The 115,343-nt window shown below is 61.4% G+C and carries 74 protein-coding genes and 1 tRNA gene (2 of these 75 cut by a window edge); 27 read left to right on the forward strand and 48 right to left on the reverse strand.

What is annotated here, in order from left to right; translation table 11 throughout:
* The 15 genes from VOI18_RS00400 to VOI18_RS00470 all read right to left on the reverse strand — a co-directional run.
* A protein-coding gene (locus VOI18_RS00400) for a serine hydrolase domain-containing protein (RefSeq protein ID WP_323760447.1) crosses the window boundary here: on the reverse strand, positions 1-1,587 show its 5' portion. The gene continues 543 nt to the left of window position 1, outside the view; only the first 1,587 of its 2,130 coding nucleotides appear in the window; it begins with the start codon at positions 1,585-1,587; its stop codon lies beyond the left edge, outside the window.
* Complete coding sequence (locus VOI18_RS00405) at positions 1,584-3,185, reverse strand: tetratricopeptide repeat-containing sulfotransferase family protein (protein WP_323760448.1); 1,602 nt, start codon at positions 3,183-3,185, stop codon at positions 1,584-1,586. The genes VOI18_RS00400 and VOI18_RS00405 overlap by 4 nt, the downstream gene beginning before the upstream one ends.
* A gap of 59 nt (positions 3,186-3,244) precedes the next feature.
* The gene (locus VOI18_RS00410; protein WP_323760449.1) at positions 3,245-5,605 is read right to left on the reverse strand and encodes a TonB-dependent receptor; all 2,361 of its coding nucleotides are present in this window, start codon (positions 5,603-5,605) and stop codon (positions 3,245-3,247) included.
* Positions 5,606-5,686: 81 nt separating this feature from the next.
* The gene (locus VOI18_RS00415; protein ID WP_323760450.1) at positions 5,687-6,610 is read right to left on the reverse strand and encodes a carbon-nitrogen hydrolase family protein; all 924 of its coding nucleotides are present in this window, start codon (positions 6,608-6,610) and stop codon (positions 5,687-5,689) included.
* A 165-nt stretch (positions 6,611-6,775) separates the two neighbouring features.
* Positions 6,776-8,557 (reverse strand): PLP-dependent aminotransferase family protein, encoded by a 1,782-nt coding sequence (locus VOI18_RS00420; RefSeq protein ID WP_323760451.1) that lies wholly within the window; start codon positions 8,555-8,557, stop codon positions 6,776-6,778.
* 123 nt (positions 8,558-8,680) lie between these two features.
* Positions 8,681-9,346, reverse strand: coding sequence for a GntR family transcriptional regulator (locus tag VOI18_RS00425; RefSeq protein ID WP_323760452.1), 666 nt, complete (start codon positions 9,344-9,346; stop codon positions 8,681-8,683).
* A gap of 232 nt (positions 9,347-9,578) precedes the next feature.
* Positions 9,579-10,268 (reverse strand): carbonic anhydrase, encoded by a 690-nt coding sequence (locus VOI18_RS00430; protein WP_323760453.1) that lies wholly within the window; start codon positions 10,266-10,268, stop codon positions 9,579-9,581.
* Positions 10,269-10,294: 26 nt separating this feature from the next.
* Positions 10,295-11,500, reverse strand: a complete 1,206-nt coding sequence (locus VOI18_RS00435) for a hypothetical protein (RefSeq protein WP_323760454.1) — start codon at positions 11,498-11,500, stop codon at positions 10,295-10,297.
* 11 nt (positions 11,501-11,511) lie between these two features.
* A complete protein-coding gene (locus VOI18_RS00440; RefSeq protein WP_323760455.1) occupies positions 11,512-12,345 on the reverse strand; it encodes a peptidylprolyl isomerase in 834 nt (277 codons plus the stop codon).
* Positions 12,342-13,046 carry a respiratory nitrate reductase subunit gamma gene (gene narI / locus VOI18_RS00445; protein WP_323760456.1) on the reverse strand — a complete coding sequence of 235 codons (705 nt, stop codon included), beginning with the start codon at positions 13,044-13,046 and terminating at the stop codon, positions 12,342-12,344. The genes VOI18_RS00440 and narI overlap by 4 nt, the downstream gene beginning before the upstream one ends.
* Positions 13,043-13,744 carry a nitrate reductase molybdenum cofactor assembly chaperone gene (gene narJ, locus VOI18_RS00450; RefSeq protein WP_323760457.1) on the reverse strand — a complete coding sequence of 234 codons (702 nt, stop codon included), beginning with the start codon at positions 13,742-13,744 and terminating at the stop codon, positions 13,043-13,045. The genes narI and narJ overlap by 4 nt, the downstream gene beginning before the upstream one ends.
* A complete protein-coding gene (gene narH, locus VOI18_RS00455; RefSeq protein WP_323760458.1) occupies positions 13,744-15,270 on the reverse strand; it encodes a nitrate reductase subunit beta in 1,527 nt (508 codons plus the stop codon). Before narH ends, narJ begins: the two co-directional genes overlap by 1 nt.
* Positions 15,267-19,004 carry a nitrate reductase subunit alpha gene (locus tag VOI18_RS00460; RefSeq protein WP_323760459.1) on the reverse strand — a complete coding sequence of 1,246 codons (3,738 nt, stop codon included), beginning with the start codon at positions 19,002-19,004 and terminating at the stop codon, positions 15,267-15,269. The genes narH and VOI18_RS00460 overlap by 4 nt, the downstream gene beginning before the upstream one ends.
* A gap of 13 nt (positions 19,005-19,017) precedes the next feature.
* The gene (locus VOI18_RS00465; RefSeq protein ID WP_323760460.1) at positions 19,018-20,625 is read right to left on the reverse strand and encodes an antiporter; all 1,608 of its coding nucleotides are present in this window, start codon (positions 20,623-20,625) and stop codon (positions 19,018-19,020) included.
* A gap of 83 nt (positions 20,626-20,708) precedes the next feature.
* On the reverse strand, positions 20,709-22,034 hold the full coding sequence (locus VOI18_RS00470) for a nitrate/nitrite transporter (RefSeq protein ID WP_323760461.1): 1,326 nt from the start codon (positions 22,032-22,034) through the stop codon (positions 20,709-20,711).
* A 252-nt stretch (positions 22,035-22,286) separates the two neighbouring features.
* Between VOI18_RS00470 and VOI18_RS00475 the strand changes: the two genes are divergently transcribed.
* The 4 genes from VOI18_RS00475 to VOI18_RS00490 all read left to right on the forward strand — a co-directional run bounded on the left by VOI18_RS00475 (position 22,287) and on the right by VOI18_RS00490 (position 24,879).
* Entirely contained in the window at positions 22,287-22,985 is a 699-nt protein-coding gene (locus tag VOI18_RS00475) for a helix-turn-helix domain-containing protein (RefSeq protein ID WP_323760462.1), read from the forward strand.
* Positions 22,969-23,523, forward strand: coding sequence for a molybdenum cofactor guanylyltransferase (gene mobA, locus VOI18_RS00480; protein ID WP_323760463.1), 555 nt, complete (start codon positions 22,969-22,971; stop codon positions 23,521-23,523). The genes VOI18_RS00475 and mobA overlap by 17 nt, the downstream gene beginning before the upstream one ends.
* A 73-nt stretch (positions 23,524-23,596) precedes the next feature.
* Entirely contained in the window at positions 23,597-24,616 is a 1,020-nt protein-coding gene (gene moaA / locus VOI18_RS00485; RefSeq protein ID WP_323760437.1) for a GTP 3',8-cyclase MoaA, read from the forward strand.
* Positions 24,617-24,621: 5 nt separating this feature from the next.
* Positions 24,622-24,879 carry a MoaD/ThiS family protein gene (locus tag VOI18_RS00490; protein WP_323760438.1) on the forward strand — a complete coding sequence of 86 codons (258 nt, stop codon included), beginning with the start codon at positions 24,622-24,624 and terminating at the stop codon, positions 24,877-24,879.
* Between the two features lie 142 nt (positions 24,880-25,021).
* On the opposite strand, the gene VOI18_RS00495 is transcribed toward VOI18_RS00490, so the two are convergent.
* The 9 genes from VOI18_RS00495 to VOI18_RS00535 all read right to left on the reverse strand — a co-directional run bounded on the left by VOI18_RS00495 (position 25,022) and on the right by VOI18_RS00535 (position 45,180).
* Positions 25,022-26,221 carry an NnrS family protein gene (locus VOI18_RS00495; protein ID WP_323760464.1) on the reverse strand — a complete coding sequence of 400 codons (1,200 nt, stop codon included), beginning with the start codon at positions 26,219-26,221 and terminating at the stop codon, positions 25,022-25,024.
* Between the two features lie 217 nt (positions 26,222-26,438).
* Positions 26,439-28,415 carry a site-2 protease family protein gene (locus VOI18_RS00500; protein WP_323760465.1) on the reverse strand — a complete coding sequence of 659 codons (1,977 nt, stop codon included), beginning with the start codon at positions 28,413-28,415 and terminating at the stop codon, positions 26,439-26,441.
* Positions 28,388-30,013 carry an HlyD family efflux transporter periplasmic adaptor subunit gene (locus VOI18_RS00505; RefSeq protein WP_323760466.1) on the reverse strand — a complete coding sequence of 542 codons (1,626 nt, stop codon included), beginning with the start codon at positions 30,011-30,013 and terminating at the stop codon, positions 28,388-28,390. Before VOI18_RS00505 ends, VOI18_RS00500 begins: the two co-directional genes overlap by 28 nt.
* A 7-nt stretch (positions 30,014-30,020) precedes the next feature.
* The gene (locus tag VOI18_RS00510) at positions 30,021-30,323 is read right to left on the reverse strand and encodes a DUF3467 domain-containing protein (protein ID WP_323760467.1); all 303 of its coding nucleotides are present in this window, start codon (positions 30,321-30,323) and stop codon (positions 30,021-30,023) included.
* Between the two features lie 41 nt (positions 30,324-30,364).
* Positions 30,365-37,639: a hypothetical protein gene (locus tag VOI18_RS00515; protein ID WP_323760468.1), complete on the reverse strand. Its 7,275-nt coding sequence runs from the start codon at positions 37,637-37,639 to the stop codon at positions 30,365-30,367.
* A 106-nt stretch (positions 37,640-37,745) separates the two neighbouring features.
* The gene (locus VOI18_RS00520; protein ID WP_323760469.1) at positions 37,746-38,822 is read right to left on the reverse strand and encodes a BamA/TamA family outer membrane protein; all 1,077 of its coding nucleotides are present in this window, start codon (positions 38,820-38,822) and stop codon (positions 37,746-37,748) included.
* On the reverse strand, positions 38,795-39,616 hold the full coding sequence (locus tag VOI18_RS00525) for an efflux RND transporter periplasmic adaptor subunit (RefSeq protein ID WP_323760470.1): 822 nt from the start codon (positions 39,614-39,616) through the stop codon (positions 38,795-38,797). The genes VOI18_RS00520 and VOI18_RS00525 overlap by 28 nt, the downstream gene beginning before the upstream one ends.
* Complete coding sequence (locus VOI18_RS00530) at positions 39,616-41,046, reverse strand: TolC family protein (protein WP_323760471.1); 1,431 nt, start codon at positions 41,044-41,046, stop codon at positions 39,616-39,618. The genes VOI18_RS00525 and VOI18_RS00530 overlap by 1 nt, the downstream gene beginning before the upstream one ends.
* 267 nt (positions 41,047-41,313) lie before the next feature.
* On the reverse strand, positions 41,314-45,180 hold the full coding sequence (locus VOI18_RS00535; RefSeq protein ID WP_323760472.1) for an Ig-like domain-containing protein: 3,867 nt from the start codon (positions 45,178-45,180) through the stop codon (positions 41,314-41,316).
* A 625-nt stretch (positions 45,181-45,805) separates the two neighbouring features.
* On the opposite strand from VOI18_RS00535, the gene VOI18_RS00540 reads away from it, so the two are divergent.
* A complete protein-coding gene (locus VOI18_RS00540; RefSeq protein ID WP_323760473.1) occupies positions 45,806-48,376 on the forward strand; it encodes a hypothetical protein in 2,571 nt (856 codons plus the stop codon).
* Positions 48,373-52,386 (forward strand): hypothetical protein, encoded by a 4,014-nt coding sequence (locus VOI18_RS00545; RefSeq protein WP_323760474.1) that lies wholly within the window; start codon positions 48,373-48,375, stop codon positions 52,384-52,386. The genes VOI18_RS00540 and VOI18_RS00545 overlap by 4 nt, the downstream gene beginning before the upstream one ends.
* 153 nt (positions 52,387-52,539) lie before the next feature.
* On the opposite strand, the gene VOI18_RS00550 is transcribed toward VOI18_RS00545, so the two are convergent.
* Entirely contained in the window at positions 52,540-53,235 is a 696-nt protein-coding gene (locus VOI18_RS00550; RefSeq protein ID WP_323760475.1) for an IS6 family transposase, read from the reverse strand.
* A 371-nt stretch (positions 53,236-53,606) separates the two neighbouring features.
* On the opposite strand from VOI18_RS00550, the gene VOI18_RS00555 reads away from it, so the two are divergent.
* Positions 53,607-54,068, forward strand: a complete 462-nt coding sequence (locus VOI18_RS00555) for a hypothetical protein (RefSeq protein ID WP_323760476.1) — start codon at positions 53,607-53,609, stop codon at positions 54,066-54,068.
* On the opposite strand, the gene VOI18_RS00560 is transcribed toward VOI18_RS00555, so the two are convergent.
* Genes VOI18_RS00560 through VOI18_RS00600 form a run of 9 tightly spaced genes read right to left on the reverse strand, consistent with a single transcriptional unit; the run spans position 54,065 to position 63,915 of the window.
* Positions 54,065-54,409, reverse strand: a complete 345-nt coding sequence (locus VOI18_RS00560; protein WP_323760477.1) for a hypothetical protein — start codon at positions 54,407-54,409, stop codon at positions 54,065-54,067. The genes VOI18_RS00555 and VOI18_RS00560 overlap by 4 nt on opposite strands.
* 32 nt (positions 54,410-54,441) lie before the next feature.
* On the reverse strand, positions 54,442-54,723 hold the full coding sequence (locus VOI18_RS00565; protein WP_323760478.1) for a hypothetical protein: 282 nt from the start codon (positions 54,721-54,723) through the stop codon (positions 54,442-54,444).
* A gap of 49 nt (positions 54,724-54,772) precedes the next feature.
* Positions 54,773-55,444 (reverse strand): hypothetical protein, encoded by a 672-nt coding sequence (locus VOI18_RS00570; RefSeq protein ID WP_323760479.1) that lies wholly within the window; start codon positions 55,442-55,444, stop codon positions 54,773-54,775.
* Positions 55,425-56,753, reverse strand: a complete 1,329-nt coding sequence (locus VOI18_RS00575) for an McrC family protein (protein ID WP_323760480.1) — start codon at positions 56,751-56,753, stop codon at positions 55,425-55,427. The genes VOI18_RS00570 and VOI18_RS00575 overlap by 20 nt, the downstream gene beginning before the upstream one ends.
* A complete protein-coding gene (locus VOI18_RS00580) occupies positions 56,750-58,258 on the reverse strand; it encodes an AAA family ATPase (protein WP_323760481.1) in 1,509 nt (502 codons plus the stop codon). The genes VOI18_RS00575 and VOI18_RS00580 overlap by 4 nt, the downstream gene beginning before the upstream one ends.
* Positions 58,259-59,617 (reverse strand): hypothetical protein, encoded by a 1,359-nt coding sequence (locus VOI18_RS00585; RefSeq protein WP_323760482.1) that lies wholly within the window; start codon positions 59,615-59,617, stop codon positions 58,259-58,261.
* On the reverse strand, positions 59,610-59,870 hold the full coding sequence (locus VOI18_RS00590; RefSeq protein ID WP_323760483.1) for a hypothetical protein: 261 nt from the start codon (positions 59,868-59,870) through the stop codon (positions 59,610-59,612). The genes VOI18_RS00585 and VOI18_RS00590 overlap by 8 nt, the downstream gene beginning before the upstream one ends.
* 20 nt (positions 59,871-59,890) lie before the next feature.
* On the reverse strand, positions 59,891-60,568 hold the full coding sequence (locus VOI18_RS00595; protein ID WP_323760484.1) for a DUF6946 family protein: 678 nt from the start codon (positions 60,566-60,568) through the stop codon (positions 59,891-59,893).
* Positions 60,568-63,915, reverse strand: coding sequence for a TM0106 family RecB-like putative nuclease (locus VOI18_RS00600; RefSeq protein ID WP_323760485.1), 3,348 nt, complete (start codon positions 63,913-63,915; stop codon positions 60,568-60,570). The genes VOI18_RS00595 and VOI18_RS00600 overlap by 1 nt, the downstream gene beginning before the upstream one ends.
* Positions 63,916-64,465: 550 nt before the next feature.
* Between VOI18_RS00600 and VOI18_RS00605 the strand changes: the two genes are divergently transcribed.
* The 6 genes from VOI18_RS00605 to VOI18_RS00630 all read left to right on the forward strand — a co-directional run bounded on the left by VOI18_RS00605 (position 64,466) and on the right by VOI18_RS00630 (position 73,698).
* Complete coding sequence (locus tag VOI18_RS00605; protein ID WP_323760486.1) at positions 64,466-65,935, forward strand: ATP-binding protein; 1,470 nt, start codon at positions 64,466-64,468, stop codon at positions 65,933-65,935.
* Positions 65,932-68,697, forward strand: coding sequence for a Z1 domain-containing protein (locus VOI18_RS00610; protein ID WP_323760487.1), 2,766 nt, complete (start codon positions 65,932-65,934; stop codon positions 68,695-68,697). The genes VOI18_RS00605 and VOI18_RS00610 overlap by 4 nt, the downstream gene beginning before the upstream one ends.
* Complete coding sequence (locus VOI18_RS00615) at positions 68,690-69,667, forward strand: PD-(D/E)XK motif protein (RefSeq protein WP_323760488.1); 978 nt, start codon at positions 68,690-68,692, stop codon at positions 69,665-69,667. Before VOI18_RS00610 ends, VOI18_RS00615 begins: the two co-directional genes overlap by 8 nt.
* Positions 69,660-71,750 carry an AIPR family protein gene (locus VOI18_RS00620; RefSeq protein ID WP_323760489.1) on the forward strand — a complete coding sequence of 697 codons (2,091 nt, stop codon included), beginning with the start codon at positions 69,660-69,662 and terminating at the stop codon, positions 71,748-71,750. Before VOI18_RS00615 ends, VOI18_RS00620 begins: the two co-directional genes overlap by 8 nt.
* Before the next feature lie 215 nt (positions 71,751-71,965).
* Positions 71,966-73,246: a DNA (cytosine-5-)-methyltransferase gene (dcm, locus tag VOI18_RS00625; protein WP_323760490.1), complete on the forward strand. Its 1,281-nt coding sequence runs from the start codon at positions 71,966-71,968 to the stop codon at positions 73,244-73,246.
* The gene (locus tag VOI18_RS00630) at positions 73,243-73,698 is read left to right on the forward strand and encodes a very short patch repair endonuclease (RefSeq protein ID WP_323760491.1); all 456 of its coding nucleotides are present in this window, start codon (positions 73,243-73,245) and stop codon (positions 73,696-73,698) included. The genes dcm and VOI18_RS00630 overlap by 4 nt, the downstream gene beginning before the upstream one ends.
* Here the strand turns inward: VOI18_RS00630 and VOI18_RS00635 are convergent.
* The 4 genes from VOI18_RS00635 to VOI18_RS00650 form a co-directional block, all read right to left on the reverse strand.
* Positions 73,695-75,032: an MvaI/BcnI family restriction endonuclease gene (locus VOI18_RS00635; RefSeq protein WP_323760492.1), complete on the reverse strand. Its 1,338-nt coding sequence runs from the start codon at positions 75,030-75,032 to the stop codon at positions 73,695-73,697. The two genes, VOI18_RS00630 and VOI18_RS00635, sit on opposite strands and share 4 nt — an antisense overlap.
* A 174-nt stretch (positions 75,033-75,206) precedes the next feature.
* Entirely contained in the window at positions 75,207-77,672 is a 2,466-nt protein-coding gene (locus tag VOI18_RS00640) for an AAA family ATPase (protein ID WP_323760493.1), read from the reverse strand.
* A complete protein-coding gene (locus VOI18_RS00645; protein WP_323760494.1) occupies positions 77,669-77,869 on the reverse strand; it encodes a hypothetical protein in 201 nt (66 codons plus the stop codon). Before VOI18_RS00645 ends, VOI18_RS00640 begins: the two co-directional genes overlap by 4 nt.
* 252 nt (positions 77,870-78,121) lie before the next feature.
* Positions 78,122-78,325, reverse strand: a complete 204-nt coding sequence (locus VOI18_RS00650) for a helix-turn-helix transcriptional regulator (protein WP_323760495.1) — start codon at positions 78,323-78,325, stop codon at positions 78,122-78,124.
* Positions 78,326-78,421: 96 nt separating this feature from the next.
* Here VOI18_RS00650 and VOI18_RS00655 point away from each other — a divergent pair, with 96 nt between their 5' ends.
* From VOI18_RS00655 to VOI18_RS00690, 8 genes are all read left to right on the forward strand, one after another.
* Complete coding sequence (locus tag VOI18_RS00655) at positions 78,422-78,916, forward strand: hypothetical protein (RefSeq protein ID WP_323760496.1); 495 nt, start codon at positions 78,422-78,424, stop codon at positions 78,914-78,916.
* A gap of 234 nt (positions 78,917-79,150) precedes the next feature.
* A complete protein-coding gene (locus VOI18_RS00660) occupies positions 79,151-79,858 on the forward strand; it encodes a hypothetical protein (RefSeq protein WP_323760497.1) in 708 nt (235 codons plus the stop codon).
* A gap of 92 nt (positions 79,859-79,950) precedes the next feature.
* The gene (locus tag VOI18_RS00665; protein ID WP_323760498.1) at positions 79,951-80,178 is read left to right on the forward strand and encodes a hypothetical protein; all 228 of its coding nucleotides are present in this window, start codon (positions 79,951-79,953) and stop codon (positions 80,176-80,178) included.
* The gene (locus tag VOI18_RS00670) at positions 80,175-81,485 is read left to right on the forward strand and encodes a DNA methyltransferase (protein WP_323760499.1); all 1,311 of its coding nucleotides are present in this window, start codon (positions 80,175-80,177) and stop codon (positions 81,483-81,485) included. The genes VOI18_RS00665 and VOI18_RS00670 overlap by 4 nt, the downstream gene beginning before the upstream one ends.
* A complete protein-coding gene (locus VOI18_RS00675) occupies positions 81,482-81,979 on the forward strand; it encodes a DUF5681 domain-containing protein (RefSeq protein WP_323760500.1) in 498 nt (165 codons plus the stop codon). The genes VOI18_RS00670 and VOI18_RS00675 overlap by 4 nt, the downstream gene beginning before the upstream one ends.
* Before the next feature lie 217 nt (positions 81,980-82,196).
* Positions 82,197-82,670 carry a DUF3489 domain-containing protein gene (locus VOI18_RS00680; protein WP_323760501.1) on the forward strand — a complete coding sequence of 158 codons (474 nt, stop codon included), beginning with the start codon at positions 82,197-82,199 and terminating at the stop codon, positions 82,668-82,670.
* A complete protein-coding gene (locus tag VOI18_RS00685) occupies positions 82,670-83,107 on the forward strand; it encodes a DUF2924 domain-containing protein (RefSeq protein ID WP_323760502.1) in 438 nt (145 codons plus the stop codon). Before VOI18_RS00680 ends, VOI18_RS00685 begins: the two co-directional genes overlap by 1 nt.
* Positions 83,107-84,840 carry a recombinase family protein gene (locus tag VOI18_RS00690; RefSeq protein WP_323760503.1) on the forward strand — a complete coding sequence of 578 codons (1,734 nt, stop codon included), beginning with the start codon at positions 83,107-83,109 and terminating at the stop codon, positions 84,838-84,840. The genes VOI18_RS00685 and VOI18_RS00690 overlap by 1 nt, the downstream gene beginning before the upstream one ends.
* A gap of 567 nt (positions 84,841-85,407) precedes the next feature.
* On the opposite strand, the gene VOI18_RS00695 is transcribed toward VOI18_RS00690, so the two are convergent.
* Positions 85,408-98,061, reverse strand: coding sequence for an autotransporter outer membrane beta-barrel domain-containing protein (locus VOI18_RS00695; RefSeq protein ID WP_323760504.1), 12,654 nt, complete (start codon positions 98,059-98,061; stop codon positions 85,408-85,410).
* 475 nt (positions 98,062-98,536) lie between these two features.
* Positions 98,537-98,626, reverse strand: a tRNA-Ser gene (locus VOI18_RS00700).
* Positions 98,627-98,784: 158 nt separating this feature from the next.
* Between VOI18_RS00700 and VOI18_RS00705 the strand changes: the two genes are divergently transcribed.
* The 3 genes from VOI18_RS00705 (at position 98,785) to VOI18_RS00715 (ending at position 100,883) form a co-directional block, all read left to right on the forward strand.
* Complete coding sequence (locus VOI18_RS00705; RefSeq protein WP_323760505.1) at positions 98,785-99,378, forward strand: DUF1579 family protein; 594 nt, start codon at positions 98,785-98,787, stop codon at positions 99,376-99,378.
* 74 nt (positions 99,379-99,452) lie between these two features.
* Positions 99,453-100,106 carry a peptide-methionine (S)-S-oxide reductase MsrA gene (msrA, locus tag VOI18_RS00710; RefSeq protein WP_323760506.1) on the forward strand — a complete coding sequence of 218 codons (654 nt, stop codon included), beginning with the start codon at positions 99,453-99,455 and terminating at the stop codon, positions 100,104-100,106.
* Between the two features lie 102 nt (positions 100,107-100,208).
* Positions 100,209-100,883, forward strand: a complete 675-nt coding sequence (locus tag VOI18_RS00715) for an HAD-IB family phosphatase (protein ID WP_323760507.1) — start codon at positions 100,209-100,211, stop codon at positions 100,881-100,883.
* Positions 100,884-100,893: 10 nt separating this feature from the next.
* On the opposite strand, the gene serA is transcribed toward VOI18_RS00715, so the two are convergent.
* The 8 genes from serA to VOI18_RS00755 all read right to left on the reverse strand — a co-directional run bounded on the left by serA (position 100,894) and on the right by VOI18_RS00755 (position 112,970).
* On the reverse strand, positions 100,894-102,114 hold the full coding sequence (gene serA, locus VOI18_RS00720) for a phosphoglycerate dehydrogenase (protein ID WP_323760508.1): 1,221 nt from the start codon (positions 102,112-102,114) through the stop codon (positions 100,894-100,896).
* A gap of 134 nt (positions 102,115-102,248) precedes the next feature.
* Positions 102,249-102,779: a peroxiredoxin gene (locus VOI18_RS00725; RefSeq protein WP_323760509.1), complete on the reverse strand. Its 531-nt coding sequence runs from the start codon at positions 102,777-102,779 to the stop codon at positions 102,249-102,251.
* 73 nt (positions 102,780-102,852) lie between these two features.
* The gene (gene lepA, locus VOI18_RS00730) at positions 102,853-104,661 is read right to left on the reverse strand and encodes a translation elongation factor 4 (protein WP_323760510.1); all 1,809 of its coding nucleotides are present in this window, start codon (positions 104,659-104,661) and stop codon (positions 102,853-102,855) included.
* Positions 104,662-105,604: 943 nt separating this feature from the next.
* A complete protein-coding gene (locus VOI18_RS00735; RefSeq protein ID WP_323760511.1) occupies positions 105,605-106,930 on the reverse strand; it encodes an amino acid permease in 1,326 nt (441 codons plus the stop codon).
* A 30-nt stretch (positions 106,931-106,960) separates the two neighbouring features.
* Positions 106,961-108,037 (reverse strand): aromatic ring-hydroxylating oxygenase subunit alpha, encoded by a 1,077-nt coding sequence (locus VOI18_RS00740; RefSeq protein WP_323760512.1) that lies wholly within the window; start codon positions 108,035-108,037, stop codon positions 106,961-106,963.
* Positions 108,038-108,155: 118 nt separating this feature from the next.
* Positions 108,156-110,360 (reverse strand): M3 family metallopeptidase, encoded by a 2,205-nt coding sequence (locus tag VOI18_RS00745; RefSeq protein ID WP_323760513.1) that lies wholly within the window; start codon positions 110,358-110,360, stop codon positions 108,156-108,158.
* Between the two features lie 91 nt (positions 110,361-110,451).
* Positions 110,452-111,612, reverse strand: coding sequence for a hypothetical protein (locus tag VOI18_RS00750; protein WP_323760514.1), 1,161 nt, complete (start codon positions 111,610-111,612; stop codon positions 110,452-110,454).
* Positions 111,612-112,970 (reverse strand): flavin monoamine oxidase family protein, encoded by a 1,359-nt coding sequence (locus VOI18_RS00755; protein WP_323760515.1) that lies wholly within the window; start codon positions 112,968-112,970, stop codon positions 111,612-111,614. Before VOI18_RS00755 ends, VOI18_RS00750 begins: the two co-directional genes overlap by 1 nt.
* 140 nt (positions 112,971-113,110) lie before the next feature.
* Here VOI18_RS00755 and VOI18_RS00760 point away from each other — a divergent pair, with 140 nt between their 5' ends.
* The 3 genes from VOI18_RS00760 to VOI18_RS00770 form a co-directional block, all read left to right on the forward strand.
* Positions 113,111-113,713, forward strand: a complete 603-nt coding sequence (locus VOI18_RS00760) for a DUF1134 domain-containing protein (RefSeq protein ID WP_323760516.1) — start codon at positions 113,111-113,113, stop codon at positions 113,711-113,713.
* On the forward strand, positions 113,713-114,231 hold the full coding sequence (locus VOI18_RS00765; RefSeq protein WP_323760517.1) for an N-acetyltransferase: 519 nt from the start codon (positions 113,713-113,715) through the stop codon (positions 114,229-114,231). Before VOI18_RS00760 ends, VOI18_RS00765 begins: the two co-directional genes overlap by 1 nt.
* A 115-nt stretch (positions 114,232-114,346) precedes the next feature.
* Positions 114,347-115,343, forward strand: the 5' portion of a protein-coding gene (locus tag VOI18_RS00770) for a hypothetical protein (RefSeq protein ID WP_323760518.1). The gene runs 332 nt beyond the window's last position; only the first 997 of its 1,329 coding nucleotides appear in the window; the start codon lies at positions 114,347-114,349; its stop codon lies beyond the right edge, outside the window.

Here is a 115,343-nt window from a genome sequence, read left to right on the forward strand (position 1 = left end):
GTCGGTTGTGTGGTAGACCCAGTCTTCACCCGGGTCGGTCCGGCGCGGATGCAGGCTGCAAGCCGCCTCGATCCGGTCAGCGTGAGTGGTCTGTGACATGAATGTCCACAGCGACGGATCGTCCTCATCGCGATTGTAGTCGGATGAAGAATAGAGGCCGGTGGCCATGTCCAGGGCGTGCTCGAACGTGACACCGCTCCACCGCGCCGCGGAACAGGCCGGTACGTAATCAGCAATGTGGGCCGACCGGGCGCCGGGATACAGCCGTTCCAAACGCATCAGGGCCACAGACGCCACCATTGATTTGGCGAGCGAATAGGATGGCAGGGGCAGGCTCTCGCAATAAGGGTCAGGCCCGAAGCGGGTTTGACATCCCCCCGCGAACAGCGCGTCACCGGCCAGCAGTCCAAAAACGGTCATCGCGTCAGGCGAAACCTCAAGCGGCGAGCCGAATGCCGCAATGTCTGCCCCGGTGAAACGTTCCTGAAGGGCCTCGATCGGATGCCGGACAGACCGATTGGCACGTTCGGCCTGAAAACGCTCCCGAACACGGTCGGCGGATGGGTGCTGTTCCGGCTCAAAACTGACCGTCAGGCGGGTCCACAGGTCGAACTGGAAATAGGCGCAAGTCTCGGCCCCCATCACCAGGGCGGCTCGCTGGACATGGGCTCCGTGGGCGGGATCGAATCCCAGCCAGCCGGTATGGATGCAGTTGGCATTGCGCTCCTGCAGGGCAACCGGCATGACCGCCCGAAGCTGACCATCCGGCATCTGCCACACCCGACCCGGCTCGACGATCCACTCCCAATGCGGATGCTCGGCCGCCTGCGGGCCACGTGCCACGGGGATCAGCATATCGCCATCGCCGACCACCGAAATTTCAAGCTGCGGCAGCGAGAAAATCCCCGCCTCGGACCCGTAGCCGAATTCATCGCGATGAACCCGCAAGCCATCGACGGCGTCCAAGGGCTGAATGGACAGTCGACCCGACACCGGCGTTTGCAGCGACCGGGCATCAGCCGGCGGGGAAAAGGCCTCGCTGGACAGTGGCTGTCGCAACGGCGCGTCACCCGCGGGTATCCGCGTGCCCAGATCAATATCGCCAGCCCGGGCGTCTACCCGGAGATTGTCGGCCCAGCAGGTGTCATTGAGAGTATTGCCCGCGGCCCGCAGGCGTACGGCGATCCAGTCTCGGACAGGTGGAGCGATGAGAGCCCCACCGACCCTGTGCAGGGTCAGACCATCATCCTGGCCGGGGCCAATCCGACCCAGCTCCTGCCAGTCCTCGCCATTGTCCGACGCTTCGAGCAGGCAGGCATCCTCACCTTCCAGGTCAAGCGCCGCGAAACTCACCGAGATCCGCACGTCGCCACGACCATCCAGCGCGACGACGCGAGCGGCCCAGGCATTCCGGCGCAGCCTCAGGGCGTGATTGCCGGCATATTCCGTCAGCTGGATGTCTCCCCGTCCTGCCGACCCCCGCCAATCGGCACCCAGGCCTGCCTCGAAATCCTCGACAAGCGGGCCCTGTGCCTGCGCGAATCCGGCCAGCAACAGCGACGACAGGCCGGCGAGGACGGTCCTCATGGCGTCACCCCGAGCATCGCGGCCAGCGGTTGGAGTTGCGCCTCATACCGGTGCCACAGACCAACAGAACTGGAATAGAGCGGCTGACGGACCTGTGCAGCACTGTGCGTGGCCGACGGCGTCGGATTGCGGTGAAAGGCAAGACACGCCTGCTCAAACTCAAGTCCGACGGCCTCGAGCAGTCGCCGGGTCTGACCATCCTGGTCCGTGACGACATCCTCGTATTGCACATCAATGATGCGCCCCGGCAGAACGTCCCGCCAGTGCGCCATGAGAGCATCCTTGGCCCGCATGTAAGCAGCCAGATCGGCAAAGTCGTAGGAATAAGGATATCCCATGCGGAACAGGGCCTTGTAGAGAGAGTACGCATTGTCCATCGGGTCACGCTGAAGGTGAATGATGCGCGCGGCCGGCAGCGCGGCCGCGATCAGTCCGATATAAAGAAAGTTCGCCGGCGCCTTGTCGATGAAGAAGCGGGAACCAGCCGCCCTTTCACCTGCGCGCTTGCAATAGGCTTGCCCAAGCATGGACGGATCGAGCCCCGAGGCGGCCTTGATCAGCCCTGACTTGCCGCCATCGGCCCGGCAAAGTGTCGTCAGTCCAAGCGCGAAGTCGTTCAGTTCGCCAAGGCTTTCCACTTCGGAATGGGCGCTGAGTATTCGGTCAATCAGTGTCGTCCCGCTACGCGGCAGGCCGAGCACGAACACCGGACCGTCCCCACCTTCAACTTCACCTTCACCTTTACAGGCTTTGCCAATACCGTCCCCGCGCCGACCCACTCGGTCAAAATAGGTCCTGTCAAAGGCCGACGCGATTTGCGCCATGGTGTCGACGTCGCCCGACACGTCGTAGCGCATGAGACCCCGCCTGTGCCCGGCCCCTACGGTCAGGGCATCGAAGCTCGCCTTGTAGTCTCCGAGATCCTCCAGCTCCTTGGCCAGGGCGTAATGCAAGGCCACCGGGCCCATCGGCGAGCGGTGGGGAGCCCGCACCATTCGTTGCAGCTCATCAACGTGATTTCGATCGGCGGTCTGTCGACGCAGCGTCGCGCGATTGTAGTAGGCATCATAGTCGTGCGGCGCGCGGGCGATCACGTCATCAAAGGCTGCCTCCGCCGCCTCAAGCTCACCGACAGCTACGAGATGGGTGGCGAGATTGTAGCGGTGGGCCGGCTCGTCCGGCGACAACGCGACAGCAGCGCGTGCGCACCGGGCGGCGTCCGCATGCTGGCCGCATTGCGCGAAGGCTTCCGCCAGCCGCCCCAGCCAATTGGCATTCCCGGCGGCCTCGTCTTCCATGGCGAGCAAGCCGGCTCTGGCCTGCTTGATGTCTCCGAGATGGACATCAGCCTCGACCATCATCAACCGCGCCAGCGGCGAAGACGGCTCGATCGAAAGCGCCGTGTTCAGCGCCGCGCGCATGCCCCCGGCGTCACCAGCCTTCTGTAGCGCCCGGGCACGAATGATCCAACCCTCAGCAAAGCCGGGATATTCCCGGACCAGTGCCTCGGACATGGCCTGACCTTGTGCGATCCGCCCGGCGCGCAGGGCCCGGTCGATACTGGCGAGTTGGGCTTGAGGCGGAGCAGACGTGTTCACGGCGACCATGAGAAAGTTGACGGGGCGGCCGCAGTCGCGACCGCCCCGACATTATCCGATCAGAAGCTGAAGCGAACGGTTGCACCGACAGTGCGCGGCAGGGCGATCATTTCCTTGTTGCCATTGCCGAAATACCCGTCGGCGGGAGCCGTGCCCATATAAGCCTCGGTGAACACGCCAGTGACCCCGGCCTCGTTGGTGATGTTCTTCATCCACAAGGACAGGTCGACATTGTCGCGCGAGAAGGTCGTTGTCAGGTTCCAGATCGAGAACCCGTCAAGCGGGACATTGAATGTCGGCGAAGTTGTCACAGCGTTTCGCGTTTCCGACTGATAATAGCCATCCAGTCGCGTGAAAGTGGTCCAGTCGGCCAAGCGGCCGGTGTGGTCCAGCGACCAGTTGAACTGGTGCTCCGGCGTACCCGGCAGCATGGCACCCTCGAGTGCGATCGGAGCGGCAGGAGCCGGACGATCAGGTGCGTGAAAGTTCTCGCTCAGCTGGGCGTCGATGTAGGCGTAGCCGAGGGCATAATGCCAATCATTGCCGACAAAGCCTTCCAGTGATGCCTCAAGCCCATAGGTCCGCGCGGCGCCGCCATTCTGGACCGCGAAGAAGCCCCAATTGGTGGTCGACGTATTGAACTGCGGATCAGCCCAATCGATGTAGAACACGCTGACATCATAGATGAAGTTGCCACGGTCACCTTTTACGCCGATCTCGTAGTTGACGACCGAGTCAGAGCCATAGACCTGCCAGCGCGGGTCTTCGGCATAGAAACCGGCCAGCGGGACGGCGTTGGCGCCGCCGCGGCGATAGCCCTCGGAAATGGTGGCATACAACATGTCATCATCCGAGAACCGCCACGCGCCGTTCAACTTGAACAACACGTCGCTTTCAGTCGTCTCGAAGTCCGAGTTGACGTCCGGGAAGAGGCCAGTCCACAGCGGCAGCGCCATGTAGCTGTCATTCTCGGATTCATTGTCGAAATAGCGACCGCCAAAGGTGATGTCGACATCTTCACTGGCGTGCCAGGTCAGCTCGCCAAACACCGACATTTCGGTGAAATGCTCGGTCTGGCGATAATCCCAGTCCTGATCGCCAGTGACGGCTCCAGCGGCCAGCGGAAGCAGCGTATCCCACCAGTCCTTGAAGCCGACGAGGAAGCTTTGCTGCGTCATCTCGCGCTGCTGGCTGCGATAGAAGCCGCCAACCACATAGTCGAAGTCACCGCCGTCATCGGTGACAAGGCGCAATTCCTGGATGACAGCCTCATCGGCATAGGTCCGGACCGCCTGGGCCATCGGACGCGGATAATTGTAGTAGAAACCGAGCCAACCGGCCTGCGCATAAAAGCCTGTATTCTCACTGATGCTGTCGCCGCTGTGGTCATAGTGGGAGGTCGACGAGGTCAGGGTTGCGAAACCGAGATCAACTTCCGCCTCAAGCGACGTCATATTAATGTCGCGGCTGGACGGCTCCAGCTGGATCGAGCCGTTTTCATAATCGTCATAGACATTGCCGAAACCATCTGTGCCAACGGTCTGCTGGCGACGGCCGCCCACTTCGTCGGACTGACGGGCGTGAACCAATCGGATCGACGTCGTGTCATTGGGTTCAACCAGCAAAGTGGCGCGACCCATCCAGGTGTCGAACGTATCGGCATCTTCCTGCGACCGGTAGGACGCGGTCGGATCCAGCACACCATTCGGCGCGACCGGCGTACCGCTGGCATCAAGCTCATAGAGGTTCACATAGTCGGTGATGCCCGGATAGTCGCCGAGGCTTCCGACCAGGCGCAACGCAGCGCGCTCACCCAACGGAATGTTCAGAGCGCCATCGATGCCAAAACCATAGCTCTCGGAGCCGTTCACATGCGACGCGGATCCGGACAGGTAGCCACCAAACTCACCCAGCTCGGGATCACGTGTGATATAGCGGATGGTCCCGCCCAGCGAGCCGGAACCGTAGAGAGTGCCCTGCGGGCCTCGCAGCACTTCCACCCGCTCGAGATCGCGCAGGGCGAAATTGGCAAAGATCGGCGTGTCATTGATGTAGGTGGACACAGACGCGACCGAGGACGTTGCATAGTCTCCCAGACCATTGCCATCCACAGCAAGACCGCGAATTCGGGCTGCGTTGAGCGTCCCGGCATTGCGCGCGCCCCGATCAACAACCGTTACACCCGGGATCGAGCGCAGCAGCTCGGCCTCGTCGAGAATTTGCCCGGCCTCGATCGCTTCGCCACCGATTGCCGAAATGTTGTACGGAACATCGGATACGGTTTCTTCGCGCCGCGTTGCCGTCACCGTGATGACATCGCGTGTAACGCCTTCATCCTGACCGAGCGCCACGCCCCCCAGGCTCAGCCCTGCCAGGGCAGTACCGCCCATGAGGGCTGCCGACAGAACCTTTCGGCTCATGCTATGCTTCGTGAATTCGCCCATGATACTCCTCCGGTATTCCCGGCCCCTGCTTGATACGACCTCTCGGCCCAGACATTGTCAGTCCAATATTTTCAGTCTCGGTTTGCGACCGCCGCCTTGGTCCACGGTTGATCGCGGCGCCGCATCGCCCCCCTGGCGATGCGGCATTTCCAGAGCCCCCAGCCCCGGCATGCTTGCCCGTCTCGCCTTGACATCGGCGTGAAGCGGGAACTCGACTTCGCTGTCACGAAAACTCTTCAGAACCTGGCCCAGCCCGTTCCAGCCGCGCTCTCGCATGCGGGCCACCGTCGACAGGTCCAGGTCGAGCGCGATCACCTCACGGCCCGCGCCCGCCTCGTAGATCACATCCCCGCCCGGCCCATAGATGGCCGAGCGCCCGACGCCGAGATCGCCCGCCAGGTTCACATCGACGAAGATGCATTGGTTGATGGCCGCATTCGAACGGGCGATGGCCAGCTCGACATCGCGATCAATCGTGTTGGTCATCGTCGGCAGGAGTATGACTTCGGCGCCCAGGCCAACCAGGGTCCGGATGACTTCCGGGAACCACATGTCGTAGCAAATGGCGACGCCGACCCGGCCAATGCCCGGAATGTCGAAGACCACCGGATCACGTCCGGCTGCCACGCCTGCCTCGTAGGGGAGGAATGGAAACATCTTGTCGTAGCGAGCGACCATCTCGCCGGCAGGATTGATGACCGGTGTTGTATTGTAGATCGCGCCGTCACGCCGCTCATACAGCGAACCGGGAACCAGCCACAGCCCCGTTTCCGCGGCCAGAGCCTTGAGTCGGACCTCGGTCTCGCCACCGGCCGGTTCGGCCTTGTCCAGACTGGCGCCGTGAACGGCAAGCTCGCCGACCACGACCAGATCGACCCAGGGAAACCGCTTGGCGATCGCCCGGGTCTCGCGCTCGACAAGTTCGAGATTGTCGCTCTTGTCCGCTGCCAGTTGAAGCGCCGCAATTCCAAGTGACGACATTCTGATGCTCCCCGCGCACGGCCCTCACAACAAGATCAGCCGCATTGTTGGGAAAGCATGACAGGGCTGGGACATGGCGCTTAGAACCAGATCATCGCGCCTTATGGGGCCAGTTTTCTCGCCTGCCGCTCAGCCATAGGGCCAGATGAGACGGACGGACCATCATCACTGTGCTGCGTTGTCAGCGGCGGGAGCCAAGACTGCGGAGTCCACCACATGTCCATTCTGATCCAGCCAGTGCAACTGGTCGCCCTCAAACGCGACCGCAAATCCGAGCACCTCTCCGAACGCCCAGCTCCGCCACTGACGATACCATTGGCCACCTTCCACCCACCAGCGACCGACATCCCGGTCTTCGCCGGCAAAGCCGGCCTGTCCCGACATGCGCCCATCGGCGTGCAACTCAATGGTACAAGGGTCGCCATAGACAGTCTTGTACAGCAAGGTCGCGCCGGACAATCGCGCCAGAAGCGCCTTGCCAGCCACGGGCGTCGGCTCGGACCGTCCGGTCTTGCGATCATCGAGATCCCGCATGGCCTGCGACAGCTCGGCAATGCCGGCGCGGATCGACGCGGCGGGCAACGATGTCACGCCGAGCCGGAACATGTTGCCCGGGCCATTGTCGTCAGCGAACCAATGGTCAGCGGGCTCGATAAGAATGCCCCGCGCCTCGGCGGCCCGGATCACTTCGCTGGCGTCCAGGCCGTCCGGCCCTCGAACCCAGTACGAGGTCCCGCCCTCGACCGGTGCAACGGCAATGGCGAGCGGGCGATAGTGGTTCAGGGCGTCACGAAGTGCGATCAGACGTTCCGCACAGACCTGGGTCAGCCGCCGCATCATGGCATCGTAATGTCCCAGCGACAGGAAGAAAGCCGCCGCCCGCTGATTGTTCGGGGATGGCCGCCGCGTCGTCAGGTCGCGCAGTCGACGTGCCGCGGCAATGATCTCGGGCGCGGCGACCATGTATCCAAGCCGGACGCCAGGCGCGAGAACCTTGGACAGGGACGCCACATAGACGACCCGGTGACCGTTCTCCAGGCTGCGCAAGGCCGGCATCGCGTCGCCGAGATAGTTCATCTCGCACTCGAAATCATCCTCCAGGACGAGAAAGTCTTCGCGTTCGGCCATCGCCATCAGCGCTTGACGCCGTTCAAGCGAAAGCGTGACACCCGTCGGACGTTGTCGGCTTGCCGAGACGCAGACGAGGTCGCGATCGCGCAACCGCCCGTCGACAATGATGCCGGAGTCATCGACCGGCTGATGCGTCACCTTGGCACGACGCAGGGCAAGCAGGGCTCGCAACTCCGGCAGCCCGGGTTCCTCAACCGCGACCCGGCTCTTCTTGCCGACAAGAACCTGTAGCGCGAGAAACAAGGCCTGCTGCTCTCCGACGGTTATCAGCAGCTCGTCCGGTCGCGCGGTGATGCCCCGCCGCGGCAGGAGCTTGGTCCGGATCTCCTCGATCAGCGCCGTGTCATCCACTTCGCCATTGTCGAGCGACCAGTCTTCGACCTCGGAAACGGCGAGCGCCAGACGACTGGCCTCGCGCCATTCGGTGACCGGAAACAATGACCGGTCATAACGCCCTTCGATGAAGGGGTAGCGATATCGCTGCCAGTCCGGCGGGCACTTGTAGGCTGAGTTCGGAGCCAGTTCCGGTTCCAGGAAACGGGAAACCACTTCGGTGCCATCCGTCACGGTCTCGCTTCCGGGCAGGGCCGGTGAGGCCAGTCGCCGGACTGCAGCGGTTTGCGGCACGTAGAGGCCCGACCGCTCCCGGGTCTCCAGATGCCCCTCCGATATCAGCTGCTGATAGGCGAGGAACACGGTGTTGCGCGAAACACCCAGCTCCTTCGAGAGCCGGCGCGACGACGGCAACCGCGAGCCCGCCGGAAACACCTCCGCATAAATCGCCTCGATGACCCGTCGCCTGATCTGCTCCTGCATTGAAAGCGGACTCGTCCGGTCAAGGCGAAAGAGCGGCGCGAGAGATTTCGAGTGCTGGACCAAGTTGGGTTCACCGGGCGCTTGAACGACCCCGACACGCTATCAGTCGCCCCAGGCTGAGCGTCAACCTGTGTCTGCGTCGTTCAGTTCTTTCAAAAGGTCGGACAGGGTGTGCTGCAAATGCCGAGCAACCAGCGCCCGGACGGCCCCGTCATCGCGAGCCAGCCAGGCCTTGAGAATTTCATGGTGCTCCTGTTCCGCCCTGGCGGGGCGACGGGTCGGCTCCAGGTGTTTTCGGACATAGCGGTCAGACATCACGTTGAGGCGGGCGATGACACTTTCGGTCAGTGGCCGCCCGGCCGGCGCGATCAGCGCCATGTGGAAACGCCGGTTGAGCATGCCGACTGTTGGCTTGTGCGCCTTGGCTTCCGTATCGAACTTGTCGAGGGCGTCAGTCGCCCGAGCGCGATCCTGGTCGGTTGCCTTGAGACAGGCGGCAGCGGCAGCCTCGGGCTCGATCTGCAGTCGCAGCGCGAACACTTCTTCGGCTTCGGCATAGGTCATGGGCCGAACAAAGAAGCCGCGATTGGGGTGGGACACCACCAGACCGTCCTGTTCCAGACGCGCCAAGGCCTCGCGCAGCGGAATTTTGCTGACCCGAAACTCCCTTGCCAGGGCATCCTGGCGGATCGGTTCATTCAATCCGAAAGCACCGGAAACGATTTTCTCCCGAACAATCTCGAGAATGCGGTCGGACAGGGTCCGAACCTCAAAATGGGTGGTTTCCATCGGGGTTCCGGGGGCTGGCAAGGCTGTGATCGTATATCAAATACCGCAGCTTCCAAGCGCGTGGCAAACAGGCTTGCCGCCAAAATCGTGCGCGACCCGCCCGACACGGGAAAATTTCCGGTGGCACAATGACCTGGGCCGGGTCCGGACTGGTCGGGATGGGACCGGAATGCCGTCGAACACACAGGGCCCGCGCCTCGGCCGGCTTGGACTGCCGGCCCCCTTTTCCACGTCAGATGGGCGCTGCCTGACAACAAGTCTGGAGCTCTTTCGATGCGCCGGTTCCCAGCCAAACCGAAAGTCGGTTGGGGAAATGGCGCGAGACGTCACCCACTCCCCTGACAGTCACGCCCAGATCGCGGACCAGTCCGTTCTTTATCGAATATATCCAGCCATGAATGGCAACTTTCTGTCCGCGCCCCCAGGCGTCGGCGATGATCGGATTGCTCGCAATTGACCGCACCTGCATCGCGACATTCCCTTCGCAAAGCGCGTCCAGGCGTTTTTCGGGATCCCGTATTCGCAAGAGGTGGCTGGCGAGCTCATCCGACGTGTCCCGGATCGGCTGCAGCCAGTGGTCAATCAAGCCGTGACGCTCGCCCGACACGGCCGCTGCGACACCGCCACACCCATAGTGGCCGCACACGATGATGTGCCGGACCTGCAGCGTCTCGACAGCGTATTGCAACACCGACAGGAAATTGGTGTCCTGAGCGGGCGCGAGGTTGGCGATATTGCGATGGACAAACAACTCGCCGGGATCCAGCCCGACAATGTCATTGGCCGGCACCCGACTGTCAGAGCAACCAACCCAGAGATAATCCGGATGCTGTTGCGCCGACAATCGGCGGAAAAAGTCAGGATCATCCTCGGTCTTGCGCGCCGCCCAAGTCGTGTTGTTGTGCAGCAGATCTTCGATCATGGCGATCTCCGTTTGCCCACTCGCCCCTAGTAATTCACGGTGAAGGCCAACCAGACCTTGTTGCGGTCCGCAGGTCCGCCGGTCGGACCATTGTAGAATGCGCCCTTGAGTTGGAGGGAATAGTGGGCACTGAGCCGCGCCGTCACCACGGCATCAAGCTCGGAGCCAAGGTCTCCGCCGCCATTGAGGGCTTCAAAGTCGTGGAAGACGACCATCGCTGACAGGCCCTCGCCGATGGGCGGTTGCGCAGCGGTCCAGCCGGCACGGACATAGAGGTCGCGCATACCGTTCGCCGGGGTCGCCAGGAAGACATCCGCCCAGCCCTGATAGGCATGCAAGGTGGCGAGCGGCGTCGCGAATCCCCGTGACCCATTGCCATCAAGGTGCTCGATGCCGATGGCACCGTTCAAGCCATTGGCCGCCACGCTCGCCTGAGCCCTGAACATGTCCAGATCAAAGCTCGCCGGATTGTCACCATGCTCGCTCTGCCGGGCATACTCGGCAAACCAGGCAAGGTCGGCACCATTGGCGGTCGCATGTTGACCACTCCAGCGCACCCCATACGTCGCCGCGGAAAGTGCCGCCACATCCTGATTGTCGACCAGATGCGCAAAGCCACTGACCGTACCGATGCTGCCCGCGTAGTCGACATTGAAAAGATGGGCATCGAGATCCCATTCGCCGGCCGGGTGATCATCCCCGAAGATACGGTGGACCCGATCCAGGTAGAGGTAGTTGAGCGACAGGCCTTCGTGGCCTGTCCAGGTCAACCTGAAGGCGTCAAACGTCTGCTCGTTCTGCCGGAAGCCGACATTGCCGACATGGCGGGCATCTCCCAGGATCACCCGTTGACGCCCGAGCACGGCGACCGTGTCCGACACACCATTGAAGCTGACCTGCAATCGGTTGAGCTCGGTTTCCTCCGGATCGGCGACGACCGGAAAGCCCGCAAGGCCGTTGGTTGTCGAATTGAAGTCGTCGACAAGGTGAAGCACGTTTTCCGCCTCGATCAGGAAGCGAAATCCGCCGACATCGCCACTGTCGACGCCAAGACGTGTGCGCAGCGTGAGGGCGCTGGCTTCGTCGGCGAACCCATCCTGGTCGACCTGTTCATAACGCAGCCTGGCATTGAACAGGATATCCGGCTCGGCCTGTGCGAGAGCAGCACCAGTGTTGGCAAACAGCCCGCAAACGCATCCCAGCAAAAGTGCGGATTTAAGTGTCATGGTCATGATCAACTTCCCTATTGAACAAGTGGGGATTGAGCCCCTTTGAGGTCGACCCCGGAGATTTCGGCATCCCCGATGACCAGCGAAATGAACTGGGACACAGCCCGGCGCCAACTGGCGTCGCGCAGGAATTCCTCGACCAGAGGCCGCGCCTGATCGAACTCGGGAATCTCGCCCCGCACGGCATGATCGAGCCGGATGATGTGCACGCCATAGGGCGTTTCAACCGGCTCCGGATGGATCGCGCCGGGCTGCATTTGCGCCAGCACTTCTTCAAACGCTGGCGTGGTCTGGCCGCGCATCACCTGACCCAGACGACCGCCTTCGGTCGCCGAGGCACAATCCGACCGGTCGCGGGCCATGCGGTCGAACAGATCAGGCTTGTCGCACAGGGTTTCCAGGAGTGTCCGGGCCTCGGTCAGGGCCCGTTCAAACGCCGCCTGGTCGCGACGATCCGCCTGCAACAGGATGTGAGCCGGCTCATAGAGGTCCGGAGCGCGCAGTTTTTCGCGGTTGTTGTCGTAGTAGCGGCGACAGGAGGCCTCGTCCGGCTCCGGCGTCCGGACCTCTGTATCCAGCATAACCCGGATCAAGGCATCGTCCGGCGCTTCCGCCCGTCCGTCCGAGTCCGTCAGCGGCTCGGCGGTCAGGTCGAGGGCGCGGGCACGCTGCAGCAGGGCTTCCCGAATGGCGAGGGCACGAGTGGCCGCCTGCCAAGCGACCTCCGGGCGTTTGGCCGGGTGGTGCTGGGCTTCAGCCGCAATGGCCTCGGCGGAAATTTCGACACCATTGACGCGGACCGGAATGGCCGCTTCCGCGGGCTTTGAAATCAGGGTGCTGGTGGTCATCTTGCCTCTCCCTTCTTCGGCTTCCGGCGAACCACCTGGTAGCCCTGGCGGAAGATGTAGCGGACCGGCGCGCTGAACATGTGAACCAGGCGCGTGAACGGGAAGACCAGGAAGATGGTCAGGCCCAATGCCAGGTGCGCCTTGAAGATCCAGTGGACATCCGCGACATGGGCCGCGACGCCAGGCTGGAAGGTGAAAATGCCCTGCGCCCAACTCATGAACTTGGTCATCTCGTGACCATCAAGGTGCTGCATCGAGACCGCGATCGAACCGACACCCAGTAGCAACTGGGCGTACAGCATCAACAGGATGGCCATGTCCGAAAAACTGGTCGTGGAGCGGATCCGGGCATCGAAAAGGCGCCGGTGGAGCAACAGGCTCGCGCCGATCAGCGCCATGACCCCGGCGACGCCGCCGGCGATGACAGCGAGAAGCTGTTTGGCCCCGTGACTGATCCCCAGCGCATCAAAGATGCCGATCGGGGTCAGCAGGCCGACCAAGTGACCGAAGAAGATCACGAGAACGCCGACATGAAACAGGATCGAGCCGAGAACCAACTGGCGGCGCCGCAACAGCTGGCTCGAGCCGGCCCGCCATGAATAGGGCTCACGGTCGTAGCGGATGATCGACCCGACCACGAGGACGGCAAGGGCGATATAGGGATAGATGCCAAACAGGGCGGAGTTGAGAATATCACTCATGGCCGGCGTCCTTCATCAGAATCGGCGGCGGCCGGAACCGCCATCTTGGTGAGCATGTTTTCGGCAACCGGACACCCCGCCGACGGGTCGGGTCCAAAGCGGACCTGTTCCTCTTCCCAGGCCTGATCGATGGCCTCGAGGGTCTGCGGATCCTCGGCTGGCGTCTCGACAACGGATTTCTCGACTTCGGCGGGTCGGTCGGCGATCCGGGCCAGGTCGAGCAATACGGCCTGATAAACGCTTTCGCGCTTGCCCAGGCGCTCGGCCAGCGCATCAAGGACATGCGCCGTTTCGCCCAGCAGGGCCCGGGCCTCATCAAGCGGCCTTTGCGACAGGTATTCGAGAAAGAGCGGCAGGAAGTCCGGCAGCTCGCTAGCGGTGATCTCCAACCCGTTGCTCTCGTACAGGGCCTTCAGATCGACCATGGCTTGTCCGCGATCCCGGCTTTCACCATGAACGTGCTCGAACAGGTGAAGCGACAGCGCCCGGGACCGGTCGAACAGGTCAACATAGCGTGCCTGAAGCTCAAAAAGGTCCCGCGCGCCAAGCTCATCTATCAGTTGCCCGACCCCGCTTCGGTCTTCCGGTGCGATGAGGTTCTCCTCCTCCAGAACACCCGCGAACCGGGAGGCGGAGGCCCGGATATCCTCGGTCGGATAGCTGAGCAGGGCGGCATATACCTTGAAAGACAGGGTCATCAGCTTTTCTCCATCGGGGTAACCTGGGCGCGCCGTCGCGGACTTCCGAACAGCGAGGCCTTGCTCTGCCCGTCCGAGCAGCCATTGCCGAAGCTGAAGCCGCACTCACCGCGGATGTCGAAGGCTTCCTCCGCCTCTTCGCGATGCGAGGTCGGAATGACAAAACGGTCCTCGTAATTGGCGATCGCCATGATCTCGTACATGTCCTCGATCAGGTCCTCGGTGAGACCGACCCGCTCGGCGATCGAGGCATCGATCACGCCTTCAACCGTTTTCGACCGCATATAGGCCCGCATGGCGAGCATGCGTTCGAGACCCAGCGCGACCGGCGCCTCATCCCCGGCCGTCAGCAGGTTGGCCAGATAGCGAAGGGGGATGCGCAAGGAGCGGACATCCGGCATCTCGCCATCCGTCTCGAGCGCGCCGGACTCAGCGGCGTTCTTGATTGGCGACAGGGGCGGCACGTACCAGACCATGGGCAAGGTCCGGTATTCCGGGTGAAGCGGGAATGCGACCTTCCAGTCGATCGCCATCTTGTAGACGGGCGATTGTTTGGCCGCTTCGAGCCAGGCTTCCGGCACACCGTCGCGGCGCGCCTGTGCCTGGATTTCCGGATCATGGGGATCAAGGAAGATATCGAGCTGGGCCTGATACAGGTCCTTCTCATCTTCCATCGACGCGGCTTCCTCGATGCGATCAGCATCGTAAAGCATCACACCGAGATACCGGATCCGGCCGACACAGGTTTCCGAACAGACGGTCGGCTGACCCGCCTCGATACGCGGATAGCAGAAGGTACATTTCTCCGATTTTCCGCTCGACCAGTTGTAGTAGATTTTCTTGTACGGACAGCCCGACACGCACATGCGCCAGCCGCGGCACTTTTCCTGGTCGATCAGGACGATGCCGTCTTCCTCCCGCTTGTAGATCGCACCGGACGGGCAGGCCGCCGCGCAGGTCGGATTGAGGCAATGCTCACACAGGCGCGGCAGATACATCATGAAGGTGTTCTCGAACTCGCCGTAGATCTCCTTCTGGATGCCTTCGAAATTGTAGTCCTCGGACCGCTTGGAAAACTCGCCGCCGAGAATTTCCTCCCAGTTGGGACCCCATTCGATCTTCTCCATCCGCTCGCCGGTGATCAGTGAGCGCGGACGGGCGGTCGGAAAGGCCTTGGATTCCTTGGCCGATTGCAGATGGCCATAGTCGAAGGTGAACGGCTCGTAGTAGTCGTCGATTTGAGGCAGGTCGGGATTGGCGAATATCTTCGCCAGCACCCGCCATTTGGACCCCATTTTCGGATGCAGGGAACCATTGCCGGAGCGCTTCCAACCGCCATTCCAGCGGCCCTGGTTCTCCCAATCCTTGGGATAGCCAACACCCGGCTTTGTCTCGACATTGTTGAACCAAGCGTATTCAACGCCCTCGCGGCTGGTCCAGACATTCTTGCAAGTCACGGAGCAGGTGTGGCAGCCGATGCACTTGTCCAGGTTGAGGACTTTGCCGATTTGCGCACGAATTTTCATTCTGCTGCCTCCATTTCATCACCGGCAGGGCCTTCGAGCCAATCGACCTTGTCCATCTTGCGAACAATGACGAACTCGTCGCGGTTGGAACCAACCGTGCCGTAATAGTTGAATCCGTAGGATTGCTGGGCATAGCCGCCAATCATGTGGGTCGGCTTGAGCGTTGTCCGGGTGACCGAGTTGTGGATGCCACCCCGCTGACCGGTCAGTTCCGAACCCGGAACATTCACGATCTTTTCCTGGGCGTGATACATGAACAACGTGCCCGACTTGATCCGCTGAGAGACCACAGCCCGGGCGACCAGGGCCCCGTTAGTGTTGTAGGCCTCGACCCAGTCATTATCGACAATACCAACCGAAGCCGCGTCCTCCTCGGACAGCCAGACAATCGGGCCACCGCGCGAGAGTGTGAGCATCAGCAGGTTGTCGGTGTAGGTGGAGTGGATTCCCCACTTCTGGTGCGGCGTGATGAAATTCAGCACGATCTGCTGGTTGCCATTGGGCTTGGAATTGATCACTGGCGCCACGGTCGCGGTATCGATTGGCGGCCGGTAGACACACAGGCCCTCACCAAAGGCGAGCATCCACTTGTGGTCCTGGTAGAGCTGTTGGCGACCCGTCAGCGTGCGCCACGGAATGCGCTCGTGCACATTCGTGTATCCGGCATTGTAGCAGACGTCTTCGCTCTCGATGCCGGACCAGGTCGGCGAGGAAATGATCTTGCGCGGCTGGGCGACCACATCCCGGAAGCGGATCTTTTCGTCTTCCTTCGGAATGGCCAGGTGGGTGTGATCCCGGCCGGTGTTCTGGGACAGGGCATCCCACGCCTTGACCGCGACCTCGCCATTGGTTTCCGGCGCGAGCATGAGGATGACCTCGGCGGCATCAATGGCCGTCTCGATCTTCGGCCGCCCCTTGGAAACGCCGCCCTCGCGCACAACGCCGTTCAGCGCTGCCAGATGCTCGACCTCGTCCTCGGTGTTCCAGCCGATACCCTTGCCGCCATTCCCGAGCGTGTCGAGGAGCGGGCCAAGAGAGGTGAACTTCTTGTAGAGGTTGGCATAATCCCGTTCGACGACGGTGATTTGCGGCATCGTCTTGCCGGGGATGGCCTCGATTTCACCCTTGGTCCAGTCCTTCACATCGAAGGGCTGGGCGATTTCGCCGGGCGTGTCATGCAGGATCGGGGTCAGGACGACATCCGTCTCCACGCCCAGTTCTTCCGGTGCGATCTCCGACAGTTTTTTCGCGAGACCCTTGAAAATGTCCCAGTCACTGCGCGCTTCCCAGGCTGGATCCGTCGCCGCCGTCAGCGGGTGGATGAAGGGGTGCATGTCCGAAGTGTTGAGATCGTTTTTCTCGTACCAGGTCGCCGTGGGCAGCACGATGTCGGAGTAGACGCAGGTCGTGGACATGCGGAAGTCGATGGTGACCAGCAGGTCCAGCTTGCCCTCCGGGCAATTCTCGACCCACTCGACCTCATCGGGTCGCATGTCCGGCCCGGCCTCATCGCCCAGCACGCCGTGGCTTGCGCCCACCAGATGCTTGAGGAAATACTCGTGCCCCTTGCCCGAAGAGCCAAGCAGGTTGGAGCGCCAGACAAAGAGATTGCGCGGCCAGTTGGCCGGGTTGTCCGGATCGCCGCACGACAGTTTCACATCACCGGACTTCAGGCCGTCGAGCACATACGCCTTGGCATCGACGCCGGCCTCGGCAGCCGCGCGGGACAGGTCCAGCGGGTTGGTCTGCAATTGCGGTGCAGAGGGCAGCCAGCCCATCCGTTCAGCCCGGACATTCCAGTCGATCATCGAACCGGACCAGTCGCCCTCGGGCGCCGTCGGGGACAGGATTTCATCGACCGAAAGCGTCTCGTAGCGCCATTGTCCGGTATGCGCGTACCAGGCCGAGGTGGAGTTCTGGTGGCGCGGCGGGCGGTTCCAGTCGAGCGCGAAGGCAAGCGGCTGCCAGCCGGTTTGCGGACGCAGTTTCTCCTGTCCGACATAATGGGCCCAGCCGCCTCCGGACTGGCCGATACAGCCGCACATGACCAGGAGATTGATGATCCCCCGATAGTTCATGTCCATGTGATACCAGTGGTTCAGACCGGCACCGAGAATGACCATCGACTTGCCATTCGTCTTCTCGGCATTGGTGGCAAAGGCCCGCGCCGTGGCGATGATCTTCTTGCGATCCACGCCGGTGATGGCTTCGGCCCAAGCCGGCGTGTACGGCGCCATGTCGTCATAATCACGGGCCACATCATCACCGCCAAGGCCGCGATCGAGACCGTAATTTGCGCACATCAGATCGAATACGGTGACCACAAGCGCGTCGCCGTCTTTCAGCGTCACACGGCGCGCAGGAAGTTTTCGCGACAGGACGTCGGGATGGTCCGTTCCGGCGAAATGGTCGTGGTGCTTGTTGCCGAAATACGGGAAACCGACCTCGACCTGCTCGTCATGCCGGTCATCGAGGATGAAGGACAATTCCAGCTCGACCGGATCGCCCTTGCCGGCGCGTTGTTCGAGATTCCACTTGCCCTTTTCGCCCCACCGAAAGCCGATCGAGCCGAGCGGCGCCACATAGCTTGCCGATTTGCGATCATAGGCGATCGTCTTCCAGTCAGGATTGTTGTCCTCACCGAGATTGTCGGCGAAGTCCGAGGCCCGAAGCAGCCGTCCCGGAACGTAGCGACCATCCTTCTTTTCCAACCGGACCAGGTTGGGCATGTCGGTGTTCTCGCGGGCATAACTCTCGAAATACTCCGCCTGGCGGTCGAGATGGTATTCGCGCAGGATCACATGACCCATGGCCAGGGCCAGGGCTGCGTCGGTTCCCTGTTTGGGGTTGAGCCAGATATCGCCGAATTTCGAGGCTTCCGAATAGTCCGGGCAGATTACAGCGCTCTTGGTGCCGCGATAGCGTGCCTCGGTATAGAAGTGCGCGTCCGGTGTCCGCGTCTGCGGGACATTGGAACCCCAGATCAACAGGAAGCCAGCATTGTACCAGTCGGCTGACTCCGGGACATCGGTCTGCTCGCCCCAGGTTTGCGGGCTGGCCGGCGGGAGGTCGCAATACCAGTCGTAGAACGACATGCAGACACCGCCGAGCAGCGACAGGTAACGCGAGCCCGCCGCGTAGGAGACCATCGACATGGCCGGAATGGGCGAAAAGCCAAACACCCGGTCGGGGCCGTATTCCTTGGCGGTATAGGCGTTGGCGGCAGCAATGATCTCGTTGACCTCATCCCAGTCGCCACGGACCATGCCGCCGGCGCCGCGCTTGGACACATAGGACTTGCGAACCGCCTCATCGGCCTGGATCGACCGCCAGGCGGCCATCGGGGTCAGGGTCTCGCGGGCCTTGCGCCACGCCTTCAGCAGGCGAGCCCGGATCAGCGGGTATTTCAGGCGATTGCCCGAATACATGTACCAGGAATAGCTGGCCCCGCGTGAACAGCCGCGTGGTTCGTGATTGGGCAGATCGGGACGGGTGCGTGGGTAATCGGTCTGCTGGGTTTCCCAGGTCACCAACCCGCCCTTGACGTAGATCTTCCAGCTGCACGACCCGGTGCAGTTCACACCATGGGTCGAGCGCACGATCTTGTCGTGCTGCCAGCGCTTGCGATAGGAGTCCTCCCACTTGCGGTCTTCGGTCGTGGTGATGCCATGCCCGTCTGAAAACGCTTCAGGCTTGCGTGCAAAGAATGTGAGGCGGTCGAGAAGATGGCTCATATCTCTGTTTCCTTTACGGGTTTTTCACGTCAGCGCCGGGGCGCAGGTAGAACCACCAATTGATGGCGATGCAGACGGCATAGAAGATGGCGAAACCGATCAGCGCGTATTCCGGCGTCGTCGCCCGGATCTGCTCGCCGAAGACCTGCGGGATGATGAAGGCGCCATAGGCCGCCACCGCCGAGGTCCAGCCGAGGACCGGCCCCGCCTGCTCACGGTCGAACACCACCGCGATGGTGCGGAAGGTCGAGCCGTTGCCGATACCCGTCGCGGCGAACAACACCAGGAACAGGATCAGGAAGGGCGTGAAGAACACTTCCGGCGTGGCCGAGGCGTAGGCCTCTTTCATGAACCAGGCGACGCCGAGCGCGCAGATGACCATGACCACCGAGATGATCTGGGTCACCAGCGCACCGCCGAACTTGTCCGCCAGCTTGCCGCCAATCGGCCGGATCAGGGCGCCGATGAAGGGACCTGTCCAGGCAAACATCAGCGCACTTGGACCGTTCGGGTTGACCAGGTCGTGGGTCATTGCACCGTCAACCTCGAGGTGCTGAAACCCGAAGATGACCTTGATCGCGAGGCCGAAGGCCGCGGCAAAGCCGATGAAGGACCCGAACGTCATCGTATAGATGACGGTCATCGCCCAGGTGTGTTTGTTGCGGAAGATCTTGTACTGGCGGTCGAGGCTCTTGCGGATCGCTCCTGGGATCGCCTTCAGGGCGTACACTGTTGCTGCGATCACCAGCGGCAGAACCAGCCACTTGGAAATGCCCCAGCCCGAGCCGCCAGCGGTTTCCGGCAGCATCAGCCACAGGCCCGCCGCCGCGGTCAGCAGCCCGATCAGCAACATGCCGAGAATCTTGCCGAATGCCGCGAAGGGGGAACCGATATCGGGCGAGACATGTTCGTCACGGATATTGTTCATGCCGAACCAGGTCGCGATCACGACCGGGATCAATATGACCACCCAGATGAAGCCGGCATTGTGAAGAAAGGTTTCCGTGCCGGCCGGGATGCGGCCGATCAACGTGCCGGACGTATTCTCCAGGATCATGGACGTCCCGCCGAACACCCCGACGGTCATCACCAGCGGGATCAGGATCTGCATGGTGGTGACGCCGAAATTGCCGAGCCCGGCATTCATGCCCAGGGAATAGCCCTGGACCTTCTTGGGAAAGAAGAAGCTGATATTGGACATGGAGCTGGCGAAGTTGCCGCCCCCGAAACCCGACAGGAGCGCCATCAGCTGGAACTGCCACAAGGGGGCCTCGGGGTTTTGCAGGATGATCGCTGTTCCGGTCGCCGGGAGCAGCAGCAAGGCGGTGGTCAGGAAGATCGTGTTGCGCCCGCCCGCCAGCCGGATGAAGAAGGTCGACGGGATCCGCAAGGTCGCGCCGGACAGGCCGGCGATCGCTGTCAGGGTGAACAGTTCAGCCTGGCTGAAACCGTAGTTCAGATTGATCATCTGAACCGTGATGATGCCCCAGTACAGCCACACCGCGAAGCCGCACAGCAGGGCCGGGATGGAAATCCACAGATTGCGGTTGGCGATAGCCTTGCCACCGCCCTCCCATTGGCCGGCGTCTTCCGGGTTCCAGTCTTTGAGATCCTTGGCCATTGTCGGCATTTCCTTTTATTGGGTCGACTGCGGCGACGAAGGTCGGGACCGGAGGGGATCCGACCGTCGCCGCCGCGGCGATATCAGCGCGCCGCCGGCGCCGGGTGGGGGAGGTCCGGGACGTCACTGAGATGCGTATCGGCTTTGAGATCCGGGAATTTGCGTCGTTCCATCCGGCGGATGGCCACGTGCATCCAGATCGTCGAGACGAGCACGATGATGAACATCAGCATGAAGCAGCTGGTCCAGACGCCGGTCAGGTCATTCATGACGCCGAAGCTGATCGGCAGGATGAAACCACCGAGGCCACCGATCATGCCGACCAGGCCACCGACTGCGCCGACATGGTGCGGGTAGTAGACCGGAATGTGTTTGTAGACGGCGGCCTTGCCGAGCGACATCACGAAGCCGAGGCCACAGGCCAGCGTCGCGAACAGCGGCACGCCGATCCCGAAGCTGAATTCAATCGGGCCATTGATACCGCTGACGATGTAACGGGTGTCCGGATAGCTCAGGATGAACAGGCAGATCAGCGAGACGATGAAGGTGAGGTACATGACGAAGCGGGCGCCCCACTTGTCCGACATCCAGCCGCCCAGCGCCCGGAAGATCGAAGCGGGAAGGGAGTAGGCGGCCGCCAGCATGCCCGCGGTCTGCAGGTCGAGCCCGTAGGCGCCGACATAGTAGCGCGGCAGCCAGGAGGCGAGCGCCACAAAGGCGCCGAAGACAAAGAAGTAGTAGGTCGCGAAGCGCCAGACCTGGGGATCCTTGAGTGGCTCGAGCTGCATCAGGGCCGATGGTGGACGCGTACCGGATTCGCGTTGAGCCACCAGCACCGGGTCGTCCTTGGTAAAGACCCAGAAGATCAGCGCCATGACCAGAAGGACACCGGCATAAATCTGTGCAGTCTGCTGCCAGCCAAAGGCCACGACAAGGAAGGGCGCGCCAAAATTGGTCACCGCTGCGCCCATGTTGCCGACACCGAAAATGCCCAAAGCCGTGCCCTGGGATTTCGCGTCATACCAGCGCGACACATAGGCAATGCCGATGATGAAGGAGCCACCGGCCAGGCCAACGCCCAGCGCGGCCAGCAGAAAGAGCGGATAGCTGTCCGCCATTGAAAGCAGGAAGGCGGCGATCGCGGTTGTCACCATCTGGATCGGAAACATGATTCGGCCGCCGACCTTTTCGGTCAGGATGCCGAGAAAGATGCGACTGATGGACCCCGTCAGGACAGGCGTTGCAACCAGCAGACCGAACTGCGTCTCGGACAGGCCGAGTTCCTGTTTGATCCGGATCCCGATGATCGAGAATATGGTCCAGACCGCAAAGCAGGTCGTGAAGGCCAGGGTACTCATCCCCAGCGCCTGCGTCTGTTGGCCCTTTGTCACCCCGTCAAGCACATGCATGCCGCCCTCCTGTGTCTACTTCCGATCCGGAAGCGATGCAGATTGATAGCAAACTGTACTATCAGGAAGAACCGGAACACTTGTCGCGCGTCAATCGACCGCACGCGCAAGCAAGAAAAAGCCAGAGGTCAACTTTGGTCTTGATTGAGCTAAAGGGGGTTATTACTTGAAGTCAATTCAAACCTTGATGCAGATCAAGGATGCGTGTAGGTCGGGGCCAACCTGCCCGTTGGTGCATCGATCGGAGACCCCATGCGCGATGAGGACCGCGAAACCATTCGCAAACTGCCGCTGTTCTCAAAAATGGAAGAGCATCAATTCGACAAGCTGATGCGCGCCGCCTATGCGCAACGAATCCCGCCACATGTTGACCTGATCCGAGAAGGCGATCCGGCAGACTTTCTCTATCTGGTGATGGAGGGCAGCGTTGAGCTGTTTTCCTCCAGCCATGGTCGCGAAACATCTATGGCCATCGTGTCACCGGTCTCGACCTTCATCCTCGCGGCGACCATCAAGGACCTGCCTTTCCTGATGTCGGCCCGAACCGCCACAGCGTGCGCCCTGCTCTTGATCCCGTCGCAGAATGTGCGGGCCGTGTTCGAGGATGATCCGGAGTTCGCCCGGGCCATCGTGACCGAATTGGCCACTTGCTATCGCTCGGTGGTGAAGTCGATGAAGAACCTCAAATTGCGGACCGCGGTCGAGCGCGTTGGCAATTATCTGCTCCGGCTCCATGACAAAACCGGCCGGGAGCGGGTGGTGACCCTGCCCTACGGCAAGAAGAACCTCGCCTCCATCCTCGGGATGACGCCGGAGAACCTGTCCCGCGCCTTCGGTGCGCTGCAGGCACACGGCATCATCATGGATGGTGCACGCGTCGAGATTGACGACCGCGACGCCCTGGCCCGCTTCTGCAAACCCAATCCGCTGATCGATGACCCGCGCAGCTGACGCGTCGGGCATAACAGGCATTGTCCTGGCCGGCGGACAGTCCCGTCGCATGGGACGTGACAAGGCCATGCTCGAGATCGATGGTGAGACCCTGCTGGACCGGGCCTGTACCCTGCTCGCGTCGGCTGGCTGCGGGTCAATCCGCATCAGCGGGCGCCCCGGCCACCCGGCCGGCCTGCCCGACAGCCGGCCCGGTGAAGGCCCCGGCCAGGCCATTTATGACGCTTTGGAACTGGCGCGCTCGACCGACCAGCTCGGCATTCTCGTGATCCCTGTCGACATGCCCGGACTGGATGTCGGAACGCTGACCCCCTTGCTGCTCCCAAGCACGGCCCGCTGCCTCGCCTGGACGGGATATCCACTACCCGCCTTCATCACGTCCGAAGGTGCCATGCCGGCACGCAGCAATGCGGCCTCGGTGCGCAGCCTGCTTGCGGCTCTCGGGACCGAATGGCTGGCGGTGGATTCGGGTCGGTGTGGTGACTTTATCAATCTGAATGCGCCGTCGGACCTTGCGTCTTTGGGCAAGCGGGTCTGACATGCGACGAGACGTCACTTGCGGCGGCGTCACGGCATGATAATTGTCAAGCCAGAGTGACCAGGAGGCCCGGATGGACCGGCCCGACATGACCTTCCAGCGCGCGCCGCTCGTCGATACGTTCGGCCGGCAGATCACCTATCTGCGCCTGTCGGTCACCGATCGCTGCGACCTGCGGTGTGTCTACTGCATGAAGGCCAAGCCGACCTTCCTGCCCAAGGCGGACCTGTTGTCGCTCGAGGAGCTGACGTCGGTGTGCGACAGCTTCATCGCCCGCGGTGTGACCAAGATCCGCCTGACCGGCGGGGAACCCCTGGTCCGCAAGGACATCTTGAGCCTGATCGACACGCTTGGCGCCCGCATCGGCAGGTCCGGGCTGGAAGAGCTCTGCCTGACCACCAATGCGACCCAGTTGCCACGCTATGCCCCGGCCCTGGCCGATGCCGGCATCCGGCGGGTCAACATCTCCCTGGACACGCTTGATCCGCAGACCTTCTCCACCCTCACCCGCGGCGGCCGGCTGGAACAGACACTGGCCGGCATCCGGGCCGCCAAGGACGCCGGCCTCAAGGTCAAGCTCAACGCGGTCGCCATGCAGGGCGTCAATGACCGGCAACTCCCCGCGCTGATCGAATGGGCACATGGTGAAGGTCATGACGTCACCCTGATCGAGGTGATGCCGATCGGCGAGGTCGGGGTCGACCGGGCCGACCAGTTCCTGTCCCTGGCCCGGCTTCGCGAGACCTTCGAGACGCGGTGGACGCTCACCGACCTGCCCGACAATACCGGCGGCCCGGCCCGCTATGTCCGGGTCGGGCAGACCGGCGGACGGCTCGGCTTCATCTCACCCCTGACCGGAAACTTCTGTGACACCTGCAACCGCGTCCGGCTGACCTGCACCGGCAAGCTCTACATGTGTCTGGGTCGCAACGGCGCCGTCGACCTGCGCGAGGCCCTGCGCAGCGGCGGACCGGATGCGCTCGACGCCATGCTCGACACGGCCATGCGGCAAAAGGCCCACGGTCATGACTTCGACGTGTCCCGCGGCGCACAGGCCGCCGTGCCGCGCGACATGGCAACAACCGGAGGCTGACCGCGATGCAGCTCGAACTCGAATTCTTCGGTCCGCTGCAGGACCAGATGGGCAGCCGGGCCGTCCGCATCCAGGCCGAGCACGCGCCCCACACCGTCGACCAGCTGATCGACCTCATCGCCGCAACACATCAGGGCAGCGACGCCCTGCGCGCCTGCCATGTCCGCCTCGCACTCAACGACCGGATGATAAAGCCCAACGCCCCGCTCAAACTCAACAATGGCGACCGAATCGCCTTCATGTCTCCCTTCTCCGGAGGTTGATCGTGAAACGCGTCACGCGGGATGGCGCACCCCGGGTCAGGCACTTCAATCAGCATCACTGTCGCCCGAGCCGGCGCCGCCTGCCAGGGTGCGGGGCATCATCCTCGTATTGGGAACAGGGCCAGCAATTGCCGGAAGGCCGTCAAGCCGCCACGACTTTCGCCGGTCGGGCGCCGAACATCATCGGCGCATAGGCGACGGCAAAGACCATGAAGGCGGCACTCCAGAGGATGGCACCGGCCGCGAGCAGGATCGGGTCATTCGCCAGCAGGGCAGCAATGACGCGCAGGGCGGCGCCCAGATGCACGAGGCCGTATATCCAGAATGTCGCGACATTGGCGCGCCTTTCCCGCCCGGTATGCCCCAGGCTGGCCCGCGTCATCACCGCCAGAGTCATCGAGCCGATGAGACCCGCGGCGATTGCATGAAGCCCGGCACCGGGCGCGATGTAGCCCGGCACGACCAGGCCCGCCCCCAGCAAGACCAGGCCGAGCGGCAGCCACGCATAACCCAGATGGAGGGACCACATGAGGGGTTCGCTGAGCGTGGCAGCGCCTTGCCAACGCAACAGCCGGCAAGCATGAGCCAAGCCGGCCAGGACCAGGAGCCCTCCGGTCAGCATGTGAGCGGGCCACAAGACCCATCCCGAGAGAGCGACGATCAGAACGCCAATTGCCGCCTTGTCGAACACCCCCATCGGCGGGGCCACTTTTGTCGCCGCCACATCGCCCCGTCCCGCCAGCCAGTTTCGCGTGAAACTCGGAACAATGCGGCCACCGATCAAGGCAATGAGCGTACAGGCGATGGCGAGGCTGCTGCGGATCGCCAGAGGGTCGGCCGAAAACGCGTGAAAGGCCAGATGGGCAAGGGCGTAGCCGGCTATCAGGCCGGCAACCGGCAGGTTGCGCCAATTGCGGCCGGCGCCGATTTCGCGCAACACCACCGCCGTCAACACGAGCAGGAACGCCACGTCAAGCAAAGTGGCAACCGGGCCTGCCAAGACCAGGCTGGCCACCCGGCCGAGCGCCCACAAGCCGAACAGCAAGCCGAGCCGCCAACCGGCGACCGGCGACCGCCCGGTCCAGTTCGGGATCGCGGTCAGCGCAAAGCCGCAAATTATGGCAGACAGGAACCCGAAAATCATTTCATGGGCATGGCCCGACATTCCGAATCTGGCCAAGGGCAGTGGAAATCCCAGAAACTCTGCCAGCCACACAGGCACCAGGAGCGCAGCCCACACAGCGCCGCCCAGAAAGAACGGGCGGAAAGCATTTTGCAGAATGGGAGCGGCCCGCCGTCGTTGCGCGCCACGATCAATATCACCCGACATTGGCGACCTCATTGACTTGATATTTTTCAAGTCTAGCCGAATGCGGAAGATTGCGAATGAGGCGCGTTGACGCGGGTCGGCACGTCAATGCTTGGCGTTGCCGGAATGAACCTGCAGACGACTCTCGCCATACCCGGCAAGGCTCGCAGCCGGCCCCGGGGAGTTCATCCCGGCATCGACCGGGAGCCCTGGCGGATGGGAATATGGCCCGATACCGCCCGACAAGCCGTCAAGGCGCACCGAGCTGGCGCTCCAACTCGGAAAGCCGGGCGTCCTGCAGGTTCTGGAGCAGGCCGGTCGCGTGGAACAGAAGCCTTTGCCACAGGCTCTCGCTGCGGAACTCAAGCCGCACATGCCCGGTCAGACTGAACATGTCGGCAGCGGACAGTGGCGCCCGCACCTGAAGGATATACAGTCTCTGCCCGCTCTGCTCGTCGATGCTGACACGTTCCTGAAGGACCAGACTGTTTGCGTCCAGCTGGTAATAGCGACCATCAACCCTCAACTCGGCCGAGCGAACGCCCTCACGGTAGTAGTGGACAAATCGTTCAGGAAACCGGCCGGACACAACCGAAGAACCCTGATCCGGATAGAGTGCACCAATGGCCGCGCCGGTCACCAGTTGGGCACCGGGCTGCCGGTCGGTCAGAGGCACGAAGACCCCTCTTGCCCCTGCGGTGAGGGCTTCGCCCTGCAGTCGCGTTTCCAGGCGGTCGACCTGGTTTTGAAGCGAGCCGAGGCGTTGCCGGGCAGTTGCCGCCCGGAGCGGTTCGCCATCGCGTTCGGCATCCAGCGCTTGCAGCGCAATGGCTTGCTCGGCCTGCCGTTCAGCCAGCTGCTCCCGCAACACCCGGAAATCGAGCTCGGCCAGGATCGTGCCCTCGGCAACCGGTCCATACCCGACCAGGCCGCCAAGCCGACCGGTTTCAGGAACGGTCACCGCGTAGTGACCGGCCGCATCGATCGTTACATCAATGTCTTGGCGGACGGGGACCCGTACCAGAACCAGACTGAGTCCCAAAACCACGAGCAAGCCCAGGCGAACGCCCCAAAGCGCCTTGCCGTCCGGGTTGCCCGCCCCTGATGGACCGGCAGGCGACCGCGCGAGCGGTGACAGGAACATGGCAACCAGCCCCCAGACCACCATGACCGCTCCAACGCCCATATATCGCGGCAGAAGGCTGTAGGCGATAAAACCGATGATGTAGATCCGGTAGACAAAGCTCAGGGCCGCATAGGCCAGGATGGCGACGTCACGCAGCCCGGCCGGGGTCGTCCCACGCCGGCCGAACGTGCCCAGCCAGATCTGGAAACCCTTGAATGCGCGGCCACCATCCTGGGAGAGATTGCGGTATCTCACGAGGTCGATCAGCGCGAAATACCCATCCAGCTTGACCAGCGGGTTGGCGTTGAACAGCACCGAATTCAAGGTGAGATAGACGAACAGATTGCCCAGCAGCGAGCGCAGGAAATCACCCGTTGTGAAATGCCAGGCGATGAAAATGACCACGCCCAGCAACAGGTCGGTGAAAAGCCCGGCCAGGCTAATAACCACCCGCTGCAACCGATTGGCTGACACATCGGCATCGGAGCAATCGACAAAGGGGATTGGAAACAGGGCGATGAACAAAACGCCCGCCTGCGCGACGCGGGTTCCGAATCGGGTCGCCGCGAGCACATGGCCCAGCTCGTGGAATATCTTGAGCAAGGGCGCCGCGATGCCGAATGTGAGCAGGGCCTCCGGTGAAAAAATGCCCTGGAACGCCCCGATTATGGCCCAGTCGCTCTGAATGCCGAGCCAGACCGCTGCCAGCAGGAGCACCGCCATGAGCCAAAGATAGACCGGGCCGACAAGCAGCCCTGCCATCCCGGTCAGATAACGCTGCCATGGCGCTACACTAAACAGCGACAGCCGGATGAACAGCGGGTTGAATGTCGCCGCGCCGGCCCGTTGGCTCTGACGAAGATACTGCACGGAATGCAACAGGCTTGCGATACTGGCCCGATCCGATCCGGACTGCGCCTCGCCCTGATCTGCCGCCGGACCGCCCCCGTGCCTGAGGCGAAGCATTGCCCGCACGACCTCGCGCGGGACGACCAGGATCGAGCCGGTTGCCAGATCGCGAGCCATCACGCCCCGCTCTGGCTGGTCCAGCGGGCCGTCCAGCTCGATCTGGTTCAGATTCGCCAGTTCAGGAGTGTCCATGCTTTCATCCTGACGAATTCAATGACATGCCGCGACCAAACCAGGATGCGGAGGCTCCGCCCGGTATCTATCCGGGCGAATCCGGACAGGCCCGGCACCAGCTCGCCCTCACCTTCGGTCTCGATCAGGGCCGACGCCACGAGAACGGGCTGGCCAGCTGGCCCCTCGGCGCTCGCGTCCGGGGCGGGCGGGGTAAGCATCGTTATGGAATAGGCCCGGTCGAGCTGACCCCGCAAACTCAGTTCGCCGGTCTGACCTGTCTCAACAAAGCCCGCATCGGACGGCGACAGGGTGAGCTCGAAACTATAAGTCTGGCCGGTCTGGATGCGTGCGATTTCCGTTCCCGCCGGCAAGAAACGACCGCGCTCTCCAGCTGTGAGTGCCGCCACGACGCGTCCGCCCTGTCCCGCCACCGGGTTGAGCAATTCCATGCGGGTCTCAATCTGTTGCAGACGGGTTTGTTGGAGGGCGATGCGAGACCGGGCCTGCACATAGACCCCGTAATTGTCCTCGGCGAGCGCCGCGTTGGCGGCCGCTTCCTCAACAGAGAGCTGGTAGAGTGCTGACGCTCGCGCGTCAGCCTGGTCTGGCGCCGACAGGGTCGCGATCGGAGCCCCGGTATCCAGCGCCTGCCCCACCTCAACCGCCATGTCGTCCAGATAGGCGGGAAAATGCACGGAAACAATCTGCACGTCCCGCGGCCGCGTGAAGCCCGAGGCCGTTACCGTCCGGTCGGTCGGCAGGAGCAGGAAGATGGCGAAAGCCGCGACCGCTGCCATCCAGCCACGCCGCATCATGACGCGGCGACGCGACCAGTCTCGCTGGGTAGGATGTCGCAGCTCCAGCATGGTGCGCGCAGCGGCGCAATGCGGCTCGGGATCCCCGTCCCGCGGATCAAACAGCAGGAAACCGAACCCCCCTTCCTCCAGCGGTGGCAGAGACAGGTGGCAGGCCGTCGCGCCGAGTTTATCCAGGAGGAGAATGGTGTCTTCCCGCAGCAGGTCGTCCTCGCCCAGATCCTGGACGCTGATATGGCGCGACACCGCCTCGTCGGACCGCCAGCGGCGCAAGAGGTCAGCGATGGTATCCCGGCTGGACTCCATCTCTATCGACGACAGGGTCAGCGCTGCTTGCTGGCCCGGGCGACAGATGATGATGGCCGCCTTGCCGGCCCACCCCGAATTGGTCAGGACATCGCAGGCAATCGCCAGCAACCGCTGACGGGACAGCCGTGCCGGCGCTCGCCCGAGCGCAGCAGCGAGTTCAAGCGCGAGCGGCGGCGAACCTGTTGCCGAATCCCGGCGAGCCGGGCCGTCGACCGCAGATGCGGCTCCCACCAGCGCGGCAAGATGCTGGGCGGTCGCCTGGAGCTTGGTCGCCGGTGGCACCGCATCCAGCACAAACCCGACCATCGCCTGGCCCGATTCCGGGACCAGAATGACAAGCCGGTCGCCGAGTTGTCGAACAGCTGTTCGGCCACGCGGCAAATCCGGGACGTCCAGCGACGTTATCCCATCCGGCAAGGTCCCGAATACCGGCTCCGGTGCAAGCGTCCCGCCCGGCCTTGATCGGAATATGCAGGACAGCGTCTCGAGCATGGCTCGATCAGGACCCGATCTTGCCGAACTGGTCTTCGTAGGCTTTCACGGACTGGTTGAGGATGACCGCGAGGCGCTTGGCCGCGAACGGACTCATCACAATGCGGTGCGCGAGATCGACATCCACATTCTTGGTTTCCTTGAGATCGCCCCGCCAATGCTGATGGGTGCCGAACAGGAGAAAGAACTCCTCCCGGTTGGCCGTCGCCGTTCCGATATTGGCGTAGTGGCTCTCCATCTTGTCATCATGCCAGTTGACCTGGATGCCACCGACCTCGCTCGGGGTGCCTGATGCTTTCTTGTCCGTCATTTCTGTTTCCTTTGACCCAATAGCCTGGTGCGGGGATGCCCCTATTCAGCGGCCACCATCAGGGGCGGGTCTGAATGATAGGGCGGGCTTGCCGCGGATTGGCCCAGCTGAAGCCGGTCCTCGATAATCATCATCACACGCTCGAGCAGCAACGCCCGGGTCACGCCGTCAACCAGTGACGACTGTGACATGAAGGCTTCGAGATCGGCGGCAATGGCGGCCCGCAATGCTTCACCGTCCAGCCCCATCGCCATGAGCTGGGCGATGGCGGACATCAACATGTCACCCATCATGTAGTCCATCAGCATGTCCAGCTGGGACGCAGGAACGCCCGGCAATGCGAAACGGTCAGCGGATGTGTCCGGAAGGCCTGCCAGTCCCGTGTCCGACCGGCTGCGCTCCGACCCGTCCGCGGGCTGGTCGAGGCTAAGCCCGATCGACGACGCCGACTGGGCTTTCGAGACGATATCGATCGCGCCCGGGCCAGCAAAGTTGACGGTGACCAGCTGCCAGTGAGGTGTCGCCTGATTGAACAGGTCGCTATCCCAATGTGTCGTGAAATATCCGGCGAAACCGTCGGAGAACAGCGCGTCCTCCTCCGTGTTCCCGAAGAACAGGTCAGGACCAAGATTGCCGATCATGACGTCGAACCCGGCCTCGCCGCGAAGCAGGTCATAGCCTCCCGTCTCATAGGCAAAATTCGTATCGATCCAGAGCTCACCGCCCAGCCCTGTTCCGTCCGCTGAATAGGCGCGAACAATGATGGCCGTGTCACCAATCAGGAAATCCTGGCCGTCCCCACCAAACAGCTCGTCATCACCGAAGCCACCAATCAGGTAATCGGTACCCGTATCGCCGCGCAGCACGTCATCCCCGTCAACCTGCGGCGTCACGCTTTCCAGTCCAACCAGCCGGTCGAGAGCCGACTGCCCGGTGAAGGCACGCTTGACCGAAAGGAAATCGAGATCGGCATTGTCGCCGGCCAGCAGGTCATCATCCAAGCCGCCATCGATGCTGTCATCGCCGGTCTGGCCGATCAGGACATTGTCGCCAGTGGTTCCGGCAGCGGTCAGCATATCGTTCCCGCCCGAGGTGTGGTTCGAGGTGTCGAGGGTGAGAATGTCCCAACCGTGAGAGTGTGTGACCGCCGCATCATCCCCGGCCGCGACGTCATCGCCGTTCCCCACAAAGACCGTATCGTCGCCCTGGCCTGCGATGATGATCGCATTGCCGGCTCCGGTCGTTATCCGGTCATCTCCACCGAGCAGCGACGCGTCCGAGCGCAGGTAACCCAGGCTTTGATCGGTTGAGGACAGATAGCTGCCACGATCGCCGAGAATCTGGTTGAAACCGTCGCCAGCTTCGATGAGGTCGCCCTGCTCACCACCGATGATGATGTTGTCACCGTCCGCCGCGACGATGTGATCCTGGCCCGATGCCGCCGCCATGTCGGTCGAGACCATCTCGTACAGAATGATGGATTCATCGGCGTTGAACAGGGTCCGCATAACCCCGTCATCTGCCAGCACATGGTTCAGGCCGGCGGACAGGGTTGCCGCGTCATCGCCACCGCCCAGAGCCAGCATGTTGGTGCCGCCAGCCACCACAACGCGGTCATCACCATCGCGCGTATCGGCATGTGTCCGCGCGGTTTCCACCAGCGCGTCGAACAGGAACCAGGCCTGTCTGGCCTGCGCCAGGATGGCGTCGGATGGTGACGCACCCGGATCGGCATAAAGGGCCAGAGCCTGCAGCGCACTGTCGCGCAGCACCATCTCGCCACTATCACCGATAAGGGTCAGGCCGCCGACGTCACTGAATACGGTGTCATCGCCAAGTCCCCCGAACGCCAGATCATTCTGATCCACTGGCGCTGGCTCTACACCGCTCAGGTTTTCGCCCATGATCAAGGTGTCATCGCCATCGGTATCAAGCGCGTGACCGGTCAGGACACCATCGGCAAAATCCAGACTGCCATTGTCGCCAAAAAGCATGTCCACGCCCAGGCCGGTATTGAGAACATCATCAGCCTCGCCGCCGACCAGGCGATCATTGCCGCGGCCGGTTGTCAGCGTGTCATTACCGCCCAGTGCGCTGCTGATGGAAACAATGCTGTCGATGGCAGACCGGATGTCAGCCCCGTCGATACTCCCGAAATCGCCGACCAGAACATTGTCGCCCGACGGCGCACGCAGGATGTCAGACCCTCCGCCGCCCAACAGGATATCGTCCATGGCGCCGCCATCCAGATTGTCGGCACCCTGATTGGCACTGTCCTCGTATAGGCTTGCAAACCGCTGGGCGACCATGTTGCCCGTGAGAAGGACACTGGCGAAATCACCTGAAATCAGGTCGCGACCGCCCGAACCGGTGATGGTGTCGGCACCGCCGCCACCCAGCAGGATGTCATCACCGGACCCGCCGCGGATCAGGTCATTGCCATCGGCCAGGTCCCGGACGCCGATGTCCAGTTGTCCGGGCAAGGTCATTCCGATCCGGATGTCACGGATATCGATCTGCGCGCCGTCCAGCGTCGCCGCGATTGTGCCGCCGGCAATGACATCCTGGCCGAGACCCCCGGCCAGCTCGTCGTCACCACCATTCCCCTCGATCAGATCGTCGCCGCCCTGCCCGTAAAGCCGATCATCACCGGACCCGCCGATCAGGATGTCATCGCCGTCCTTGCTGGCCAGCGCGTCAATCTCCGAAGCCGTTCCCGAGGTGCCGGCCTCGCCCGCAGCGCGGCCCCAGCCCCAGACTTCGACATCGGCGCCGTTCACCTTGATGGTATCGGAGCCGGCTCCGCCTTCGATCCATACGGTCGTGCCGCCGATTTCAATATTGTCGTCTCCGGCCCCGGACAGCACGGTGACCTGGCCAGCGCCATCCAGATCACCGCGGATCAGATCATCCCCCTTGCCGGTGAGCAGGATGTGGTTGCCGGAGCCAACCGTGATGCTTTCCGCATCCCGATGAGCCTTCAACTGGGAGATTTCCGTGTAGTTTTCCAGCAAGGTCGCGAGATTGACGAGCGCGCTGGCACCAACATTGTAGTACCCGTCCGCCGTCGGATCCGCGGTATCATCGGCAAGCAGCCCGAGCAGTTCGCGAACCCGTTCGGGCGTCACATCGCCACCGGCAAACTCGGTCAGGAATACGTCCCGCATGCCATAGTCATTGCCTGAGAAGACAATGACATTTCCGCCCGGGATGTTGATGGTGTCAGCACCACCCTCGGCGAAGATGATGTAGGTTCCTTGCGCGTCAGCCGGGGCGGTTATGACATCATCGCCAGCGCCCGAGAACACAACATTCACCCCGCCCACTGGCAGGGTGATGACGTCCTCGCCAGCGCCGGAATAGGTCAGGGTCACCCGGTCACTCGCGGCATCGGCAAAATTCGACATGTCGATGACATTGTCACCCTCGCCCGCCGGAATGATCACCGCGGTCGCGTCGCTGTCGATTTCGCCGTCCAGCGTACCTTCATCCGTGGTCAGGGACACCGCAAACCCGTTGGCGGCAGTCCCCATGACAACCACATCATTGCCATCCTCGACCATATCGGAGTTCGAACCCATGATCCGGGCGCCGATATTGAGGACCTGTGTTCCCACCTCGGCGCTGCCACCGAGACCCAGCAGATTGGCCAAGCCCTCGAGCGACAGGATGCCGGCGCGCGTCCCGTCGAGGCCGGCGACCAGGCTGGGTTCCGGATCGTACAGTTCGAGCTCGATCGGGGGCAGTTCATGCTCGAACAGCGTCGTTGTCACACCCAGGGCGGTGACCTCGGCAGAGACACCGAACTCCATGATCCCCTCCAGCAGATAGGCGATCTGCTGGTGCGGCGTGATGGCGCCGTTCTCGACCATGAAAAGAATGGCGTCGAGCAACTCGGACAGCCTCACCTTGCCGTCATCATTCGGGTCGGTGATGTTGAACGCCAGGTCGACCAGACCGGAGCCGCCCAAGGTTGCCACGGTGGCGTTGGCAAACATCGAAATGTCCAGATCGATGTCGACGAGGGAGCCTTCGCCCGCCTCGATGAAGACGCCGTCGAACAGCCGGAACGGGTCGAGGGAATTGAGGAAGTTTTCGATCCCGCTCATGTCATAGCCGACTTCGAACATGGTGATGCCATGGCCGGATATGCGGTTGGAGATCAGCGGCCCGATCTCGAGATCGTCGAGGGCGTCCGTGACGATTGCAGGAAGGTCAAGGGAGTCGATCAATACCTGGGTAAAGTCGAGGTCGGCTGAATCGATGTTAAACCATGTGTAACGGGCCCGCACGAGCTCGACACCGCTGAAATCCCCGAGCAAGAGAGACAGGGCGGCAAACGGATCCTGAAGCAGCGGGATATCCACCGAGAAGCCGTCATCCGGATTGCCAAATGTTCCAAAGCCCGATGATCCGTCGTCGGTAAGAAGCCCGGTCGGATCAATGGTCGTCAGATCGATGTCCGCCGCACTGGTTTCGCCGCTGACGAGCCCGTCCGAGAACGGGGTGAAGTCAAAGCTGCCGAACTGGACCATGCCGCCGCTGTCGGCAATATCGACCACGAACTGGGCGATCGAATTGGCAATCTCGGCGATGTTGTCGCCCAGCTTGATGATCGGGAACCACAACGCGATGAGATCAACCGCCAGGTCCTTCAGCAATCCGATCGGGTCCTGGAAAATGACATCGATCACTTCCAGCAACGGCCCGACAACCGACATGATGGGGTCGACCAGCGGACGGATCAGCGCATCATAGAGCTGACTGGCATCGACTCGCACATTGTTGATACCCAGGGCGTCGACCGACAACCCATCTGCCAGGCTGAATGTGGCGTCCAGCACAAGCTCGGCCGCGACGTTTGGCAGGATCGGGTTGCCCCCGATCTCGAGGGCATCGCCGGAAAACGGGTCGAGAATGTTGCCGACAACGCCAATATTGACATTGATGTTGGCGCCAAAATCAAACGCAACCAGTTCCCCGTAATCCAGGGCGTCGAGATAGACGATGCGCTCATAGGAGAGTTCGTTCCCGAACCCGTCCAACGGCGTGATGCTGGAAAAGTCACGACTGATTTCCTCGCCCGACTCGCCGAAGAGATCGGCTTCCAGGAAGGCTGTCAGGCGCGCTGTGCCGCCATCCGTCGAGGCATCGGAAATGATGATGCCGTCATCGTCGAGCGTGACCGCCTGTGCGGACAGTCCCAGAAGGTTCAACACGCTCATCGAGCCGCTGAAAGACCCGGCATCGACAAGGAAGTCGATCGAGACTTCGGCATCATCCGTATCATTGAGCAGGAAGAAGCCGTCGATATCCATGCCGAAGCCGATATTCACGGTGTAGCTGAGCTCGAGAAGGATCTCGGAGCCCTCTTCCACTTCGATGTTCAGCCCCGGGATACCGAAGTCGAAATCGATATCCAGCATTTCACTGAACAGTTTGCCGGAAAAATTGATCGCCCCGTAGATGAACGACTCCGAAGTCGATCCGGACGTATCGAGGAAGGCGTGAAGATACTCGACATCATCGGTCCCGAAGACATCGTTCAGCGCCTCATTCACGAATCCGTTGATCAGGTCGAGCGTGGACGGCAAGGAACCGTCCGGTTGCGGGGTTTCGGCATACGCAAGAGCCGGCAGGATGACGCTGTTCATGACGTCATCAAAGAAGGTGAGCCCTGTTCCCAGCGCATCACCGATGATCGGCAAATCAATATCGGCCAGGAAATCCTCGAAGAATGCGTCGATTTCCTGGAAAATGTCGTAAATCCCCTCAAGCAGGGGCGCGGGATCGTTCAGCAATGCCAGGGCATTGAAATCTGCGAGACCATTGATGATATGGCTGTCGCCAACGGATTCCCCGGCGAGGTATGACAGGTCGACCTGAGCGGCCATGTCCGCTTCCATACCGTCCATCAAAGAAGCCGCAATCGGCCTGAAGGCGTGGCCGGCCCCGTCCGGTCCGGCCGACTGGTCCTCACGGCTCACCTCTGCCCGGGCCAAGCCCGCGACTGCTGCCATCAACGCTGCGTTTTCAAGCTCGTCGATATCGAGACCGGAATCCGCCTCTTGCCCGTCGGCCGGGACCCTGTCGGAGACAGGCTTCTCGGTGATTTTCTCAAGCCAGGCGAGGTCCGACCCGGCGACCGGCCCGGTGGCCTGGATGGCATTGGACACGAACTCGGCTGAAGGCTCTGCGCTCCGGTCCGACACGAGTCTCGCCATCGGAACGAACTCCAGCCCGTTCGCATCGATGACATCGACAATTTCGAGGCCGCGGAACAGGCCCGGCCCCGACCAGATTTCGTCAGGGACTGACAGGTCAGGCGAGACAATCTCTGCCGGCCGATGTTCCAGGATACGGTCCGCCACCGGGCGCGGCTCGGCGACAGGCTTTTTGGCCATCTCGGCCTGAACGGTCTCTTCAAGCGCTTCAGCAACCGGCAGCTTGCCTGGCAGTGTGACGGGCTCCGGGGTCGAAAGGGTCTCGGCGACAGGCGTCTTGATGAAGTTAGGCAGGCCGGCCCCGTCAAGCGCTTCGGCAACTGGCAGCTTGCCCGGCAGTGTGACGGGCTCCGGGGTCGAAAGGGTCTCGGCGACAGGCGTCTTGATGAACGGGGGCAGGGCCTCGGCAACCGGATACTTGGCCGGGATCAGGACTGCTTCCGGTGTTGCCGGCGTTTCTGAGACCGGCTTCTTGAGGAACTCAGGCAACACGTCGGAAACCGGTTTGTTCCCGTGCACCTTATCCAGCTCGGAGGTCGGAAGGACCTCGGCAACCGGCCGCTTGGCAAAGGTGTCGTCCGGCGCTGCGTCCGGCGCGTTCGGGGCCGTCAGCGGATCCGTCAACACGGCGGGGCCGGTGCTGGCGCCATCCCCGATCTCGGGCAGGTGGTGCCCGCCTGTCACGTCGAAAAGAAAGGCACTGCCGACAATGGGGCTGACCGTACCCAGCATGTTGCCATCGTCCGGCCGGATGAGGTCGCGACTGCTCTCGAGCACGTCAGGGCGCAAGGCCGAAAATGCGAGCTGAACCCGCTCGGCCGCCTGCATGACAGGCTCCAGGTCATGAGAGCGGTACAGAATTCCGGGTTGAGGAGCCGTGTCCGGGTTCACGCCTGCCGGCAGGCCCGCGGCTTCGGTCTCACCCTCGGCAAGGTTGGCATATTGCTCGGCAAAATTCTGGACCAGGTCGGACAGGCTGCCTGATAGCGCCGTGGTCGAAGCGAGGTCCCACTCAAGGTTCGCGTCCATCATGATGCGTGGTTCCAGAAGAACCGGTGCCACGACTGTGGGGTTTACAGAATTGACAGACATGACGCCTCCCCTGGCAGGCCGACAGACGCGTCAGCACTACCGAATTCCAAAGCAGCGTCCAAACGGGGCGCCAACTTCATGAACCACGCATTGTGTCGCGCGGCACTCAAAACCTTGTCGCCAATGCGACCGATACCCGTTGCACACGATCATGCGACTCGCGAGCAATTGGCTCGGCGAAGGCGATACGCAGTTCACCAATATCACTGGTAAACTCGACCGAAATTCCGACAGCGGCACGCACAGCGTGGCCATCTTCAAAGCCGGGTCCCGATGCGCCGGGCACCGACCAGCTGCTTCCGAAGTCGACAAAGCCTGCCACGACGACAGGCATGTCGGACACCTGCCGCCTGAGCTCCAAACTCCCGGCATAATAATTCACGCCGCCGAGTGGCTCGCCGGTCACAAGGTCACGCGGCCCGAGGCCGCCATACTCAAACCCGCGAGGCGCGACTTCGCCCTGGAAGGCGCGATGCAGGACCGACACGGCGTCACCATCCAGACCGCGAACAGCACCGGCAACAAGGCGTGACGCCAGGGCCATGCGTTCTCCCAGCGGTGTCTCCATCCGGGTTGCGATCTCGAGGGACACAAACTTCCGCTCGCCAAAACCGGCGAGCCGGGCATTGGTCTCGATACGCAAGCGACTGTCTTGCGGAAGGACGGGGTCGAAAGATCCACTCTCGAACCGGGATTGCAGCTTGATGCCGGCGCTGCCGCCCGCGCCGATATCCCGGTTCAGGATCGCGGAAGTCGAGCCGATCCGCGTGATATCATCATACTCGGCGAAGAGGCCCACGCCGATTTGCGTACGCGGGCCGACAGGCAGGTCCCGCATGACCGAGACATCCGCGCCGCGACTTTCATAGGGAAGATAGTCCCAATCCTGGACCCGAGCCGAGGCGCGATAGGTCAAACGGCCCGTCGACATCTCCGGGCTGCGCGACACAGTCCAGCTCCCGGCCTCGCCTTGCGGGCCACCGCGATAGGTTAGGGCAGTCGCGATGTCCTTGTCGCCACCCAGCTCCTCCAACGCCAGAGACACATCGCCTGTCGGGCCTTTCAGGGTCGAGTATCCCAAGCCAAAGGACAGGTCGCCCGACTGGGCGGCCGCACCGGCGGTCAAAGCCGGTGCGCAGACGCACACCATGGCGGTCAGGAAGAGGGCAAGCGCGCTTCGCATGAGCTCCCCGGCAATATTTCGGCAGATTCAAGATGAAAGAATACGGACACCGTGCCAGATGCGAGATCGGCAATCGGCGAGACATAGTCGAATTGAACGGCAGCCGGATCGACCGGCCGACCGTCGATCTGCAAGACCAGCTGCCTGGCCGACACAACCTCGGGCAACAAGGCACGTGGCACAAAGGCCTCGACCCGCAAAGGCGACAGGACATACAGGGTCAAAAGGGACTGGCCCTGGGTTGCCTCGCCGGGATCAAGCACCCCTTCGCCAACCACACCGGTTGCCGGACTGCGCACGGTCGCCAGGGCGATCTTTCGGCGCAGCGGCTCGGCCTCCTGGGCTGCGAGCTGCAACTCCTCGCGGCGGCGGGCGAGTTCCGCCTCGGCGCTTCGCAGCTCCAGTTCAACGGCCTCGAATTCACCATAGGAGACCGCCTGTTGTTCATAGGCCTCGCGCAAGCGGTTCACACGCGCCTGCAGACCGTCACGGCGCTGCCGGGCGGCATTCAGGGATCCGGTCGCATTGGCGCGTGCCTCCGCCAGCGCCAGCTCCGCCTCCTCAAGCCCGGTGCTCAATCGCAGGACAGGTTCGCCCTCCTCGACCACCTGGCCGGGCCGGACAAAGACCTCCGCGACAATGCCGTCGAAAGTGGGACTCAGCTCGATCTGCCGCGATGCGCGAACGCTGCAGTCGATCGGGCGCGCCTGGCCGGTTCCGGACGTCGCCAATTGCGCCTGCGTCGGCGCCGAGACTGCCAGAAACAGGGCCGGGATGAGCCCCAGGGCGCGCATTACTCGACAACCTCGTTCAACGACCCGCCGGTCAGATACTGCAACTCGCCCCAGGCCCGGAGGTACTCCGCCTGGTAAAAGGCCAGCCGTTCCCGGGCCACATTCAGACGCACCTGCCGCGACAGGACGCTGTAATTCACCCCCTCACCGAGTGCCACGCGGTCCTGTTCCCGTTCGAGCGCCGACTCGGCGTCCCGGACAGACAGCCGGGCTGCGCTGATGGCGTCCGCCAATGCATTGAGCCGGTCATGAGCCCCCCGGATGCCGGTCTCGACTTCGCGCCGGGTGGCGAGATAATCGAGCGCTGCGACGCGCTCGTCGACGCGGCGCGTGAGGCTGGAGTAACCGCGCCCGGATGCGTTGAAGAGCGGGATGGTGAGCCGCAGGCCCACCAATTGGTCATCGGTCACAGAGCCGCCGCCAAAGCGGCTGTTGGCGCGGTCTTCACGGTCCAGGGATGCGTAAGCGGAAAGGACCGGTGCGAAGTCCTCGAACACCGATTGCCAGCTTTCCATATTCGCCATGACGACCTGGAAAGCCGCCGCCATGATGGCCGGATTCTCTTCTCGTCCGAGCGCCAGTGAGCGGTCCAGGTCGGTTGATGGGCCGTAGGCGGTCACCGCGGGCAATTCGGTCGGAAGACCGCCGGTAATGACGCGCCCGGACAAGGCCGACAGGGTCGACACGGCATTGCGGTACCGGGTGCGCTCAAAGGCGATTTCGGCAGCCAGGGACCCCCGCTCGCTGCGCATTGACGCCAGGTCGACAATCTGGCCCTCGCCGACCCCGATCCGGCGCTGGATGCCGCCGACCTGCTGATCCATGAGGTCAAGGCGTTCCTGGAGGAAACCCGCCCTCTGGCCTGACTGGATGGCGATCACATACTGGTCAAACACCTCGGCCGATACGTCCTTGACCGATTTCACATACTCGATTTCGGCAAGGGATCGGGCCGAATTGGCGATGCGAATTCCGAAAATGCGCGACAGGTCGATGATCGGCTGGGTGAGCTGGATCCGGTCGGTATTCACCGGGTAGCTCGCCGTGCCCGCCTGGAAGACCTGGTTGTCGGTTTCCACCACTTCCTGGTCGAGCTGGTCGCGCTGAATCGATGCACTGACTTGCGGCAGATAGCCGAAAATGGCGTTCAATCGCTCGGCTTCAGCCCGCTCGATCCCCTGGGCAGCCCGGCCGATCGCCGGATTGCTGTCGAGCGCCGCGCCCATCAGAACGCCCAGTTCAGGACTGGCCGCTTCCGGCAGCGCCCCAAAGGTGTCGGTGAGGGCCTCCATGCGATCATCGGAAGTCATCACATTGTCGAGTCGGTCGCGCGCCCGCGCTTCGACCTCGGCCTCAAGTCCCGTATCCCGCAATTGTGCGAGCCGGTGGTCGGATACCCTGTCGATCAGGGATGCGCAGCCACTCAGCATGACCAAGGCCAACCCGCACGCAAGTGCCCTGGCCCACGCGCCGCTATTCCGATTGTCCGCCACTTCATCCCCCCGGAGCTTATGCTACCAGTTTTGTTAACCCATATTATTTGAAGGGGCTACTTATTGGCTGCGAAACGCCACCAAAACAGACCAATCCCGAAGTGTTGATCACCGCTTCAAAGGGGCACATCGCTTGCCCCCGGAATTCTCGACACCCGGTCTCAAGGCTTCAGCCCGGACAAGCATCCTTGCCAAAACCAAACCCTAGAACGGCATCCGCAACTCGACCCTCACGCCATTGGCGCTGAAGTCATTGTTCCCGAGGCCCGAGAAACGGGCTTGCGCCGACACGTGAGCGCCATTGGCCCACTGGCCTCGCAGCCCCACCGTGGCATCAGCGCGAAGCTGGCCATCATCAATGCTGCGTCCGGATTCATCCATCAGATCGGCACCATCATAGTCCCACACGGCCCTGACAGCCGCAGTTGGCTCCCACCAACTGCCCGGACGCTGCCCATCCATTCGGTAGGCGACCTCCGGTCCGGCTTCCAGCCGTCCGACCGAGATCGTCTGCTCCGGGATCGCGATCGCCAGGCTGTCGGTATATCCATCCTGCGTCTCTTCATAATGCGCCCAGGACACGCCGGGACGGATTTTGAGCTGGCCGCCGTCAGAACGCGGTGCCGACCACTCCCCGGTGAGGTTGGCGCGGATCATCAAACGCGTCGTTTCGAACTCATCCTCGTAGAAACCAAGTGGATTGATGGTGTTCTCCGACCGGCCCCACATGGCCAGGACATCCAGCGTGGTACCCGGGGCGAACTCCCAGACGGCATAAGGGCCGGCCATCCAGCCTGTCCCGTCTATCTCCGCGCCGCTGACCGCACCCGCGGCTTCGACCGGATTGTCGGCAGTTTCGCTCATCTGATCGATCTGGACCATGATGCCGACCAACGCGTTATCGGCTACCAGCCAGTCCGCGCCCAACTGGAACAGACCAAACCGGCTCTCGGCCTGGTCGCCCGCCCTGTCATCATCCAGCGCGTCATAGCTTGCGGAGAACCAGGCGTCGAAGCGGGCCGCGCCCGACTCCGTCAGCTGCGGACCGTCAGGCACCTGGCGCTCATTGGCCTTGGCGTGGTTGCGGAGGCCCGACAGGCTGCCCGCAAAATTCATCGTGACATTGGCACCATCGACGTCGGCCGAGAAACGGCCTGGGGTCGTCGCAGTCCGGTCACGCAAGCGTGTGGACAGATCCGGGGCGCCAGTCAGGATACGGTCAGCACGACGAACCATGTAGTTGTTGATCGCCCGCAAGGTCGCCAGACGGACTGCGTCTGCATCGCGAGTGTTGGCGAATGTGCACACGATGGTCTCGGACGGATCCAGGTCGATATCCACCGAACCGGCTGCCAGATCAATCACGGAACCGCCATCGGTGTCGCCGACGCAGGTCAGGCTCTCGAGCGCCCAGCCCTGCGGCAGGCTCTGGGCGAGGTCGTAGGTGCCGAAGATTTTCTGGATCGGGGCCGAGCTCGCCGCGCCGCCAGATGTGGTCAGACTCAAACCACCCAGATCGGCATCGGTGGAGGCATAGGTGAAAGTTTCATCGCCATGGGTCCCGCCCGGTGTGGTGGCAACGATCTGCAGTGACCCGAAGCGCGCAGCGATTGAGGCGGTGACCGGAATGTTGGCGAGGACGGTGGCGCCAGCCGATGCCGGCCCGCGCGATGCTTGGGATGCCTGGCCTGCCGGTGCGGCCGTCGTGACCGTCACTGTGCCGGAATACTCGCCCGGATCGAGTCCGTCTGCCTCGGCATTGAGGCCGACGGTGAACTGAATACTTCCTGATGCCGGGATCGTCCCGCTTGAAGGCGTCACGTCGGCCCAGGGCACATCAACAGAAGCGACGAAATTGACCGCCAGGCTGCCCGGATTCGACAGCGTTACGTTGGTGGTGACGCTGTTGGGATCAAGGACTGTCGAGCCCAGGTCGAGATCAACATCCACCGCCGGGAATACAACATCGACGCTGGCATTGTCGGCTGCCGACTCGTTGCCGGCCGTGTCCTGTGCCGCACCCTCGGGCACTGAAATGGTCAGCGTGCCGACGGTTTCGGGGGTGATGGTGGCCGTGTAGACACCGGTCGCGCCCGGGGTCAGCGCCGAGGCCGCACCATTGGTGACCGCGATATCGCTCACCTCGAACCCGGTGACGCCTTCAGAGAAGGTGAAAGTCGCGGTGAACGTGCCCTCGACTGTGGCGCCGGGAAGGCTGATCACCAGACCCGGTGGCGTCGCGTCGGTATTGATCGAGAATTGTGCGGCCGCCGTACTGGGGTTGCCGGCGCCATCACTGGCGGCACCGGTCGCGACGTCCACCGTCACCGCACCGTCGGTCGTTGGCGTGATGTCAGCTGTATAGACGCTGGCACTGACTGCACTGAAATTAGACGCCACGCCATTGCCCACGACCAGATCGGCGAGCTCGAAGCCCGTCACATCTTCCGAGAAGGTGGCGGTGATGGCGAATGCGCCCGACACCGGATCGGTGGCGCTGGTGCTCAGCACCACATCTGGTGGCGTTGTATCTGTCGCGAGTGCAGTGATGGAAAACTGGGTCGCCGCAGTATTGGAGTTGCCGGCAGCATCGGTCGCGACGGCGCCCGGCAGATCGACAGTCACCAGCCCGCCCGCGGCAATCGGTGTTACCGTCACGGTGAAGACACCGCCACCGGCGTCGACCAGATCAGTCGCAGCAGCATTGGCGATCTCGAGATCGGACAGCTCGAAACCTGTCACCGCTTCGGAGAACGTCACCGTAAGAGAAAACGCGCCGGTCACCGGGTCGGTAGCCGTCGAGGTCAAGGTTGCGTCAGGCGCGGTATTGTCGAGCGTATAGCTGTTCTCGTTCGTGCCCGTGGGCGCGCCAGACAGCATGACATTGCCATACTCGTCGACAAAACCGTCGATGAGCGCAATCGACACCGCACCGTCGAGGTCGGCCAGGTCGCCGCCCGAGGCCGTCACCGTGAAGCCGATCGAGAACCGGCTGACGCTCAGCGATGCCGTACTCCCGGTCAAGGTGAAGTCCGACGCTGACATGCTGGTCGTGTTGGTGATTTCGGAGAACAGGAACTCCCAGGTCAGCGAGTCGGCTGCCGTCAGCTCCTGTGTTGGTGTCTGCCGGGTCACCGACGCCAGCACCGGTGCGGCGTTGCCGACCTCATAGGTTTCATTGGCCCCGCTCGGCGTCGTGCTTGCCAGCCCATTGCCGCTCGAATCTTCAATGTCATGGCCGGCGACGATCGACAGTGCATAGACGCCACGTCCCGCAGCGAGTTCGCCGCCGCTCAAGGTCACATTGTAAACGGAGTCACTCTGCTGCGCGACGGCGATTGCCCCGCTGGACGGTCCGGTCGCCCCGAAATCTGTCACCGCGACCGCGAAGTCGGCGGCGTCAACATTTGTTACGCCCTCATCAAAGGCAACACGCCAGGTCAGGCTGTCAGCATTGGTGAGTTCGGTGGCAGGATTGGACCGCGACACCGAGCTGAGCTGCGGCGCGATCGTGTCCGGAACGCCGCCAGGGCAATCGGGTTCGACCGCGTGAACATCCAGATCCGCAGAAGCGATGATGCGGGGATCGGTCAGGTCGACCGTGTCGTTGGCGCTATAAATCCGGGTCGACGACGTCGAGTCGATCAAGATGCCGGTATAGGGGTCATCGGCCGGTGTGGCACCCTGAGCCATGAAGCGGTTGGCTGTGATTGAGATGCCGGGGGTGAGAGAATTGTTGCCTGTGTGCGACCAGATCACCGTATTGTTGCCATCCAGGATATGCGCCTCGATGAAATCGTGGCCTGCGCCATCATCATCTGTGGCGCCGGTGACGCGGTAGGTCATCCCGAGCCAGGTCGGCGAGGCCGCGGTGCAGGAACCTTCGATCCCGACCTGGACGCGCAAGATGGAGGCATTCTCCGCGGCCTGCGCCGGCGCGGCCTGAAGCCCGACACCCAGCGCGATCCCGGCGAGTAGCGTGGACATCCGGCGCGCTACGCCTGCCTTGGCGTCAGTCCGCACACCCCGATTGACCGCAGCCATCGGCCGACCCGTAAGAAAAGCAAACATGGATTTCGTCCCCAACACCGCGGCCCCGAAGCACCGCATTACCGCCAACCAGGTTAAGTTGCGTCCGCGCCTGTCGCGAGGCTCGCGGACTTCTCAACCTTTTATTAACCCCGTTTCTAACGAGTCGAGAGCTGGATGCAACGCCGAATGCGCACGATGCGAGACTTTTGGCGTGGGCGTCGCCAGACCGAGGTGAACCGACCTTCAACTCCAAACATAAGCCTAGATTGTTACTGGCAAAATCGCACGCCACCCCCACCGGACGGCGGCGCTGTCAGAGCGCCCTTTCAGACCAACGCCATCGCGTCTCCGAAGCCCCCATCGCCGTGAACCCAGGCGACCTGTTGGCGCCGTTCGGCCGCGGCGGCGGACCGGTCTTGCCGGAGTGTCTTCCTGCGATTCAGGTGACATTCGCAGCGAAAGTGGTTGTGGCCGGAAAGTTCAGTGAAAACGAATTTCTGGAGCGCTTCGACACTGCGGAGGCATCGCTGCCTGACGCCGCCACAACAGTCGCCGGTGCCGTCTCAGTCGCATTTCAATCTCCCCGAATGCAGCGACCGAACTCTGCCTTGCCAAACGCAGCGGCGTAAGAAACCATGCTTGCAAGGCTGGTCCGGGGGATGAAATGACCTTTGTGTTCGCCGCGTGCACCACGAGGGTTCGTCACTTCGGCGCAACAGTCGTGCTGCTGCTCGCTATGCCAGCCGTTTCTGCCCAGGACATTTCCGGCCAGAGTGGATCGATAACGTCCGACAAGACGATTTACCGGTTTGGCGAGCAGGTCAGCATCACCTACGCAACGCCGAACGATCCCCTGCAGGATTTCTATGACGTTTTTCTGGTGACCCCCTCACCCGAACCGGCGCTCTGCGCGAGCGGCGTGCCCCGCGCCTCGGGGGGCGGGTGCACGCTCGATACAACGACGTTTTACAATCCCGACCGTTTTTCGAGCTATCTGCGCATCGGCATGACGGTGATGCCCGACCCGGGACTCAATTCCGTTGCGAGCGGGCAGTTCTGGGTGGAACGCCTGATCGAGGAACGTCCTGGCGCCCTGACCTTTCCCGACGGTACGGTGCTTCGCCCCTGGCAGGCACTCATTTTTCACGTGGACGACGTTCCCGGATTACTAACGGATTATGGTGCGCTTCGTGTCGAGTTGGCCCGGGTGGCCCGGCTGTATCCGGGCGGCGGGATAGAGGCGAGCGCCCGACTCATCCAAGATGAGAGCTACGCCAATGACTACTTCCGTCCGGCCCTGTCCAATGTTCGGGACCTGAGCGCGCGCCGGGCCTCGCAGCCCGGCGGGACCCTGCCGGATGCGTTCACCTTTGTGCCCGGCCCGTCACGCTTTCTGCCGCTCGGGCAGTATGAATTTCGCCTGATCGGGGCAGACGACAGGATCATCGACCGCGCCGCGCTCAGCGTTGAGCTGGAGCCCCTGGGCGACGTCTTCGAATTGTCCGATCCGCCTGATGGCACGGACACTTACCCGGTCGCGGACAGGCCCGATATCACACTCGTCCTGCCGCCAGAGGTCGCGCGCAGTCCGCTGCCTATCGGGTTGGCGGTACAGGTTCTTCGGATCGGCGACGGTGGAAGCCGGCAAATGGTCGGATATCGCCAAGCGGTTGCTGCCTGCCGGGGATGGCCCGATTGTGCCGCGGACCTGTTCGAGACCGACGGATCTTACCGCCAGGAAGTCGTCCTGTTGGACATGATGCCAGGCCGGTATGAGGCGCGGCTCGTCCTGATCGATGATGCCTATGATGAGACTGACACGGATGATCAGCTGATCATGGCGCAGCGGGAATTCGTGCTGGAGGGTGAAGTCGAGCCATGGCGAAGTCCGCCCGCTGATCGTCAGATCCTGGTCGAGGGCGATATCGAGTTGATGCTCGACCGTGAGGGCTATGTGGTGAGCGACATGGCGCGTTTGCGCCTGCAGCCTCGTGAAGGTGTTGAGCTGCAGGGAGAGACCCTGTGGATCTCGCTGAGGCGCAATCAGGTTTTCGCTTATGGCTGCGCGCCGATGGCGCCGCAGCAGGTCGCCTACAGCGCGTTTTCACCCCTGATCGGGAATGCAACGCCTGACAGTTACGCCATGGTGACGGGCCAACCCTATCACCCCCTCAATGATCCTTCGGTGCCGCGGTCCGTCCTGGAAAGCGCAGATTACGCGGCCGTCCTGCAGGATATTGCCGATGACGCGCGTGCCGGTGTTGCGCGCGAGGTTTACGCGGGACCGCCGGAAGACGCGGCCTATGAAACCATCCCCTGGATTGGCTGGTCAGAGGACGGCGCAACGGCTGAAATTGCCCTCAATATGCCGCCCGGCCGGTACCAGCTGGCCCTGATGAGGGGTACGGCGAGCGCCTCGCTGGCCGGTCGGGACACGCATTTTGCCGACGCTCAAACTGTCGCGACAGTCGAATTTCTGGTCACCGCCCCGCCCCTGGATGTGCAGTCTGTGATCGAACAGGACGGGCAGGATGTTCGCGCTCGCCTGATGTGGGAGAGTGATGCGCCGGGTCGGTTGGAGCTGGACGCAGTTGTCGTCTTCGATGCCGACCCAGGCACCGGCGCCATTCGGCCTCGACGAACAGGCGCCAACACGTTCCGCGACAATCCGACGACAGCCGGCTTTGATGTTGAGGTCCCGTTGGGTGCGCCGTTCCAGAACACCGGCAATACGGACGTTTTCCTGGCCGAAGCCGGGACGCAATACGGCTGGCGTCATGTTGAGTTGATCGACCGCTATGGCTTGGTCCGATGGGAGGGTGCACTCGTTGATACGCACGATCCGTCAATCTATTTCGGACGGCCCGCGGCGCTCTATCCACCTGAACCGGACATATCACGAAGGTCGACGCAAACCGATCACATGGCGCCTCACATATGGATGCCGAGTGCGGCGGATTGCGGGCCAAACCCGCCTGATCGTACGCCAGAATTACAGGCCGTTGTCTGGATCGGCGGTGACCCGGAGACGCCCGATGACGACGTCTACGAGCCGGTGGACAGGGTCTTTCCCGGGTATCCCTTCCTCATCGAGGCACGATTTGAGGACCCACCGGGCCAGGAAATCTACGAGATCGAGGTCGAGAACGGCACGCGAATTCTGGTCCAACGCACTGAGGACCCCGGTCTTTACCGAAGCGAAATCCTGACGATCCAGCCGGAGGACGGGCCATGAGTGGTTTCTGGTCAAGTCTTCTGGGTGACATCAAGGCGCGGCGCCTGACCAACCGCACCGCCGGTGCGGTTGGCGGGGGCGGTGCCCTGATCGCAGTCACGGTAGCGGTCAGCCAATTCCTGTTGTCCGGATATCCGGTGTCGCAGCACGACGCGGCAGCCCCGCAGGCCGAGACGCGCGAAATCGCGGGTTTGCGCGATCGAGCCCTGGGTTCCGAAGAAGCGGCCGCACCCGAGCGTTTGCCGGAGTTCCGGGCGACCAGCTTCGACCCGGCCTCGGTCTCGGTCGATGGAGTCTGGCGCGTTTCGACCGAGGATTTCGCGCTCGGTGAGGTGACCGGCCGCGCAATTATTGACGAGGCAGAACGAAGCGCTGTCGTCCGTCTAATTCATCCGCGCTCTGGCGAAACCCACACATTGCGGTCCACCCGGTTCGAGAGGAATCTCGGCGTTCTGCAATTGCGGCTCGAGGGGGAGTGGCCAGGAGCAGGCGAACAACGACGCAATGCCATCGGAGAGGTGATAGAAAGCCAGGCAGCTACCGTGAGCTTCTCGGCTGGCGGTGAGCCACTTGCGCTGAACGTGCAGCGCCCGGTGCGGATGACACAACGTGTCATCGAGTTGGAATTCGCCATCGACCCGGTGTCTTTGAATGGCCAGTGGACCCAGCGCTGGAACGCGCCGCGCTATGGCGGGCAGACGTATTCGGGGCGTCAGGGCGACCTGTCCTATGCGGACGATGACACGGGTCAGATTGTCTTTTCCGGCCGGGAAACCTGGAGCCGCCTGGAGCCGCGCATTCATGTCGTCGTGCCCCTTTCGCGTCAGATGCAGCGCCTGGAGTACGGCGTCGTGCGGCGGCCGCATCCAGACGGCAATTTCAGCGGCGATGCGGTAGACCCGATCAGTCACCGTAGCTTGCTTGTGATCGGCACGGATCTCCCAATCGGGTTAGGCGAGCCGGTTGATCTGGGGTCCGGCGATGGCGATGTGAGCTACGCGCCGGAGATGAAGCAATACCAGTTTGCCTCCGATTTCGCGCGACGGGCTGAGGTCGGCTACGACCGGCTGCGCTCCGAAGTCGACCCGGAGACCTATCGCCGGCTTCAGGACATGGACGCCATTCTGGTCCGGGCGAATATTTCGGAAGAAACCCTCCCGGGGCGGAAAACGCTGGAACTCAACGGTGCCGAGGGAAGCTGGGTTCTCCGTTTCGGCGATTTTTCCGGGCGGATCGATTTTGCCCGACGCCTCAATGATCGGGAGACCGAGGCAACCGACGTCCTGCTCGCTCCCGAAACCATGGTGGTTGAGTTATCTCCGGATCGCGATCTGAAGGTCGAGAGTGTGGACGTTGTGGTGTTTCGCGGCGCGGAACCGGTTTTGTTCGACTCGCGGTCCGTCGGAGCAACGACGGCCGATGATCCCACCCGCCAGGTCCGCCGTATACCGGCGCGTCGCGAAACAACCCGCCGGTACGATCCGGTAACGGGCGACGAGCGCGAGGTTGTCGTCTACCGGACCGTACCGTTGCGGCTGCATCCTCGCGGAGAGCCGAGCCAGGCCGGGGGATGGCCGATAGAGGTCAGCGAAGGCGATACGCTGCGCGCCATCGTTGCCGATCCGGGCGTCTATGAACCGAGGCCACAGATCGCCGGCGCGATCGTCGCGACCTCGATCGCGCAAGTGGCGAATGCCCGGAATGGCGACCATGGCGAACCCAATCTGACTTGGGGACGGGCGTTGTTTGACGCCTATCAGTGCGCGGAAATCGAAATCGACCTCGCCTCTGTCAGCGACAATCCAGATCTCAGCACGGCCGACCGTCTCAACCGGTTGAGCCAGGTCGAGGTTGAGGAATTCTCCAACCTCATCCTCCTGAATCCCACGGATACACTTGGCGCGTTCAGCCGCCGCTTGACCGGATACACCATCGCAGACGTGTACCGGCCAACCTGGTTCTCGGTGGGGGTTTCGGCGGGTGATCACGCCGCCATGCTTCTCTTGCGCGACGTCTTTATTGACCTGATGACAGAGCAGGAAGGCGCCTGGAGCGATGCCCGCCTGACGGGCGATGCGCTGGATGGTTTGCGTCGTCAGATTGATCAGATCGTCTTTGAGCCCGGCCAGCCTATTGGCGGTTTTGATGTCCGGGCGCCCGACGGCGAGATGGTGGAGTTTTATCGGACCTTCAGTGACGACCCGTCCCTGAAGGCGGCTTATGGCCTTGACGATGCGGGACTGGCGGACTGGCGCCGGTCTGCCACGCGCCAAGCCGGGCAGGCTTATCGTGCCGCTATCGCAGCATCACGGCGTACCGCCGAAGGGATTGACGCCTGCGACGTCGAAGACCTGCTCGAAATGACTGCCTTTGGATTCGGCGCCGTCGAGCGGCAGATCATGCCACGCCTGATGCGACCGTCGCCGGATGGGGCCGGCTGGGAGCCGGACCGGGTCGCCCGGTCCTATGTGCGGGGACACACCACGCTCGCGCGCGCAATCCAGGCCCAGGAAGATTTTTCCCGCGCAGATACCGACAGGGTGGTCCTCGCCGCCGCGATCGGTGGCGGGCTGGGCGCAGCGGCCTTCGGCACGGTCAGTGCGGCCTGGCTGGCCTTCGCCGTTGACGTGGGAGACCTCGGGCTGACCGCAACCAATGAGTCGATTGCGATCTGGGAGGTTGAGGAAGAACGCGCATTCGCGCGCGGCGCCACGGCGGTGCTGGGCGCCGGTCGGTATGATTACGCCAACCAGGCAGCGAACATGCAGTGGTTCATCGGCGTGGCCAAAACCGCCTTGGGGGCCTACGGCGCAGCGGACTCATTTGTGGACGCCTGGCGATTGACCAGTGTGACCCGATCGGTTCAGCGCGGTCATCAAAGGATTGCTGCCGACCTGACGCCGGCTGACTTCGACCGGTTGGAGCGGAGCATTCAGCAGGACGTGCTCACCGCGATTGAGGAGGCGCGGCGCCTTGACCAGTCCTTCAATACCCCGGGCTTCTTCGGCCGTGGCCGTGGACTGACCGGTGCCGAACGCACAGCCTATGAGCTGGGTGAGCGCCTGCGCGAGCGCTTCCTCGGGCGGCCCAGCTGGGCAGACGCCATTCCCGCGCGCACCTACACCGCCATCTCGGACATGCGCCATCGCGCCGATATTGCACGGCTGGCGGCTGAGTCCCCGGAGCGTTTCGCGCGGATGATGGATGATCCGATGGCTCGCGACCTGCTGCGCGCACCGCCCAACGCGACCACGCTCGATGACCTGGCACAGGCGGTCGACCGCGAGAGACGCCGCATCGTGACCCCGATCAGCAGTGACTTCTACGATGATATGGCGCCGGGTACCACCGACCCGCTGGGATTCCGGTTCGTCGACAGGGTGTTCGACTTTCCGGGCGGCAACCGGGAAGCGGTCTCGGAAGCCTATATCGGTCAGCTGGAAGTCGGGGGCTTCAAGCGGGTCCTCTACCGAGAAGACGACACCACGGTGAGCATCGGCATGCAGATGTCCGAGTTGTATGATGACGCCCCGACCTGGGTCGGCACGGCGCGCCGGAACCTGCTCGGCGAAGCTGCAACCCGTCCCGGGATTCCCGTCTCGCTCTACATGAATGCCCGCACCTTTGCCCAATTGGGCGTTGAATTCGGCGACACACGCCTGCGAAGTGTGTTCCTCAGCAACATCACCAATGGCCAGACGGCGATCCAGCTACATTGGCTGAGAAACGCATACCCTGACACCCCAATCGACGAATTATTGCGCTACACGCACTCCTACCGATACGCAGAGACGGCCATCACGCAAGCCGGTTTCCGGGTCACGGGTGCACGCATCGTCCCGAAGCCGAACTATGCCCGCATGACAGCAGAAAGCCTCCTGGGTCGCCCGGGCGCGTATTTTCGCAGCGATGTCGACTGGCGAGTTTATCTCCAACGCCACGGGATAGAACCGGACGCGATTATCGAAAACGGACACACTTTCGAGCTTCTCGTGGAGCCGTTCGATTGATGAGGAGGGTGGGCGGAGTTTGGTGGGAGCCGGTCTCTGGAAGGCAAGGATCGCGCAACCCGTCTTGAAGGTTCGCTCCGGTCTCCCTGCTTGGGATGGCGGTGCTGTCAGACAAAAGCGAACGGGTCTCGAAAGACATTCTTTGCCCCTGGCTCAGGCCACGAGTTGACGCCATTCAGCCAAGGCGACGGAGCGGTTTTCCTTGACGTCGGGTCGCGAATAGAGGTGACGCTCGAGGTTGAAGTGATTGTGGATGGACGATTGGACGGCGGCGAACTTCTGGAGGCTTTTCGGGTGCCTGAACTTGCCCATGGTTTTCTCTCGGCGCCGTAGGGGCTGGTGCGAGTTTTCGGCCCGGTTGTTGCGCCACCTCCCGGTCTCCTGGCGGCCCACAATCCCCAGCTCCCGAAACGCGGATTTGTAGCTGCGCAACTTGTCGGTGACGACCACTTCCGGGCGGCCATATCGCTTCATCGCCCTGCGCAGAAATTTCAGCGCCGCCTTGCGATCACGACGCTTGGTGACATACGCCTCCAGCACCTCACCTTCATGATCGACGGCCCGCCAGAGGTAGTGGAGCTCGCCGTTGATCCGGACGAAAACCTCATCCAGATGCCAAGTCCAATTTGAGTAGTGCCCATTCTGAACGCGGCGCTTGCGGATCGATTTCGCAAACAGCGGCCCGAACCGGTTCCACCAGAAGCGAACCATCTCGTGGGTGATGTCGATGCCGCGCTCGTGGAGCAAATCTTCAACGTTTCGAAGCGACAGCGGGAAGCGGATGTACATCATCACCGCAAGGCGGATGAACTCGGGCGAAGTCTTGAAATACCGGAACGGATTACGCATCGGAAAAGGCTACGAAACCGGGATTCGACGCTCAAGCGATTTTCCTCTGACACTGCCATCTCGGGCGAAGTTTTGAAATACTTGAACGGGTTACGCATCAAACGAGTATAGGAAACCGGTACCCCACGCTCAAGCCGAAGTTCCTCTGACACTGCCCGAAAAGAACCTCCTATTCTTTCGCTGTCGTAACGTTTCAGGTCTGAATCCAAACATCGCCTTAGCAACGCTTCTAGTCAGAACGATTGGAGCGCTGCGGGACGAGAACGGCGTGCTTGGACGTGTTAAGCAGGCTTCTGGGTTCTGAGTTTTCATACCCTGACGGAACTAAACACTGAGTCACGATTCTACAATCAACCTCCGCGGAGCCCTTTATGACGGACAAACTGCCCGGAAAACTAACGGTCGAGATGCTGGAAGCCATGACCGCCAAAGAACGGGAAAACCTATGGATAAACGCTCGTTCTAACAGTTCGCCGGAGGCGGCTTATCTTGTAACAGTCATCGAGTTTCTGGGCCTGCCATACTCAGAAGACGGCGGCATGCGTCTCAATTCACCCATCGCCCTCAAGATGAACGATATAATTACGTCACCTGCAGGCAAGAAAATGTGCCTTGAGGCTACCGAAAAAGGGCTGCCCGCTCTCGCTGGCGTGGATGGTGAACTCAATGCGGCTCTCGGTGTGGACTATCGAGCACACAACCAGGCCACACAAACCGCTGGGTATTTGGTTGGCAGCCTTATGATCAGCCTTGGATACAGAATCTCGGGTCAGCGAAAGATGCCTGATGGCTGTGTCGCGAAAACTGCTGCGTTCTGGACAAAACGCCCCTAGGACGTTGCCAACATCTCCTGCAGCTCAGCCATGACCAGTCGCGCCTCCGGTGCAGACTGGGGGATATCTTCTCCAACAAGCCGGATCGCCTCATAGTTCTTGTTCGTCTTCTCGAAGCCTTCCGTCTCGAGACGCGCAAGAATGTTGGGCGGAATTTCTGTCCGTGGCGCCTCGGGACAAACTCCAAACCAGTAACCACCACCTGTCGTCCGGTAGGTGGCAAAGTACAGCCAGCCCTCGACAGGTCCGGCAGTTGCGGTGAGATAACGACCGCTTGCCACTCGCCGCTTCTCGACAAGTCCCAGCGCCCGGAACAGGTCGATGGCTTCAGGCTTCTTCATTTCCATACCCTCATCGGTGTTGCGCAAATCGCTCATTGGACCGTTTTGCCAACCAGTCGGATGGCCTCGAAATTCCGACTGGTAGGCTCGAACCCTTCTTTTTCCAGAAAGGTCAGGACATCTGCCCGGATTTTTGTTTGCGCCTTCCTTGGACAAACGCCGAACCAGAACCCGCTTCTTGTCCTGTAGGTCACAAAATACAACCAATTCTCTGCGGGGCCGATATTGGCAGTGACATAGCGACCACTTGCTACCCTGCGCTTCTCAGCAAGACCGAGAGCGTCAAGCAGATCTCGAGCCTGGGGGGAGGTCATCGCAGCTCTCCCAGATTCAGAACATACAGCTGATCAAGAGTATCGATTGTCATGCCTCCACCACTGGATAGAAAGGCTGACCCCAGTCCAGTTCAGGCTGATCCATCTTCAGGCTGACAAAGATCGGAACCAGCCAAGCAAGAATATCGACACCATCCCGGAGCTGGTCGCGATTGACTGCGCTGTTCCAGGTCGAGCCGCCATGCATGATCTGGTTTCTTAGCACATAGAGCCGGTCGAATATGATCTGAAGGATGGTTTGCGTGTCCTGCCGGGCCAGGGCAGAGCGAACAGCGGTCTGGCTCTTATCGAACGCGGCCCTCCAGTCATTTCCCCCCCCGTCACGTTGCGCCTGCCAGAAGGGCGAGAAGACATACGGATTGTCCAGCAACACGCGGATCGGTCCCGGAAAGCGGGTCCAGACAGCGTCGTATATGGCCTGCTTGCTGTCAGCCTTGAGCAGGAGTCCGAAATAGCGCCGAAAGTCGTCCCGGGCGCTTGAAGCATCACCCTGACTGTCGCCGAGTTCGCCCGCATAGGCAGCATTGAACGCCATCCAGTAGAAGATGAAGGCGGCGTCGAGGTCACCGGTGCCGACTTCCTTCTCGGCGCGCCCGAGCCAGCTGATGGCCCGGTGGACACGAAGGCCCAGTGTTTCCGGATAGGCGTCGCGTTCTGCGCGTTGTCGCGCCTTCAGGACATCATGCTGCAGTACCGACACGTGGATCCTCCCCATCATCGAGCCGCCCTTGCATCAAGACTGAGAATTGCGCCGGCACCAAGTCCGGTCGTGCGACGTCGATTGTGGCAATCTCCAAGATCTTGTCGGTTCCGGAAATCCTGAACCGGACCTGGATCCCGGCCGGCTTCCTGAGCGCAGCGATGTGTGGATAGAGAAGAATGAGGCGGCGGGCCGGGTAGACATGCGCATAGGCCATCATCTGGTAGATATCACCCTGGCTCACACCCATTCGCCCCTCTGAATCCGAGGCGTCCAGTCGCTTCCACTTGGTATCGACGAGAATGTCCGCAGCGGCATGCGACCAATAGATGTCGGGCTTGGTCGCAAACAGGGCACGCCCGTCGCTTTCACGATTGAGAACATGACTACGCGGCCCCTGGAGGTGCACTCTGGCACCGTGTCGACCACTGACACGTTGCGCGGCGCGCCCGACGAATTCCTCGAAGAGCGTGTTCATCTCAAACAGAAGCGCAAATCCGCGTCCGTGGCCGGACGAGGTCGTCTGATAGCTGCCTTCGATCAGAAAGCGCGCAATCTCCAAAGGTGCGCGCAAGCGCTCATTCGTCCGGTCCAGCACCAGGTCCTGAAAGGGTATTGGCTCGCCCGGCGCGAAGGGACGAATGTCCTCCAGCATGAAATCGAGCTCCGCCAACTGGCGCTGGTTTCTTGGTGCCGACGACTGGCGCCGCAACCGGTTGATCGCCGTCTTGAGAATTCGGTTGGGCAGGATATCACTACTGAGCTCATCGAAGTGGCAGGCCAGCTTCTGCGGTGAAGCAGCAAGGACTCCGAACTGGCGGTGGACGTCCAACCTTCCCCTCAGGCTCGGCAGATCCGCCATTTGCCCGACATAGGCGCGCGGCAAACCTCGGTGAACGACACGGAAGACCAGCTCGCAAAAAAGGCCAATGACAATCTCCAGCAGATGGCGGTGCTGCCGGGAGAGTTCGGCCAGCCGCCCTGGCGCGATCGGAAGATTGAACGCCTGGGCCAGCATTTCGACAAGCACATGCCTGACGGCCTCGTCGCTCTGGTCGTCGATCTTGGGGAGAATTTCCACAGCGACACCGGGCGCGGCCAGGACACCGACGACCTGCTGGGCACGGATACGCGTCTTGTGATGCTGAAGGACCTTGTCGCTTTCTCCCGAACCGAGTCGCAAATCGCGCTCGGCGGCCTGCGCGACCGCATGAAGACGGTCAGCTTCCGCCGGAAGGAGCGAGCCCTCCTCCCCGCCTTCGCGGATCGGAAGATAACTCCATTCCCTGAGTGTCAGCGGCGCGTTCATGCGAACCCGGTGTAGGCGTCATCTGCGAAGCGCGTCCGCACGGCGTAGCGATAGCGCACTTCGTCAGCCCCATAGCCGTCCATCCCGGGCGGTGGGACCAGCGCCCTGCGGGAAACAAACCGCCCTTCATCGCTGGTCTCACCGAGGACCTGGCGGATCTTCTCCCAGTCCTCGTAGAAATATTCCACCAGCAACGGGATGACCTTGTCGCGCATTACCGTGTCCACGTCGTCGCGGCTCCGGCAATGGATGAAGTAGGCATGACCGATCTGGTGGTCACGGTCGAACAGATATTCGATCCGTTCATTCATGCGCGTCAGTAGGGCCTGCAGATCGATGCCATCCGGGTTTGTCGAAAGCAAATCCGGCTTCGGCAAAAGCTCCCTGAACTGGAAACGCCGTCGAAGTGCCGTGTCGAGCAGGGCAATGGACCTGTCGGCCGTATTCATGGTGCCAATGATGTGAAGATTGGCCGGAACGCCGAACGACTTTCCCGAATAAGGCAGCCGCAGACGGATTGCGTTGGCCGCTCCCAACCGCTTGTCCGCCTCCAACAACGTGATCAGCTCACCGAACACCTTGGATATGTTCGCACGATTGATCTCGTCGATAACGAGCACATGGCTTCGTGCGTTCGCGGAAGGGTCGGTCCCGTCCTCGCCGAGCACGACTTCTTCCAGCCCGTCCCAGTCAACGAGCGCCATGTCGAGCTTGTATACCGCGTGTCGCCGGAATCCGTTCGGATAGAACAGGGACCGGTCAGCACCCTCGTCGCGGCGCCATATCCAGTCCACGGATCGTTGGTGCGGAAAGCTTTCTGTGTCGGGGTCAAACAGGTAGTCGCTTGCCACTTGCCCGAATGCACGGATGCGATCCCGGCCATCCGAAACAGCTACATAGTCCCTGATCTGCATGGAAGAACGGAACGACCAAGTCATCACCACATTTCCGTCATGACCGCTGACGTCGGAACCGACTTCCGCCTTCCACCGGCTATGAATTGCCTCGAAGTCATCAAACTGCTCATCTGACCAGTCGATCTTGCCCCCCCAGCCAATCCGGATCTGATTGGTATCGAGCGCGTCCAGGATTTGCTGCTCGTCCACATCCCGCTGCCCGAGTGCCATCTTGAAAATCGACCTGGTCCGATCAAGACGGCCTTCACCTGCAGCTCCGACGTCGAGACGCGCCCGCTCGCTGATCCGCTTGAACACACCGTCTATCGGCTTGAGGCTGAAACCCGAGGAGCTTGCTCCAGTTTCCGAACCCTCCCCGTCCGGCTCGCCAGTAAATGGCCGCAGACCTTCCACGAAGTCTTCATAGCTGAACGACTGGTGGAAGGTGACGAATTCGATCCTGCCCTCATCCAGCAATGCGTCATATCGCTGCATCAAACTCTCACGGCTCGCAGGAATGCTGCCATCACACAATCGGACGGCCTCTTCCGCGGTACTGTAGGTCTTGCCGGTTCCAGGGGGGCCGAAGAGGATGAGGTTAGTTGTCACTTACTTAGTCATAACTGAACCACCACTCAGATCTCGAAGCCTATAAACAAAAGAAGTCGTTGTGCTTGCCTCCGGCCCTTTTCGAGACGGTGGAGACAACGAAGCCAAGGTTTGCAGATTCCCGCCTGCGAGCGCTTGACTTACATTCGCCCAAGCCTCCGACAGGCCAATTTCGTCATGAATTCGTCGCACAACTATTTGTACGTCTGCATCTCCGCGATCACGGGCTGGGGAGATGTAGTAATTCAACGCGACGGCTCGGATTTGGTCCGCTCCGCTCATCAAATGCGCATGCCTGTCAGGAGGTACAGGCACTGGCTGGTCATTCTCATCTACGATAATGAAGCCAGCATTGTGCAGGCGTGCCGCCGCATCCGTCACTGTCGACCAGCCACCGTTGATATTCGTGCTCTTCTGGATGAACCCAACAATCGGCTTGGTCGGATAGACTCGTTGCTCTCGATCCCTTGTGGACCTAACCCAAAAGCCCTTGGGACTCCCAAAACCTCCAAATATCTCGGCGTGGTCACCTCGGTCGCGGTAAGCATCAAACGCATCCATGGCTCCCTCGATCGCGTCACGAGTGAAGAGCTCCTGAACACCGGATTTTGCAGAGTCCGCATTCGTCGCCCCCGGATACGTCCCGCTCGCAGTCACCCAGAGAAAATTGTGAACATCCCAAAGGTCGGTAGGCTGCATGCCTTCGGCTTCAAGTCGCTTGAAAACCGACTTCGCGACGGCAAGGGCCTCTTCATATTCTTCCGCTCGGATCGGCCTGTTGTGGAAGATGATGCGGTGGAGCAGCGCCTTTGCGACTGCGGACCAGAGGTTTTTTCTGACAAGCACAGCACCCGCCGGATCCTTGATTGCAAGCACCAGGGAACCCAAGACGGCGATGATACCGTTGACGCCGCCACCTTGGCCACCGCGAGCGAAGGCGTCGGAATAGGCTTCCGAGAATGCCTCGATGGCCGCGCCGTGAGCCCCCGTGTCGATCCAAAGCCGCTGCAAGGCTCGAGCGGCATCGACAGCCGGAGCCCCTTTCAGCTTGCCCAGATGATCATGCCCGCGCCACGAAACCATGTTCTGAACAGTTCCGGACTCCCCGACCTTCTCAGTCAGTGCACGTAGCAGCGCCGAGAGGAGGCCCCGGGCCTGAGATTCGGTTTCTACCGGATCGGCTTCCAGCAAGGGCGCGACGACGTCGAGGAAAACGGCGCGGAAGGCATCCTTGTATTCGCGCTCACCGTCCCGGTATCCGCCCGTTTCCGATCGAAAGCTCTCGAAGTCCGGGAAGGTCTCGCGGAAGCGCCGGATCAAGTCCGTCAGCGCACTCTCGTCAATGCCGAACTCAGACATCTTCAGACCCGCTCTCGATCGTTATGGAGCTCGGCGAGATCAGGCTTGGAGGACCTCCTCGCGGCGATTTCATTCGCACTTTGTAGCCTGCACGGATGTGTTCGACGACATCCTGCAATGTGTCGACAAAGATGTAGTCTTCGGCGAACTTGGTTTCGCTGACGATGAACTTGCCGTTTTTGTCCCGGATTGGCTCGAGCAGAAGTCCGGCATCTGCACCACGGCTCTTGCGAGCAAAAATTCTGATCGTCATACGTTCCCCCAGAGCAATTCTTATTTTTGAAGATAGCGTGCCTCACCGGCCACCCAGGCAAGATGCAATGTCGGGTTTGTGTGCCCCGGCACCTGGGCCCATCCGGACTTGATTGACGTAGCACCGAGGCACCGGGCAAATCGTTCAAAGTCCTCGCGCCAGCGCGCTGTCGGCGAAAACGAATGTATCAGGCAGACGGCATGGCCGGCGCGGAAACGGCGCGCCTCGATCACAGCCGACGCGGTGCGGTGAAAGAGCTGATATCGAAGGTCCGGCTCGATCTCGCCGTCGATCTTCAGAATGGATCGCAAGGCCTCTAGGCGGACTCGTTTTCCCGGGCTGGCATCAACCAGCCACTCCCCGAGTGTAGGGCCGAAAGTCTCATCGACCTTGCCCTCCACCATGACCGCCGCCAACTCGTCGCCCACAGCGCACAAGAGGAAAGCGTCATTCTGACTGGCAGCCTTGCCGCCCGGCAAGTCGACCTGATGCTCGGGCACCACGAAAAGTGGCTCCGGCTGAGCTTCGAACATCTGCTGAAGACATGTCGACACCTCCGGTGGACACCCGCCGGATTCTTCCCAGCTATGAGCCATCGAGCGCGCCGAACGGCCGGTCTTCCAGTGCAGATCAGGCTTTGCCAGAAATGCCTTCCAGTCATTCGGCCCAGCCGTGGGGCGATAAATGCAATTTCTCATCAGGTCGGCCCCTCATTCTGGCCACTGGAGAGTCGAAGCTCGCACAATGTGTTGACCAGCTTCATCTGTTCGATGCTTGCACAGGGCACTTCGAGCAGCCTCGGGCTGGCAAACACGAGGGCCAGTGCTTTTGCGCGCGAAACCGCAACGTTAATTCGGTTCAGCGAAAACAGGAACTCCAGATTGCGGGGCATTTCGGCCGCACTTGATGTCGCCATCGATACGAGGCAAACCGGCGCTTCCTGGCCCTGGAACTTGTCGACTGTTCCGACCCGCACTTCTGGGGGAAGCGCCGCGCGAAGTGCGTTTACCTGCGCGTTGTAAGGGGCAACGACCAGTATGTCGGCGTGAACAAGCGCCCGCTCCTCACCATCGCGATCACCGAACTTTCCACCGACAAGCTGTTCGATCTGCGTACAGATTGCGGAGACTTCCTCCTCGGAAACCTGCGCATTTCCGGTGTGCTCGACCGGGATGAAATGCGCCCCGGTCCGCAGCTCTCCTGCGGCATCATGAAGTCGTTGCCGGGATGCGCCAGCATCATTCCCCAACCGGTTCTCGTAAACCGCCTTGGAGATAAAGGCGCAGACGCCGTCCTGCATACGGCGGCTGGTCGGCAGGAACACACCACGGTCATCGGGAACAGTCCGTTGATCGCCGAGAAGGTACTCAAGGCAGGATTGTCCGCTCTGCCCGGGGTGCGAGCCCTGAACAGGTTGGGGCAATTGCATCGGGTCTCCGACCAGGATGATATTCTTGGCACAGCGGCTCATCGCCATCAGATTAGCGACGGACACCTGTCCGGCCTCATCGATGAACAGATAGTCGAACGCGTTCTCGTCGTAGCGTGCAAAATGCCATGCCGTGCCCCCGACAATGGCGGCCGCATCAATTTCGGAATCCTCATTGTCGGTGACCACCAGAATGCGATCATGTGCTGGCGCGGCATCACTATCGCTAACCTTCTGCACGAGCTGCCCTGCAACGGCGTCATCATCCATGCGCCGGGCTGTCGCCAACAGCAGGTTCTCGATGGCCTTGTGCGAGTTCGACGAGATCGCGACCCGCTTGCCGCTCGCCACCAGACGAGAGATCGCCAGCGCGCTGACATAGGTCTTGCCGGTGCCGGGCGGCCCCTGGATGGCCAGCGTCGAGCGGTCGAGCTGTGCGATCGTTTCTGCAATCTGCTCCGGCAATTCTTCTGCGCCTGACAGGATATTTGCGCGTTCATCCCGAAAGCTCGGCGGCTGTCGGGTGAGGAAACGTCTGAATGCGGTGATGCTGGAATCATCGGCAAGCAAGAGGTCGCTGGCGGACGCAACCCCCTCTACCAAGATTAGGTCACCGATAGGCCCCGGGGGCAGGAGATCGATCTCCGCCGGCGGCGGCCCGGCCTTTCCAGGGAACTGAATGAACACTTCGCCCCGGTCATGATCGAGCTCGAGAACCTTCACGGTGACCGGCATCTCCGCCGGCTTCAGGCTGGCGGTCTTGCCTTCCGCGACCTTCGTGTCCTGAGCAGGAAATCGATAACGCTGCCTGTGGACACCGCGGTTTCCGCGTTCTGCCTCCCCGATCGCCTCCAGTCCCGCAAGGCAGTCGAGGTCATCGACCAGATCGTCACTATCCTTGGCCATGCGATCGAATATCGCCCAATAGGCCGGCTTTTTCTCACGCCGGTGAAAGGCACTGAGGTCGATGACCAGTTGTGCTTCTTCATCACCGAGAATGTCACGAAGCGGAGCCAGTCTGGCCGCATTCGCCGCATCCTCGGCTTCTTCCTCCGCAACACGCTCCAGGTCGGGGCCCTCATGCCCGTCCCCGTCCAACAAGTCGGGCCAAGGGAGGTCGGCAGGGCGGGCCTTGTCGATCAGCCAGTCACGCAGCAATTGCGTCGAGATGCAGTCGACTTCGTTGTAGTCCCGTATCTCCTGAAGAATGGCGGCATCGCCGGTCTCCCGCCATTTCTCGTATGCGACCACGCTGGCGCCAGCCGTCGCGACCTCGCCTTCGCGTTTCTCCATGTAGAAGGCTTCCAGATCCTTGATCGAGTACCCGCCCTCGGACACGCGGATCGAGCCGGTCACCACGCCGTAGAGATCAACGAAGACCTTGTCGCGCTGGAACTGGTCGAGAAGTGACTCATGGGTCCGGTGCACCTTTGTCAGCTTGCGCAGGGCGGTGATCTCGTACGGGGCGTAGTGATAGATGTGGGCGCCGGGGTAAGCGACCAGCCTGTCGCGGAAGAATTTCATTAGCGCGTCCAGAGACTTGCCTTCAGATTCGCGATCATGGGCCCAGAAGTCCCGGAATTGCCACGTCCCACCTTCCCGAAACCATACGCCATGCAGGTATTCGAGGCCTCCCTCGAAATAGGGATCCCCCTCGATGTCGTAGAACATGTCTCCTTCATCCGGGCGGGGCAGGCGGTCGAATCCGCGGCCAGGCTCAACCGGCAGGCGTTCGAAAGCCGGAGGTCCGCCCGCGCGTCGGGCTCGCTGAAGGCGTGCATGTGACACCAGCTTGTCCTGGGTGCGCGGTGCGAGCTTGGGTATGCGTCCCCGCACCTCCGCAAGTGCGTTGATGGTTGTGATGCCGGCAGCCTCGAGCTTGCGGCGCTGGCTGGTCAGAACGCCGGGCAACAGGACCAGACTGTCATCGGCCTCCCATTCATTCCGGCAGTGTTCGCGCCAGCGACAGAGATTGCAGGCTGGAACCGGCTCCGGCCGCGTCTCGGGTCGTGCTTCCACGAAGGCCTCGAAGCGCTCGCGGGCCAGGCGCGCGTAGGCGCGGACGTCGTCCAGGCGCACGGTATATCGTTCACCCGATCCCAGTTCGAGGTGGGCACATTCAGGCGCGACACCCTGGATGTCGGTCAGCAGGTCGGAGTAAAGGCACAGCTGCAGGATCTGGCCGGGTTTGGGCGACCGACTCAGCTTGGTATCGGCGACCTCATAGCTGAAGGCGCCCAAATCTGACGGCCGTTCCACCCGGTAGAGGAAATCAGCATACCCGCCCCAGCGCCCCTCAGCGCCAAGGGCAGCCTGCGCCACAACCTCGCGGCCTGATCGCAGGGCCTCCAGCGTGGCCGCACGTTCCAGTTCAGGCGACGCAAACTTGCGCTCGAGCTCGACGACGTCCAGTCCCTCAACCTGAAGGCGCTCGGTGAACGCCGCTTCGTGGGCATGCCCCTGGTCCTGCACCAGCCGCATCTCGTCATCATCCGCAGCCGGGGTGATGTCACCTTGTTCCAGATAACGCAGATTCAGCGCGGTCGCATGTTGACACCCCTGAAGCCGCATCAGGTCTGACGCGTAGAAGCTCAGGTTTCCGTTGGTCTTTTTCATCCGCCCCTCGATGTGCTCGTTTTCCGTGCAAGTTATCCTGCAACAGCAGGGCGACAAAACCTGTCACCATCGGCCACAATAGCAAAGATGCGCGAATTCGGCTGACGCCTGGGCGAAGATCAGAGGAACACGCCGGTGGCACCTAGCTTACAGCGCAAATGTTCAGGCGAGGGCTGGACGCGCCCACAGCTCGACAGGGCTCCTCGCCGACGATGAACCATGTCTCATTAGCTAAAGGATGAGCAGCGGCGTCGGGCCTGTTTCCTTTGAGCCACTAAAGAATAGGACCTAATCGCTCCAGTGTGTCGCGCTTTCGCATGTGTGCCCTGGAGAAGTGCTGCCCCTTGAAAATTCTCCCAAACGCCCTGCTCCCGACCTTCACGCGGCCGCATTCGGTGTCTGACCGGGTACATGTATGAATTTGATTATTCCCTTGCGGGCACAATTTTTAGTGTGCCAACCTTCCCAATGCACCAAGTTGGCGACAGTTTTTGTCACCCACCCGATTTAAGGGTTGGGCGCATGGTATTTTCTGAATTCGGGCGCATCGATGAAATTCATAAACAATCCTCCAGACGCTGCATCATTGATGATGTCGGCACGAAGCTTTGGAAACTACGATCTTGCGGCGGCACTCGCCGACCTGATCGACAACAGCATCAAGGCCGAGGCGTCCGAAGTCGCTGTTCAATGCCTGTTCAATGGAGGAAACCCCGAGGTTCGAGTTACGGACAATGGTTGCGGCATGTCCGGCGGAGACCTCCAGAACGCCATGCGACCAGCCTCCACAAACCCCGCGGACGAGCGCTTGCCGGACGATCTCGGACGGTTCGGGTGGGGCCTGAAGTCGGCGTCTTTTTCACAGTGCAAGCGCCTGACGGTCGTATCCAAGCAAGATGGCGCGCTCTCAGGTGCCGTTTGGGATCTCGAAGACCTTGACGAGTGGAAGATGGGTATCCTGTCGGCCGAAGATTTCGACGCCATTGACCACGGTCTGGATGAAGCAACGAGCGGAACGTCAGTCATCTGGGAGAAATGTGACCGGCTTTCCGAAAACGGCTCGATTTCTCCCGAGGATTTCAACGACGCCATCGATCAAACCGCTGATCAGCTTGCCCTGGTGTTCCACCGATTTCTTGAAGGGTTGGCCAAACGCAGGCCGCGGCTTTCCCTCTCGATCAACGGAACAGTACTTGCGGCCTATGACCCATTCTATCGAGGGCACGAAGCGACCCAGCACCTCGAGGCTGAACCACTTCGCATTGATGGAAGCACAGTCACGATCCAACCTTACGTGCTGCCACATTTTTCCAAATTGCGCCCCCAAGAGCACGAAAAGCTGGGAGGACAAGATGGGTTCCTTCGAAATCAGGGGTTCTACGTCTACAGGAACGATCGATTGATCATTCATGGAACTTGGTTTCGCCTCGCCAAGTTCGGGGAACTGTCACAGCTGGTTCGAATAAGCGTCGACATCCCGAACTCCATGGATGACATGTGGAAGATCACGGTCGACAAGAGCGATGCACAACTTCCCGCACTCCTTCGGACGCGTCTTCGTCAGATCGTGAACGGGATAAAGAAGAAGTCAGGGAGGACCTATCGGCAACGCGGCGGGCGCATCGATTCTCCCACAACCCAGGCCGTTTGGAAGCGCTACTCTCGCAACAATGAAATCCGGTACGAGATCAATCTGGAGCACCCGACAATAGCGGCGCTGATTTCCAGCCTTGATCCCGAAACGGCGCCGCTTGCCAGGGCCGCGCTCAGGCAGATCGAGCAAAACTTTCCCGTATCCGCATTTGCCGACGACTCACTGACGAGAAGTGACGACATCAGTCAGTCGGTGATGTCACCGGCTGAGATCGAACGGCAGCTGGGCGTGATCGCTCCCAGGTTGTTGGCTCAGGCGAATGGCGATGTCTCGAAGACACGAAAGATGCTCGAGTGCACGGAACCATTCCAGGCGCACTGGGATTTCGTTGAGCACAAACTGGATGAATGGGACTTCAAGGCATGATGGACGATCCACGCATAGTTTATCTGCGAGCGGAACTCTTCCGCAGATTTTCCGAAGACCTGCGGACCCGGCAAGCAATTCCGGAGGGCGGAATTGAAGAAGTGGTTGACGGTTCGCCCTTCCCGTTCTCGGACGAAGAACGCCATCTGATCATACGAAAGTTCGAAAGTACGTTTTCGGTCACTCAGGGAATGGGGACCGCGGTACTCGCCGACCACCGTCCCTGGCTGGCGGAGAGGGCACCAGTCACGAATTTCTACTACTGGAACAGGCTGCAGAGCTACTATCTCGACGGTGGCAATCTGCCGCCCAACGTCGTCTCAACGCTAGACCAGGTCACGGACGAGGTTCTCGACTATTGTGGGGATCCGCAGACGGAAGGGCACTGGAGGCGACGCGGGATGGTCATTGGTCACGTCCAATCTGGAAAGACCACGAACTATTCCGCATTGATCACAAAGGCAGCCGACACGGGATACAAGATCATTATTCTCCTGGCAGGCATGACGAACTCATTGCGCGCGCAGACCCAGGAGCGGATTGACGAAACCTTTATTGGCAAGAAATCCCTTTTCCACGCCGCATTTGAAGAGACATTGTCACTTGCTGATTTTGGTGATGGACCGAAACGCTTTCCAGCATACGGGACATCACGCGACCGTGACTTCAAGAAAGAAAACTCGGACTACGGCGTCACCATTTCAGCGCTGAAGGAGCCGATCATCTTCGTGATGAAGAAAAACGTGTCGACCCTGGAGAACCTATCTGCATGGCTCGACAGCCAGATGCACGGGGCCGGGATCGATCATCCGTTGCTGCTCATCGACGACGAGGCAGACAATGCCTCCATCAACACAACGAAGGATGCTGGCAAGGTCACCGCAATCAATGGAGCTATCAGGGGCATCCTCGATAAGTTCAATCGATCAACCTACATCGGCTACACCGCGACACCGTTTGCCAACATCTTCATTGATCCATCGACTGAAGATGAGATGTTCGGAGACGACCTCTTTCCCAAACACTTCATCAAGGCGCTTGATGCGCCGAACAACTATGTCGGAGCGCACCGGGTGTTCGGTGATGGCGACCTAGCGGAAACGATGGTTCGAGTGGTGGATGACTATCAAGACGTTCTTCCACTGAAACACAAGAACGGGGCCCCCCTTACAACGCTCCCGGAAACCCTCCTCAAAGCCATTCGTGTCTTTTTTCTTGCGCGAGCGATCCGCGTTTTGCGAGGTGACGGGAAGAAGCATTGCTCCATGATGATCAATGTCAGTCGCTTCAATGCGATGCAGGAGCAAGTTCTCGGACTTGTATACGCCTACTCTGAACGCCTCAAGAAAGCCATTCGCGTCAATGCAGGCCTCGGAAAACGGGCTCTGGATGATCCCGATATTGCTGCCCTTGCGGCAACCTTTGGCGAGGAATATCCGTCGCTGGAGTACAGCTTCGATGATGTCCTGAAGGTGTTCATAGATGCGTCGCGGCCGATCGAGACGCGGACCGTCAACATGAAGGGCGGTGCACTTGATTATTCGGCGAACAAGGACACGGGACTTCATATTATCGCAATTGGCGGCCTAGCGCTGTCTCGCGGCCTCACACTTGAGGGGTTGTGCGTTTCCTACATTCTGAGAAACACCGCTGCGTCTGACACCTTGATGCAGATGGCTCGCTGGTTCGGGTACAGGCCAGAATTTGAGGACCTATGCCGTCTTTACCTGCCGAGGCGGTCCCTCGAGCATTATGACTACATTGCGGATGCGATCGAAGAGTTGCGGTCCGAGGTGAAGAGGATGCGAGCCCGGAACGAGACGCCCGAGCAGTTCGGTTTGAAGGTCCGGCGCAGCGAAACCGGTATCGCAGTAACCGCAGGCAACAAGATGCGAGCCTCGGAGAAAAGAGAGTTTGCAGCAGACCTGTCAGGCAAGCACATCGAGGGACACACCCTCAAGGACGATGCCGCAACGAACAGGCATCATCTGGACACCGTGGTGAGTTTCATCGAGGGGCTGGGGCATCCTGTCGATGCAACAGAGGATCCCGATCCGGAAATTGCTGGCCAAAGGGCGAAGCACTTGACCTGGAAAGGCGTGTCGGGTCGGGCAGTGATAGAGCTTCTTGAAGTTTTCGATTTCCCGATCAAGCAAACTGTCCTTGGTCAGATTGAGGGAAGGCGCTCTCTTGCAATCGATTATCTTTCGGACCGCATAGATGGGGAACTCGAAGAGTGGGATGTTGTCGTGCCACTGCTGGACGCGCAGCGGTTATCGCGGCCGGAGAACCCGCGCTATGAACTCTGCGGGGAAGCTCGTGCGATCCGAACGCGCCCATACCCCACGGACTCCGAGCGGGATCTAACACTTTACAGGCCGTACGGCTTCCGTAACCGAATAGCGGATCCAAAAGACGCGAGCTTGCTCCTTACCAAGGAGCATGTCAGTGCGGCCGAAAGGGCAAAGGACGAAAACACCCACCTGAAGGGTGATCGTGCTTTTTGTCTCGAACGGGATCGTCCCCTGCTGTTGATTCATCTCTTCAGGGCGGGCGAAGAGCGAGGGTCGGGCGAACACGCCGACGGGACCCTGCGTGGTGAAATCTCGGTGTCTCTCAGCTTCTGTCTTCCCGGAACGCAAAAAACTGTCCGAGCCAAGACCTATCACGTCAACAAGGTCTGGTTGAAATCCATGGCAGACGATCTGGATGAAGCGCGCGACGATGACGAAGAGGCATTGAGCGGAGGTAACGATGATTGAAATCTGGGCAGAGATAACGAAGCCAAAAGGCAACGATCTCAACTTCAAACGTTGTGATCCGGATCACCCTCTCGATCTTTTTCTGGGACGTGAAGCAGATGGGAAATACATCCTGTTTCTGGAGGGTCTCAAGGAGAGCCTCGAAGGGCTCCCAAGCCTGGCAGGCGTGGAGATGCTCTGTCGCGCAGACCGACACGGCACCTCAGCGCTTGTTCTAAGGCTTGTCGACGTGGAGCAAGAAACCCTCTTCAAGTCGCTATGCGAAGATCTCCTGCAGGGCACTCGAAAGCTGGATTTTCGCGCCAACTCCACAGGAGCATTCCTGATCGTGAAGAGAATGCGGCGCTGGCAGGAGCTCTTCCAGAGACGAAAAACCAAGTTGCTTTCGCGACAGCAGATTATTGGTCTCGTTGGTGAGCTGGTTTTCTTGCGGGAAGTTCTAAATCAGTTCGATGACGCCGACGCCGCCCTGCGCAGCTGGCGCGGCCCTTATGGAGACGAACAGGATTTTGCGATAGGCGATACGATCGTCGAAACAAAGACACAATTGTCCACCGCAGACCAGGCGTTGAAGATTTCATCCGAGGCTCAGCTGGATACGACGTCCGGTCCGATAATTGTCGTTCATCAGACGATCGCTTCGACAGAACGGGCAAGTCCCAACAGCCTTACGCTCAACGAACACGTCGCCGATATCAGGTCGACGCTGGAGACTGCAAGCCCGGTCGCAATCGACTTTCTCGAGGCTGGCTTGCTTGCCGCGGGTTACCAGGAGCGCTCGGAGTATGATGAAGAGGCGTGGGAACCAGTGACCCGAACAATTTTCGAGATCGAGAACGACTTTCCGCGGCTGGTGCCCGGGAACATGCAGACAGGCATTGAGCGGGTCAGATATCAGATAATGCTAGATTTCTGCCGAGAATTCCAACGATCAGACGAATGGCTTGACGAAAGGGTTTTCAGTGCTTGAGGCTGCCAACGAGACCGCATTCGACGAATTCTGGGAAGACCTTATTCTGGAGGCAGGGGCCTCGGGTGAACCCCAGCATGCGGCTTTCTTTCAGCTTTATGGCGCGCTGGCATCGGAAAATGGAGATTGCGCAGATCTGATTTATACGCCGGTGAAGCGTGATGGCAGCAAGCCATATCAGATTGATGGGTATGCGTTTGACCGTGATCGTGGGGAGCTGCATGTCGCCATCTGCGATTTCCGGCATGACCGCGACATCGACACCCTGAACGCAGAGCGGATGCAGCAACTGTTCAACAGGGCCAAGAGGTTCCTTGAGTGTGCGATCGATACTGATTTCGTCAGATCCCTCGAAGAAACAAGCGCCGCATTCGAAGTCGCAAACCAGATAGCTCAGAATCGAGACGTCATTAAGCGTGTACGTTGCGTGCTCTTCTCCAATGCCCGTCTCGCAACCCGCAAGAAATCCGTCGAAGCAGGCGAGGTTTTCGGGGTTCCCATCACATTCAACGTTATCGACTTCCTGCGCTACCACGATATCCAGAGAGCTCAGGGGGGTGTGGAGCCGGTCGAGCTTGATGTGGCGGAATTGAATGGCGACAAACCACTTCCCTGCCTCAATGCCCACGCGGGTGATGGAGAATACGAATCCTACCTGATTGTTGTTCCCGGAGACTTGCTGGCTCGCATATACGGTATCTATGGGGCCCGCCTCATGGAGCAAAACGTCCGTACCTTTCTCCAGGCAAGGACAAAGGCGAACAAGGGCATCATCACCACTGCCAGCGACGAACCGGAGATGTTCTTCGCCTACAACAACGGCATCACAGCGACAGCCACCGCAGTAGACGTCTCGGAGACCCCGGAGCACGGTCGTGCCATAACGAAGATCGAGGACCTGCAAATCGTCAACGGCGGTCAGACGACTGCCTCGCTTCTCTATGCGAAGGACAAGCAGAAAGCAGACTTGTCGAAAGTGTTCGTTCAGATGAAGCTCTCCGTGGTGCAGCCGGAGAGGGTGGATGAAGTCGTCCCGCTCATCTCGCGCTTCGCCAACACTCAAAACCGGATCAGTGAGGCGGACTTCTTCTCCAGCCATCCATTCCATATCGAGATGCAAAAGATGTCGCGCCGTATGACGGCGCCCGCAGCCGAAGGAGCCTTCGCAGGCAGCAAGTGGTTCTATGAAAGGGCACGCGGGCAGTACCGCAATGAGCAGGCTTCAAGAACCCCGGCGGAGAAACGCCGGTTTGAAGCAGAGTTCCCACGTTCGCAGGTTTTCCAGAAAACAGACCTCGCTAAGTTCCATCTTACATTCCGGGCCCAGCCTCACGTCGTGAGCCGCGGCGCGCAAAAGTGCTTTCTGGAGTTCGCGAAGGAGATTTCGAAGAAATGGGAGAAGGGTGCCGCCGAGTACAACGACCGCTTCTTTCGCTGGAGCGTTGCGCGGGCGATTGCGTTCCGCTGGGTCGACAAGATGGTCGGACTGTCTTCCTGGTACCAGGAAGACAGAGGCTACAAAGCCAACATTGTCACCTACACAATAGCGTGGACTGTGGAGCACCTGTCCGAGAGCAATTCACAAGCCATCGATCTGGAGCAGATCTGGAAAAAACAGGCGGTGCCAGCGGCTCTGCAGGACGTTTTCTCGGCGATCGCTCCGCGGGTCGCAGCCATCTTGAAGTCCCCGCCACCCGGCGTGACCAACGTCAGTGAATACGCCAAGACCCAGGGCTGCTGGGCCCGTGTTCAAGGTTCGGATTTCGATATACCTGACGATCTGGGCGATGCTATCGTTTCACTTGAAGCAATTGATGAGGCCCGCAAGACAGGGCGCGCGGAGCGCAAGATTGATCTTGAGATCGAATTCGAAAGACAGCTCCTCGGTCTGGTGGGGCAGGCAGGCACGATCGAAACCATTGCGCGGCGCTACCGCATGCTTTCTCCGCTATCGACGCGGGCCCTCGGCAAGCTCGGAAGGGGCAATCTCTCACTCACGAAATCGGAGAGCAATTCCCTGCAAAACCTCTTCGAGCGCCTCCGTGATCGAGGTGTCGACATTGGCGGAATGGAGGGGGCTTGAGGGTTTGAGAGCTACTCTGGGCCCCGTCGAGAATTCCCGATCTTTGTCAAACCGGAGCGAAAGACCGGTCAACACTGTGCCTGCTCGCTAAAATAATTGGCGCAACCAAGCACCCGCCACACATAACCAGAACATAAAAAGAACATCCGGGTTGACGCGACAAATCTCTGGGTTATTTTACCCCATATTGTCAGAAAATGTCCCAGAGAATCGCCATGACCTCTACCCAGTTCCGTGAATGCCGCGAGAAAGCTGGCATGTCCGTTGAAGCGACCGCCAGCCATTTCAACGTCACGCCCAAAACCGTCTATCGCTGGGAGAGTGGCGAGGTCGCTCCGAACCCGATCTTCGTGAAGGAATTGCAGAGCATGTTCGTTCGCGAGGATCGCGGACCCGACGACTTTGATTTCCGATTCATCGACCTCTTCGCGGGCATCGGCGGCATCCGGCGCGGTTTCAACGCCGCAGGCGGCAAATGTGTGTTCACCAGTGAATGGGACACCTACGCACAGAAGACATACAAGGCCAACTATCCGGATGATGACCATGAGATCCGGGGCGACATCACCGAGATCGAGGCCGACGAGATTCCCGATCACGACGTCCTGCTCGCAGGCTTTCCCTGCCAGCCGTTCTCGATCGCGGGCGTATCCAAGAAGAACTCGCTGGGTCGCCAGCATGGATTCATGGACAAGGCCCAGGGGACGCTCTTCTTCGACGTGCTGCGGATCCTGAAAGCAAAACGCCCGGCCGCATTCCTCCTCGAGAACGTCAAGAACCTGAAGAGCCATAATCGCGGCGATACCTTCGCGACAATCAAGGGCGCCCTGGAAAACGATCTCGGTTATCACGTCTCCACCGTTGTGATCGACGCCAAGGGTTATGTGCCCCAGCATCGCGAACGGATTTTCATCGTCGGTTTCCGCGAGGAATGCCGCTTCGACATCTCGAAACTGAGCTTCCGCGATCCCAAGACCGGCCCGAGGCTGGATTCGATCCTCCACTCACCGGATGAAACGCCTGAAGAGCAATTCACCCTCCCCGTCGAGGAAGCCGGCGCCAACGAGGCAAGCTTCGTCAATCCGAAGTACACCCTGTCGGACAAGCTCTGGAACTATCTCCAGGGCTATGCCGAGAAGCACCGGGCCAAGGGGAATGGATTCGGTTTCGGACTGTGCGGACCGGAGGACACCGCCCGCACCCTGTCGGCGCGTTACTACAAGGACGGCAGCGAGATCCTCATCGCACAGGAGGGCCGCAACCCGCGCCGGCTGACGCCGCGTGAATGTGCTCGACTCATGGGCTTTGACCAACCGGGCCACCCGCCCATGAAAATTCCGGTCTCCGATACGCGTGCCTACAAACAGTTCGGCAACGCGGTTGCCGTTCCGGTGATCGAGGACATCGCAATCAAGATGAAACCCTTCATCATGGCGGCCATCATGGACCAGTCAGATGCCGGCCCGCTGTTTGCCGACGCTGACGCCGCGGAGTGAACGACGTCGTCGACAAGGCTACGCGCAGCCGGATGATGTCCGGGATCAGGGGCAAGAATACCCGGCCGGAGCTTGTGATCCGGTCCGCCCTTCACGCGCGGGGCTACCGTTTTCGCCTGCACAGGAAGGGGCTGCCCGGAAAGCCGGACATCGTCCTTTCAAAGTACGCAGCAGCGGTTTTCGTAAACGGGTGTTTCTGGCACGGGCATGATTGCCACCTGTTCAAGTGGCCGTCCACGCGGCAGGAATTCTGGCGGGAAAAGATCGAGGGCAACAGGGCCAGAGACCAACGCGCACTGGGCGATCTGAATCAACTCGGGTGGCGCACGGCGCGGGTCTGGGAGTGCGCCCTCAAAGGCCCGGGGCGACTTACGGTTGATGTCGTTTCAGACCAGCTCTGCAGCTGGCTTGAAAGCGGTCATCAGGCGGTCGAGATCCGTGGCACACGCTAGCTGACCGCTTTAACCCGGGCGTACAATTCGCGAAGGCTTTCCTCGAACTTCGAGGTTCCTACCCTCCACTGCGGCCGTACCTTCGCGCTTCCGTCCGGATAGATGGTATGGGCCGGGTCGTAATAAACGCGACCGACAGCAATTGCCCGCAGGAGCCGCCAGATATCGGTACCCTCGCACATCAGCCATGGCTGTAAAAAGCGGTACTCGTCGCCCTTGGACGCTGCCCGCGCCTCAGCCCGGACATAGACAGCTGCTGCGTGCTTCGAATTCCAGGAATTGGCGAGTTTCTCCAGCGACCAGCCCGACACCAGCCTGCCGGTCTCGTGGTGTTTGAGCTCGACGCGAACGTCCTCCGGCGCGGCCGAGAACTGGTCGGTCTCGGGGTCATACCCGGCAACACCGAGAACAAGTCCATGAGTCTTGTTGAGCCTGCCCGCCCGAAAGAGCCCCACGAACCGGGCTGACCCGTCTCCCTTTGTCGATGGCTTTGCGAACTCGTTCATGAAGTCGCGGAACCCCATCTCCCCCTCAGCGCCACAGTCCGCTGTCGGCGTCATGAGACTGATTTTGCTTCCGCGGTAGGACTTGACCTCATAGCCGTGGATATCGGGAGCCTTGAGCGCATTCGTCTCGACGCCAAGCGCGGCTTCCAGGGTGTAACCAGCTCCCTGGTTCCCGCTGAAAGGCACAATCTTGCCGCCCTTGTTCCGGACGGAGGGGTGCCAGCCGGACGCCACAATGCCGCGCAGGTCCGAGATCAGCAGCTCTCGCGGGGCCGTTGTCGCTCCGATTGTGGTTGAGAGCACACCCAGCACACCGGAAACACCTGACGGGGACAAATCGGGGAAGTCTGCGACAAGCGCATCCTCGGTTTCCGTCAGGAGCAGACCGACGACTTCACCCGCGGAGTTCGCACCCATCGCGAGAATGCGCTGTCCGAACGTCGCCTGCCTGTCACGGCGTATCGCGTCCGGCGCCCATTGGCACCGGTCGAGAAAGCCGGAGAGCCGGACCTCCGGATACTGGAAGTACTCGATGAGGCGCGTCCGCGGCGCATGAAACCGCGCACCGGTCCGGTCCATCCAGAAAAAGTAAAGACTGGCCTCGGCAATTGGCCGCCCGGCAGACGAGTTTCGCTTCATGCGGCTCTGGCTCGCTGCCCTCAACGCCATTCGCGCCGGAAACAGGTTGACCAGCCCGTTCATTTCCGAAGCCAGGACGACCTGGTTCTTCTCATTATCCTGCTTTGTCGCGAGGTGTTTGACGTAGACAGTCCTGACGCCTGCGCGCCGGAACAGGTCCTTGAATTCACCGAGAGTTGCAATGCCCATGGGCTGCAATATCGGGGAGCCGATTGTTGAGCACAAGCCCCCCGAAAACACAGACAATACGGGTGCACGCGCGAGGCCGGTTTATCCCGGAAGCGGACCTCAGCGCTGGTTCTTTTGCCATGAAAATCACTGTCAAACTTGGAAGCGTCAAGGGTCCGAGGAAGCCCCGCCGTGCTACTTCATTTTAAGATTGGCGTTGATCGTTCCACAATTGCATCGAAGTTGTTCCGATGAGCCCTTGCGTGGCGTTAGATAGGGGTAGCCGCCACATTGAGGGTTCGGACAACGGATATGGTCGAGCAGGGCCTTGAAGGCGTCGGACACCTCCTGGAATTCGACTTTGGTGAAGTTTTCCCATTCGTTGAAATGCACGGACTTATTGATAGCCCACTGCTCGGCATTGGTTTTCTGGATCAGCGCCTTGGCTTCGTCCAACTGCGCCTCAAGCTCGGCCTTGGCCTGATAATGGCCCCAGTGCGCTGCCGACTTAATGCCGCTGCCCAGTCGGTCACGCCACCGGTTCAGCGTCGATGGCATAAGGTCGCCCAGATCGTAATTGGCATCGCCGCGGTACTCGACTTGCGCACGTAAATTATCCGCCAGCACAGCAGAAACATATTCGAGATACCGGCGCAGCAGCGCGGCGGCGCGGGGCACGTCGTCCTTATCAAGAGCTGCCACGATCTCCGTCCAGATATCCGTGTCGTCCCATATTCGCGGCCCTGTCTCGACCTTCCAGCCGCCGAAGAACTGGCCGCCCTTAATCAGCCCTTCGGTCTTCATGTACTGGAGCCAGACCCGGTCGTGCGTGGTCAGGATGAACTGCGTGCCCGGGAATTTCGTCTTGAGCAGCCGGCACACTTCACGGCGATGGCCTGTATCGACCGACATCAATACATCGTCGAGCACGGCGAAAGTGAACTTATCGCCGAGCGTGTGCTTCATAAGGGCAAGGTAAAGGCAAAGCCCCATCCCGTCCTGATGCCCTTCGCTGTGATAGGCGCCGGGCGGGAATGTCCCCCTGCCATAGAAATCGACATTGAAGCTGAGCTTGGCGGGTTTGGCTTTCAGCTCGCCGATGAAAGCGCCTTCATCAGCGTTGATCGCCTTGTAGAATTCCGTGAACTCCTTGGCGACAGCTTCGTAGATGTCTTCAAGGACTTTGTTGGAGACGGTGTTGTAGTGGTCGCGGACTTTGTGCGCCGTGGAGCTCCTCGATGCCATCGCCTTGGCTGTTTTACTCGTCGCCAACAGCCTCTCGTACCGATCCTGAAGGACGGCGAGGAAATCAATCGCCTTGTCCTTGGCTGAACTATCAGGAAGCGCCGTTACACCCTTTTGCGTTTCATCGAGCCGCGCCTGCGCGTCCTCTGGCAATTCCCACCATTTTTCCTGGATAGCGGCAATCGCCCCTTCAATCTGGGAATGGTCGTCCTGGAACGCTTTGAGCGCGGCCTTGGCATCTTCGAGGGCCTTGGCGAGGGCATGGAACTCCGCGGCTGGCACGGCTGGATCAAGCTTGGCGGCGTAATCTGCGGCTTTCTTGATGGCAGTGCCACGTTCTTCGAGGCCGCCCATGACAGCACCGATCGCCTTGCCAAGGTTTTCGAGCAAGGTGCCCATCGCTTCGGCGCTCAAAAGCTTTGCTTTCAGGTGATTGCGCAGCTCATCGGCGTCCCACGGTTTATCGCAAAGCGGACACACATCGTCGGCGACCAATTCAAGACCTGTGGTGACAAAGCCGTGCGCCCGCGCCAGCGACAGCGCCTTTTCGTCTTCCTGTAGCTTTTTCAGATCAGCAAGCACGCTTTCCCGGTGCTCTTTCAGGTCCCCCGGCTCACCCGCCTCGACAGAGGTAGCCAACGCGGCGAGATCGGCAAGTGCGACACCCTTGGCGATACTAGGCTTGTTATCCTCGCCGTCCTTTTTTGCTGCGCCTTCCTTGAATGACGTTTTGGGAGTGAGTTCGGTCAGAGCCGGCAAGCCAAGAACGCCGCGCTGTTGGTTGGCATTTTCGAGCACCTTTTCCCAGTTGAGGTTATCCAGGCCAAGGGCGGTCCTGAGTTCGACTTCGGCAGTGTTGCGCGCGCGCTCCGCTTCATGGGCGTCTGACTTGCGCTTGTTCGCATATGTGACAAACGACTTGCGCAGTTCGCCGATGTAATCGAGGCGCAGCAGGTTCTGGACATCTGTCGAGCGTTGCGCGGGCGGAGTTACGACGTATTTAGCGATCTCGCGCCGGGAAAGAGCGAATTCCGGATGTGATTGCAGCTCGCCAATGATCGCTTCGATCTGAGCGTCAGCGGGCACGATTTCTACAGCACGTGCGTTCTTGACCGATCGCGTTATCGTGACCTCCTTTCCCAACGTAGGGGCGACGGCAGTTATAGTGACTTTAGCCTTCTCGGGGGTTTTGCTCTGATCGACATGGGGCGCATGCGCTTTGACACTTAGTTCGCCCTGGCCCTGCCCGGACAGCCTTGTAACATTGCCCGTCAGGCAAAACTCAATCGCATCGACAACACCACTCTTGCCGGTGCCGTTCGGGCCGCAAATCCCGAAATTCTCGCCGGTAAGGTCAAGATCAAGCTCCCTGATCCCTCGAAATTCTTCGATATGAAGGGTCTTGATGCGGATCACGAATTGTCCCCTTCCGCCGGCGTGAAAAAGGCCGCGTTGATATCATCGAGCTTAGGCACCTTGCCTTTTCGCAATAGGGCATCCAACCGATCAGCCAATTCGTTATCGATATCATCATCAGCGTGGAGAGCTGCAAGATACCGGTCGAGTACTTTGGTTACGGTCGGCGAAAGTGGTTCGTTTGTGTTCGCTGCCATCGCGATTTCTCTCATCCTACGAACGGCGACCCCAGGGGGGGCCTCATGTCGGGTGGCAGAGTAATTGTATATGAGGCGGTGTCTACTTCCGGTCGAATTCAATTCGGCAGCGGGAGGTCTCCAAGAAACCAATTTCTGATTCGGTCCTAAGACAATTTGCTCAAACCCGGAGGAGGCTAACGTCCTCTCTTGCGGCGGCCTTGTTCGTCGTCGGCTCGTTGGATGAAGTCCGCTCTTGCGCCAAAGCGGACCTCAGTCCACCAAGTCGCCTACAGGCACTCCAAGCGCATCCGCTATTCGCCCCACAATGGTGATGGTCGGGTTCCGCACAAGTCGCTCAACGCCTGAGATGTAGGTGCGATGCACGCCGGCCTGGTGGGCCAGCTCCTCTTGGGACCACCCTTTTTCGCGCCTGAATTTGCGCATATTGTTGGCGAGCCGCTGGCGAATTTCCATGCGCGGATCGGACACCGGCGCATACTTTCGGGCTACAGACTATGAGTCTCTTTTTGCGTTGACTTCCCCTCGGGCCCAAGCCTTTGTGTGCATGTCATGCAAGCTCAACCGACATACACACGGCCCACGTCCGGCCAGCTTGGAACAGCCGCAGAAATCCTTGTGGCCTGCCAGTTGATGATCGCATCAAAGGGGCGACTATCGAGCTATGTGCCGCTTGTCGACGCTGACGGTATCGACGTGATGGTCCACGACAAAGTCACACACCGCGCGATCGGCCTGCAGATCAAGAGCTGGACCTTCCAGGATGAAACGCGGCCACAAACGGTCCAGTTTGATGTCGGGATATCAACCTGGCGCGATGATCCGGGCCTTTACCTGCTGGCGGTTGCGATCGATGGCCAAAATGCCAAGCTTGAGAGCGCGTGGCTGATGCCCTCCGGAACGGTGCAGACCGTCGCCAATATGGGCAAACGCAAAATGAGCCTGGTTCCCAATCACCGCCCGACGAGCAAGGATCGGTACACACCTTACCGCCTGCACCACATGGCGCAGGTCGCGGATGCCCTCATCGCGGCAATCGAGGCGTGACAGCATCCCCGGATGAGATTGATCTCTTTCATCATCTCGCCGCGCAGGCGACGGGCGAACTGGAAGACGCAGCCACGCTGACCGTCGAACACCAGACGGGGCCCCTTCCCAATTCTCTGGCGCCTTTGATCAGGCGTACTGAGGCAGCGATGGCACTGATCAGAGCGGCCCAAACAATAGTTGACCGACACCGCTAAAAACTGAGGATCCGGCGCAGGAAAGGAAACCTGCCCGATGACCAGACCCAGAGCCCCTCGAACCGGCGAAGACGGGGTAGAGCCGATTGACGTCAGCCAGCTGGTTGCCAAAGTCCCCGTCTGGCTGGATCGCCTTTGCGAGATTGGGGGTCAGATCGATCGAGACGTCGCCGCCGCCGAGCTTCGCCACATCGCAATGTCTATGCTGGGCGGGCATAGCCAAGGCACCGAAGCTTTCACGATCAGGGAAGCCAAGGACGGGTTGCTTGGATTTCTCAAGCGCCCTGGCACTGACGCTGCGCTCCGGCTTAACAGTCGAGCCGAGGCAGCCTTGCTGGATGTGCTCTGGTTGATCCCGCCGCCCCCAGAACTTGCCCACGGGCAATCAGCAACGGAGGCCTATCTTGAAGGGCATCTGACGACCGAGACCCTCTGCGCTGCAGCCGAAGATGCTCTAATCAGGATTGATACGCCGCGGCTGACCAGGGCCGGTGTACCGGCGAAAGGGCACGGGCGCCCTCGGTCCGACACGCTTGAATGGGCGGTGGATTGCCTCTGCGAGCTCTGGGAAAGGAGCACCGGTACAACGGTCACCAGCTGGAACTCGTCGCACAACGAATACAGCTCAACCTCTACTTCGCCGGCCGGCATCTGGGTAACCGAAGTGATCTCGGCGCTCTCCGGCGACCACTTGGGGTCTGCCGTTCGCCGCCACGTCGACGCGTTTGTGAAAAGCCGAAAGTAGCTGCTTGAGCCTGATGGGACCCTTTCGTCGCTACACCCGTTGAGCATCATCGTTCAGTTGGGAGCCTCCTGAAACCCAAAAAGGGGGCTTCAATGCCTTTATACAAGCCGCCGCCACTTCCGGCCGGCTACCATCACTTCCGCAGCGACCTTGTTTTCTTCCAGGACGAGCGAACAGGACAGCTCACCCAAGGGTGGGTCTATTCAATCGTTCACTGGGCATCTGGCGAGACGATCAGGTCATTCGGCGAAGACATCGTTGAGATGGTCCATCTCATCGACATTCGTACCGTGCTTCCTGTCTTCGGAGGCGCATCATGACTGCTCCGATCCGAGACCTGCGCGTGGAAACGGTGTCGATTCGCGCACTCAAGGCCTACTCGAATAATCCTCGCACTCATTCGAAACGTCAGATCGAGCAGGTCGCGGCCAGTATCCAGGCATTTGGCTGGACTAACCCGATCCTGGTCAGTGACGAGCTTGATATCATTGCCGGACATGGCCGTCTGGAGGCCGCAAAGTCTCTTGACCTGAAAGAGGTTCCGGTGATGCGGCTGTCCGGGATGAGCGACGCGCAGCAGCGCGCTTACGTCATTGCGGATAATCGTCTGGCCGAGACGGCCGGCTGGGATGATGAACTCCTGAAACTGGAGATCGGCGGGCTGATCGAGATGGATCTGGATTTCCAGATCGAGACGATCGGTTTCGAGACTGGCGAGATCGATGTGATCCTGGCCGGTGAAGAGACGCCGGAGGAGGCCGAGGAGGTGCCGCCGCCAGACGACGGGACGGCGGTCACCAGGCTTGGCGATGTCTGGCATCTGGGCCGGCATCGGTTGGTGTGCGGCGATGCGCTTGATGGGGCGACTTACGCCGCGGTGCTGGGCGATGAAGTCGTGGACACCTGCTTCACCGATCCGCCGTACAACGTGCCGATCGCCGGACATGTCAGCGGGCTGGGAAAGAAGACTCACGACGAGTTCGTCATGGCGTCGGGTGAGATGACTGATGCGGAATTCTCGGGCTTTCTCCAGACCATGGCCGCGCGCATCAGCGCTGCCCTGAGACCTGGCGGAATCACGTTTGCCTGCATGGACTGGCGTCATATCTGCGAGCTTGTGGCTGCTGGCGAGGGCGAGATTGGTGAGCTGAAGAACATCTGCGTCTGGAACAAGGAGGTGGGCGGCATGGGATCGCTCTATCGGTCCAAACATGAGCTTGTCGCGGTGTTTGCCAAGCGCGGCGGCCGGCACACGAATAATGTCCAGCTGGGCAGGTTTGGCCGCAACCGGACCAATGTCTGGGACTATCCAGGGGTAGCAGGCCGGCGAGACGAGTTGGCGATGCACCCGACCGTCAAGCCGACCACCATGGTGGCTGATGCGATCAAGGATGTGACGCCGCTGGAAGGTCTGGTGCTTGATCCGTTCGGAGGGTCCGGCTCAACGCTTCTGGCCGCTGAGGGATGCGGCCGGTCGGCAAGATTGATCGAACTGGATCCGCGCTATTGCGACCTCATCATCCGGCGTTTTGAAGCGGCAACGGGTGAGGACGCTCGTCTTGAGCAAACCAGCGAGCGTTTTTCGTTAGTGAGCGAGATCCGTCTTGAGTGGGAGGGTCTGGAATGAGCAAGGATTCTGCCGACTACGATATTGGATATGGCAAGCCGCCGGAGGCCACGCGCTTCAAGAAGGGACAGAGTGGAAATCCGCGAGGCCGGCCGAAAAAGCAGCCCAAGGACGTGGCCGCCCACATGGCAGACCTGCTTGATGAAAAGCGGACCGTCCAGATGAACGGGAAGTCCGTCAAGATGACAGGCAATGAATTGATGGCCCGGCGACTTATGGAAAAGGCCATGAAAGGCGATGCCAAGGCGTTCGAGAAGGTGCACCAGCTTGCAGCTCAACACGCCGAGGAGGAAGCACGTCGTGACAGGAAGGCCAGAACCAGAGGCGACATCAAGATTCTGCTCGTGGATCCTGGCATGGGCCGGGAGGAAGGTCTCACGACGGCAGGCGAGCGGACCCTGGTAGAGAAGGACGGAAAGGCAATCGTCACGGAGTCCTGGCCAGGCTATGAGCCGAACGAGGAAGGGGAAACTGACGACGACCCGGGCCTCTAGGCCTTACGCCCCAGGGCGGCAAACAGAACAATGATAGTGACATCGCCGCGGCCCGTCCTGCTCCCCAGGGCGGGCCGGCGTGTATCTGGAGACTGGACTTGGCCCGCGACCCGAGCATGCATGGTGGCCACGCCCGGCTGGACCTGATCGAGAGGTTCCGGGCTCGTCCCAGTGCGGCCCCGCGCATCCCGCGCGGCGGCCACACCGGAGACCCATCATGTCCAAACTCACCAAAGCCCATATCACTATTCTCGACGCGCTCAGCGGTAAGGACGGCCCGATCCCGATTGACCAACTCTCAGGCCTTCCGGCCGCGGGGCCGGCACTCAGTTCCCATCTCGAACACCTCTCCAGCCGGGGTTTTGTCACCAGGACCGGCAAGGCGATCGCGCTCACCGAGGTCGGCAAGGCGGCCCTGACCAATGCGCCGCCCACGATAGCGGATCAGAAGACGCCCAAGCCCGCGGCGAAGGAGCCTGGCGCCCCGCCAACCAAAAAGTCCCGCCTGGTCGCGCTCCTGAAATCCGACACCGGCGCCACCGTGCCCGACCTGGCCACCGCACTCGACTGGCTCCCCCATACGACGCGGGCGGCGCTGACCGGGCTAAAGAAATCCGGCTACGAGATCGACAAACTGCCCCCGTTCGAAGGAAGCCGGTCCTCGCGCTACAAACTCGTCGAGGCGGCCTGATGGCTCGGCGCAATCGCAAGATCGAGATCGATCTTGAAGGTCTCTTGGACAAGGCACGCGACGAGCTGGTGGCGATCTGGATGGCGAGCTTTGCGAGCAAGCCCCCGCGCGGTCTCAGCCAGGCCTTCCTCGCCCGCCTTGTGGCCTATGACCTTCAGGCCGACGCCAGGGGCGGGATCAGCCCGCGCCTCGAAAAGCGCCTGCTTTCCATGGCCGCTGGCGAAACACCCAAGCCCTGCGCCCCCAAGCTCAAACCCGGCGCGCAGCTCATGCGAACATGGAATGGCGTCACCCACCGGGTTGATGTTGTTGAAGAGGGCTATCGGTACAAGGAGGAGACATACGCCTCCCTTTCCGCCATCGCCAGGACGATAACCGGCACCCACTGGTCCGGGCCGCGCTTCTTCGGCCTCATCACCCGCAAGAAAGCCGCGTGATGGAAACGCCCTCAAGCGGCGATCGCCGCACGATCCGCTGCGCGATCTACACCCGCAAATCATCCGAGGAAGGCCTGGATCAGGAATTCAACTCGCTCGATGCCCAGTTCGAAGCCTGCGCCGCCTATATCGCCAGCCAGAAGGCGGAAGGCTGGAAGATGGTTCCGGAGCGCTATGATGATGGCGGCATCTCCGGCGGCACGCTGGAACGCCCAGGTATCCAGCGGCTCATGGCGGACGTGGATGCCGGCCGTGTCGACATGATCGTGGTCTACAAGATCGACCGGCTGACCCGTTCCCTCGCGGACTTCTCCCGCCTGATCGATCGGCTCGATGCCGCCAACTGCTCCTTCGTCTCGGTCACCCAGGCCTTCAACACCTCGACCTCGATGGGCCGGCTGACCTTGAACGTGCTTTTGTCCTTTGCCCAGTTTGAACGCGAGGTCACATCCGAGCGCATTCGCGACAAGATCGCGGCCTCCAAGAAGAAGGGTCTGTGGATGGGCGGTATGGTGCCCATGGGATACGATGTCGATCCCGACCCGAAGGTCAGGGGCCTGGTGATCAATCCTGCCGAGGCGGAACACATCAGCACGCTCTTCGCGCTTTATGATGAGCACGAATGCCTCTCTGCCGTTGCCGCCAAGGCCAGGGACCAGGGCATCCGGTCCAAGCACCGGGTGTTCGCGTCAGGCCGCGAATTTGGTGGCGCGGTCCTGTCGCACGGCGCGGTCCACAATATCCTGACCAATCCGATCTATGTCGGGCGCATCCGGCACAAGCATCTGGTCCATGACGGCCAGCACGAGGCAATCATCAGCGACGAGCTCTGGAGCCGGGTTCAGGACAAGCTCCAGGCCCACGCGGCCCGGCCGCGGGTGCGAGACCCGATCACCCGGAAACTCAAACAGCCTGATGCCAAGTCACTGCTGGCCGGCAAGCTCTACGATGAGGCGGGTGACCGGTTGACGCCCAGCCACTCTCGGCGGGCAACACAAACCGGGCACAAGCGCATTCGCTACTATGTCTCACGACGCCTGATGCAAGGTAGCAAGGATGACCCCTCCGGCTGGCGTCTGCCCGCCCTCAAGCTGGAGCGGGCAGTTTGTGGCGCGATCGCGGATCACCTCGCCGAAGCCGGCGATACGATCTTTCACGATGCCGATCCCATCGCGCTTTACAGGGCGCAAGACGGTATGCGCAGCGTCCATGACCGGCTGCGCGCCCGCGACGGCGAGCTGGTCCGGGCGCTTGTGGAGCGGGTCTTGATCGCGCCTCGACATCTTACCATTCAGCTCTCGGGCACGGGCATGGCAAGCGCGCTCGGGATTGCTCCCGATTCAATCGACCCCGACAAGCTGCGGATCGAGACCGGCTTTGAGCTGCGCCGGCGAGGTGTCGAGATCAAGATCGTCACCGGTCAGTTCGAGCGCGCGCCCGACCAGACGCTGATCAACGCCATCGCCAAGGCCCGACAGTGGATGTCAGAAACCCGGCGCGGGATCTCCCTGGCCGCGATCGGCCGGCGTTATGGATGGACTGACAGTCCAGTGAGGCAACGCATCCGCCTGGCTTTCCTCTCTCCGGAGATAACCGCCGCCATCCTCAACGGTCGTCAGCCGCCCGAGCTGACACTGCAATATCTCCTGACCCACCCCATTGCGCTCGACTGGAATGAGCAGGCCAGAACGCTTGGATTTATCGACGGCAAAATTCCCTGTTCGGCGAAATAATTTTCCCTGTTCTTGCCGGTAACAGGGAAAGCCAATTCCCTGTTATTGGGCGCAGGGAAACGCCTCACAACCCACTGAATTGTCGTGTTTAATTCCTCCCTATATCGGGAATATGGGGCTATTTTGCGCCAAATTCCCTGCGATCCGGGGAATACAGGGAAATCGCCCTACCCGATCTGCTCGAAAGCCCGGACAGAGACCGGTGGGCCATATCGCGCCTGGATCGCCGAGACACCCAAGTCTCCATGCAGGGAAAATTCCGCGAAGGCGCGGAGACACCGCGGAAATTGCGCGGCGCCGTTTTGTCTAACTCTTTCAGGAAGATATGTGGCGGTAGTCGGAGTTTGGTGCGAGGTGGTCTCTGGAAGACAAGGATCGCGCACCCCGTCTTGCAGGTTCGCTTCGGTCTCCCTGCCAGGGATGGCGGAGTTGTCCGACCAAGGCGGACAGATCTCGAAGCTGCGCAGCGGCACAGCTCTATCGGCATCGAGCGACATCGCCCTTTAGCAGAACGGCCGCCCGGATCGTCTCCGGGCGGCCGCCTTGTATTCGGGTTTGGGTCCAGCCCTAGAAACGGACGCGGAAGTCGATGCCGGCGCGGTGGTGGTGGGTCGCGGCGCCGAACTCGGCGTCATACCCGATCGACAGGCCAACCCGCTCATTACCCGCAATCTCGATATCCGCACCGATCTGGTAGACCAGCTGATCGAGCGAGGTGCCGATCATCGCCGGATCCGCCAGCGGGTTGGAACCGAGGAAGCGCATCGGCAGCTCGAGACGGTCCTGCGTGCTCACGCGCAGACCACCGGTCAGCGAGACAACACCCACCATGTCTTCCGTCTCCCGGAAGATATGGCCAACCGTCAGCTGCGGATTAATCGCACCGATCAGCTCCTTGTCGGCCCGCACCTCAATGCCCAGACCGTCCAAACCCTCTTCGATCAGGCCATCATGATAGAGCGCCGTCAGCGAGGCCGAGACCTGCGGGCGGGCGAAGAAGCTGCCATGACGGAAGCTATCACCCACATGACCGCCAAGCCGCGCATAACCAGTCTCCGGCATCGAGGTGCCGACACCGCTGGTGAACACCGTCACCGCACGCTCGGTCTCATGCCAGGACCAGCCACCCGACACCGCAGCCCCGTAATAGGGACCCGTCGCCGGATTGCGCTCGACACCCAGACCCACCGAGAAGCCCTGGCTCTCGGTGCGGGCCCGGTGACCGTCAATGCGAACCGGATCCGTGGTCTCGTAGCTGACACCGGCCGCAACCGACCAGTCATCGCCCACATGCCGCTCGAACCCGCCAGTAAAGCGCATCGACTGCGCCTCGGTATGCAGGTTCTCGACTGTCGCGTCGCGACGGTTTGCCGTCATCTCCAGGCGCGACCACACACATTGGTCATCGCCGCTTGAGACCGGAGAGCCGCAATTGAACAAGTCATCGGCAAAATTGTTTGCCGCAGTCAGCTGACCATGCATAACCGCAAGGTGGGGCTCGGGATTGAGCTCCGCGAAAATCGCCTCATACACGTCCAGCTGATCGCTCTGCATATTGCCCAGAAGGGCCAGAAGGCGACCCATCCCGGCTGAACCGCCAGCCTGGACAGCGGAGTCCATATGCCCCCCCAACGCCCGGCCATTGCGGTTCAGGCTGGGCAGACCAAAGTCGGTCTCGATCAGCAGGTGAACACCCGCCGCATCGGCCGCGATCGAGTAATCAACCGCCATCGTGTCGCGGATGGTCAGGCCATTGTCGATCCCGCCCTCACCGGTGGCGAACAGCGTCACCGGATCATCATTCTCAAGCCAGGTCAGCGTGATGTCACCGGTGCCGGCCACCGCCGCCGAACCAGTGACATTGACCCGGTCAGAGGCATAGGGACCATAGGCCACGTCGAACACCAGATGGCCATCGGCCGTCTGCTCGAAATGACCATCCAGCTCGACCGTGTTGATGACCCGGGCTCCGTAATAGAGGTTGGTCGTCGGATCGCCTTGGTTGTCGAGATTGCCGAACGTGTCCCCGTTGAGTAGATCGATCGGATAGGCCGAGGCCGACAGGCCCATCAGGAAGGTCCCGGAGTTGCGGAAAGTCGCCGCATTGACGGGGCCTTCCGCAGCCACAAACCGGGTCTGGTCCGGGCTGCCCGCGGCCATTTCATCCGCCTCATCCAGCGTATCCATCACGAACACACGGCCTGGTTTGCCGCTTGGCCCGGAACCGGGTGGTATGGGGTCGACAGCAGAGGGTAAAATTGCGTCCTGAACCGGTAGCTTGACCGCTCCCCCCATACTCTCGACGGCAGCGCTGACCGGCAATTGCTCCGCCAGAGCCAGCTCGTTCTGAACCGGCCGCTTGCCATCATAATGACTACCGCCAGAAGAGGCAGAGAGCGCGGCTACAGGCGCGGCTTGTCCCCCCATATTCTCGACGGCAGCGCTGACCGGCAATTGCTCCGCCGGAGCCAGCTCGTTCTGAACCGGCCGCTTTCCATCATAATGGCTGCCGCCAGAAGATGCCGCGAGCGAGGCTACAGGCGCGGCTTGCTGTTCAATGGTTTCGTGCCGTGAAGCCGGGCCGACTCGCCCGCTCTCATCCGTAACTTCAGACACGATTGGCGACACGAATTCAAATCCGGTCTGGGTCGGCACAGCCCGCACCGCGGCTGCGCTCGCAAGCGAGGCAGACGGTGGGTCACGCAAGTCGATGGTGTCCATCGCGACAAATGTTGAGCCGGCAACATTGTCGAACGAGTTGTCTCCGGAACCGAGGTCAAGGCTGCCGACAACAAGACCAAAATTGCTGACCGCGTCATTGCCGTCCGTGCCGGTGATCGCCAGACCGGAGACCGAGGACACCGAGCCAAAGCTGGTCAGCTGGTTGGTGGAGCCGCCTTCAAATGCCACGCCGACACCGGAGCCAGAGCCGCCACGGACCAGACCGGTAATCTCCATCAGAATATTGCCCGCGCCGTTTACACCGCGGCTTTGGGCGAAGACCGCCGAAGAATTTTCACCGGGCGCAAAAACCGCGCCGTCGACATTGATCGTGATGTCACCACCCGCTCCGTCGCCGCCGGATACGTAGGCACCATCAGCCCAGCCGCCACCACCGCCGAGTGACTGGGCGATGATACCGAATGCGTTGTCGCCAGTTGCAGCCACATTCCCGTCGATTGTGAAAGCAATCCGCCCTCCGTCGCCACCGGTAGCATCGCTAACCTCGAGGATCTCAGCTGCGAATTGGCTCGACGCAAATCCACCGCCGCCGCCAATAGACTGAAGTATTACGCCATAAGCGTTGTCACCAGAGATGGAGACATCGCCTCCGAACACTGACGTAATTGCCCCGCCAGTCTCACCAAGACTTTGCGCAAGCATGCCATGGGACCTGTCGCCAAATGTGACCAGGTCACCAGCAAGACGTATATCGACATCGCCGCCGCTGCCCGATCCACCAGCCGATGCGGAGAACAGGCTGGGCTCAACGTCGTCATCGTCAGTCGCTCCGGTCGTAAGCGTTAGCCCACCGCCACCGGCACTCATAGCAACGAGACCGATCGAGGATTCACTCAGAGTCTGAACCGTCCCACCAATGTTTATCGATATCGAACCCCCATCGCCGATACCGTCAGACCTGGCATCGATACTTACTGAAGAGCCATTTGAGTCTGTGGCGACAGAACCACCACCCCCGCCGATAGACTGTGCAAGCACAGCAGTCGCAGCGCGCCCCTCTACAAACAAGGCACCCTCAACGTCCAAATCGATATCACCGCCATCGCCAGATGCTGAGCCCTCGGCGCCATAGAACAATTGCAGTTCATCTCCGCCCAGGTGGGTTACCTGGCCGCCACCAGCTCCGACCGATTGTAGAAGAATTGCGTAGGAACCAACTCCTGAAACGATCACGTTTTCATTGAAAACCGCGGTTACCAAGCCACCGTCCAATGTGGACCCGCTGAGTGCGCCTAGCGAAAATTCGGCTGACACGCCTTCAGCGCCAAGTCCGCTGAATGAAGCTCGGGTATAACCGCCGCCACCGCCAATGCTTTGCATTAAAGCTCCACGCGCCGCGGTTCCGAGCGCTATCAGGTCGCTTGCTTGCGTTCGGAAAACATCGCCACCGGTTTCGTTTTGACCGCCTTCGCCCCCCATCCCCACCGAGAATCGGTCGAAGACAAGGCCCGATGGGACATCGACAATAATGTTCGCGCCACCACCGCCGCCGCCAATGGATTGGTCAATTGCGGCAATGGACAAATCCCCTTCGACGTACAAAAGAGCTTGTTGATCTATCTGCAGATCACCGCCGGAGTTGTTTACTCCATTCTTGCCACCGAAACTGATTCCGATCGCAAGGTCCTCAGGGGAAAGGTCTCCAACCCCTCCTCCAGGACCCGATGAATCTTGCACTACATCGACAAAAAGGTTGAATAGGCCACCGCCTCCACCAATGGAACTCGCTTCGCTTGCAGAACCCACATCTCCGCGTGACACAAAGGTTCCGGTAGAGCTTGACCGTATATTGCCGGCGTTCTGATTAACTGTTGTATCGCCGCCAAGGTAGCCAGAGAAGTGAGGCGCCGAATCCGCGGCGGGGCTTGGATTGTCGATCGGAGTACCAGCTAGCCAATCCACCTCTGAAAAATCGAAAGAGATGGAGCCACCGCCGCCGGCAATCGATTGTATATGCGTTGTCCTCGCGAGCACACCTTCTGTAGTGATGCTACCCGTATTTCTTAGATTAACTTCGGGGGCATCGCCGCCGGACGATAGAAGGCTACCGCCCAATACTGCGCTGAGCGTATTGGAAAGAACCAAGGATACAGGTTCTCCAGTCGCCGCCACCCCCAAGCGCGAATGACCACCGCCGCCTCCGATCGCTCGTGCGACAATTCCATGTGCCTCCCGGCCGGTTGTGTGGATCGATCCAGAGTTGTCTATGGTTATAAGGCCCGCATCGCCTCCATCGCCTCCAATGCCACCTAGCGCAACAGCTGGAGCATTGCTCCGAGCGTTCAGCGAGATGTTGCCGGCGAAAGCAAAGCCCCCATTGCCACCTCCTCCGCCAATCGACTCAGCGAGGATTCCGTACGCTCGCGCTCCTTCCGTGAAAATCAAGCCCTTGTTGTTAACAGTGACATCTCCACCGCGGCCTCCAGTTCCACCCAGGCCACCAATCGCAACGCCCAACTCCATATCAATTGGAAGTGCCGAAGACCCAACTTCGGCGTTGGTGCCCTGGATAGTGAATACGCTGCCGCCGTCGCCGCCGCCGCCGCCAACAGAGCGCGCATAGATGCCGTGTCCCTCATCACCAGCTGTTTGAATCAACCCTCGAAGGTCTTGCTGAGAAAACTGCCCATTCTCGACAAAAACGCTCCCGCCAGAATCGCCAACGCCTCCTGCCCCGCCGATATTTATGGTGACTGAATTGCGGTACTCACTCGACCGACGTGCATTGCTCAAATCGAGGTTAGCCACCAACCCGGCAGAACCACCACCGCCACCGACGCTGTGCGCCAGAATCCCTCTTGAGAAATCCGCTCGGGCAACGACGGCGCCGGTATTGCGCACATCAATTGACCCACCATGCCCGCCGTTGCCGCCAGACCCCCCGATATTCAGGCCATAGATATTGGTTGACCCGCTCGTACTAAGTCGAAGCGTACCCGTTATTCCGCCTGATCCGCCGCCCCCACCTATGGACCTCGCGACTACCCCGTCAGCGGACTCACCATTGGTAATTACGTTGCCGGAGTTGAGGATTGAAATACGCCCCCCAATGCCGCCATCGCCACCATCGCCACCGTAATTAAAGTTAAATGTATTGCTGTTTCGGGCAGCCGGAAGAATCGGATTGTCGATGTTGACGATTGGAGAAATAACATACCCGCCAGTACCGCCACCGCCACCGACCGATTCCGCAATTATACCTCGAGAATTATTCCCCCGGGTCTCAATGAGGCCGGTATTCTCTACACTGATTGCACCACCAAAAGCACCGGTGCCACCATTTCCGCCAAATGCAAGGTCGACTGTGGTAGTCGCGTTAATACTTGGGCGAATTGCCCCGCCTCCGCGACCACCGCCGCCGCCAATGGACTGAGCGAAAATTCCATGGGATTCCAAACCGGTCGTGCCAATTTGAGCGGCTGAATTGACAAACACATTACCGCCATGGCCACCGTCAGCGCCATCATGACCGAACGAGAACCCGACTTGATGAACCACTTCATCCTTTGGGTCCCCACTTCTTTCTGTTCTGGTAATATCAATCGCGGAAGAACTGCTTGTTCCACCGCCGCCGCCAACAGATTGCGCAAACAACGCTATTGAATTGTCGCCTTTCGTATCCAAGACAGATCGAACGGTGGTCCCGTCAAACTCAAAACTTTCCAAAATGGTAGCCGCAACATCTCCACCGTCGCCACCTTGCCCGCCAGCTCTTCCGAGGGTCGCCTCAAGGGCATTCGATTGAGAAAATACCTGGGTCATTGAAAGCGCGATGTTTCCACCGCCACCACCAACGGACTGTGCGATCACAGCTTCGGATTCGTCGCCATCGGTGGATATTATCCCCGCATGACGAACCAAAACGGATCCACCGGAACTGGCGCTCGCGGGTGCGCCACCAACCGTAATATTGACTGAGCTTGCATTCGGATTCCTGCCGGCGCCGAGAGCAAAATTGGCATTTCCGCCACCACCACCGACTGAAAGGGCAACTATGCCTCGAGTCTGATGGCCAGATACCAATATGTGGCCGGCATGGTCGACGCGGACCTCGCCACCCGCACCGGCTCCACCGCCGTTGCCTCCAACCAGTATATTAGCTGCGAGAGCAAAATCTGTCCGGGAGTTGGCCCCCTTGCGACCAGTCACGAGGAACGCACCGCCAGCGGTTCCGCCTCCGCCACCGATCGATTCTGCTGCTAACCCGACGGAATAATCGCCGTTGAGCCAAATAGATCCCGGCGAAAACTCACCCCCCGATGTGTAACCTCGGGTAACGGAGACGTCACCGGCATTTCCAGAGCCGCCGCCGCTTCCTCCAACAGAGGCTGCGAACGGATTACCCTCGTTCGCAAGCATGGCGGTCAGGTTGAAAGCACCACTACCCCCGCCACCACCTATGGATTGCGCTCGCAACCCAAAGTTAAAGTCAGTAAACTCTGTCGCAGTGGCAGTTATCTCGCCGGTTTCACTGTCGGCATCGAGAGTGGTATTTACGGCAATGAGCCCGTTGTTGCGAACTTCTACATCACCAGAATCAGAGCCCCCACCTGCACTACCACCGACTCCGATGGACGCCACGTAGCCGGACGTCGTTCCAAGGCTTAAATTCGATCCGACACTGAAGTTGCCGTCACCACCGCCACCTCCAACTGACTGAGCCAGCACCCCACCAGCGCCGAGCCCGTCAACGAAAATCGCGCCAAGATGTTCGAGAACTACGCGCTCGGCCCTGCCGCCATCGCCACCATTGCCACCAACACTTACGGTTAGTGTCGGGTCGCTTGAATTGGTACTGGCCGATATACCCGCCGCGACGCTAAAGCCGCCATAACCACCGCCGCCGCCAACGGACTGCGCCAAGACACCACGAGCGAAGTTACCGCGTGCAAACAAATCTGCATTTGCCGTCGCGAAAACGTCTCCCGCAGACCCGCCGTCGCCGCCGAAGCCGCCCATACCGAGCGTCGCGTTCCCGGAATAAGAGAGTTGGCCAGAAACGTTAAACCCGCCTGCTCCACCGCCGCCGCCAACGGATTGAACGAGTAACGCGGAGCGACTATCTCCGAGTGCTCCAAGAGAGACTTGATCGGCACCAGTGTTGAACCGGACAAGGTCGGCGTCACCGCCTTCGCCACCAAAACCGCCAATGCCCAACGCAAGTCCACGAGCACTCTCGCCATCGGATATATTTCCCGAAACGTTGAAGCTACCCAGCCCCCCTCCGCCGCCGACTGACTGGGCAACAACCCCATGTGAGCCGTCTTCCAGGACCCTGACTCGGCTCGACCATTCAATGTCGTCGCCTTCTCCGCTAGGACCTAACTCCGCCCCAAAAAGGTCAGCCAGGTCTGCCAAGCTTGCCGATTCGATATACCGTACCGGAAGCGAGCCAGTCGCCGCGACATCACCGTCAATGTTTAGCGTTACAGTCCCAGCCGAGCCGCCATCGCCGCCAAACCCCCCAATCCCAATAGCTGCACCTAACGTGCTGCCGTCAAGATTGGTGTTGAAAGCTACTTGGCCAGAGATATTGAAAGCCCCGCTGCCGCCTCCGCCACCGATGGATTGGGCGACGACACCGTCAGACATAGCGCCATTGGTAATGGTGTCGCCGGTCCGGGTCAGGGAGACCGCTGAAGCGTCCCCTCCATCGCCGCCGAAGCCGCCAAGCCCGAGGCTAACGCCAATATTTCGGCCCGTGTTTGTGAAACCAAATCCGCCGGTAATGTTGAACGCGCCGCGTCCACCGGCTCCTCCGACGCTTTGAGCCAGAACACCATCCGCATCGACGCCATTGGTAAAGACAACACCGGTTGAAGAGGCGGTCACTACGCCGCCATTTCCTCCGGCTCCGCCAAACCCGCCAATACCGGCATTGATGCCCGCTGTATTGCTGCCCGTAGATAGATTCACGCCACCGGTGACATTGAACCCACCAGCGCCGCCGCCGCCCCCAACAGACTGAATAACGAGACCAAACGCATCATCACCGATGGTTGTGATGCCTCCATTCAGGTGCGCCTCAACCAAGCTGGCATTTCCGCCCCCGCCACCGAAACCGCCAAGACCAAATCCGAGCGCCCCCGCCTGTCCCCGGGCGACTGCAATACCGCCGGTAACATTGAACCCGCCTGCACCACCGCCACCTGCCTGGCTTTGTACAAGCGCGCCATAAGATGCATCACCACGGGTGGCAATATCGCCTTCATAAATCAGGTCGACCGCACCGGAATCGCCACCATCGCCGCCAAACCCGCCGACGCCAACGCCCAGCACACCAGCGCCGGTGCTGGCACCGCCGCTTAGCGATATTCCGCCCGTAACGTTGAAACCCCCATTGCCGCCGCCGCCGGCGAGAGATTGCGTCAGAAGACCCGCGGATTCATGTCCGTATGTATAAATGCTGGAATTAACTCGGCCGAGAACATCGCCGGCACGTCCACCGCCGCCGCCAAATCCGCCCACACCGACACCAATATTCCCGGCAAGGCCTTTCTCGGCCGTAACCGCAATACCGCCAGTAACATTGAACCCGCCAGATCCGCCGCCACCGCCTGCGCTGGACAGGACTATGCCCGAGGCTTCGTGGCCCATGGTGAAAACGTCACCCCCAAGGTTGGCGATAACAGCGGACCCATGCCCGCCTTCGCCGCCAAAGCCACCAACGCCAATGCCCAAATTTCCTGAAACACCAACCTGATATGTAACGGCTATTCCGGCTGTCACATTGAACGCGCCACTGCCACCGCCGCCGCCGACCGATTGAGCAACAATGCCATCAACGCGGTCACCAACCGTCAAGACGGTGGCCCCGTCACCAGCGACAAAGTCGCGGTTGGCATTCAGGGTCACTTGCCCAGCATCCCCGCCGTCACCGCCTGCGCCACCGAATCCGATGCCTATATTTCCTGCGCCATTGGCACCTACCGCGATGCCAGCAGAGACATTGAAGCCCCCATTGCCGCCGCCACCGCCGACGGATTGGGCGAGAATGGCCGTGCCAGCCCTGTCAGGATCTGTTTCGCCCGTAAGAGCTACACGGAGTAGTCTGTCATCTTCGTCAGCATCCAGGGTGAACTCGACAGTACCAGCATTGCCGCCGCCGCCACCGGAACCACCGAAACCAATATTGATGTTACCGCTTGCACCAGTGGACGCAGAGATCCCGGCGGAGACATTAAACCCGCCCTTGCCACCGCCGCCGCCAATGGATTGGGCCAGCAGGCCGGTAACATCGCCCAAGCCTTCATAATCCCCCCCCCGGAGGCCAAGGCCGGTAAAGTCACCCCGAAAGAGGCTTGTCACTGCACCGCCATCGCCGCCACGGCCGCCGGAACCGCCAAGGCCGACACTTATCGAGCCGGAACCGGATTGGGCCGCCGCAATTCCCGCAGTTACATTGAAGCCGCCATTGCCGCCGCCGCCGCCCACAGACTGGATTACTGCGCCGTGCGCACCTTCTCCAATTGTTACGATGTCAGCGAGATCGGTTTCGACCGCCCCGCCATCACCGCCGCCACCGCCCTGGCCTCCAACACCAATGCCTACGCCCGCAGACCCGGCGCCGGACGCCGTGATGGACCCGACGATGCTGAAGCCGCCATCGCCACCACCACCGCCTACGGACTGGACAACGACACCATGAGATCCGACCCCGGCAGTTTGTACGGTGCCCAGAATATTCGCGCGAACAAAGTTACCATCGCCGCCAGCCCCGGCTGCCCCACCAACGCCGACTCCGACTGCCCCGCTAAAACTGCCAGCACCGGCCACGGATCCGACAATGGCGAGATCGCCATTGCCACCGCCGCCGCCCACCGACTGGATGAATGCGCCCGTCGATGAGAACCCTTCCGTCCGGATAGAGCCATCGAAAGTGACATCAACGCCGCTTGCATTACCGCCACCGGAACCGGAACCCCCAACTCCGATCCCAACTGCGACAGCAACACCGTCAGATCCGGCGACAGGTGCCGCTATCGCAAAGCCACCGGACCCCCCGCCTCCGCCCAGAGACTGCGCGAAAATACCATTTGAGCCGGCACCACGCGTGCGGATCAGACCTCCGGAATCCAGATAAACCGCAGTCCGGCGTTCACCGGAGGCTATAATATTGCCGTCATCATCCAGGTATTCACCGAGACTATCGCCGCCGCCACCGCCACTACCGCCGACAGCGACGCTCACACTTGCTGCCCCGCCAGGACCGCCGGCCGCGCTGACTGCGATTGCGCCGCCACCGGAACCGCCTCCACCACCGATCGATTGCAACATTATCCCGGTCGAGCGTGCGCCCTCTGTCAGGATATCGACATCCCCGCGAAGCCGGACCAGAGAGGCATCGCCGGCCGATGCGCCGCCGCCGCCAATCGCGACAGCCGCCGAGCCAAATAGTCCGACAGTACCGGTAACAGCCATGCCGCCATTGCCACCGCCGCGACCAACGGATTGCAGCTGGATTCCGGGCGCGAAGTATCCTCTGGTCGAGATGACACTCGTCGCCTCACGCTCAACACCGCCAGCGAGAACTGAACGCGGCAACAGGTCTAGCGAAACAAGATGACCATTCCCCCCCGCACCGCCCTGACCGCCCAGCGCCAGGCCAAAATAAAGTCCGCCGGCAACAGTCACCCCGCCATTGCCGCCACCACCACCGATAGACTGACCAAACACACCGGCGGAAAGGGCCCCTTGCGTTTCAACCACGCCCCCGACCCGCATGTGGACATCCCCACCATGACTGGCGTCGCCACCGTCGCCGCCCAAACTCAAGACCCCGACAGTTGTCCCGGCATTTCCGCCACCGCCGCCGACAGATTGAGCCCCTATCCCAAGCGAAAAAATCCCTTGCGTTTGAATGTTCGCATGCGAGTCGAGCGTCACGTAACCGGCACTACCGCCACCGCCGCCGGTCGCACCAAGCGCCACGACTCCGACAGTCGTGCGACCAGTGCCGCCGCCACCTCCGACCGACTGGGCAAGGACAGCTGTTGAGGCCATACCGCGGGTCTCAACCTGCGCACCACGTTGGAGGGTGAGCGCTACAGAGCCGCCGTCTCCGCCGGAGCCGCCACTTGCTCCAAAGGCTCCAAGGCCAACGCTTGTTCCGGTAGCCCCTCCGCCACCGCCAACAGATTGGGCCAGCACTCCGGTCGATCCGATGCCCGCCGTAAAGACACGAGCGGTCGACAACAGATCGAGTGCAACGGAGCCACCATTGCCTCCGCCACTTCCATCATCGCCAAACGCTGCAAGACCACCGGCATCGCCAGCCTGACCGCCTGTCCCGCCCAGGCTTTGAGCAAAAACACCCGGCGCGCCGATCCCGTATGTCTGTACACTCCCAGCGAAGGTCAGATTGACATTGCCACCATCACCCCCGTCCTTTGCGCGCCCGGCAAAGGCGAAAAGGTTGTAAGCACTGCCGCCTGAACCGGCGCCTCCGCCGAGACTTTGCGCCAGCACGCCCGCGCTGCCTTCTCCGCGTGTTGTGATGGAAGTGGTCGAAGAAAGGACGTCGAGGGTCACATTGCCGCCGTCATTGCCCTCGCCACCATCTCCAGCACCGCTGATTGCGAGGGTGGAATCACCACCCTGCCCACCAACACCGGACCGGCTTTGCGCAACAATACCGTGCGCTTCGCTTCCGGTTGTATTGATCGTACCGCCCTGCACGGTCAGCCATACATTACCACCAGCTCCACCGCGCCCGCCGGGCTTTCCACCTCCAACGATACTGAGGGTCGCATCCCCGCCATGGCCACCGTTTCCACCAACACTGGACCGTTCGACCCCTGCGAGACCATCGCTGCGCGTTGATATGATTTGCCCGGCGAGGTCGATCGTCGGAAAAACACCAGGTGGGTCGTACAAAACGCCGCTAAAGCCCGGCAGTGTGGGACCTTCTTCTCCGGCTTTGCCGCCCCGGGCCGAAACGAACGCACCACCGGATCGACCATTCCCGCCCCGGTCACCCTCAAAAATCTGCGCGACGAAATTGATGTCAAAGGGGGTCGGCTTGGGTCGAAATGCCGGAGCTGTTGGTGTGATTGTCGGCGCCAAGACCTGCACAACATCGAATGTCCGACCGTCAACCAGCTGCACTCTGTCGACAAGGCCAGTCGTTGAGTTGACCAGCGCCGTCTGTATTTCGACGTCATCGCCACCCTCAGGGTCAGGCAGAAATTGTCCCGGTGCCGTTGTTGTAAGTATGAAAACGCCAGAATCCGTTATCACACCGTTTTCGACAACGTCCGTGACGGTTTCGGTATCATTTGTGACGGGGTTTACGATCGGATCGCCGACGGCCTGGGCATCCGCGCCGCCCGGGGCCCCGAGTTGCAGAACTGACCACGCGATCGCGGCAACCGAACTCGTAACAAATAGCCCGCGTTTTTTCCGTGAAACCGGCTTGCCAGACACGGCAAGGCACTGCGAATTATCCAGGCTGTCAGCCGGCAAACCCTTATTGAGCATGTTTAATCAGCGCTGCGCACTGCCCCCATCAATAATCGGATGCAAACATGCACCTGTTGGCGGCACAACATTTTTCGCTCGGTAAGGGAATCGCGGCCGCCCCTTCAAAGGCGACCGGTAAACGAAGCATTGGACATCCTCGACAATCGTCAACCGCCCGAACTGACACTGCAATATCCCCTGACCAACCCATTTGCGCTCAAATGCAATTAGCAGGCCAGAACGCTTGGATTTATCGACAACAGGCTTCCCTGTTCTTGCCGGCAACTGGGAAAGCCAACCCCCTGCGATTTGGGAAATACAGGAAATTCGCCCTACCCGATCGGCCCGAAAGCGCGAACAGAGACCGGTGGGCAATATCGCGCCCGGATCGCCGAGACACCCAAGTCTCCATGCAGGGAAAATTCCGCGAAGGCACGGAACCACCGCGGGAATTGCGGGGCGCCGTTTTATCTAATTGTTTCAAGAAAATATGTGGCGGTGAGGGTGGGATTCGAACCCACGAGACGGTTACCCGCCTACACGCGTTCCAGGCGTGCGCCTTCGACCACTCGGCCACCTCACCGCGAAGGCGCGGACTATACGCATCGGGCGAGCGGAGGCAAGGCGTTTTGCTCAGCTTCAACACCTCTCGGACTTGTCATTTGGCCTGCTGGTTGCCAGGCGGCAGGTTGAGGGTCCGGGGGCACACATCCTCGATCGGGCTTGATCAAGGAGAAGTACATGAAAAACAGGCAATTGGCCTTTTTCGTGGTGATGTTAGGCGCCCTCGCGACACTGCCGGCCCCAGCGCTGGCACAGGACGAAGCCGTCCGGCGCAGCTGGGGGGCGCAAGCCCGCGCCGAGATGGAGCGGCTGGCCCCTCTGGCCGGGCACTGGCAGGCGCGCGAATATGACAGCGACCGGCAGGACGGATGGACCGGCGGCGAGACCGCCTACGCCGTGACGATCCGCTATCTTCTCGACAATATGGCCCTGCGCGAAGAAGCGCCGGAACGGCCGGTCAAGCCCTGGCGCCTCGAAACAACCATCCAGTACGACCAGAACCGCAATGTCTTCCGCCTCGTGGCGATGGACGACACCTGGGGAAATCTCGACGTTTTCGAGGGTGTGATGGACACGGACGACCGCCTCACCATCACCAATCTCCGTGTCGACACTCCCTATGTCGGCGACGATGGTGCGCGCACCCATTTCCGCCTTTCGATCACGATTGCCGACAATGACCATCACAGCATGCTGATCGAATCGAGCCCCGATGCTGGCGAGACATGGCAGCCCTTCCAGCGCATCGAGCGGACACGCCTCGGCAGCTGACGCAGTCGGGGGCTCTGGTTTTTGCAGGCGGGGTGACTATCTTGTCGGTCAGTCCCTCGGCTTCGGAGCCCCCCATGTCAGACCCGGTCTGGAAATCACGCATCATCCCCGCTGCACAGGCCTTGCCGGGCCGGTCGCAGGCCCTGCCGCTGGCTGTCAGCCATGCCGTCACCGGGCGCGACATCAAGAGCGACACGCCGGCCGGGATGGAAGAGATTTTCCTGGGGCTTGGCTGCTTCTGGGGAGCGGAACGCCTGTTCTGGGAGACCGACGGGGTCTGGCACACGGCAGTCGGCTATGGCGGCGGCACCACGCCCAATCCCACCTATCGGGAAACCTGTTCCGGAGCGACCGGGCATGCCGAGCTGGTCCGGGTGGTCTTCGACCCGGCGCAATTGTCACTCGACCAGGTGCTCAAACGCTTCTGGGAAGGGCATGATCCGACCCAGGGCATGCGCCAGGGCAATGATCGCGGCACCCAGTATCGGTCGGCGATCTATGCCACCACGCCGGAACAGCTTGCGGCGGCGCAAGACGCCGCATCCCGTTACCAGGCAGAACTGGACGGGGCCGGCTTGGGCACGATCACCACCGAGATCGCGATGGCCGGACCGTTCTATTACGCCGAAGACGACCACCAGCAGTATCTGGCGCGCAATCCGTCCGGGTATTGCGGCATAGGCGGCACCGGCGTGATCTGCCCGATTGGCCGCCCTGCCCCGGCCTGACGTCCGGCTCTGTGACCGGGCCCTGCCTTTGCTGACGCTCAAAAGCGCTGACAGCCCGTCGCGGCCTGTCTAGACTCGCGGCAAGCGGTTCGGGATGGCGGCGTGACACGACTGATTGCCTTTGATGTGGATTCAACCCTGTTGCGGGTCGAGTCGCTGGACACGGCGCTAGAGGCGGCATTGGCCGGGCGCGAGGACAAGGTCGCAGCCAAGGCCCGGCTGCACGAGATCACTCGTGCCGGCATGTCCGGCAGCATGGCCCTGCGGGACAGTCTCGAGGCGCGGCTGAAGCTGGCGGCGCTGGACCGGGACGGGGTGGCGATTGTCGCCGGCCAGTTGCGGCAGCGGGTAACGCCCGGCATGGCGCCGCTGATCCGCAAACTGCGCGAACGTGGCGACGTGCTGCACGCCATTTCCGGTGGCTTTGCTGACCTTCTGGAACCGGTACTCAAGGATCTCGGCTTCGGGCACGGCGATATCCACGCCAACCGCTTTGTCTGGACCGGCGATCAGGTCAGCGGTCTCGACACCGACTATCCACTGTCACGCAATGGCGGCAAGGCGGACCTGCTGAACAGTATTTCGGGGCAGGCCGATGAGACCATCATGGTCGGCGATGGCATGACTGATTTCGAGGCTTTCGAAGCCGGTGCCGCCGACCGCTTCATCGGCTTCGGTGTGATCGCCAAGCGCGAAGTCGTCATCGCCGCCTGTGAGTGGTCCGGTGCCAGTTATGTCCGGACCGTTGACGGGCTGGCCAAGGCGCTGGGCGTCTGATCCGGGCCGGTTAGCGCACCAACCGCGCCAGGATGGACCCGTCGAGCGCCCGGACATGATCGATGAAGCCGGTCGGTATGTCCCCCTCCAGATCGGCCGCCACATAACCCAGCTCGCCCCGCGTTTCGAGGTGCTGGGCGGCAATGTTGGCACCCGAGGCGCTGACCGCGTCATTGAGGCGCGACAGGAAGCCCGGCGCATTGGAATGAAAGCTCAGCAAGCGTGTACGGCCGGCCCGGATCTGGCCCGGCTCGATTTCCGGCACATTGACCGCGCCCTTTGTGGCGCCCAGCGCGACATAGCGGGCCAGTTTTCCTGACACGTCCTCGCCGATCGCCTGCTGGGCCTCCAGCGTCGAGCCGCCGATATGCGGGGTGAGGATGATGTTGGCGAATTTCTGCAGGGGCGAGACGAAGGCCTCGTCCTTGGAGGCCGGCTCCTTCGGGAAAACATCGACCGCGGCACCGATCAGGTCGCCACGCTCCAGCGCGCCGGCGAGAGCGTCGATGTCGACCAGGTCACCCCGGGCCTGGTTGATCAGGATGGCACCCTTTTTCATCTTCGCGATGGCAGCCGCATCCATGATATTGCGGGTCTGCTCGGTCGAGGGGACGTGCAGGGTGACGACATCGGACAGTTCCAGCAACTCGTCGAGGCTGGCGCAAGCCCGGGCATTGCCGTGCGCCAACTTGGGCTCGGTGTCGTAGAAATGGACATGCATGCCGAGCGCACTGGCCAGGACGGACAGTTGCGAGCCGATATTGCCATAGCCAACGATACCCAGATTTTTGGCCCGGACCTCGTGCGAGTTGGTGGCCGACTTCTGCCATTCACCCCGCATGGCGGCGCTCGAGCGCATGGGAATACCGCGCATCAGCATGATGATCGAGGCCAGGGTCAGCTCGGCGACCGAGCGGGTATTGCCGAACGGCCCGTTGAAGACCGGGATCCCGCGCGCCGCGGCGGCGTCAAGATCGACCTGGTTGGTGCCAATACAGAAACAGCCCAGGGCCAGCAGGTTGGGCGCCGCGTCGAAGGCGGCCCGGTTCATCTTGGTGCGCGAGCGTATCCCGGCCAGTCGGGCCGGTCCCAGCGCCGCGTGGAGATCGGCCATATCAAGCGCCGCGACATGGCGTTCGACGGAAAACCCGGCGGCATCAAAGGCCACATCCGCAACCGGATGGACATTCTCGAACAGGACGACAGGGCCGGCTTGGGCGGGGTCAGACATCGCGGCATTTCCTTGGCGCATCAACACGGCCAGAATCGCCGCATTCCATGGCGCACCGCAACACGATGATGTTGCGCTTGTCTACCGCATGATATCGCTAACGACTTTGTGGCCGGAGCCCGACCGGCGCAATATTATTCGACGTTCAGCGCCCGGACGGCCGCAAGAGTCTGATCAACATGCTCATAGGGGCTCATTTCCGACCAGGAAAAGGCAATGGTCGAATTTTGATCGATCACATAGGAGGTGCGATTGGTCCAGCCCGGACGCATCATCATGCGCGCATCATAGTCGCGCGCCATGCCCTCCTCGACCGCGAAGACCGGAAAGGCCGAGGCGCAATGCTGGGTCGAGAACTCGGCCAATCGGTCGGTATTGCCGCCGGTCACTCCGATCACGCGCGCGCCCTCGGCGGTGAACTGGTCAATCGCCTCGGCAAAGGCCGCCGCCTGGGCTTCGCAGCCCGAGGTGAAGGCCGCCGGGAAGAAGAACAGCACGACCGGCCCGTTTTCCAATGCCTCGGCGAGATGGAAGGAGACCGGCTCGCCGGCCTGGAAGCCCGACACGGTGAAGTCGGCTGCGGCATCACCGGCGTCCAGCTCGGCTAGAGCGGGGGCGGCAAGGGCGAAGGTAGCGGCCAGGCTGGCAGCAAGGATATGGCGCATCGGATAACTCCCCGTGTGATGCCGTCTGTCTGGCTTCAAAGATGGGGCGTCTGCGTCAATTGGCAAGCCCCGATCAATCATCATCCATCTTCAGGGCGGCGATGAAGGCCTCCTGCGGGATCTCGACCCGGCCGAACTGGCGCATCTTCTTCTTGCCGGCCTTTTGCTTGTCGAGAAGCTTGCGCTTCCGGCTGGCGTCACCGCCATAGCATTTGGCGGTCACATCCTTGCGCAGGGCGGACAGGGTTTCGCGGGCGACAATGCGCCCCCCCAGGGCGGCCTGGATCGGGATCTTGAACATGTGGCGCGGGATCAGCTCTTTCAGCTTCTCGCACATCGACCGGCCGCGCATTTCGGCGCGGGCCTTGTGCACCACCATGGACAGCGCATCGACCGGCTCGTCATTGACCAGGATCGACATCTTCACCAGATCGCCGACCCGGTCTTCAATCCACTGATAGTCGAAGGAGGCATAGCCCTTGGTGACGGATTTCAGGCGGTCATAAAAGTCGAACACCACCTCGTTGAGCGGCAGCTCATAGACCACCAGGGCGCGGTTGCCGGCATAGGTCAGCTCGACCTGGTTGCCGCGGCGGTCCTGGCAGAGCTTCAGCACCCCGCCCAGGTATTCGTCCGGCACCAGGATGGTCGCCTTGATCCACGGCTCGGCAATGGTGTCGATCTTGACCGGATCGGGCATGTCGGCCGGATTGTGCAGGTCGATCTCGCTGCCATCATTCATGTGCAAACGATAGACCACCGACGGTGCCGTGGTGATCAGCTCGATATTGTACTCGCGCTCGAGGCGTTCGCGGATCACCTCGAGATGGAGCAGGCCCAGGAAACCACAGCGGAAGCCGAAACCGAGCGCCGCCGAGGTTTCCATCTCATACGAGAAAGAGGCGTCATTGAGGGCCAGTTTCTCGATCGCGTCGCGCAAGTCCTCGAACTCGGCACTGTCGACCGGGAAGAGACCACAAAAGACCACCGGCTGGGCCGGCTTGTAGCCGGTCAGCGCCTTGGCGGCCGGATTGCGGTCATCGGTGACGGTATCACCGACGCGGGCATCGCGGACCTGTTTGATCGATGCGTTGAGATAGCCCAGCTCGCCCGGGCCGAGGCTGTCGATGGCCTCCTTCTTGGGCCGGAACACGCCGACGCCCTCGACCGGGTAGGTCGCTCCGGTGCCCATCAGACGCACTTTCATGCCCTTTTTGAGCGTCCCGTCGATCACGCGAACGAGGCAGATAACGCCGAGATAGGGATCATACCAGCTGTCGACCAGCATCGCCTTCAACGGTCCGTTCGGGTCGCCGCCCGCGGGCGCGGGCAAGCGCGTCACAACAGCTTCCAGCACATCCTCGATGCCCAGACCCGTCTTGGCCGAGATCATCACGGCGTCGGAGGCGTCCAGCCCGATCACATCCTCGACCTGCTCCTTGACCCGCTCCGGCTCGGCGGCCGGCAGGTCGATCTTGTTGAGCACGGTGACGATCTCGTGATTGACCTCGATCGCCTGGTAGACATTGGCGAGGGTCTGCGCTTCCACACCCTGCGAGGCATCAACCACCAGCAAGGACCCTTCACAGGCGGCCAGCGAGCGGTTGACCTCATAGGCGAAATCGACGTGTCCGGGCGTGTCAATCAGGTTGAGAACATAGGTCTTGCCGTCCTTGGCCGTGTAGTCGAGACGCACGGTCTGGGCCTTGATCGTGATGCCGCGCTCACGCTCGAGGTCCATATTGTCGAGCACTTGCTCTTTCATCTCACGCTGGGTCAGTCCGCCGGTCACCTGGATCAGGCGGTCGGCCAGCGTGGATTTACCGTGGTCGATGTGTGCCACGATGGAGAAATTGCGGATGAGGGACGGATCTATGGTCATGGAGCGGGCAGGTAGCATCGACAACGGGTTTGGCCAAGCGGGATAGGCTGTTTGGCCGTAATGGGGACAGGTATAATTAACGCATCCCGATGGTTCCGCCCGGCATGGCCCGATGCGGGCGTTAATTATACCTGTCCCCCGCTCAGCACCGATAGCGCCACGGCGTCACCGCCTGGCGTTTTGGGGAAAGAGGGTGTGCGGGATACCGGCCGGAGCCGATAAAGCGCTGATTTTAGTAACGGTAGCCACGACAAGCATCCCGCACGCGGAGTTTTCCCGGGTTGCCTTCCAGCCCCCGAATCGAAGCCGACGGGATCAGGGCGGTCAATCGTTGTGCCGCGAGTCCCATCGGCGGCCGCACCGGGTCTGATGGTGGTCAGCCCCACCAAACCGGATGCGCTCCGCTACTCCCACACCCCCGGATAACCGGTCCGGGCCTCAAGATGGCCTGGGAACGGAAGCGATTATGCGATGGGCGAAAAGGGGGAGGACAAGTTTTTTGGTTCAAGCCGCTTTCCCTCTCCCTTGGGAGAGGGTCAGGATGAGGGGTAACTCCCGGTTCCAGCAGGAGGAATCCCCCTCATCCGCGCTACGCGCACCTTCTCCTTAGGGAGAAGGAAAGTGGTGCAGAGCGGGGATAAAGGCACAAAATCTTGTCATCCCGGACGGATGCCCGGCCTCGAGCCGGGCGGAGATCCGGGACCCATTATCACGAAAGCTGGCAGCACCGGGCGTATGGATCCCGGGTCTTCGCCCTGATCAAGTCAGGGCTCCGCCCGGGATGACAAGCGTGTATCGGCGTCGTCAGCGGCGTCCCACCGCACCGCAGATTCCCCCTCTCAAACCACATCCATTTTTCCCGGCCGCAGCCCCGCAAAAGCGGGGCGGAGAGCCGGGAAGAATGAAGGTGAATGGATGTGGGGAGAAAAGTGCGGCGCCGAGCCTACACCGCCACCGCCTTCGGCTTGCCCAGCCAGTAAGCTGGCAGGCCGGCCAGGATCAGCACGCCACCCCAGGCCAGCACCTCGAGGCCAGAACCCAGAACAGCGAAGGCAGCATAGGCACCGGCGGCGAGGGCGATGATGGCCCAGCTGCGGGCGGATCGCCAGGAATGCCTCAGCTCGGCCACCGCGCTGACCAGCAGAGGCAGCAGGAGACAGACCGTGCTCATCATCGCCAGGAAGGTGAAGGCGCCAACCAGGCCGCGCGAGTAATTGGCGACCAGCAGGACCGAGCCGAGCCCCAGCGACAGGAGGAGGGAGAGTTGTGGCGCGCCGCCCTTGTTGCGTCGACCCAGGGCAGCGGGTGCCAGCCGGTCCAGCGCTAGAGCCATCGGCATCTGGCCGGACAGGAAGATGATGCCGTTTAGCGCCCCGGCGGTCGACACCATGGCACCGGCCGCGATCAGCCCCGGCCCCCAGCTACCCAGGACACGGGCGGCATCAGAGAAGGGCGAGGTGGAGCTGGCCAGGTCGGCAGCCGGCACAACCAGCATGACCGAGGCGGTCGCAGCGATGTAGATCAGCGCGACCGTGATTGTGCCAACCACCGTCGCGCGCGGAACGGTGCGCGCGGCATCGCGGACATCACCGGCCGGCACGGTTCCCGCTTCGAGGCCGGCAAAGGCCCACATGGTCAAGAGCGCGGTCGCCGCCAGCACCGGGAAGAAACCGCCACCGGACGGATTGACCTCGGGCAGGTTGGCGACGTCGCCGGTGAAAAACCCGATGCCAATCACCACGAAGATCGGCACCAGTTTCAGGACCGTTGTCAATAATTGCACGATGCTGGCGTCGCGAATGCCGTGCAACGAGATCAGGCCCAGCCCCCAGATCAGCGCCAGCCCGCAGCCCATCTGGGCGATCGGAGCATCGCTCAGGGCCGGGATGAAGACAGTCAGATACCCGACAAAGGCAATCGCGACGGCGGGGATGGATATCCAGTAGGAGGCCCAATAACCCCAGGCGACAAGAAAGCCGATGAGATCGCCGAACGCGTCATGGGCATAGGCGATCGGGCCGCCGGTCCGGGTCGTGCGGTGGGCGAGCCGGCCCAGCACCAGCGCCAGCAGGACCGAGCCGCCAGCCGTTACCAGCCAGCCGGAAAACCCCATCAGGCCGTAGGGCGCGAGGACGGCGGGCAGCATGAAAATGCCGGATCCGATCATGATCCCCACCACCAGGGACCAGCATCCCCAAAAGCCGATCGCCTTGTGGGCCGGCTTGTCGAGCGGGACAGCGTCCGGCGCGGCCGTCTTGTTGTCTGTCATGGTCGTCTGTCCCCCCGGACGCAGAACCCGTCAGCCACAAGCGGCGTAGGCATCCCGCAATAGATTGTGCCAGTGCCAGACGCCGGCCTCCTGGTCGGGCGAAAGCCGGCCAGGCTGATAGGCGCCCGAGGCGAGCCCTTTCTGGACGTGTTCACAGATCATCCGGTCCTCGTCCTGGACGCGGTCGGAAAAGGCGTCATCGGCTTCGGCCCGATCGGCCTCGCCCGGCGCATAGTAGAAGTCGAATTCCACGTGGCACGCGTCCGGCCCGTTCGCCACCACCCGATTGGTCTGCATGCGACCCGGCAGGATGTTGAGCATCGTGTTGGGATAAATGAAGAAATAGAGCGCTTCTCCGGCCGCATAAGCGTCGGTTTCGGCATCGATCGGCGAGCGTTGCAGCGACCAGAAGCGCGCCAGCTCGGTCTTGTAATCCGGATAGGAGACGATTTGCGTCAGGTCCGGATGGACGAAGGGCAAATGATAGCCCTCCAGATAATTGTCGACGTAGATTTTCCAGTTGCAGGCGACGTCATAGGTGCGGGCATGATGATGGCTCAAAGCGGCCAGTGACGCCGGGTCCACCATGCCGTCCATGCCGGTCATCACCTCATCAAGGGACGGCCCGGACCGGATCCGGGCAAACACCATCCCGCCCCAGACTTCCACCTCGATCCGCTCCAGAGCGATGCCCGAGACATCAAACCCATCGGCGGACTGCATTTCCGGTGCGGTGCGCAATTGCCCGTCCAGGTCGTAGGCCCAGCCATGATAGGCACAACGCAGACGCTTGGCGCCCTTGCCATCGCACAGGGCCAGCGGCCCGGCGCGGTGTCTGCAGATGTTCAGGAATCCGTTGAGCCGCCCTGCCGCATTGCGGACCAGAAGGATCGGCACACCGCCGATTTCGCGAACAATGTGATCGCCGGGGCCCGACAGCGCCGATGCCGGGGCGACGACCTGCCAGCCCCGGGAGAGAATTTCCCGCTGGTCGAAGGCCAGGGCGTCCGACCCGACATAGCGCTCGGGATCGAGCGCGCGGGCCTGCTCGAGGGAGCGCGAAGGATCAGCGGTGTCAGCGGCAGTCGGCGCGCAGAGGTCATCCATCCGGCGACGCTATCCGCAACCCGCTCACCTGCCAATGGTTTCGTCCTGGACGTCGCGCGCATGAAAGAGGCCGGCAGGTTGCCCCGCCGGCCTCGTTTCAATCAGGCTTTGAAAAACCCTATTCGGTGACCGGGAAACCACGATCCCGCATCAGGGCCGACACCTCGGCGTCGCGGCCACGGAAGAGGCGGTAGGCCTCGGCCGGGTCCATCGAATTGCGCGGCGCGAACAGGTAGTTGACCAGATCAGCGGCAACGCCCGGATCGTAGAAGCCACCTGGCGCTTCCTGGAAGGCTTCGGCAGCGTCGGCGGTCAGTACATCGGCCCACATGTAACCGTAATAGCCGGCCGAATAGCCTTCACCCGAGAAGATGTGCCCGAAATGCGGGGAGCGGTGTCGCATGACGATTTCATTCGGCATGCCCAGTCGCTCCAGCGTTTCACGCTCGAATGTGTCCGGATCGCTCATCTCGGCCGGATCGGTGGTGTGATAGACCATGTCCATCAGTGCCGAGGCGAGATACTCGCCGGTCGAGAAACCCTGGTTGAAGTTGGCGGCCGCCCGGATGCGGTCGATCAGGGCTTGCGGCATCGGCTCGCCGGTCTCGACATGGGTCAGGTAGTTGTTGACCACCGGGTCGGTCAGGACCCAGCGCTCGAGCAGTTGCGACTGGAATTCGGTGTAGTCGCGTACGCCGCCATTCAGCGTCGGATAGTCGACATTGGACGACAGCGTGTGAAGCGCGTGCCCGAACTCGTGGAAGAAGGTCGTCGCATCATCGAATGACACGAGAACCGGCTCGCCCGGAGCGCCTTCGACGAAGTTGGAGTTATTGGTGGCCAGGACATTGGTCTCGCCATCAATCGTGGAGTGCGAACGGAAAGAGTTTGCCCAGGCACCCGAACGCTTGCCCTGGCGGGCGAAGGGATCGAGATACCACAGGCCGACATTCTCGCCGCTCTCGCGATCGGTGACTTCCCACACCCGTACGGTCGGATGCCAGACCGACACCTCGCCCTCGGGCAGCTCGCGGAAGGCAAAACCGAACAGCTCGCCGGCGACGTAGAACATGCCTTCGCGCAGGTTATCCAGCTGCAGGTATTGCTTCACCTCTTCACTGTCGAGGTCGTAGCGGGCCGAACGGACCTGCTCGGCATAGTAGCGGTAATCCCAGGGCTGGATGGTGATGTCATCGCCATTGGCATCGGCCAGGGCCTGCATGTCGGCGACTTCTTCCTCGATACGCGCGACAGCGGCTGTCCATACGCCTTCCATCAGGTCCATGGCGCGTTCCGGCGTGCCGGCCATGCGGTTTTCCAGACGCCAGGAGGCGTAATTGTCATAGCCCAGCAGGCCGACGCGCTCGTGACGAAGCTGAAGGATCTCGGAGATGATCGCGTTGTTGTCGTACTCGCCGCCATTGTCGCCGCGTGAATAATAATTGTTCCACACCTGCTCGCGCAGATCGCGTTCGTCCGAGAAGGTCAGGAAGGGGTCCATCGACGAGCGGGTGTTGATGATGGCGTATTCGCCCTCATGTCCGCGCGTCGCGGCCGCCGCCGCAGAGGCCGCGACAAAGTCTGCCGGCAGGCCGGCGAGCTGGTCTTCGCTGAGATAGGTAACGTAGTTTTCTTCGTCATTGAGGACGTTGTTGCCAAAGCTGCGGTGCAGTTCGGCGAGACGGGCATTGATCGCGGCATAACGCTCGGCCGCCTCGCCTTCCAGGGTCGCGCCATTACGAGCGAAACCGTCATAGGTCAGCTGCACAACGCGCTGCTGGGCCGGCGTCAACGTCGCCATTTCCTCGCCTTCATAGACCGCACGGACGCGGCCGAAGAGGGCTTCATTCTGGGTGATCTGCGAGTTGAAAGCCGACAGCTCGGCGGACATTTCGCGCTGGATGTCCCGGAATTCCGGCGACGACATGTTGGACGACCAGATGCCCCAATGGCTGAAGACCCGCCCCAGCGGTGCACCGGCCCGCTCCAGTTCGAGAATGGTGTTCTCGAAGGTGGCCGGTTCGGGATTGGCGGTGATGGCGTCGATCTCGGCCAGGTTCAGCCTCATGCCTTCACGCAATGCGGCGCTCAGGTCATCAAGGCTGGCCGCGTCGAAGTCCGGCGTGCCGCCATAGGGGCCGCTCCACTCGGCGAGCAGCGGATTGTCGAATGTGGCCGGCGCGGTGTCCGCCGCGTTGGCTGCGGTGTCTGTTGCGTCGGTCATCGCGCTGGTTTCACCCGTATCGGCGGTGTCTTGGGCAGGCGTGCAGGCGGCGGCAAAAAGCGCGGCCGTGCTCGCGGTGATCATCAAAAGTTTGCGCATCTGGAATGCTCCCCGGAAAATCCTGCGCGCACCCTACCCGCCTACGCCCTGTCGCAAAAATGAAGTTTTCACCATCTGCACAGGAAGGGGCTCACAGACCCGTATTTCGGCCGTGTTCAGCCGCCTCGCCAACGCCCTCAGCCAAGCCATGCTCATCCCAAGCGGTGACCAGGGCTTCCGCAACATCGGAGCGGCCTGCCTCGATGGCCGGCAGGATATGCGCCTCCGCCGCGGCGATGCGGTTGCGGACCTGCTGGCGGGCTGACGGGTCCCGGGCCAGCGTGTCGTGACGCTCGGCACCGCGCTCCCAGAACCGGTCCGCCAACAAGCTGGACGGACCGTCAAAAGCGACCGGTCGGTAAAGCGAGATGCAAGGCGTCTTGCTGCCGGTCATGGCGATGGCCGGGGCTTCGCCCGGCGCCAGCCGCACCAGCATGGAATTGGTCGTATGACTGGGTCGCATGAGGCCGCCATGATGCAGGCACAGATCACGGTTTGAACCCTTGGTGAAACCATCACCCCGGTCGTGCGAACGCATGATGCCGGCCAGGCCGGCAAAATCCGGCCTGTCCAGGCTCTCAAGTGCCGCCAGCGCACAGGCCCGGCGGTCCCGTGCTTGACCAAAGGTCGGTCGCAGCCAGGTCTCGTCATTGACCCCAAACCCGTCTGTCGGCGCGCCCTCGGACGCCATCGTCACCGGTCCTTCAAGGGAATAGGCATTGGAAATCGCCGCGTGACGTTTCACGCGCTCCAGGCGCCATTCCCGGCCGCAGGTTTCAAGCACCAGGATCTCGGCCGCATCGGCAATCAGGAAGCTGTTGTCATAGCGAAACCCCTTATTGCGCCAGCCCGCCGGACCGCCCTGTCCGTGTGTCTCCAGCAAATGGATGATGATCGCCGCCGATTCATGCGCCGAGCTGCCCCGCTCCAGCCCCAACCGGACGAGGTCCATGCCCAGCAGCGCCTTGCCCTGTTTCATCACCTTGCGCGAAAATACCGCTTCATTGCCGATCACCACGCCGGACGCATTGACGCCCATCTCGGCGCCCCACATCCATGAGGGCCGCGACAGGATGGTCGCCTGCCGGTCAGGGATCTGATCGATCTCGATATGGGTGCAGGCGAGCGTTTCGGTCGGGTCATCGTCGACCGCCGGATACCGTTCGACCCGCTGGACCTCGCCCGGCTCGCGATCTGAATTCTTGGCGAACCAGACGGCCCCGCCGCCGCGAATGACCAGCGTGTCGCACATCAGCCGTCCTCCAGTGCCGCGCGCACTTCACGGACCGCCCGCTCGGCAGCCTCCAGTGCGCCTTCGAAATATCCGTAGTAGGAACTCGCAGTCTCGGTGCCTGCCATGTGCACCGGCCCCAGCGGCGTGCGCAGATGGGCGCCATGCCCGGTCCACACGCCCGGCCCCATCAGTGCCGCGTAACAGCCGCGCGACCAGACCTCGGACGTCCAGTCCTGATCAACATAGTCGATCGGATGGAGCGCCTGTTCGCCATAGCAGGCGGCGAAGGCCTCAAGCACTGCGGCCCGGCGCTGTTGCGGGTCACGAGCGGCCCACTGGCGGGCATGATCGCCTTCGATGAAACCCAGCAATTGCCCCGCCGACCGCCCGGCCTCGGTATTGTCGAAGGTCACCCGGACGTCGAGTTGTGGCGCGACAGCCTGACCGGCCAGACCGCGGTCGCGCCAGAAGGGCGTTTCGTATTGAGCAACGCACTTGATGCAGGCCCCCGGCGGCATGCGCAGCCACAGTCCGGACTTGGCGGCCGGCAATACCGGGTCCCAGTCGATCCGCAAGGCTTGATTGGGCGGCAGGGCGAGAATGGCGCGCCGGGCGCTGACCGGACCCGTCTCGGTGTCGATCCTGACGCCGTCATCTTTCCAGCGGATCGTCCGCACTGCCGAGGACAAGCGCACAAGGTCGCCCAATCCCGCCGCGAGGCCGTCGGCCAGACCGGCCATGTCACCATGCACCCGGTCCTGCTGGGCACCGCCCGTTGTCGACACAAGGTTGTCCAGGGACGTGCCGGCCCGCGCATAGAACAGGCCGTGCAACAGGGAGATCTCGTGCGGCTCGGCGGCGAACACCGCGCCAATGCCGACAGCGAACAGGTCGAACGCGTCGCGGGTCCAGGCCCTCTTGCGCATCCATTCGGCAACCGTCATCGAGTCCCACAGCGCCGCCTTGGGATGACGCCAGGGAGCGAGCGGGTCGATCTGTGCCGCCAGGCCATCAAAGCCGCTCATCATCAGATGGACATTGGCGAGAACATGAGGGGCCAGCTTGGGAATGGTGCCGGTGTAATGCGACAGGCGCCCGCGATTGAGCATCAACCGGTCGCCATCATCATGCAGCGGATAGGTCGTACGGCCCTCGGCCTCGATCAGGGCATAGAGACGGTCCTGTCCGGGTCCGACCCACTGGCCGCCGACGTCCACCGTATCGCCATTGGCAAATGTATGGGCCATCGCCCGCCCGCCGACCCGGTCGCGCGCTTCGACAACACAGACATCGTAGTCATCCGCCAGCAATTGGGCCGCGCGCAGACCCGACAGGCCCGCCCCGATCACCACCACATCCTGTTTCGCCTGCGTCATGGAATGTCCGGCCTTCCCCGCGATCGCGCAATCATGGCACGGTCGCGGGGCGACGTTAACGAAGCCATAACCCTTTCGCCGCTCTGTCGCCCCATTCACCTGCAACAAGCGGCAGGTCCCAATTGCCAATGGAGCATTCCATGCGTGCCCTCATGACTGTCATTGCTGCGCTTGCCTTCGGCCTGCCCGCGCCGGCCTTCGCACAGGAGCAGGAAACCGCAGATTATGGCCAGCCGAGCGAGTATTCCGAGCCGGTTGAATCCTATTCCCAGGACGAGATCGTCGACGCGGTGTCCGACTTCTTCGGTGTCACGGCGGAGGCTGCGGCCAGCGCCCTGGAACGCGTTTTCTCGGACCTTGGACGACCGGTCGGCTATATCGCCGGCGAGGAGGTCGCGGGTGCCGCCGGGATCGGCCTGCGCTATGGCGAGGGCTATCTCACCCTGCGCGGCCTGAATGAACGCCAGAAGGTTTACTGGCGCGGCCCGTCAATCGGCTTCGACGCCGGTGGCAATGCCAGCCGCGTCTTTGTGCTGGTCTATAATCTCGACAATGTCGATCGCCTCTACCAGCGCTATCCCGGCGTCGAGGGCACCGCTTACCTTGTGGCCGGGCTGGGCGTGAACTACCAGCGCGCCGACGACGTCACCCTGGCACCGATCCGCTCGGGTGTCGGCCTGCGGGCCGGAGCCAATATTGGCTATCTGGCCTATTCCCGCCGCCGGGCCTGGCTGCCCTTCTGATGCAGATCCGGGCGTTCGAGGCCGTCGACGAACCCGGTGTCGACGCGCTGTTGAAGGCGGCCTTTCCCGGTCCTGGCGAAGCGCGCCTGGTGACCGCCTTGCGCGCCGCTGACGCCGACACGCTGGAACTGGTCGCTGTGGATCACGGCACTGTGGTCGGCACGGTCCTGTTTTCGCCGGTGACGGCGCGGCCGGACGGTGATGATGACCTGTTCGGCGTCGGTCTGGGACCCGTTGCCGTGGCGCCGGAACACCAGTCCCGCGGAATCGGCGTCGCGCTGATCGAGGCGGGGCTGAACTATCTGACGACGCTGGGGGTGCCCTGGTGCGTGCTGCTCGGTGAGCCCGATTATTACCGGCGCTTCGGCTTCGTCGCCGCAGCGACCTGGAACTGGTCCTGGGCCGGGGATCCGGACGGGCAGTTTGCCGCCGCCTTCCAGGTCCGGTCCCTGAACGGCCTGGCGCCCGTCACCGGGGTCGCCACAGTGCACTACCACCCGGCCTTTCTCGGTGTCTGACCGACAGACGGGACGGCCACGCCCCAGCATCCCCCTTTTACCGGCGCGCGTGCCGGTGGCATACTGCTTCCGGTGATTGTGACAACGCTTGGCGTTGTGGAGTGAGGGGGTTTTCATGAGTGGCATCATCCTGTTGGTCAGCATCGGGGTCCTGTTCGTCCTCGCCCTCGCCCGCCAGATCCCGTTACAGATGCTTGGCCGCTTGCTGGGTCCCGTTACACGGCCCCTGGGCAAATTGTTCGGTATGAAGGCCATCACACGCGCCGGTCCGGGCACGATCCGCCCCGCCCACATGGGTCCCAGCGCTTGGGCGGCCCTGTCCCGGGCAGCCCGCCACAAGACCGAAACCGAATCCGTGATGGGCGATGACTTCGCCCATGAGCGGTCGCACATGACCCGCAGTGGCCTGCTGTTCCACTGGCTGGCGGTCAAGGTCGGCTATATCCGTATCCCCGGCGAGTTGAGCGCCGAGGTTGCCGAGGACTATTTCCGGCAGGGCACCGCGTTTCTCAACGGCCGCGTGAAGATCTCCGCCAATCCGCAAAACCTCTATGAGGACGAGGAAGGCGCGCTGATCGCCAGCTATTTCCCGATCGATCACGGCGCGCTCTACCTGCTCAATGAAATGCGGTCGACAATCAATTCCAACGTCCGCAAGCTGACCGTGGTCTTTTCGACCATCATCGCCTTCGTGCTGGTCATCAACCTGCTCTACAATGACGGCACCATCATCGACCTGCATGGCATGCTGGGCCTGACCGCCCCGCTCGCGCTCGGCCCCCTGGCGATGAGCGCGACCGACATGAACCAGGCTTTTTTCGGCGCCCTCTCGACTCTGGGCGGCGCCTTCCTGATGTGGCTCATCTATTTCGTCGAATACGTGCCCTACCAGCGCAATAATTTCCGCGAACTGTCAAATTTCGTGACCCGCTACCTCGCCCGGCTGAACGACCATTTCCGGACCGCGGCCGGACAGGCGAAATCGGTGACTGTCGGGCAGGAAACAGACGCCAGCAAGGTTTCCCACGCGGCGCGGCAATGGCACACTAATGTGTTGTGGATCGCCATGCGGATCTTCTTCATCGAGAGTTTCGTGCGCAACATCATGTTCC

Source organism: Maricaulis sp., from assembly GCF_034670125.1.
Taxonomy (GTDB): domain Bacteria; phylum Pseudomonadota; class Alphaproteobacteria; order Caulobacterales; family Maricaulaceae; genus Maricaulis.

Coding starts and splice junctions, on each gene's coding strand:
- VOI18_RS00760 (WP_323760516.1), top strand. CDS start 113,111: ATGCGTGCCCTCATGACTGTCATTGCTGCGCTTGCCTTCGGCCTGCCC.
- VOI18_RS00655 (WP_323760496.1), top strand. CDS start 78,422: ATGCAAGCTCAACCGACATACACACGGCCCACGTCCGGCCAGCTTGGA.
- VOI18_RS00615 (WP_323760488.1), top strand. CDS start 68,690: ATGATTGAAATCTGGGCAGAGATAACGAAGCCAAAAGGCAACGATCTC.
- VOI18_RS00675 (WP_323760500.1), top strand. CDS start 81,482: ATGAGCAAGGATTCTGCCGACTACGATATTGGATATGGCAAGCCGCCG.
- VOI18_RS00755 (WP_323760515.1), bottom strand. CDS start 112,970: ATGACGCAGGCGAAACAGGATGTGGTGGTGATCGGGGCGGGCCTGTCG.
- VOI18_RS00505 (WP_323760466.1), bottom strand. CDS start 30,013: ATGCTCGAGACGCTGTCCTGCATATTCCGATCAAGGCCGGGCGGGACG.
- moaA (WP_323760437.1), top strand. CDS start 23,597: ATGGACCGGCCCGACATGACCTTCCAGCGCGCGCCGCTCGTCGATACG.
- VOI18_RS00460 (WP_323760459.1), bottom strand. CDS start 19,004: ATGAGCCATCTTCTCGACCGCCTCACATTCTTTGCACGCAAGCCTGAA.
- VOI18_RS00590 (WP_323760483.1), bottom strand. CDS start 59,870: ATGACGATCAGAATTTTTGCTCGCAAGAGCCGTGGTGCAGATGCCGGA.
- VOI18_RS00575 (WP_323760480.1), bottom strand. CDS start 56,753: ATGAACGCGCCGCTGACACTCAGGGAATGGAGTTATCTTCCGATCCGC.
- VOI18_RS00650 (WP_323760495.1), bottom strand. CDS start 78,325: ATGGAAATTCGCCAGCGGCTCGCCAACAATATGCGCAAATTCAGGCGC.
- VOI18_RS00515 (WP_323760468.1), bottom strand. CDS start 37,639: ATGTCTGTCAATTCTGTAAACCCCACAGTCGTGGCACCGGTTCTTCTG.
- VOI18_RS00660 (WP_323760497.1), top strand. CDS start 79,151: ATGACCAGACCCAGAGCCCCTCGAACCGGCGAAGACGGGGTAGAGCCG.
- VOI18_RS00495 (WP_323760464.1), bottom strand. CDS start 26,221: ATGAGGTCGCCAATGTCGGGTGATATTGATCGTGGCGCGCAACGACGG.
- VOI18_RS00635 (WP_323760492.1), bottom strand. CDS start 75,032: ATGGGCATTGCAACTCTCGGTGAATTCAAGGACCTGTTCCGGCGCGCA.
- VOI18_RS00415 (WP_323760450.1), bottom strand. CDS start 6,610: ATGTCGTCACTTGGAATTGCGGCGCTTCAACTGGCAGCGGACAAGAGC.
- VOI18_RS00475 (WP_323760462.1), top strand. CDS start 22,287: ATGCGCGATGAGGACCGCGAAACCATTCGCAAACTGCCGCTGTTCTCA.
- VOI18_RS00585 (WP_323760482.1), bottom strand. CDS start 59,617: ATGTCTGAGTTCGGCATTGACGAGAGTGCGCTGACGGACTTGATCCGG.
- VOI18_RS00555 (WP_323760476.1), top strand. CDS start 53,607: ATGACGGACAAACTGCCCGGAAAACTAACGGTCGAGATGCTGGAAGCC.
- narJ (WP_323760457.1), bottom strand. CDS start 13,744: ATGACCCTGTCTTTCAAGGTATATGCCGCCCTGCTCAGCTATCCGACC.
- VOI18_RS00525 (WP_323760470.1), bottom strand. CDS start 39,616: ATGCGCGCCCTGGGGCTCATCCCGGCCCTGTTTCTGGCAGTCTCGGCG.
- VOI18_RS00735 (WP_323760511.1), bottom strand. CDS start 106,930: ATGACAGACAACAAGACGGCCGCGCCGGACGCTGTCCCGCTCGACAAG.
- VOI18_RS00520 (WP_323760469.1), bottom strand. CDS start 38,822: ATGCGAAGCGCGCTTGCCCTCTTCCTGACCGCCATGGTGTGCGTCTGC.
- VOI18_RS00695 (WP_323760504.1), bottom strand. CDS start 98,061: ATGCTCAATAAGGGTTTGCCGGCTGACAGCCTGGATAATTCGCAGTGC.
- VOI18_RS00750 (WP_323760514.1), bottom strand. CDS start 111,612: ATGTGCGACACGCTGGTCATTCGCGGCGGCGGGGCCGTCTGGTTCGCC.
- VOI18_RS00490 (WP_323760438.1), top strand. CDS start 24,622: ATGCAGCTCGAACTCGAATTCTTCGGTCCGCTGCAGGACCAGATGGGC.
- VOI18_RS00430 (WP_323760453.1), bottom strand. CDS start 10,268: ATGATCGAAGATCTGCTGCACAACAACACGACTTGGGCGGCGCGCAAG.
- VOI18_RS00600 (WP_323760485.1), bottom strand. CDS start 63,915: ATGAAAAAGACCAACGGAAACCTGAGCTTCTACGCGTCAGACCTGATG.
- VOI18_RS00530 (WP_323760471.1), bottom strand. CDS start 41,046: ATGCTGAGTGGCTGCGCATCCCTGATCGACAGGGTATCCGACCACCGG.
- VOI18_RS00540 (WP_323760473.1), top strand. CDS start 45,806: ATGACCTTTGTGTTCGCCGCGTGCACCACGAGGGTTCGTCACTTCGGC.
- VOI18_RS00440 (WP_323760455.1), bottom strand. CDS start 12,345: ATGACCACCAGCACCCTGATTTCAAAGCCCGCGGAAGCGGCCATTCCG.
- VOI18_RS00685 (WP_323760502.1), top strand. CDS start 82,670: ATGGCTCGGCGCAATCGCAAGATCGAGATCGATCTTGAAGGTCTCTTG.
- VOI18_RS00420 (WP_323760451.1), bottom strand. CDS start 8,557: ATGCAGGAGCAGATCAGGCGACGGGTCATCGAGGCGATTTATGCGGAG.
- VOI18_RS00510 (WP_323760467.1), bottom strand. CDS start 30,323: ATGACGGACAAGAAAGCATCAGGCACCCCGAGCGAGGTCGGTGGCATC.
- VOI18_RS00565 (WP_323760478.1), bottom strand. CDS start 54,723: ATGACCTCCCCCCAGGCTCGAGATCTGCTTGACGCTCTCGGTCTTGCT.
- VOI18_RS00545 (WP_323760474.1), top strand. CDS start 48,373: ATGAGTGGTTTCTGGTCAAGTCTTCTGGGTGACATCAAGGCGCGGCGC.
- VOI18_RS00645 (WP_323760494.1), bottom strand. CDS start 77,869: ATGGCAGCGAACACAAACGAACCACTTTCGCCGACCGTAACCAAAGTA.
- VOI18_RS00435 (WP_323760454.1), bottom strand. CDS start 11,500: ATGACCATGACACTTAAATCCGCACTTTTGCTGGGATGCGTTTGCGGG.
- VOI18_RS00500 (WP_323760465.1), bottom strand. CDS start 28,415: ATGGACACTCCTGAACTGGCGAATCTGAACCAGATCGAGCTGGACGGC.
- VOI18_RS00465 (WP_323760460.1), bottom strand. CDS start 20,625: ATGGCCAAGGATCTCAAAGACTGGAACCCGGAAGACGCCGGCCAATGG.
- msrA (WP_323760506.1), top strand. CDS start 99,453: ATGTCAGACCCGGTCTGGAAATCACGCATCATCCCCGCTGCACAGGCC.
- VOI18_RS00725 (WP_323760509.1), bottom strand. CDS start 102,779: ATGCGCCATATCCTTGCTGCCAGCCTGGCCGCTACCTTCGCCCTTGCC.
- VOI18_RS00765 (WP_323760517.1), top strand. CDS start 113,713: ATGCAGATCCGGGCGTTCGAGGCCGTCGACGAACCCGGTGTCGACGCG.
- mobA (WP_323760463.1), top strand. CDS start 22,969: ATGACCCGCGCAGCTGACGCGTCGGGCATAACAGGCATTGTCCTGGCC.
- VOI18_RS00605 (WP_323760486.1), top strand. CDS start 64,466: ATGAAATTCATAAACAATCCTCCAGACGCTGCATCATTGATGATGTCG.
- narH (WP_323760458.1), bottom strand. CDS start 15,270: ATGAAAATTCGTGCGCAAATCGGCAAAGTCCTCAACCTGGACAAGTGC.
- VOI18_RS00740 (WP_323760512.1), bottom strand. CDS start 108,037: ATGGATGACCTCTGCGCGCCGACTGCCGCTGACACCGCTGATCCTTCG.
- VOI18_RS00595 (WP_323760484.1), bottom strand. CDS start 60,568: ATGAGAAATTGCATTTATCGCCCCACGGCTGGGCCGAATGACTGGAAG.
- dcm (WP_323760490.1), top strand. CDS start 71,966: ATGACCTCTACCCAGTTCCGTGAATGCCGCGAGAAAGCTGGCATGTCC.
- VOI18_RS00470 (WP_323760461.1), bottom strand. CDS start 22,034: ATGCATGTGCTTGACGGGGTGACAAAGGGCCAACAGACGCAGGCGCTG.
- VOI18_RS00665 (WP_323760498.1), top strand. CDS start 79,951: ATGCCTTTATACAAGCCGCCGCCACTTCCGGCCGGCTACCATCACTTC.
- VOI18_RS00410 (WP_323760449.1), bottom strand. CDS start 5,605: ATGAGCCGAAAGGTTCTGTCGGCAGCCCTCATGGGCGGTACTGCCCTG.
- VOI18_RS00550 (WP_323760475.1), bottom strand. CDS start 53,235: ATGCGTAATCCGTTCCGGTATTTCAAGACTTCGCCCGAGTTCATCCGC.
- VOI18_RS00560 (WP_323760477.1), bottom strand. CDS start 54,409: ATGAAGAAGCCTGAAGCCATCGACCTGTTCCGGGCGCTGGGACTTGTC.
- VOI18_RS00610 (WP_323760487.1), top strand. CDS start 65,932: ATGATGGACGATCCACGCATAGTTTATCTGCGAGCGGAACTCTTCCGC.
- VOI18_RS00745 (WP_323760513.1), bottom strand. CDS start 110,360: ATGCGCAAACTTTTGATGATCACCGCGAGCACGGCCGCGCTTTTTGCC.
- lepA (WP_323760510.1), bottom strand. CDS start 104,661: ATGACCATAGATCCGTCCCTCATCCGCAATTTCTCCATCGTGGCACAC.
- narI (WP_323760456.1), bottom strand. CDS start 13,046: ATGAGTGATATTCTCAACTCCGCCCTGTTTGGCATCTATCCCTATATC.
- VOI18_RS00680 (WP_323760501.1), top strand. CDS start 82,197: ATGTCCAAACTCACCAAAGCCCATATCACTATTCTCGACGCGCTCAGC.
- serA (WP_323760508.1), bottom strand. CDS start 102,114: ATGTCTGACCCCGCCCAAGCCGGCCCTGTCGTCCTGTTCGAGAATGTC.
- VOI18_RS00535 (WP_323760472.1), bottom strand. CDS start 45,180: ATGTTTGCTTTTCTTACGGGTCGGCCGATGGCTGCGGTCAATCGGGGT.
- VOI18_RS00670 (WP_323760499.1), top strand. CDS start 80,175: ATGACTGCTCCGATCCGAGACCTGCGCGTGGAAACGGTGTCGATTCGC.
- VOI18_RS00690 (WP_323760503.1), top strand. CDS start 83,107: ATGGAAACGCCCTCAAGCGGCGATCGCCGCACGATCCGCTGCGCGATC.
- VOI18_RS00705 (WP_323760505.1), top strand. CDS start 98,785: ATGAAAAACAGGCAATTGGCCTTTTTCGTGGTGATGTTAGGCGCCCTC.
- VOI18_RS00425 (WP_323760452.1), bottom strand. CDS start 9,346: ATGGAAACCACCCATTTTGAGGTTCGGACCCTGTCCGACCGCATTCTC.